107 protein-coding genes (2 of these 107 running past the window's edge) are annotated in these 112,724 nt (G+C 65.9%); 60 read left to right on the forward strand and 47 right to left on the reverse strand.

The annotated features are described in order from the left end of the window. Window positions 1-578, forward strand: the 3' portion of a protein-coding gene (locus BOO71_RS12140) for an alpha/beta hydrolase (RefSeq protein WP_075832648.1). The gene continues 307 nt to the left of window position 1, outside the view; the window shows 578 of its 885 coding nt (coding positions 308-885); the start codon falls outside the window, past its left edge; its stop codon occupies window positions 576-578. 43 nt (window positions 579-621) lie between these two features. Here BOO71_RS12140 and BOO71_RS12145 read toward each other — a convergent pair whose 3' ends face one another. Beyond that, on the reverse strand, window positions 622-1,563 hold the full coding sequence (locus BOO71_RS12145; protein ID WP_075832650.1) for a DUF808 domain-containing protein: 942 nt from the start codon (window positions 1,561-1,563) through the stop codon (window positions 622-624). 119 nt (window positions 1,564-1,682) lie between these two features. Here BOO71_RS12145 and BOO71_RS12150 point away from each other — a divergent pair, with 119 nt between their 5' ends. Beyond that, window positions 1,683-2,585 carry a UbiA family prenyltransferase gene (locus tag BOO71_RS12150; RefSeq protein WP_139322916.1) on the forward strand — a complete coding sequence of 301 codons (903 nt, stop codon included), beginning with the start codon at window positions 1,683-1,685 and terminating at the stop codon, window positions 2,583-2,585. Continuing rightward, window positions 2,570-3,931 (forward strand): phytoene desaturase family protein, encoded by a 1,362-nt coding sequence (locus tag BOO71_RS12155; RefSeq protein ID WP_139322917.1) that lies wholly within the window; start codon window positions 2,570-2,572, stop codon window positions 3,929-3,931. Before BOO71_RS12150 ends, BOO71_RS12155 begins: the two co-directional genes overlap by 16 nt. Before the next feature lie 68 nt (window positions 3,932-3,999). On the opposite strand, the gene pruA is transcribed toward BOO71_RS12155, so the two are convergent. From pruA to msrA, 5 genes are all read right to left on the reverse strand, one after another. Continuing rightward, window positions 4,000-5,571, reverse strand: a complete 1,572-nt coding sequence (gene pruA / locus BOO71_RS12160) for an L-glutamate gamma-semialdehyde dehydrogenase (RefSeq protein WP_075832654.1) — start codon at window positions 5,569-5,571, stop codon at window positions 4,000-4,002. A gap of 58 nt (window positions 5,572-5,629) precedes the next feature. After that, window positions 5,630-6,562 (reverse strand): proline dehydrogenase family protein, encoded by a 933-nt coding sequence (locus BOO71_RS12165; protein WP_075832656.1) that lies wholly within the window; start codon window positions 6,560-6,562, stop codon window positions 5,630-5,632. A gap of 45 nt (window positions 6,563-6,607) precedes the next feature. Beyond that, the gene (locus BOO71_RS12170) at window positions 6,608-7,285 is read right to left on the reverse strand and encodes a GntR family transcriptional regulator (protein ID WP_075832658.1); all 678 of its coding nucleotides are present in this window, start codon (window positions 7,283-7,285) and stop codon (window positions 6,608-6,610) included. 62 nt (window positions 7,286-7,347) lie between these two features. Then, complete coding sequence (locus BOO71_RS12175; RefSeq protein WP_075832660.1) at window positions 7,348-7,818, reverse strand: MgtC/SapB family protein; 471 nt, start codon at window positions 7,816-7,818, stop codon at window positions 7,348-7,350. A gap of 82 nt (window positions 7,819-7,900) precedes the next feature. Continuing rightward, window positions 7,901-8,488 (reverse strand): peptide-methionine (S)-S-oxide reductase MsrA, encoded by a 588-nt coding sequence (msrA, locus tag BOO71_RS12180; protein WP_075832662.1) that lies wholly within the window; start codon window positions 8,486-8,488, stop codon window positions 7,901-7,903. Window positions 8,489-8,682: 194 nt separating this feature from the next. Between msrA and BOO71_RS12185 the strand changes: the two genes are divergently transcribed. Next, window positions 8,683-9,222, forward strand: coding sequence for a YceI family protein (locus BOO71_RS12185; protein ID WP_075832664.1), 540 nt, complete (start codon window positions 8,683-8,685; stop codon window positions 9,220-9,222). A gap of 56 nt (window positions 9,223-9,278) precedes the next feature. Continuing rightward, the gene (locus tag BOO71_RS12190; protein WP_075832666.1) at window positions 9,279-9,749 is read left to right on the forward strand and encodes a DM13 domain-containing protein; all 471 of its coding nucleotides are present in this window, start codon (window positions 9,279-9,281) and stop codon (window positions 9,747-9,749) included. A 218-nt stretch (window positions 9,750-9,967) separates the two neighbouring features. Here the strand turns inward: BOO71_RS12190 and BOO71_RS12195 are convergent, their stop codons facing one another. After that, complete coding sequence (locus tag BOO71_RS12195) at window positions 9,968-10,720, reverse strand: TSUP family transporter (RefSeq protein WP_075832668.1); 753 nt, start codon at window positions 10,718-10,720, stop codon at window positions 9,968-9,970. A gap of 68 nt (window positions 10,721-10,788) precedes the next feature. Between BOO71_RS12195 and gluQRS the strand changes: the two genes are divergently transcribed. From gluQRS to deoD, 7 genes are all read left to right on the forward strand, one after another. Beyond that, the gene (gluQRS, locus tag BOO71_RS12200) at window positions 10,789-11,703 is read left to right on the forward strand and encodes a tRNA glutamyl-Q(34) synthetase GluQRS (RefSeq protein WP_075832670.1); all 915 of its coding nucleotides are present in this window, start codon (window positions 10,789-10,791) and stop codon (window positions 11,701-11,703) included. A gap of 56 nt (window positions 11,704-11,759) precedes the next feature. Then, on the forward strand, window positions 11,760-13,022 hold the full coding sequence (trpB, locus tag BOO71_RS12205) for a tryptophan synthase subunit beta (protein WP_075832672.1): 1,263 nt from the start codon (window positions 11,760-11,762) through the stop codon (window positions 13,020-13,022). After that, on the forward strand, window positions 13,019-13,819 hold the full coding sequence (gene trpA / locus BOO71_RS12210) for a tryptophan synthase subunit alpha (RefSeq protein WP_075832674.1): 801 nt from the start codon (window positions 13,019-13,021) through the stop codon (window positions 13,817-13,819). The genes trpB and trpA overlap by 4 nt, the downstream gene beginning before the upstream one ends. Window positions 13,820-14,083: 264 nt before the next feature. Beyond that, window positions 14,084-15,877 (forward strand): diguanylate cyclase, encoded by a 1,794-nt coding sequence (locus BOO71_RS12215; RefSeq protein WP_075832676.1) that lies wholly within the window; start codon window positions 14,084-14,086, stop codon window positions 15,875-15,877. Between the two features lie 70 nt (window positions 15,878-15,947). Beyond that, window positions 15,948-16,949, forward strand: a complete 1,002-nt coding sequence (locus tag BOO71_RS12220; RefSeq protein WP_254843137.1) for a DsbA family protein — start codon at window positions 15,948-15,950, stop codon at window positions 16,947-16,949. Further along, window positions 16,946-18,133, forward strand: a complete 1,188-nt coding sequence (locus BOO71_RS12225; protein WP_075832680.1) for an alanyl-tRNA editing protein — start codon at window positions 16,946-16,948, stop codon at window positions 18,131-18,133. Before BOO71_RS12220 ends, BOO71_RS12225 begins: the two co-directional genes overlap by 4 nt. A gap of 28 nt (window positions 18,134-18,161) precedes the next feature. Next, a complete protein-coding gene (gene deoD, locus BOO71_RS12230) occupies window positions 18,162-18,872 on the forward strand; it encodes a purine-nucleoside phosphorylase (RefSeq protein WP_075832682.1) in 711 nt (236 codons plus the stop codon). A gap of 65 nt (window positions 18,873-18,937) precedes the next feature. On the opposite strand, the gene BOO71_RS12235 is transcribed toward deoD, so the two are convergent. Then, entirely contained in the window at window positions 18,938-19,606 is a 669-nt protein-coding gene (locus tag BOO71_RS12235; protein WP_075832684.1) for a hypothetical protein, read from the reverse strand. An 8-nt stretch (window positions 19,607-19,614) separates the two neighbouring features. Beyond that, complete coding sequence (locus BOO71_RS12240) at window positions 19,615-20,895, reverse strand: RsmB/NOP family class I SAM-dependent RNA methyltransferase (RefSeq protein WP_075832686.1); 1,281 nt, start codon at window positions 20,893-20,895, stop codon at window positions 19,615-19,617. A 739-nt stretch (window positions 20,896-21,634) separates the two neighbouring features. On the opposite strand from BOO71_RS12240, the gene BOO71_RS12245 reads away from it, so the two are divergent. The 5 genes from BOO71_RS12245 to BOO71_RS12265 all read left to right on the forward strand — a co-directional run bounded on the left by BOO71_RS12245 (window position 21,635) and on the right by BOO71_RS12265 (window position 28,226). Continuing rightward, on the forward strand, window positions 21,635-22,708 hold the full coding sequence (locus BOO71_RS12245) for an HD-GYP domain-containing protein (RefSeq protein ID WP_075832688.1): 1,074 nt from the start codon (window positions 21,635-21,637) through the stop codon (window positions 22,706-22,708). Window positions 22,709-22,822: 114 nt separating this feature from the next. Then, window positions 22,823-23,710, forward strand: coding sequence for a phosphotransferase family protein (locus BOO71_RS12250; RefSeq protein ID WP_075832890.1), 888 nt, complete (start codon window positions 22,823-22,825; stop codon window positions 23,708-23,710). A 57-nt stretch (window positions 23,711-23,767) separates the two neighbouring features. Then, window positions 23,768-24,568 (forward strand): hypothetical protein, encoded by an 801-nt coding sequence (locus BOO71_RS12255; protein WP_075832690.1) that lies wholly within the window; start codon window positions 23,768-23,770, stop codon window positions 24,566-24,568. 126 nt (window positions 24,569-24,694) lie between these two features. Next, window positions 24,695-27,040 carry an ATP-dependent DNA helicase RecG gene (gene recG / locus BOO71_RS12260; protein WP_075832692.1) on the forward strand — a complete coding sequence of 782 codons (2,346 nt, stop codon included), beginning with the start codon at window positions 24,695-24,697 and terminating at the stop codon, window positions 27,038-27,040. A gap of 310 nt (window positions 27,041-27,350) precedes the next feature. After that, a complete protein-coding gene (locus BOO71_RS12265; RefSeq protein ID WP_217694892.1) occupies window positions 27,351-28,226 on the forward strand; it encodes an SDR family oxidoreductase in 876 nt (291 codons plus the stop codon). A 196-nt stretch (window positions 28,227-28,422) separates the two neighbouring features. Here the strand turns inward: BOO71_RS12265 and BOO71_RS12270 are convergent, their stop codons facing one another. Then, window positions 28,423-29,514, reverse strand: a complete 1,092-nt coding sequence (locus BOO71_RS12270; protein WP_254843138.1) for a hypothetical protein — start codon at window positions 29,512-29,514, stop codon at window positions 28,423-28,425. 163 nt (window positions 29,515-29,677) lie between these two features. Further along, window positions 29,678-30,190, reverse strand: coding sequence for a gamma carbonic anhydrase family protein (locus BOO71_RS12275; RefSeq protein WP_075832694.1), 513 nt, complete (start codon window positions 30,188-30,190; stop codon window positions 29,678-29,680). Between the two features lie 356 nt (window positions 30,191-30,546). Between BOO71_RS12275 and BOO71_RS12280 the strand changes: the two genes are divergently transcribed. Next, the gene (locus BOO71_RS12280; protein ID WP_029476324.1) at window positions 30,547-30,825 is read left to right on the forward strand and encodes a cold-shock protein; all 279 of its coding nucleotides are present in this window, start codon (window positions 30,547-30,549) and stop codon (window positions 30,823-30,825) included. 191 nt (window positions 30,826-31,016) lie between these two features. Here the strand turns inward: BOO71_RS12280 and BOO71_RS12285 are convergent, their stop codons facing one another. The 5 genes from BOO71_RS12285 to BOO71_RS12305 form a co-directional block, all read right to left on the reverse strand. Then, a complete protein-coding gene (locus BOO71_RS12285) occupies window positions 31,017-32,594 on the reverse strand; it encodes an L-glutamate gamma-semialdehyde dehydrogenase (RefSeq protein ID WP_075832696.1) in 1,578 nt (525 codons plus the stop codon). Between the two features lie 142 nt (window positions 32,595-32,736). Continuing rightward, window positions 32,737-33,126, reverse strand: a complete 390-nt coding sequence (locus tag BOO71_RS12290) for a hypothetical protein (protein WP_075832698.1) — start codon at window positions 33,124-33,126, stop codon at window positions 32,737-32,739. A 33-nt stretch (window positions 33,127-33,159) separates the two neighbouring features. Continuing rightward, window positions 33,160-33,510 (reverse strand): hypothetical protein, encoded by a 351-nt coding sequence (locus BOO71_RS12295; protein WP_075832700.1) that lies wholly within the window; start codon window positions 33,508-33,510, stop codon window positions 33,160-33,162. Between the two features lie 34 nt (window positions 33,511-33,544). Next, the gene (locus BOO71_RS12300) at window positions 33,545-35,110 is read right to left on the reverse strand and encodes a DUF4127 family protein (RefSeq protein WP_075832701.1); all 1,566 of its coding nucleotides are present in this window, start codon (window positions 35,108-35,110) and stop codon (window positions 33,545-33,547) included. 291 nt (window positions 35,111-35,401) lie between these two features. After that, window positions 35,402-36,556: a glycosyltransferase family 4 protein gene (locus BOO71_RS12305; protein ID WP_075832703.1), complete on the reverse strand. Its 1,155-nt coding sequence runs from the start codon at window positions 36,554-36,556 to the stop codon at window positions 35,402-35,404. 488 nt (window positions 36,557-37,044) lie between these two features. Between BOO71_RS12305 and hisA the strand changes: the two genes are divergently transcribed. After that, window positions 37,045-37,788 (forward strand): 1-(5-phosphoribosyl)-5-[(5-phosphoribosylamino)methylideneamino]imidazole-4-carboxamide isomerase, encoded by a 744-nt coding sequence (gene hisA, locus BOO71_RS12310; RefSeq protein WP_175607435.1) that lies wholly within the window; start codon window positions 37,045-37,047, stop codon window positions 37,786-37,788. Here hisA and BOO71_RS12315 read toward each other — a convergent pair. Beyond that, window positions 37,785-39,104 (reverse strand): cation:proton antiporter, encoded by a 1,320-nt coding sequence (locus BOO71_RS12315; protein WP_075832705.1) that lies wholly within the window; start codon window positions 39,102-39,104, stop codon window positions 37,785-37,787. The genes hisA and BOO71_RS12315 overlap by 4 nt on opposite strands. A gap of 128 nt (window positions 39,105-39,232) precedes the next feature. Continuing rightward, complete coding sequence (locus BOO71_RS12320) at window positions 39,233-40,408, reverse strand: YihY/virulence factor BrkB family protein (protein ID WP_075832707.1); 1,176 nt, start codon at window positions 40,406-40,408, stop codon at window positions 39,233-39,235. A gap of 54 nt (window positions 40,409-40,462) precedes the next feature. On the opposite strand from BOO71_RS12320, the gene BOO71_RS12325 reads away from it, so the two are divergent. The 4 genes from BOO71_RS12325 to dnaX all read left to right on the forward strand — a co-directional run bounded on the left by BOO71_RS12325 (window position 40,463) and on the right by dnaX (window position 45,846). Beyond that, a complete protein-coding gene (locus tag BOO71_RS12325; RefSeq protein ID WP_075832709.1) occupies window positions 40,463-40,897 on the forward strand; it encodes a thioesterase family protein in 435 nt (144 codons plus the stop codon). A gap of 98 nt (window positions 40,898-40,995) precedes the next feature. Next, a complete protein-coding gene (locus tag BOO71_RS12330) occupies window positions 40,996-42,741 on the forward strand; it encodes an NAD-dependent malic enzyme (RefSeq protein ID WP_075832711.1) in 1,746 nt (581 codons plus the stop codon). Beyond that, window positions 42,693-43,364 carry a histidine phosphatase family protein gene (locus BOO71_RS12335; protein ID WP_075832713.1) on the forward strand — a complete coding sequence of 224 codons (672 nt, stop codon included), beginning with the start codon at window positions 42,693-42,695 and terminating at the stop codon, window positions 43,362-43,364. The genes BOO71_RS12330 and BOO71_RS12335 overlap by 49 nt, the downstream gene beginning before the upstream one ends. A 133-nt stretch (window positions 43,365-43,497) precedes the next feature. After that, window positions 43,498-45,846, forward strand: a complete 2,349-nt coding sequence (gene dnaX, locus BOO71_RS12340) for a DNA polymerase III subunit gamma/tau (RefSeq protein ID WP_075832715.1) — start codon at window positions 43,498-43,500, stop codon at window positions 45,844-45,846. Between the two features lie 9 nt (window positions 45,847-45,855). On the opposite strand, the gene dtd is transcribed toward dnaX, so the two are convergent. From dtd to BOO71_RS12360, 4 genes are all read right to left on the reverse strand, one after another. Continuing rightward, the gene (gene dtd / locus BOO71_RS12345) at window positions 45,856-46,296 is read right to left on the reverse strand and encodes a D-aminoacyl-tRNA deacylase (RefSeq protein WP_075832717.1); all 441 of its coding nucleotides are present in this window, start codon (window positions 46,294-46,296) and stop codon (window positions 45,856-45,858) included. Continuing rightward, entirely contained in the window at window positions 46,296-46,583 is a 288-nt protein-coding gene (locus BOO71_RS12350; protein WP_075832719.1) for a DUF1844 domain-containing protein, read from the reverse strand. The genes dtd and BOO71_RS12350 overlap by 1 nt, the downstream gene beginning before the upstream one ends. Before the next feature lie 174 nt (window positions 46,584-46,757). Beyond that, complete coding sequence (locus BOO71_RS12355) at window positions 46,758-47,429, reverse strand: uracil-DNA glycosylase (protein ID WP_075832721.1); 672 nt, start codon at window positions 47,427-47,429, stop codon at window positions 46,758-46,760. 13 nt (window positions 47,430-47,442) lie between these two features. Beyond that, window positions 47,443-47,847 carry a hypothetical protein gene (locus tag BOO71_RS12360; protein ID WP_075832724.1) on the reverse strand — a complete coding sequence of 135 codons (405 nt, stop codon included), beginning with the start codon at window positions 47,845-47,847 and terminating at the stop codon, window positions 47,443-47,445. Between the two features lie 390 nt (window positions 47,848-48,237). Here BOO71_RS12360 and BOO71_RS12365 point away from each other — a divergent pair, with 390 nt between their 5' ends. The 8 genes from BOO71_RS12365 (at window position 48,238) to BOO71_RS12400 (ending at window position 55,830) form a co-directional block, all read left to right on the forward strand. Continuing rightward, window positions 48,238-48,864 carry a C40 family peptidase gene (locus tag BOO71_RS12365; RefSeq protein ID WP_075832726.1) on the forward strand — a complete coding sequence of 209 codons (627 nt, stop codon included), beginning with the start codon at window positions 48,238-48,240 and terminating at the stop codon, window positions 48,862-48,864. Between the two features lie 100 nt (window positions 48,865-48,964). Then, entirely contained in the window at window positions 48,965-49,957 is a 993-nt protein-coding gene (galE, locus tag BOO71_RS12370; RefSeq protein ID WP_075832729.1) for a UDP-glucose 4-epimerase GalE, read from the forward strand. A gap of 17 nt (window positions 49,958-49,974) precedes the next feature. Then, the gene (locus BOO71_RS12375; RefSeq protein ID WP_075832731.1) at window positions 49,975-50,556 is read left to right on the forward strand and encodes a Uma2 family endonuclease; all 582 of its coding nucleotides are present in this window, start codon (window positions 49,975-49,977) and stop codon (window positions 50,554-50,556) included. After that, a complete protein-coding gene (locus BOO71_RS12380; protein WP_075832734.1) occupies window positions 50,553-51,920 on the forward strand; it encodes a M20/M25/M40 family metallo-hydrolase in 1,368 nt (455 codons plus the stop codon). Before BOO71_RS12375 ends, BOO71_RS12380 begins: the two co-directional genes overlap by 4 nt. Before the next feature lie 369 nt (window positions 51,921-52,289). Continuing rightward, window positions 52,290-52,508: a hypothetical protein gene (locus BOO71_RS27020; RefSeq protein WP_139322918.1), complete on the forward strand. Its 219-nt coding sequence runs from the start codon at window positions 52,290-52,292 to the stop codon at window positions 52,506-52,508. Between the two features lie 106 nt (window positions 52,509-52,614). Next, entirely contained in the window at window positions 52,615-53,775 is a 1,161-nt protein-coding gene (dxr, locus tag BOO71_RS12390) for a 1-deoxy-D-xylulose-5-phosphate reductoisomerase (RefSeq protein ID WP_075832739.1), read from the forward strand. Then, window positions 53,772-54,902, forward strand: coding sequence for a M50 family metallopeptidase (locus BOO71_RS12395; RefSeq protein ID WP_075832742.1), 1,131 nt, complete (start codon window positions 53,772-53,774; stop codon window positions 54,900-54,902). Before dxr ends, BOO71_RS12395 begins: the two co-directional genes overlap by 4 nt. Window positions 54,903-54,981: 79 nt before the next feature. Then, window positions 54,982-55,830, forward strand: coding sequence for a hypothetical protein (locus BOO71_RS12400; RefSeq protein WP_083653379.1), 849 nt, complete (start codon window positions 54,982-54,984; stop codon window positions 55,828-55,830). A gap of 83 nt (window positions 55,831-55,913) precedes the next feature. Here the strand turns inward: BOO71_RS12400 and BOO71_RS12405 are convergent, their stop codons facing one another. Continuing rightward, window positions 55,914-56,477, reverse strand: a complete 564-nt coding sequence (locus BOO71_RS12405; protein ID WP_075832744.1) for a peroxidase-related enzyme — start codon at window positions 56,475-56,477, stop codon at window positions 55,914-55,916. A gap of 44 nt (window positions 56,478-56,521) precedes the next feature. Between BOO71_RS12405 and BOO71_RS12410 the strand changes: the two genes are divergently transcribed. From BOO71_RS12410 to BOO71_RS29185, 6 genes are all read left to right on the forward strand, one after another. Further along, window positions 56,522-57,166 (forward strand): MBL fold metallo-hydrolase, encoded by a 645-nt coding sequence (locus tag BOO71_RS12410; RefSeq protein WP_254843139.1) that lies wholly within the window; start codon window positions 56,522-56,524, stop codon window positions 57,164-57,166. Window positions 57,167-57,556: 390 nt separating this feature from the next. Then, the gene (hrpB, locus tag BOO71_RS12415) at window positions 57,557-60,082 is read left to right on the forward strand and encodes an ATP-dependent helicase HrpB (protein ID WP_075832748.1); all 2,526 of its coding nucleotides are present in this window, start codon (window positions 57,557-57,559) and stop codon (window positions 60,080-60,082) included. After that, window positions 60,079-60,708, forward strand: a complete 630-nt coding sequence (locus BOO71_RS12420) for a class I SAM-dependent methyltransferase (RefSeq protein WP_075832750.1) — start codon at window positions 60,079-60,081, stop codon at window positions 60,706-60,708. The genes hrpB and BOO71_RS12420 overlap by 4 nt, the downstream gene beginning before the upstream one ends. Before the next feature lie 118 nt (window positions 60,709-60,826). After that, entirely contained in the window at window positions 60,827-61,963 is a 1,137-nt protein-coding gene (gene wecB / locus BOO71_RS12425) for a non-hydrolyzing UDP-N-acetylglucosamine 2-epimerase (RefSeq protein WP_075832752.1), read from the forward strand. Window positions 61,964-61,995: 32 nt separating this feature from the next. Beyond that, window positions 61,996-62,931 (forward strand): diacylglycerol/lipid kinase family protein, encoded by a 936-nt coding sequence (locus BOO71_RS12430; protein ID WP_075832754.1) that lies wholly within the window; start codon window positions 61,996-61,998, stop codon window positions 62,929-62,931. A gap of 82 nt (window positions 62,932-63,013) precedes the next feature. Continuing rightward, entirely contained in the window at window positions 63,014-63,169 is a 156-nt protein-coding gene (locus BOO71_RS29185) for a DUF4926 domain-containing protein (protein ID WP_368482875.1), read from the forward strand. 39 nt (window positions 63,170-63,208) lie between these two features. On the opposite strand, the gene asnS is transcribed toward BOO71_RS29185, so the two are convergent. Together asnS and BOO71_RS12445 are read right to left on the reverse strand one after the other, a co-directional pair. After that, complete coding sequence (gene asnS / locus BOO71_RS12440; protein ID WP_075832760.1) at window positions 63,209-64,552, reverse strand: asparagine--tRNA ligase; 1,344 nt, start codon at window positions 64,550-64,552, stop codon at window positions 63,209-63,211. Window positions 64,553-64,668: 116 nt separating this feature from the next. Further along, window positions 64,669-65,373 (reverse strand): ABC transporter ATP-binding protein, encoded by a 705-nt coding sequence (locus tag BOO71_RS12445; RefSeq protein ID WP_075832762.1) that lies wholly within the window; start codon window positions 65,371-65,373, stop codon window positions 64,669-64,671. 84 nt (window positions 65,374-65,457) lie between these two features. Here BOO71_RS12445 and upp point away from each other — a divergent pair, with 84 nt between their 5' ends. The 6 genes from upp to BOO71_RS12475 all read left to right on the forward strand — a co-directional run bounded on the left by upp (window position 65,458) and on the right by BOO71_RS12475 (window position 71,873). Next, complete coding sequence (upp, locus tag BOO71_RS12450; RefSeq protein ID WP_075832764.1) at window positions 65,458-66,081, forward strand: uracil phosphoribosyltransferase; 624 nt, start codon at window positions 65,458-65,460, stop codon at window positions 66,079-66,081. 61 nt (window positions 66,082-66,142) lie between these two features. Beyond that, window positions 66,143-67,282, forward strand: a complete 1,140-nt coding sequence (locus tag BOO71_RS12455; protein WP_075832766.1) for an MraY family glycosyltransferase — start codon at window positions 66,143-66,145, stop codon at window positions 67,280-67,282. 168 nt (window positions 67,283-67,450) lie between these two features. After that, the gene (locus tag BOO71_RS12460; protein WP_075832900.1) at window positions 67,451-68,245 is read left to right on the forward strand and encodes a nitroreductase family protein; all 795 of its coding nucleotides are present in this window, start codon (window positions 67,451-67,453) and stop codon (window positions 68,243-68,245) included. A gap of 197 nt (window positions 68,246-68,442) precedes the next feature. Next, complete coding sequence (locus BOO71_RS12465; RefSeq protein ID WP_075832768.1) at window positions 68,443-69,291, forward strand: hypothetical protein; 849 nt, start codon at window positions 68,443-68,445, stop codon at window positions 69,289-69,291. A gap of 97 nt (window positions 69,292-69,388) precedes the next feature. Then, window positions 69,389-70,882 (forward strand): bifunctional ADP-dependent NAD(P)H-hydrate dehydratase/NAD(P)H-hydrate epimerase, encoded by a 1,494-nt coding sequence (locus BOO71_RS12470; RefSeq protein WP_075832770.1) that lies wholly within the window; start codon window positions 69,389-69,391, stop codon window positions 70,880-70,882. A gap of 247 nt (window positions 70,883-71,129) precedes the next feature. Continuing rightward, window positions 71,130-71,873, forward strand: a complete 744-nt coding sequence (locus BOO71_RS12475) for a DUF4388 domain-containing protein (RefSeq protein ID WP_075832773.1) — start codon at window positions 71,130-71,132, stop codon at window positions 71,871-71,873. Window positions 71,874-72,175: 302 nt separating this feature from the next. Here BOO71_RS12475 and BOO71_RS12480 read toward each other — a convergent pair whose 3' ends face one another. Beyond that, entirely contained in the window at window positions 72,176-73,867 is a 1,692-nt protein-coding gene (locus tag BOO71_RS12480; protein ID WP_075832775.1) for a chloride channel protein, read from the reverse strand. A gap of 211 nt (window positions 73,868-74,078) precedes the next feature. On the opposite strand from BOO71_RS12480, the gene sodA reads away from it, so the two are divergent. Then, entirely contained in the window at window positions 74,079-74,702 is a 624-nt protein-coding gene (gene sodA / locus BOO71_RS12485; protein ID WP_075832777.1) for a superoxide dismutase [Mn], read from the forward strand. A gap of 106 nt (window positions 74,703-74,808) precedes the next feature. Here sodA and BOO71_RS12490 read toward each other — a convergent pair whose 3' ends face one another. After that, entirely contained in the window at window positions 74,809-75,102 is a 294-nt protein-coding gene (locus tag BOO71_RS12490) for a YidH family protein (protein ID WP_075832780.1), read from the reverse strand. A 73-nt stretch (window positions 75,103-75,175) separates the two neighbouring features. Between BOO71_RS12490 and BOO71_RS28770 the strand changes: the two genes are divergently transcribed. Further along, a complete protein-coding gene (locus tag BOO71_RS28770) occupies window positions 75,176-75,544 on the forward strand; it encodes a hypothetical protein (RefSeq protein ID WP_254843140.1) in 369 nt (122 codons plus the stop codon). A 12-nt stretch (window positions 75,545-75,556) separates the two neighbouring features. Next, complete coding sequence (locus BOO71_RS28775) at window positions 75,557-75,736, forward strand: hypothetical protein (protein ID WP_254843141.1); 180 nt, start codon at window positions 75,557-75,559, stop codon at window positions 75,734-75,736. 50 nt (window positions 75,737-75,786) lie between these two features. Here BOO71_RS28775 and BOO71_RS12500 read toward each other — a convergent pair whose 3' ends face one another. Beyond that, window positions 75,787-76,926 carry an NAD(P)/FAD-dependent oxidoreductase gene (locus BOO71_RS12500; protein WP_075832782.1) on the reverse strand — a complete coding sequence of 380 codons (1,140 nt, stop codon included), beginning with the start codon at window positions 76,924-76,926 and terminating at the stop codon, window positions 75,787-75,789. 330 nt (window positions 76,927-77,256) lie between these two features. On the opposite strand from BOO71_RS12500, the gene BOO71_RS12505 reads away from it, so the two are divergent. The 5 genes from BOO71_RS12505 to BOO71_RS12525 all read left to right on the forward strand — a co-directional run bounded on the left by BOO71_RS12505 (window position 77,257) and on the right by BOO71_RS12525 (window position 83,979). Further along, a complete protein-coding gene (locus tag BOO71_RS12505) occupies window positions 77,257-77,751 on the forward strand; it encodes a (2Fe-2S)-binding protein (protein WP_075832789.1) in 495 nt (164 codons plus the stop codon). 123 nt (window positions 77,752-77,874) lie between these two features. Continuing rightward, entirely contained in the window at window positions 77,875-80,271 is a 2,397-nt protein-coding gene (locus BOO71_RS12510; RefSeq protein WP_075832791.1) for a xanthine dehydrogenase family protein molybdopterin-binding subunit, read from the forward strand. Window positions 80,272-80,372: 101 nt separating this feature from the next. Then, window positions 80,373-81,167 carry an FAD binding domain-containing protein gene (locus tag BOO71_RS12515; RefSeq protein WP_075832793.1) on the forward strand — a complete coding sequence of 265 codons (795 nt, stop codon included), beginning with the start codon at window positions 80,373-80,375 and terminating at the stop codon, window positions 81,165-81,167. A gap of 158 nt (window positions 81,168-81,325) precedes the next feature. Then, window positions 81,326-81,799 carry a (2Fe-2S)-binding protein gene (locus BOO71_RS12520; RefSeq protein ID WP_075832795.1) on the forward strand — a complete coding sequence of 158 codons (474 nt, stop codon included), beginning with the start codon at window positions 81,326-81,328 and terminating at the stop codon, window positions 81,797-81,799. Beyond that, complete coding sequence (locus BOO71_RS12525) at window positions 81,796-83,979, forward strand: xanthine dehydrogenase family protein molybdopterin-binding subunit (RefSeq protein WP_075832797.1); 2,184 nt, start codon at window positions 81,796-81,798, stop codon at window positions 83,977-83,979. The genes BOO71_RS12520 and BOO71_RS12525 overlap by 4 nt, the downstream gene beginning before the upstream one ends. On the opposite strand, the gene BOO71_RS12530 is transcribed toward BOO71_RS12525, so the two are convergent. Next, the gene (locus BOO71_RS12530; RefSeq protein ID WP_075832799.1) at window positions 83,953-84,423 is read right to left on the reverse strand and encodes a TlpA family protein disulfide reductase; all 471 of its coding nucleotides are present in this window, start codon (window positions 84,421-84,423) and stop codon (window positions 83,953-83,955) included. The genes BOO71_RS12525 and BOO71_RS12530 overlap by 27 nt on opposite strands. Window positions 84,424-84,467: 44 nt before the next feature. Here BOO71_RS12530 and BOO71_RS12535 point away from each other — a divergent pair, with 44 nt between their 5' ends. Further along, window positions 84,468-85,235 (forward strand): ABC transporter substrate-binding protein, encoded by a 768-nt coding sequence (locus BOO71_RS12535; RefSeq protein WP_075832801.1) that lies wholly within the window; start codon window positions 84,468-84,470, stop codon window positions 85,233-85,235. A 218-nt stretch (window positions 85,236-85,453) separates the two neighbouring features. On the opposite strand, the gene BOO71_RS12540 is transcribed toward BOO71_RS12535, so the two are convergent. Together BOO71_RS12540 and BOO71_RS12545 are read right to left on the reverse strand one after the other, a co-directional pair. Further along, window positions 85,454-85,981, reverse strand: a complete 528-nt coding sequence (locus tag BOO71_RS12540) for a hypothetical protein (RefSeq protein ID WP_075832803.1) — start codon at window positions 85,979-85,981, stop codon at window positions 85,454-85,456. 271 nt (window positions 85,982-86,252) lie between these two features. Further along, window positions 86,253-88,094: a hypothetical protein gene (locus BOO71_RS12545; RefSeq protein WP_075832805.1), complete on the reverse strand. Its 1,842-nt coding sequence runs from the start codon at window positions 88,092-88,094 to the stop codon at window positions 86,253-86,255. Between the two features lie 227 nt (window positions 88,095-88,321). On the opposite strand from BOO71_RS12545, the gene BOO71_RS12550 reads away from it, so the two are divergent. After that, window positions 88,322-88,663: a DNA-binding protein gene (locus tag BOO71_RS12550; RefSeq protein WP_075832807.1), complete on the forward strand. Its 342-nt coding sequence runs from the start codon at window positions 88,322-88,324 to the stop codon at window positions 88,661-88,663. A gap of 65 nt (window positions 88,664-88,728) precedes the next feature. On the opposite strand, the gene obgE is transcribed toward BOO71_RS12550, so the two are convergent. Further along, window positions 88,729-90,069, reverse strand: a complete 1,341-nt coding sequence (obgE, locus tag BOO71_RS12555) for a GTPase ObgE (RefSeq protein ID WP_075832809.1) — start codon at window positions 90,067-90,069, stop codon at window positions 88,729-88,731. A gap of 567 nt (window positions 90,070-90,636) precedes the next feature. Here obgE and uvrA point away from each other — a divergent pair. The 5 genes from uvrA to BOO71_RS12580 all read left to right on the forward strand — a co-directional run bounded on the left by uvrA (window position 90,637) and on the right by BOO71_RS12580 (window position 96,552). Beyond that, a complete protein-coding gene (uvrA, locus tag BOO71_RS12560; protein WP_075832811.1) occupies window positions 90,637-93,675 on the forward strand; it encodes an excinuclease ABC subunit UvrA in 3,039 nt (1,012 codons plus the stop codon). Further along, entirely contained in the window at window positions 93,672-94,445 is a 774-nt protein-coding gene (locus BOO71_RS12565) for a hypothetical protein (RefSeq protein ID WP_075832813.1), read from the forward strand. The genes uvrA and BOO71_RS12565 overlap by 4 nt, the downstream gene beginning before the upstream one ends. Before the next feature lie 68 nt (window positions 94,446-94,513). Then, on the forward strand, window positions 94,514-95,227 hold the full coding sequence (locus BOO71_RS12570) for a DsbA family protein (protein ID WP_075832814.1): 714 nt from the start codon (window positions 94,514-94,516) through the stop codon (window positions 95,225-95,227). A gap of 9 nt (window positions 95,228-95,236) precedes the next feature. Further along, on the forward strand, window positions 95,237-95,674 hold the full coding sequence (locus BOO71_RS12575) for a disulfide bond formation protein B (RefSeq protein ID WP_075832909.1): 438 nt from the start codon (window positions 95,237-95,239) through the stop codon (window positions 95,672-95,674). A gap of 68 nt (window positions 95,675-95,742) precedes the next feature. Then, window positions 95,743-96,552: a GNAT family N-acetyltransferase gene (locus tag BOO71_RS12580; protein ID WP_075832816.1), complete on the forward strand. Its 810-nt coding sequence runs from the start codon at window positions 95,743-95,745 to the stop codon at window positions 96,550-96,552. Between the two features lie 59 nt (window positions 96,553-96,611). Here the strand turns inward: BOO71_RS12580 and BOO71_RS12585 are convergent, their stop codons facing one another. After that, window positions 96,612-98,348: an HRDC domain-containing protein gene (locus BOO71_RS12585; RefSeq protein WP_075832818.1), complete on the reverse strand. Its 1,737-nt coding sequence runs from the start codon at window positions 98,346-98,348 to the stop codon at window positions 96,612-96,614. Between the two features lie 203 nt (window positions 98,349-98,551). Here BOO71_RS12585 and BOO71_RS12590 point away from each other — a divergent pair, with 203 nt between their 5' ends. Next, entirely contained in the window at window positions 98,552-99,763 is a 1,212-nt protein-coding gene (locus BOO71_RS12590; protein WP_075832820.1) for a vWA domain-containing protein, read from the forward strand. Window positions 99,764-99,934: 171 nt separating this feature from the next. On the opposite strand, the gene BOO71_RS12595 is transcribed toward BOO71_RS12590, so the two are convergent. The 5 genes from BOO71_RS12595 to BOO71_RS12615 form a co-directional block, all read right to left on the reverse strand. Continuing rightward, window positions 99,935-101,014 (reverse strand): GGDEF domain-containing protein, encoded by a 1,080-nt coding sequence (locus tag BOO71_RS12595; protein WP_075832822.1) that lies wholly within the window; start codon window positions 101,012-101,014, stop codon window positions 99,935-99,937. A 490-nt stretch (window positions 101,015-101,504) separates the two neighbouring features. Next, window positions 101,505-102,602 (reverse strand): redox-regulated ATPase YchF, encoded by a 1,098-nt coding sequence (gene ychF, locus BOO71_RS12600; protein WP_075832824.1) that lies wholly within the window; start codon window positions 102,600-102,602, stop codon window positions 101,505-101,507. Between the two features lie 274 nt (window positions 102,603-102,876). Further along, window positions 102,877-104,235 (reverse strand): hypothetical protein, encoded by a 1,359-nt coding sequence (locus BOO71_RS12605; protein WP_083653382.1) that lies wholly within the window; start codon window positions 104,233-104,235, stop codon window positions 102,877-102,879. A gap of 103 nt (window positions 104,236-104,338) precedes the next feature. Beyond that, window positions 104,339-104,884, reverse strand: a complete 546-nt coding sequence (locus BOO71_RS12610; protein ID WP_075832826.1) for a nucleotidyltransferase family protein — start codon at window positions 104,882-104,884, stop codon at window positions 104,339-104,341. 10 nt (window positions 104,885-104,894) lie between these two features. Then, window positions 104,895-105,884 (reverse strand): ADP-ribosylglycohydrolase family protein, encoded by a 990-nt coding sequence (locus BOO71_RS12615; protein ID WP_075832828.1) that lies wholly within the window; start codon window positions 105,882-105,884, stop codon window positions 104,895-104,897. Window positions 105,885-105,998: 114 nt separating this feature from the next. On the opposite strand from BOO71_RS12615, the gene BOO71_RS12620 reads away from it, so the two are divergent. Next, entirely contained in the window at window positions 105,999-106,520 is a 522-nt protein-coding gene (locus tag BOO71_RS12620; protein WP_075832830.1) for a DUF4388 domain-containing protein, read from the forward strand. Between the two features lie 50 nt (window positions 106,521-106,570). Here BOO71_RS12620 and BOO71_RS12625 read toward each other — a convergent pair whose 3' ends face one another. The 9 genes from BOO71_RS12625 to BOO71_RS12665 form a co-directional block, all read right to left on the reverse strand. Then, window positions 106,571-106,996 carry a low molecular weight protein tyrosine phosphatase family protein gene (locus BOO71_RS12625; protein ID WP_254843142.1) on the reverse strand — a complete coding sequence of 142 codons (426 nt, stop codon included), beginning with the start codon at window positions 106,994-106,996 and terminating at the stop codon, window positions 106,571-106,573. Continuing rightward, window positions 106,924-107,217 carry an antibiotic biosynthesis monooxygenase family protein gene (locus tag BOO71_RS12630; RefSeq protein ID WP_075832832.1) on the reverse strand — a complete coding sequence of 98 codons (294 nt, stop codon included), beginning with the start codon at window positions 107,215-107,217 and terminating at the stop codon, window positions 106,924-106,926. The genes BOO71_RS12625 and BOO71_RS12630 overlap by 73 nt, the downstream gene beginning before the upstream one ends. After that, window positions 107,214-107,456, reverse strand: coding sequence for a hypothetical protein (locus tag BOO71_RS12635; protein WP_075832834.1), 243 nt, complete (start codon window positions 107,454-107,456; stop codon window positions 107,214-107,216). The genes BOO71_RS12630 and BOO71_RS12635 overlap by 4 nt, the downstream gene beginning before the upstream one ends. Before the next feature lie 48 nt (window positions 107,457-107,504). Further along, window positions 107,505-107,897, reverse strand: coding sequence for a hypothetical protein (locus tag BOO71_RS12640; RefSeq protein ID WP_075832836.1), 393 nt, complete (start codon window positions 107,895-107,897; stop codon window positions 107,505-107,507). Between the two features lie 81 nt (window positions 107,898-107,978). Further along, window positions 107,979-109,553, reverse strand: a complete 1,575-nt coding sequence (locus BOO71_RS12645; protein ID WP_075832838.1) for a 2-isopropylmalate synthase — start codon at window positions 109,551-109,553, stop codon at window positions 107,979-107,981. A 451-nt stretch (window positions 109,554-110,004) separates the two neighbouring features. Further along, a complete protein-coding gene (gdhA, locus tag BOO71_RS12650) occupies window positions 110,005-111,369 on the reverse strand; it encodes an NADP-specific glutamate dehydrogenase (RefSeq protein ID WP_439823025.1) in 1,365 nt (454 codons plus the stop codon). Window positions 111,370-111,560: 191 nt separating this feature from the next. Continuing rightward, window positions 111,561-112,040: a PaaI family thioesterase gene (locus BOO71_RS12655; protein WP_075832842.1), complete on the reverse strand. Its 480-nt coding sequence runs from the start codon at window positions 112,038-112,040 to the stop codon at window positions 111,561-111,563. 28 nt (window positions 112,041-112,068) lie between these two features. Then, entirely contained in the window at window positions 112,069-112,656 is a 588-nt protein-coding gene (locus tag BOO71_RS12660) for a DUF2231 domain-containing protein (RefSeq protein WP_075832844.1), read from the reverse strand. A gap of 60 nt (window positions 112,657-112,716) precedes the next feature. Continuing rightward, window positions 112,717-112,724, reverse strand: partial view of a CobW family GTP-binding protein gene (locus BOO71_RS12665; protein ID WP_075832846.1) — the 3' end only. Its footprint extends 961 nt past the window's final position; only the last 8 of its 969 coding nucleotides appear in the window; its start codon lies off the right edge, out of view; its stop codon occupies window positions 112,717-112,719.

The raw sequence follows: 112,724 nt of genomic DNA on the forward strand, positions 1-112,724 counted from the left end.
CGCGCGAGGCATTGCGGGGCCGTCCCGGCGACGATTCACCGCTGCCGCTGTTTGCTCTGGGCCACAGCATGGGAGGTCTGGTCACGGCGGCCAGCGCGTCCCGCGATCCGCGTGGCCTGAGCGGCGTGATCCTGTCCAGCCCGGCGCTGCTGGTGGGCCAGGATGAACCCGCGCTGGTCAAGGCTCTGGCCCCGCTGCTGGCCAAGGTGGCCCCCGCCGCGCCCGTGACGGATCTGGGAACCGCTGGGCTGTCCCGCCTGCCGGAGGAGGTGGCTGCCTACAAGGCCGACGAACTGGTGTATCACGGCAAGGTCCGTGCCCTGACGGCGGCCACCATGCTGGGCCTGAGCGGGAAGTTATGGGCCGGGTACCCCAACTGGAAACTGCCCACCCTGGTCATTCACGGCACGGCGGATAAGATTACTGATCCGGCGGGCAGCCAGCGCTTCTTCGACACGATTGCCAGTCCCGACAAAACCCTGATCTTGCAGGACGGCGGATACCACGAACTGCTGAACGACGAACCGCGCGAGGAAATCCGAGCGGCGCTGCTGGCGTGGCTGCTGGAGCGCTCCTGATTCAGAAGTAGGGCGGAAGGCAGCCCTCACCCCGTCTGGGCGTTCAGTGGGCCGCAGCTTTCGCAGGCCGCAGATGCAGCGCCGCCACGATGATTCCGCCCAGCACAATGCCCACCAGCGCGGACCCCAGCGTTTCCACCAGCCACTCCACCACGCCCTCCGCGAAGGGAATGGCGTGGCCTGCCGCCAGAGCCAGATCGTGCAGGGTGTGTGCGGGCCAGCTCAGCCCGAACTTGTCCAGCCCGTCGATGATGATGTGGCCGCCCACCCACAGCATCGCCGCCGTGCCGATCACCGACAGGGCCGACATCACCACCGGCATACCCTTGACCAGACCGCGCCCCACTGCCTGCGCCGTCCTGGAACCAGTAGCCGCCAGCCGCACGCCAAGATCGTCAGCCTTCACGATCAGCCCCACGACGCCGTAGACCAGCGCCGTGATCATTAGAGCCACCACCACCAGGATCAGCGCGCGGGAGAAGAACGCTTGATCTGCCACTTCCGCCAGCGAGATCGCCATGATTTCTGCCGACAGGATGAAGTCGGTGCGAATCGCGCCCGAGACCATCTTCTCCTCGTGGGCGTCGCTGGCGAGCTTGATGACGTCTTCTCCCTCTGAGTTGTGGTGGCCCCAGATCGCCTCGTACAGCTTCTCGGCCCCCTCGAAACACAGGTAGGCCCCGCCCACCATCAGCAGCGGATTCAATGCCCACGGCAGAAACTGGCTCAGCACCAGCGCGGCGGGCAAAATAAACACGATCTTGTTCTTCAGCGAACCCTTGGCGATGCGCCAGATGATCGGCAGTTCGCGGTCCGGCGTGAAACCGGTGACATAACGGGGTGTGACCGCCGTGTCGTCCACCACGACCCCAATCGCCTTGACCCCGGCCTTGCCCGCCGCCGCGCCGATGTCGTCGATGGACGCGGCGGCCAGCTTGGCCAGGGCCGCCACGTCGTCGAGCAGGGCGACGAGGCCGCCGCTCATCGGGAGCCTGGCGTGAAGGGGATTTGAAGGCTGGCAGGACGGCAAAGGGTCATCAGTCTTTACATCCTAGCAAGGCCGGGGCATCCACCCCTGAGCGCCTCTCTTACAATGCGCGTTGAATGCGAATGCGCGCCCGCCTCCACAACCTGGCTCACCCTGCGCTGCTGCCCCTGCGCCGCCTGCTGGTGGTGTCGCGGCCCGCGCTGTGGATCAACACGGTGGGCACGCTGGTCACGGGCGTGTGGCTGACCGGGCGGCTGTACACGCTGGACCCCGGCGTGCTGGCCCTGCTGCTGTACCTGACACTGCCGTTCAACCTGCTGATCTACGGCCTGAACGATCTTTCTGACCGGGAGGAAGACGCCCGCAGTTCGCGCAAGGGCGGCTGGCAGGGCGCGCGGCTGACCGTGGCCGAGGGCGGCCCCCTGCTGACGGCCGCGCTGGCGATCAACCTGCCCGCGCTGGTGGGTCTGGCCGTGCTGCTTCCTCCTGCCGCGTCGCTGCTGCTGGCCGTGTCAGCCGTGTTGTTCGCGGCTTACAGCCTGCCGCCGCTGAGGCTGAAGGGCCGCCCGTTTCTGGACGGCCTGAGCAACGTGGCCTACGCTCTCCCGCTGGCGCTGCCCGCGCTGGCGCTGGGAACGCCCGTGCCGTGGTGGCCCCTGCTGGCGCTGATGGCCTACGCAGTGGGCAAACACGCCTTCGACGCCGCGCAGGACATCCCCGCAGACCGCGAGGCCGGAACGCGCACAGTGGCGACGGTCCTGGGCGTGCGGGGAACGGCGGCCTATGCATTGGCATGGTTTGCCGTGGCGGGGACGCTGCTGTGGCCGGTTTCTATCTTGACTGCGCTGGCGTTGTGGTTGACCTGCGGTGGAATGGCCGTGGCCCTGCTGCGTGATCCCACCCCTATGCGGGCCGCCCGCCTGTACCCGCTGAGTATCGTGACCCCCTGGATCGTCGGCGCGGTGGCGGGCGTGGGTCTGGTCTACCTGCTGGCACGCGGCCTGTGGACCGGAATCTGAAGTCTGATCTGAGCGTCGGCATCCTGGGCGGCGGGCTGGCTGGGCTGGCGTTGGCGTGCCTGCTGGCGGGGCGCGGCCACCGCGTCACCGTCTACGAGCGGGACCGCGCGGGTGGCAAACTGCGGCGTGAGGTGGTGGGCGGCCTGAGCTTTGATACCGGCCCCAGCCTTTTCACCTTTCCAGGTGTGTGGGAAAGGTACTTACAGAGGCTGGGTGAGGCTGACACGCTCAATCTTCAGCCGTTGCCGGGCGGACTGGGAATTCACTACACCCCATTTGGCCGCGTGCCTTTGCCTGTGCCGCCGGGCCACCCACTGTATGCGTCCTGGGAAAAATATCGCGCGAAGGTTCAGCCCCTTGCGCCACATATCGTTGCCCTTCTGACCACGCCGCCGCGCCTGACCGATCCGGTTTTCCTGCGGGCCAGTCGGGCGCTGTTTGCGGTGGTTGGCCCACATCTCACCGCCGAGAGCTGGATACGCGCCCAGCACCTCCCGCCCGCGCTGGCCCACGCCATTCGCACACACGCCCTGAACGCGGGTCTGTCGCCCGCCGACGCCCCAGCCCTGTACGCCCTGATTCCAGCGCTGGTGGGCGCGGAGGTTTACCGGCCTGCACATGGGATGGGAACTTTGCTGGACGCACTTCTCGGCTTTGCTGCGGCGCGTGGTGTGGAGATTCGGGAGGGTGTGACAGTCACGCGTATCAGCGGCTCTAACCTCACCTTGAATGGCGATGAAATGGCCCGACATGATCTCCTCGTCAGCGCCATAGACCCGCACCGACTGGCAAAGTTGCGCGGCCTGCCTACCGTTTCGCCCACATCCAAGCGGACAGTGAGCGGCGTGGCGATTTACGCAGCGTTGCCTCAGCTCACGCTCCTGCCTGCCACTTCCATCATTCCCCCGTCCGACTTTCAGAATTTCCGCGCCGCCATCCGTGCCGGAGCCTTGCCGCCGGATACGCTGGCCCTCGTCCACGCCGATGGGCGCAGGCTGGCCGTGTTGCTCACCGCCCCTGCCACCGCGCGCCCGCTGGGGCTGGGGCATCCCTGGGTTCGTGCCCAGGTGGCACGGGTGGAACGGACGCTGGGCGTGCCAGGGCTGCTGGCCTCTGCCACTGAAGCTGTGGCACTGACCCCCGAACACTACGCGGCGGGCGGCCATCCGGGCGGCGCGATTTACGGCGCGGCCCTGCCTATGTGGCGCGGCGGCCCCTTCCACCCGCAGCCCTACCGCCTGACGCCCCGGCTGTGGCAAGTCGGTACGGGCGTCCACCCCGGCGGCGGCATCCCGGCGATTCTGGGCGGGGCGTTGATGGTGGATCGGCTCCTGAGCAAGGCATAAGAAAAGCCCCCTCCACTGCGAAGGGGGCCAGAGAAAAGCAGTGGAGAGGGCCAGAGAAAAGTTGTGCCTTACCAGCGTTCCGTCACCGTCTTGAGCTGCATGAAATACGCCAGATAATCTGGCCCACCCGCCTTGCTGTCGGTGCCGCTCATGTTGTAGCCGCCAAAGGGCTGCACGCCCACGATTGCGCCCGTGATCTTGCGGTTGAAGTACAGGTTGCCCACTTCCAGTTCCTGGCGGGCCTGCTCCAGCCGGGCACGATCCCGGCTGCACACGCCGCCCGTCAGGCCATATTCGGTGGAGTTGGCAATGTCCAGGGCGTCCTGCCAGTCCTTCGCGCGAATGACCGAGATCACTGGCCCGAAGATTTCTTCCTGCGCCATGCGGGCGTCGCGCTTCACGTCGCCGACGATGGTGGCCTGGATGTAGTAGCCCTGCTTGCCGTTGCACTCGCCGGGAGCCTCGCCGCCCAGCAGCACCTTGCCCTCCTGCGGCGCAAGTTCCAGGTAGCCCTTGATCTTGTCAAAGCTCATCTGGTTGACCACGGCGGTCACGTTGGCGTTTTCCTCGCCGGTACCCATCTTCAGTTTGCCCGCGCGTTCCACGAAGCCGTTCACCACGTCGTCATACACGGCGTCCACCACGATCAGGCGGCTCATGGCGCTGCACTTCTGGCCGTTGAAGCCGAACGCGCCCTGCACGGCGGCGGTAATCGCCACTTCCAGATCGGCGGTCTCGTCCACGATCATGCCGTCCTTGCCGCCCAGTTCCAGCACCACTTTCTTGATCCACTTCTGGCCGGGCTGCACCTTGGCCGCCACCTCGTTGATGTGCAGGCCCACCGCGCGGCTGCCAGTGAAGGTAATAAAGCGGGTTTTGGCGTGCGTGGTCAGGTACTCGCCCACGTCCTTGCCCACACCGGGCAGGAATTGCAGCACCCCGGCAGGCAGGCCAGCCTCGTACATGATGTCGGCGATGAATCCGGCGATCAGGCCGCTGTCCTCGGCGGGTTTGGCGATCACGCAGTTGCCCACCACGATGGGCGCGGCCAGCATGCCCACGAAGATGGCGCAGGGAAAGTTCCACGGGCTGATGCTCACGCCCACGCCCAGCGGCAGCGACATCAGGCCGTTTTCCTCGCCCTCAAACCAGGTGGTCTCGCTGCTGCCGAAGCCCGAATACTTCATGGCGCTGCGGGCGTAGTACTCCAGGAAATCAATGGCCTCGGCTACTTCCACGTCGGCCTCGGCGTAGTTCTTGCCCACCTCGATGCTCATCAAGGCGCAGGCTTCCAGGCGGCGTTCCTTCAGTTTGGCCGACGCCTTCAGGAGAATTCGGGCGCGGGCGTCCATGTCCCAGGTCTTCCACGTCTCAAACGCCTTCCATGCCCCCTGCAAGGCGCGTTCGGCGTCCTCTATGGTGGCTTTGGCCGTCGTTCCCACCACTTCGGAAGTGTCGCAGGGATTCAGGGAGGTCAGCTTCTCAGCAGTGTCCACGCGCTCGCCGTCAATGACCATCGGGTAGTGCTTGCCCACCAGTTCGGCGCGGACTTTTTTGAGGGCGGCCTCGTAAGCCTGCACGTTCTCGGCTTTGGTGAAGTCAATGAAGGGCTGGGGGCGGTAATCCTGAATTTTAAGCATGGGAGTCTCCTTGAAGTCGTGGGGGTTGCGATCTGCAAAATTACTTCTCTGAACGGTCTCAGCCCTTGAGCATGCCCTTCAGAATGAACATCACGTTGGCCGGACGCTCGGCGATGCGGCGCGAGAAGTACGGATACCAGTCGCGGCCATACGGGATATACGCCCGCACGCGGTAGCCCGCCGCCGCCAGTTCCTTCTGCAAGTCGCGGCGCACGCCGTACAGCATCTGGAATTCGTAGGCGTCCTTCTCGATGCCGTGGGCCAGCGCGAAGTGTTTGACATCCTCGATGATGCTCTCGTCGTGCGTGCCGATGTTCACGTAGTTTCCGGCCTTCATGTGGGCGTAGACCAGCTTGCGGTAACTGGCGTCCACGTCGGCCTTGTCGGGCATGGCGACGCTCTCGGGTTCCAGATACGCGCCCTTCACGATTCGCAGGTTGGGCGAGAGGTCATCCAGGCTGTCGCGGTCCGCTTCGGTGCGGTAGAGGTAGCTCTGCAACACCGTACCGACGTGCTGCGTGCCGAACTCCTCGGCCAGCGTGCGGAACTGCGAGAGGGTCTGGTCCACGCGCGGGTGGTCTTCCATGTCCAGGCAGATGAAGCCGCCGTATTCCCTGGCCTTGCCCACGATGCGGCGGCCATTGGTCAGGCCCAGATCCTGGCCGTCCACGGTCTGACCCTGGCCCACGGCGGACAGCTTGACGCTGGCGTAGGGCATGACCCCGGCAGCGTGCGCGGCGTCCAGCAGGTGCAGCACCTTCTCGGCAAACTCGTTTGCCTTTTCCGGCGAGGCCACGAATTCGCCCAGCAGATCCAGGTTGCCCTGAATGCCCTCGGCGTCCAGTTCCTTGACGGCGGCAATCGCGCCCTCTACCTCTTCCCCGGCCACGAAGCGCTGCGCCAGCCCCCAGCCCTGCTTGCGGACGATGTTTTCCACGAACTTCTGTCCCGAAACGGTCAGGACGGCCTTGCGGTAAATCTGGTCAATCATAAAGAAGCTCCTTTGGAGATGGCTGAGGGTCAAGGGTCTGAGGGTCTAAGCGTCGGGATTCATTTCATTGACCACTAAAGCGGCAAAGGTGCGGACGTGCAGGCGGGCGGCCTCACGGGCGGCGGCGGCGTCCCGGTCCAGCACGGCTTTCAGGATGGCGGCGTGCTGGGCGGCGGTGTCGGGGTGGGCGTTGTAGGTGCGGGTCTGGTGCTTGATCAGGGCCACGCGCTGCTCCAGATTGCGGGCCAGATCGCCCAGCGCGGCGTTGTGCGCGGCCCCGGTGATGGCGCGGTGGAAACCCAGGTCCAGGCGGGTCTGCTGGCGGTAATCGCCGTCTCTGGCCGAGTTGATTTCGCCCAGCGCGGCACGCAGGGCAGCAGCGTCGGCGGCGGTGTGGGCGGCGGCGGCCAGCGCCGCGCCCAGCCCGTCCAGCTCCTCGCGCACGGCGTAGGTGTCGCGCGCCTCCTGAGCGGTCACGGTGCGGACGCGCACGCCCTTGTTGGCGCTGCCCATCAGCAAGCCGTCCTGGGTCAGCCGCATGATCGCCTCGCGGATGGGGGTGCGGGACACGCCCAGACGCTCGCCCAGCTCCACCTCACCGATGCGTTCGCCGGGGGCAATTTCGCCGTCCAGCACGGCGCGGCGCAGGTGTTCGTACACGCCATCACGCACCAGCACAGGCCGGGCGAAGGCCACGGGCGCGGAATGCTGGGAGAGGCTCATGTGGATATTGTATACAATATTCCGAGCCGAATGCAAATGGGAAGGGGCTGGGTCAGGCCGGGCTATTCCTCTTCCGCCCGGATGGCGTTTTCCTCGTGTTCGGCCAGTCGCCGGACCCCTGCCAGCGTGAATAAAAAGAGCAGGGTGGCCCCCGTCGCCAGCACGTACAAATGCAGCCCGCAGGCCACGCCCACCCCCGCCGTCGCCAGCATGCCCGCCGCCGTGGTCAACCCTTTTGCCTTCTGCCCCCGCTCCGAGAAGATCGCGCCCGCGCCTAGAAAGCTGATGCCGCTGACCACCGCGCCCAGCAGCCCGATCATGTCGAAGCGCACACCAGAATCACGCCCCCCGAAATTGCTGATCAAGGTCCCGGCCAGCACCACGAACAGCGCCGAACTCATGCCGATCAGCATGTGGGTCCGCAGGCCCGCGCTGCGGCGCAGTCGTTCGCGTTCCCAGCCAATCGCGCCGCTGAGGACGAAGGCCACCAGCAGCCCCTGCATCAGCTTCAGCTCGTTCCAGATGGATTCCATGCGGACAGTGTAAGCAGCGTCTACCAAAAGGGCTGGGGCGCGTGCATCTGCGCCCCAGCCCACTTCAATTGTTTTCTGATGCTCAGGCGTTCAGTTTCTCGGCGTAGTGCTTGCGGAGCTTGGCCACCTTCGGCGCGATCACGGCCACGCAGTACGGCTGGCGCGAGTTGTCGGCGTAGTAGTTCTGGTGGTAGTCCTCGGCCACATGGAACTCGGTGGCGGGTTCGATGCTGGTTACGATGGGCTTTCCAAACACGTCCTGCGCGTCCAGATCGGCCATGACCTCGCGGGTCTGTCGCTCCTGCTCGGGGGTCTGGGGAAACACGGCGCTGCGGTACTGGGTTCCGGCGTCCGCCCCCTGACGGTTCAGCGAGGTGGGGTCGTGGGTGGCGAAGAACAGGCCCAGCAGGTCCTTGTAGCTCACCACCTGCGGGTCAAAGGTCACGCGCACGGCCTCGGCGTGGCCGGTCTCTCCGCTGCACACGCTGCGGTAATCGGGGTGCGGGGTGTCGCCGCCGATGTAGCCACTTTCAATTTTGGTCACGCCGCGCACCATCTGCATCACGGCCTCGGTACACCAGAAGCAGCCGCCCGCCAGGATGGCCTGCTGCGGCCCGGAGGCTGCGGGAGATGGAATTTCGCTGGTGGGGGTCTGGGTGGCGTCTGTCATGCCCCCATTGTCGCGCGGCGCATACAGGGAGAGAACGCCAAAAGGCACGGTTGAGGGTTTAGAGAACGTTGATGCTGAAGGACTTTCCAGACACTCTGGACAGCTCCCAGACCAGCCATTGAACCTTGCCGCAGCCAGCCCCGTATTCCCACCAGAGCAAGGATGGCCGTCCAACCCTCCCCAGGAGTCCCCGTATGAAACCGATGATCGCTGCACTTCTGGCCCTGGCAACCGCTGCCCAGGCTGCCGCTCCCTACACCGCCAGCAACGCCACCGTGAAGTTCTCGTACCGGGTCACGCTGATCCCCGTGAATGGTGATGCCAACGCCCTGAGCGCGGCCAGCACGCTGGATTTTGCCAGACTGAGCGCCACCCGCGCCACTGTCAAGGTGGACCTGACCTCGCTCAAGACTGGTATCGCCCTGCGGGACAGGCACGCCAGAGAGGCGCTGGGCGCGGCGGAATTTCCCCAGGCCGTGTTTACCGTCACCGGGTACAGGGGGCCGGACGCCATCGCCGCCGGACAGACCCTCAAGGCCGAGGTCACGGGAACGTTTGCCCTCAAGGGCGTGACCAGAGCCGTTACCGCCCCCGTCACCCTGACCCGCACAGGCGACACCCTGAAAGTCAACACCGAATTTGTCATCCACCCGCAGGAACACGGCGTCAAGGTTACCGGAGCCGATCAGAACACCACGGTCACGGCCACCTTCACCCTGCAACCTGGCTCGTGAGTCCAGCTCAAATCCACTCAAACCCAACACATCCAAACCAACCCAGGAGACCTGCCATGACCAACCGAATCCGCACCACTGCCCTGATCCTGACCGCCGCCCTCAGCGCCGCCGCATTCGCCCAGACCACGGCACCGAAAACCGACACCCCTGCGCCCGTCACTGCGCCCGCCATGAGCGACAGCATGATGAAGGCGGGCATGAGCGGCACCTTCACCGCGCTGGAAGCCCCCACCACGGGCAGTGTCAAGCTGGGCAAGGACGCCAAGGGCCAGTACACGCTGACCATCAGCAACCTGAAGACCGAACCCGCCCCGGACCTGCATGTCTGGCTGGTTCCCGGCGGCACGGTGAAGGACACGCCGGACCTCAAGAAGGGCAAATACACCGATCTGGGCAAGATTGAAACGACGGCCAAGAGCAAGACCTTCGTGCTGCCCAAGGGGATTGATCCGGCTGAATATAAGAACGTGGTGCTGTGGTGCGACGAATTCAGCGTGGTGTTTGCCGCCGCCGTGTTGAAGTAGAGAGGAGACTGTAGAGGCTGCCCCTTCCATCTGGAGGGGGTTTTCTGCTGTCTCTAGAGCAGTTCTCCGAATTACGTCGCCGGAATAAAAGATTTCCGACGACTCCATTCTCTGCTCCGCAGCTTTGCAAGTCCGTCCTGCTCAGTAAAAGTCACTCGCTCTCTGCGAGCTGTGCCAGTCCGCTCGGTCATAAAAATAGTCTTTTTATGACAACTGCTCTAACTCCCCAAGAACAGCCGCGCCGCCACCACCAGCACGATGCCGCCGTAAATCCACTTCACGAAGGCGCTGCCGCGCAACATCGCCATGCGTGCGCCCACGGTTGCGCCCAGTGCGTTGGCGAGGCCCATCGGCAGGCCGATCCAGAAGACCATTTTCCCGCCGATGAAAAAGAAGATGAATGCGCCCAGATTGGTGGCGAAATTGATGGCCCGCGCATTGCCGCTTGCGCCCACCAGATTGAAGCCCGCCAGCGCGAACAGGAACATCAGAAACGTGCCGGTGCCGGGGCCGAGGAAGCCGTCGTAGATGCCGATGATGAATGCGCCGGGCAGCGTTATTGCCAGCGTGCGGGCGGTCAGGCCGGGGTAATGGTCTTCCAGGCCAAAGCGCTTGTTGACCAGGACCAGCGCGCCCACGGCCAGAATGACCACGCCGATCAGGGTGCGAAACGAGTTCGGGTTGACGAAATGCACCAGATACGCGCCGAACGCGCTGCCGATCAGGGCCAGTGGCAGCAGGCGCACGATCAACGCCAGCTCCACATGCCCCTTGCGCCAGTACTGCGCCGTGGCGCTGGCCGAACCGAAGATGGCGAGCAGCTTGTTGGTGGCCACCACCTGCGCGGGCGAAAGCCCCATGAAAAACAGCGTGGGCAACGTGATGGTGCCGCCGCCACCGGCCACCGCGTCTATGAATCCGGCCAGAAACGCCAGCGGGAGGCCGTACAGGAGGACTTCAGGACCGGGCACGAGGGGAAATGTAGCAGGTGGGAAGACGGTGCTGACGAATTTCTGCGTCTTGCGCTAGCCTTCCTCGTATGAACGTGGTGGATCAGCCGATGGTGGGCCGCTTCGCTCCCAGTCCCACCGGGGCCATGCACCTGGGCAACGCCCGCACCGCGCTGCTGGCGTGGCTGCACACCCGCGCCCACGGGGGCCGTCACATCCTGCGCTTTGAAGACCTGGATACAGGCCGCGTGCGAAACTGGGCCTACGACGCCACCCGCCGCGATCTGGAGTGGCTGGGCCTGGACTGGGACGCGGAATACCTGCAATCGGAGCGGCTGGAGCTGTACGCCGAGGCTCTGGCCCGCCTGGACACTTACCCCTGCACCTGCACCCGCAAGGAAATTGCCGCCGTCATCCAGGCCAGCGCCGGAGCGCCGCATGGGGAAGAGGACGTATATCCAGGAATCTGCCGCTCTGGAAGTGATCCTGGCCGCCCCGCTGCCCGTCGCTGGCGCGTACCGGATGAAACGGTCTGCGTCTCCGATGGGTTGACTGGAGAAACCCTCTGCCAGCATCTGCGCTCGGAGGTGGGGGACTTCGTTTTGCAGCGCAACGACGGTGTATTTGCCTATCACTTCGCCGTGGTGGTGGATGACGCCGACATGGGCGTGACCGACATCCTGCGCGGCACAGACCTGTGGACCGCCACGCCGCGACAGGTGGCCTTGCAGGGGGCGCTGGGAGTTCCGACGCCGCGTTATCTACATGTCCCGCTGATGACGGATTTCCGGGGCGAGCGTCTAGCCAAGCGGGACGGTGCGCCCCCCGTGATGGCCCTGCGAGAAGCGGGCGAATCGCCGGGAAAAGTCCTTTCCGAACTGGCGCGGAGTCTTGATTTTCTGCCCTTGAGAGCCGTTCCAGACGAGATCGGCGCGGCAGACCTCATTCCGCTCTGGCGCGAGTTTGGGCATTTTCACCCAGTGAAATCTTTGTCACAAACTTAGACAGGTTGTCTAAGTTTCTCGTCGTTGTCCCGTTGGCAGAATCCTACGCTGATGGCATGACCCTCACCCTCCCCAGCTATCCGCAGCCGGACGAGCGCGGACGCTTTGGCCGCTTCGGCGGGCGCTACGTTCCCGAAACCCTGATTCCCGCCCTGGACACCCTGGAAGCCGCTTACCGCGAGGCGAAAACCGATCCCGCTTTCCTGAACGAACTGGAACGCCTGCTGCGCGATTTCGTGGGCCGTCCCAGTGGGCTGTATCTGGCTTCGCGCCTGACCGAACACGCGGGCGGCGCGAAGATTTACCTGAAGCGCGAGGACCAGAACTACACCGGGGCGCACAAGATCAACAACTGTCTGGCACAGGCGCTGCTGGCCGTGCGGATGGGCAAGAAGCGCGTGATCGCCGAAACCGGGGCCGGACAGCACGGCGTCGCCTCGGCCACCGCCGCCGCCCTGCTGGGCCTGGACTGCGTGGTCTACATGGGCGAGGAAGACATGCGCCGCCAGGAACTGAACGTCTTCCGTATGAAGCTGCTGGGCGCGGAGGTCATTCCCGTGACCAGCGGCACCGGCACCCTCAAGGACGCCACCAACGAGGCCATCCGCGACTGGGTGACCAACGTGCGCGACACCTTTTACATCCTGGGCAGCGTGGTGGGACCGCACCCCTACCCGGCGATGGTGCGCGATTTCCAGTCCGTGATCGGCGAGGAAACCAAGTGGCAGCTCAAGGCACTGGAAGGCCGTGAAGTGCCCGACGTCATCATCGCCTGCGTGGGCGGCGGCAGCAACGCCATCGGCATCTTCGCGCCGTATGCCTATTTGCCCGAAGACCAGCGCCCCCGCCTGATCGGCACCGAGGCGGCAGGCGAGGGCGTGGAGACGGGCAGGCACGCCGCCTCCGTGGCCGGGGGAAGAATTGGCGTGCTGCACGGCGCGATGATGTACCTGCTGCACGATCACGAGGGCCAGATCACCCCGCCGCACAGCATCAGCGCGGGCCTGGATTACCCCGGCATCGGCCCCGAACATTGCCTATACAGCGAGACGGGCGTGGCCGAATATGTTCCCGTGACCGACGATCAGGCGATGGAAGGCTTGCAACTGCTGACCCGTCTGGAAGGGATTATCCCCGCCCTGGAAAGCGCGCACGCCATCTATCACGCCGTTCAACTCGCGCCCACCATGTCCCCGGATCAGATCATCGTGATCAACCTGTCCGGGCGCGGCGACAAGGATGTGGCCGAGGTCATGCGTCTGCTGGCGAAGGCGGAAGATGCCCCGATCAGTGTTGAGCGTCAGGAGGTGCTGGCATGACCGCTGTTCAATCCAGGGGTGTGGCCCGGATTCGTGCCGCCTTCGAGAAGGCAAAAGCCGAGGGCCGTGCCGCCTTCATCCCCTTCATGACTGCCGGGTATCCCAGCGCCGCCGCTTTTCCCGCGCTGGCCGACGATCTGCTGGCCCGCGCCGATCTGCTGGAAGTCGGGCTGCCCTACAGCGATCCGCTAGGGGACGGTCCCACCATCCAGCGGGCCAGTGAGCAGGCGCTGGCGGACGGCACCAGCACGCGCCGCACCATTGAACTGGTCAAGGAACTGCGAACCCGTCACGACAAGCCCATCGTGATCATGACCTACGTGAATCCTATCTACGCCGTCGGCCCGCGCGAGTTCATGGAACTGGCTCAGGCGGCTGGAGTAGACGGCCTGATCCTGCCCGATCTGCCCCCGGATCAGGACCTGGAAATCGCTGATCTGGCCGCCGAACACGGCATTGCTGTCACCTTCCTGATCGCGCCCACCAGCACGCCGGAGCGCATCAAGCTGGTGGCCGAAGCCTGCACGGGCTTTCTGTACGCGGTCAGTGTGACCGGCGTGACTGGGGCGCGCGAAGGCACGGCGCTGGGTGAGGTTCCCGCCATGCTGGAACTGGCCCGGCAGCACACCGATGTTCCCATTGCGGTGGGCTTTGGCGTCAAGGACACGCAGACCGCGCATCAGGTTGCGAATCTGGCGGACGGCGTGGTGGTGGGCAGCGCCTTCATCAACGCGGTGCGTGAGGGACAGGATGTGCCAGCGCTGGTCAAAAGCCTCGCAGACGGCTGCGTGCGCTGAGGCCCAACCCCTGATACGGATTTTGCCTGTGACGCGGAATGTGGCAGAAATCGGGACAGCGCCGATTCCCGCATTCCGTGCCTGGAACCCGTTTTTCTCCTGCTTCCTGTCTTGCCCAGAACAGCGCCCCTGACTGGTACAGCTTGGAGAGAGGCCGCTTTGACACCTGTTCGGATTTTCAGGTGTTTCCGGCATCTTTCAATTTGAGGCCGCGTGATTCTGTAAGAACGCCGCACGTCCCTTCTTTTTACATTGGGCGGCAGAATGACCTTGCGCCGCCTGCTCCTATTGGCCCAGCTCCCTTTCTGGGTGCTGCTGGTGGCCGCCTTCGTCCTGCTGTCGGGAGCGCTGGACGCCCGCGTACAGGCCACCGAACAGGCTGCCCAGACCCGCGCCACCCTGACCGGGATCGGACAGGTCATGCAGCATGTGGTGGATCTTGAAACCGGGCTGCGCGGCTACGTTATCGCGGGGCAACTGGAGTTTCTGGAACCCTATGAGGCTGCCCGCGCCGCCCTGCCCACCGAACTGGCCGTGCTGGACGGGCCGGGCCGCGAGAGCCAGCGCCTGGGCCGGATTCGCGGCCTGATCGACCGCTGGCAGACCGAGGTGGCCCTGCCCGAGATCGCCGCCCGCCAGCGCAGCGAGGCCGAGGCGGGGGGGCTGGTCAGGACAGGCCAGGGCAAGAAGATTCTGGACGCGGTCCGCGCTGAGGTGGCGGCTTACCGTGCCGGGCAGACCCAGCGGCTTGCGGCCCTGGACACGGCGGCCTCGGCGCAGTTGCGGCGGCTGCGGCTGATGCTGTACGGCGTGGGGGGGGCCGCATTGCTGGCCAGCATCATCGCCACGCTGGTCAGCGCGCAGAGAATTTCCAGAAGTTTTGGCCGCTTCACCGCCGCTGCCCAGCGTCTGACCGACGGCGAGACCGGGGTGCGGGTGGACACGCGCGGCCCCACCGAGATCCAGACGCTGTCGGGGGCTTTCAACCACATGAGTGGAGGGCTGGAACTGGCGCAGGGGCTGGCCCGGACCCACGCCGATACCCTGGCTGCCCGCAACGAGTGGATGCGCCGCCTGGGCGAGTTCGGAGACTGGATGCAGGCCGCCCGCAGCCTGGAAGAAGGCGCGCGGATTCTGGAATGCGCCCTGCCGGAATTGCTGCCCGGCACGCGCGGCACGCTGCTCCAGCACAATGCCTCGCGCAACCTGCTGCTGCCGCTGGCGGTCTGGGGCGGCGAGACGGGAACGGCCACCCCGCCGGACGGCTGCTGGGCGCTGCGCCGGGGAGAGGCCGTGACGCCGGGGGCGGACCGTCTGGCCCCGGCCTGCCTGGGCGGCCCAGGGGGTACCTACACCTGCGTGCCGCTGTTCTCGCACGGTGAGACGCTGGGCATCATGCGGCTGCGCCCGGAGATTGAGGGCACGGGGCTTTCCGCCGACCTGCTCGCCGTGCTGCCCGGCATCGTGCGGCAGGTGTCGCTGGCGCTGGCCGGGCTGAGGTTGCAAGACCGCCTGCTTCAGCAAACCATCCGCGATCCGCTGACCGGCCTGTTCAACCGCCGCCGCCTGGAAGACGAGCTGGACACCCAGACCGCCCATGCCACCGCCAGCGGTCAGCCCCTGTCGTTGATCGCGCTGGACGTGGATCACTTCAAGCGCCTGAACGACACTTTCGGCCACGATGCCGGGGATGCGGCCCTGGTGCGCCTGAGCGCGGCGCTGCGTGATCTGGCCCCGCCCGGCAGCACCCCTGCCCGCCCCGGCGGCGAGGAATTCTCGCTGCTGCTGCCCGGCCACGATCTGGCGGCGGCCACTGCCCTGGCCGAGCGCCTGCGCACCCAGATCGCGGGCTGGACCCTCACCCATGCGGGCATCTCGCTGGGGCAAATCACGGTGTCGCTGGGGGTGGCCGAGTACGCCGCGCCGCTCTCCACCCCGTCTGCCCTGGTCCGCGCCGCCGACGAGGCCCTGTACAGCGCCAAACGCCAGGGCCGCAACCGCGCGGTGGCGTCGCAGCCGCTGAATCCAGAAGCGTGGCTGGCCCTCACGCCGGGATAGCGCCAGGATAGATGGTGTGCTGATGCGCCCGGACTGAATTCTCCCCGCCTCTGTCGCCTACCATGTCGGCATGACCGTTCAAATCAAGACTCCAATGCTGCTGCTGGCCTCGCTGTTGCTGGGAGGCGTTCTGGGCAGCGCCGGGGCGCAGGTGGGCCAGCCCCTCGCCCCGTTTCTCAAGAGTCCGGCCCTGGTCACAGTCAAACAGGGCGCGGCGGGTGTGCTGACATTTGCGGATGGTTCCAGCGCGGTGCTTCAAAGCAGGGGCGGCTACCTGAGCGCCGCGAAGATCATCGTGGCAAATTCGGACGGGGCGGCGGCGCGGGCGGCAGAACTGACGGGGGTACTGAGCGGCTTCGGCGGCGGGCTGGCCGGGCCGATGCTGGAATTTTTGAAGCGAGAGGACGTGATTAAGCAGTTGACGAAAGGGCTGACCATCGGTGCGGACCCCTTCACTATCGGTCTGAAAACCGAGGGCAAACTGTTGACCGTGAACCTGAGTCTGGACCGCGTGGCCGACGGAACGTTCGCGCCCACCACCAACGCCCTGCCCGCTAGAAAGGCTGGAAAGAGTGACGTGGTGCTGCGTGTCTACAGCGATTTTCAGTGTCCCTACTGCCGCCAGTTCGAGAGCCAGACCCTGCCCGCCCTGCTGCGTGCCTTACCCGACGACGTGCGCGTGGAATTCCATCAGTTTCCCCTGGAATCTATCCATCCTTTCGCCCGCCCCGCCGCCGAGGCCAGCGAATGCGCCGCCCAGCAGGGCAAATTCTGGGCCTACAAGGACGCGCTGTTCCGCGATCAGTCGTGGCTGGCAGGCCAGGACCCGGCCCCGGTCTTCATCGCCCTGGCCGCAGACACGCGGCTGAAGGCCGACACCTTCAAAACCTGCCTGTCCACGCGCGGCGGCAAGGCAGCCGTGGACGCCGGACTAGCTGAAGCCCGGCGGCTGGGCCTGAACGGCACGCCCAGCGTGTTCGTCGGTCCTTACAAGGCATCGGACCCTTACGACGCGGCGGCCCTGCTGCAACTGATCAACTTCACCCGCGCGGCGGAAGGCAGCAAGCCTTGACCCGGCCCCTCTACCATCAGGATTCGGCGGCCCTGTCCTTTACGGCCAGCGTCCAGGCTGTCGGTGATTCGGAAGTCGTGCTGGACGCTACCGCCTTCTATCCGGCGGGCGGCGGGCAGAGCGCCGATCACGGAATGCTGCGCTGGAATGGGGGAGAGGTGGGTGTTATCGACACCCGCAAGGACAAGGTGACGGGGTTGATCTGGCACAAACTGGACGGCATCCCTCCGGCAGTCGGCACGCAGATTACGGGTGAGGTGGACGCTGCGCGGCGCTGGCGGCACATGGCGCGGCACAGCGGCGAACATCTGCTGGCGCAGTGCTTCGTGCGGATCGATCCGGCCTTCGCCGTGGACGCGGTCAATATGACCCACCCCGAATGCACCCTCGATCTGCGCGGCGATCCCACGGAGGCCGACGTGCGCGCCGCCGAGACCTTATTGCGGGAAACGCTGGCCCGCCAACGCCTGACCCTGCACACGCCCACCGTGCCCGAGGAGGAACTGGGACAGTACCCGCTGCGCCGCGAAACCAAAGTGCGCGGCGAGGTGCGGCTGGTGATCTTCAAAGACGAGGATGGAGGGTTCTTTGATGTCAGTGCCTGCGGCGGCACGCACGTTCCACAGGCCAGTCTGGCGGCCCCAGTGGTGGTCCTGCGAACCGAGCGCATCCGGGGCGGCGTGACCCGCGTGGTCTTCATGGCGGGTCAGGAAGCCAGCGAATATCTGGGTGGCGTCTACCGCGACTCCCGTGCGCTGGCCCAGACCTTCAGCGTGCCCGTGGAGCGGTTGACGGAGCGGGTGGAGGCGTTGCGAACGGACCTCACGGACTCGAAAGTGGAGGCGGCCCAACTGAAGGAAAAATTGGCCCGCGTACTGGTGGAAGCCGCGCTGCCCGACGCCCAGGGTCTGCGCTGGCTGGAGCTGGATGACCCGGCCCTGCTCGTCCCCGTTCTCGGTGATGTGCCCGCCGGAGAGGTGCGCGTGGCCCTGGCCCCCGGCGGACGCTGCGGCGTCGCCAGCGCACGGGCCGGGGTTCATGCGGGTGAACTGCTGCGGACGGCGCTGGCCGTCACCGGGGGGAAGGGCGGCGGACGCCCCGAACTGGCGCAGGGCAGCACGCTGGAGCCGGGCGGATTTCTGGCCGCTGTGCGTGGAGCTTTGGTCTCAGCCCACTCCTCCTGATCGCCGTACCCTGCTAACCTGTGTCCCCATGAGCATTCACCTCAACGCAGAAAAAGGCCAGATCGCCGAGACCGTGCTTCTCCCCGGCGATCCACTCCGCGCCCAGCACATCGCCCAGACCTTCTTTGAAAACCCCGTCCAGCACAATAATGTGCGCGGCATGCTGGGCTTCACCGGCACCTACAAGGGCCAGCGCGTCAGCGTGCAGGGCACGGGCATGGGCATCGCCAGCTCCATGATCTACGTCAGCGAACTGATCACCGAGTACGGCTGCAAGAATCTGGTCCGCGTTGGCACGGCAGGCAGCTATCAGGCAAACGTCCATGTGCGCGACATCGTGCTGGCGCAGGCCGCGAGTACCGACAGCAACATCAACCGCATCCGCTTTGGCGAGAAGACCTTTGCGCCCATCGCGGACTTCGGGTTGCTGATGCGCGCCTACCAGATCGCCCAGGAACGCGGATTCACCACCCACGTCGGCAACATCATGAGCAGCGACACCTTCTACCACGACGATTTTGACCAGTACAAGATCTGGGCCGACTACGGCATCCTGGCCGTGGAGATGGAGGCTGCCGGGCTGTACACCCTGGCCGCCAAGCACGGCGTCAAGGCGCTGACCATCCTGACCATCAGCGATCATCTGGTCACGCACGAGGTCACCACCTCTGAGGAACGCCAGCAGACCTTCGATCAGATGATCGAGGTGGCGCTGGACGCAGCTCTAGACCTGAAATAAGTTCAGTGACGCTGTGGGAGCCAGTTGGAAGTTCGATTCTTCCGACTGGCTCCTTTATTTGCAGTTCAATTCGTGTCGCTGGCCCCAAACGTCGTGTTGTCCAGAATGCTGTAGCCCAGCGCCGTGGCCGCGTCATTGCGGCTGCCCAGCGTGGACATGATGGCGCGGCCCAGCGCCTCGTAGCGGTCCACTGCCGCCTTCCATTCCTGGGGGTTGTACAGGTCATAGTCCTCGTCTGGACTGGGTTTGTACGCGCGTAAAGTGGTGATATACGCGATGTGTTCGGCGGTGGCCTGCGCGATCTTCCGGCCGTAGAGCTGCCCCGTCTGCGCGCCTAGTGAACTGCGGGCCAGGGCGGACAGGCTCTGCAACTGGTCTTCGAGATAAGGGTACATGCGCGGAATGGCGTGGTTATACAGCGTGCCGCCGCCCGCGCGGATGCCCGCCAGTTGGCCCTCCAGCGCCCGCATGTCGCGGTACTGCTGGCGCAGGCCGTCAATGCGGGCGCTGAGTTTGGGGAAGGCGGCAAGCTCCTTTTTCAACCGTGCTGCGCGGCACTCGGCCCAGTCGAAGGAGGCGGCGTCCTGATCTGCCTCGCCCCACTGCCCGGTGGCCAGCGTGGCGTATGAGCCGTCATCCAGAAGATTCGCCAGCGCGCAGTTCGGCGCGGTCTGGGCATGGGCGGAAACGCTCAGGGTCAGCAAAACAGGGAACAGCCAGCGCGCGGGATTCATGGCCCAGCTTAGCCGATGGATGAATCGGCGCGTCTACGCAGGCGGGCGATAAAGAATCCGTCGATCCCACCCTCTGGCACGGTCAGCAGGCCGTCTCCGGCGGGAACGTGTGGCACCTCCACCTCAGGCACGTCCTCGGCCACGAATTCGGGATGTGCGGCCAGAAAGTCGGCCACCACCCCCGGCCCCTCCTGCGGCGTGACCGAGCAGACCGAGTAAACCAGCGTGCCGCCCGGAGCCACCAGCGCGGCGGCGTTGGGCAGCATCCGCGCCTGCAATGCCGCCATGCCTTCAACGGCCTCCGGGGTCAGCCGCAGCTTGATCTCCGGGTGACTGCGCAGGGTGCCGCTGCCGGTGCAGGGGGCGTCCAGCAGGACGTGGGCGGCGGGCGGCAGGTCGATGGGCCGGGTCAGATCGTGGGTCAGGAATTCGGCCTTCAGGCCCAGGCGTTCCAGGTTGGCGCTGGCCTGCTCGTGCTTGCGCGGCAGCAGGTCCACGCTGGTCACCTGTGCGCCGCGCGCGGCCAGCATGGCGGCCTTGATGCCCGCGCCCCCTGCCAGATCGAGGACACGCTGGCCGCCCACATCTCCCAGCGCGTCCACGCAGGCCAGACTCGCCGGGTTGATCGGCTGCGCCCAGCCGCGCGCAAACGCCTCGGTCTCACGCAGAGGACGCGACAGTTCCACGCGGTCTGTCCCCTGGGGGCCGGGTTGCATGCGGCTGCCCTCGGTTTCCAGAGATTGAAAGCCCGCGTCGGACACGCTCAGCCACAGCGGTTGCGGCGTCAGCAGGTCGGCGAAGATGGCGTCGGCGTCCTCGCCATACACCGTGCGGTAGATGTCGGCCAGCCAGCCGGGTAGTTCGGTGCGTGTTACCTCCGACGGCGCGGGGGCCTCGATGCGGCGCAGCACGGCGTTCACCAGACCCGGCGGGGCCAGCCGTGCGCCGCGCGCCAGATTCACGTACTCGCTGACCACCGCGTGCGGCGGCGTTTCCAGATACAGCTTTTCAAAGGCCCCGGCCAGCAGCAGCGTGCGGACCTTGGGGTGGGTATCCCCGGTCAGCATCGGCGTCAGCGCGGTGTCCAGGCTGGGAAAATGGCGCAGCGTGCCGTAGACGATGTGCGTCGCCAGCCCCGAGTCGCGGCCCGGCAGCCGGGCGGTCTGAAGGGCGGCGTCCAGCGCGGGCGCGGCAAAGCTCTCGCCCGCCACCACACGCAGCAGCACCCGCACGGCCAGCTCGCGGGCGGGATTAAAGGTTTCGGGTCTGGGCCGGGGGGTAAACGTCATTCAGCGCCAGCATACGGTCTGCGGTGGGGGTTAAGGGAGTGGGATTCGGGCCGCCAGGGCTACCGCAAAGTCCCCAAGTCCGGTTTTAAGTCTGCCATGCCCGCACAACCCCTCTCCTGCGGAGCAGTGCCAGTCCGGCCCTACGGGTCACCTCCCCTTAGAAGGGAGGCAAGGAGATTCCTGCGCTGGACGATCTTTCAGGCCCCTTGGCTCCCTTTTGAGGGGAGCTGGCTGCGAAGCAGACTGAGGGGTTTGCTTTCCAGTTTGCCGCACTCTTACCCCCTGATGCTGACTTTGCGGTAGCCCTGATTCGGGCCGCCCACATGCAAAACGGCCCTGCCATCTTCACTCGGACGGCAGGGCCAGCAACTTTGCGGGCGGGTTGTCGATGCTCTCCGCTGTGTGGAAGGCCCCGCCCGAAAGTGAAGTCAGTCTGCCCCGCCGCCGCTGCCCGTGCATCCGCCGAAAGTCGCAGGGTGGCTAAGCCAGATGGCGGGTGGGTGGGCAGATGGAAGGTGCAGATAGAGGGCACAGCCCATGCTTCGGGAGGGTGGCGGTGTCGCTCACATCTGTCGCAGGTTGTGGCCCCCCTCTCTCCCCCCCCAGCGAATCCGGGAGGGGGAAAGTCCGTTCTTCACAGCGTCCCTCCTGAACCGGGGGGCTGAGGCGGGCCAGCCTGCCCTGTCTGCCAGATGTTTCACGCCCCCCTTCTCCGGGACGCGGCTATACTGCCTGCAAAATGTTCCGACGCCCCCGCCCCCCCCAGCCGCCCCCGCTCGCGTCCGCCGAGGCCCGCGTTCCTGCTTCCAGTGCCCCTGCGGGCGATATGGAAGCGGTGCGTGTGCTGAACGATCTGCTGGCGCGCCCCACCCATGAAGGCGTGCTGGAAGGCGCGCTGAGCCACGCCAGCTTTCTGCTGGGCGGCAACCTGCGCGGCTACGCCGTGACGCACCGGTCGCAGGGCCAGGACCGGGCCGCACCGGACAGGTCCGCACAGGACCGGGTGGCGGCGGTGTTCGGCTACCCCAAGGCGCTGGTCGGCACGCCGCTGTCCGGCCCCTGGGCCACCCTGCGTACGCGGGTGCTGAACGACGGCTCAAGCGAACTGTACGCGGCCAACCCGCCGGAGTTGCACGGCATTCTGGATACCTGCGGGATGCGGGATGTGGCGCTGTCGCTGGTCGTGCCCGTCAATGACCGGGGGCGCAATCTGGGCGCACTGGTGCTGGACCGCAACACCTCGGAGGACCTTGGGACTGCCGCGCAGGAACTGGTCACGCGCTGGGCCACCGCCATTGCGCCGCTGCTGGGGCTGCTGGAAAGCCGCGAGGAATGGAAACTGACCGCGCGGCAGGTCAGCAGCGCGGTGGTGGAAGCCTTTGAGAGCCAGGAATTCGACGGGCTGGGGCATGCTCAGGCCGTCGCCGAGGCCAGCGTGAAACTGGGCCGCGCGGTGGGTCTGGCGGACCGCGAACTGGACGAGCTGTGGTTTGCCGCCACCCTGCACGATCTGGGCAAGATCCACGGCGAGAAGGGCCACCCCCAGGTCGGCGCGAACTTCCTGCACGGCGTGCCGCATCTGGCGCAGGCTCAGAAGGCTGTGCGCCACCACCACGAGCGCTGGGACGGTCAGGGCGAACCCGACAAACTGGCCGGGGAAGACATTCCGCTGTATGCCCGCATTCTGGCCGTCGCCAACGCCTACGTGCGGCTGGGCGACTTCGAGCGGCTGCGCGGTCAGGCGGGCAAGGGGCTGGACGCCCGGCTGGTCGGCCTGATGGAAAAGGTCAGCGCCGAGTCGCCTGCAAAATGAACGGCCTGTTCAGGTCTGGTGGGATCAGGACCGTTGTGGTCGGCACGGTTGTGGTCGGTACTGTCGTGGTCAGCGCTGCTGTGGTCGGCACTGGGCCGCTCCGGTGAAACGGGCGTGACCCTGCGTCCCACCCCTTCCGGCACGGCGCGGCCCCAGCACTTTCCGGAACTGGAGGCCCGCTACGGCCCCTTGACCCCGATGAATTCGGGGATGCAGAGCCGGGTGTACACCACTCAGGACGGCGTGGCGGTGGTCAAGGTCTACCGCAACCGCAAGGGCCAGCACCGCACCGAGGCGCAGAACATGCTTCAGGCAGGTATGGACGGCTGGCTGCTGGGCGTCACCGAGGCCGACGGCGTGGAAGCGCTGGTGATGCGCCGTTTCGCGGGTCATCCCCTGCGCGCCAGCGATGTGCCGCGCGCCCTGCCCCGCCTGCGCCAGATCGTGGCCAGGCTGCACACCCAGCAACAGGGCCGCGTCGATCTGGACAAGGTCCGCGAGCGCCTGATGCGCTTTCGCAGCGCCCTGGCCGCCTACCCGCTCTCGGACCTGTTCGAGGCGGTGGAGCTGCCGCTGGAGCGTGGCCTGCTGGATCAGCCCGCCGCTTTTTGCCACCTGGACATGTGGCACGACAATATCCTGATCGCGGACGATTCAGACATGGCGCGTGCTGGTCAGGACGGCGCTGGCCAGGGCGGGGAAGAGGTGCTGCTGATCGACTGGACGCGCGCCGACTGGGACGATCCGCTGCGTGATCTGGCCCTGCTCAAGACCGGCACGCTGGACCTGCTGGGGGCCGGGCGCAGTCTGGAGGCGGCGCTGAGCTTCCTGCCAGACCACGCCCCCGCCACCCTGACCCGTTACCGCGCTTACCTTGCCCTGACCACACTGCACGATCTGTACTGGTTTTTAATGAACGAACCCTACGAGTTTGATAGCCAGAGGGAATTCAAGGTAACCCGCGCCCGGCACGCGCTGGGACGGCTGCCGGAGAACGGCTGAATATGGTCTGGGCCGCCTGATTTGATCCTCTCATCGCTGCAAGGTTAAGGTGACGACATGAACAGATCAGTCTGGCTCGCCGCGCTGCTGTTGTGTGGGACCGCCGCCGCGCAGGGCGACGACGTCTTCAAGTGGGTCACCAAACCGGGGAAGGGCATACAGATGGCCCAGATTGACAGCATTTATTACGACGGCTACCTGATGCCCACGCCCACGGGAACAGCCTTCCGCGAAGACACCCTGCTGCTGCTCAGGGACGGCACGGTCTACTCCGGCCTTCAGGTATCGCCCGCCGATCTGGACGTGGCCGCGTCGCGTAAAAATGAACCCGACGAGTGGGGCAAGTGGAAAAAGCAGGGTCAGAAGGTGCTGGTGCAGGACCCCGACACCGGGAAGTGGGATGAGATTTCTGGATTCAAAGTGGTGCCTGCCACGCCCAACGAGCGGGTCGGGATCACGGTGGAGGCGGCCAACGCAGTGAGCTTTGGCTCGTTCGGCGGCTTCAGCACCTTCGACACGTTGACCTTCAACAAGGACGGCACCTTCGAGAGATCGGGCGTCACTATCGGCGGTGGCGGCACGGCGCAGGCTGCTGGCGGCGTCTCGGTGGGCAGCACCAGTACATCGGGCAAGGACGGCTGCTCCAGTGCCACCAGCACCAGTTCTTCTGCGGGGGCAGGCGGAGGCGGCAGCACATCGAACTGCGGCAAGGACAATCAGGGCAAATACACACTGAACGGCTACACGGCTGAGTTTCGCAGCGCCAGCGGCAAGACGCAGCGGGTCCTGTTTTTTTTCTGGGATAAGAAGAAAAAGGACCTGTTTATTGGCGACACGACATTCTCGAAAGAGGAGTAGAGGGCCAGAGAGGAGTAGAAGGCCAGAACAGCGCTGCCGTTCCACATGGCGGACCCCATCACCGACGCCCGCCCGCGCCTCTGCTAGCCTGCGGCCCGAAAGCTGGAACAGGGGGGGTGAGGAAGCATGGCAACAGTGGCAGAACTGCGCGAACGGCTGAGGCGGCCCCTTGCTGCCGAACTGGCCGCCGGGTGTCAGAACCACGTGGTGGCCGGGGGCGTGGACAAATTGCTGGCCTCGCCGCTGGGCAACCCCTTTCCCAAAATCCGCGAGGTGCTGGGCGGCTATGGCGAACTGAGCGTGGGCGAGCGCGAGGAGGTGCTGAAAACGGCGCTGGCGGCCCTCTCGGATGGGGAGAAAGCCAAACCTGCCCGGACTCCGCGCCCTGTCGCCAGGCAGGCCGTCCCCACCGCTGCCCCTGGCGAACGCCTGCCCATCGACGCCCCGCTTGCGCGGTTGGACACCGGCCCCGGCGGAGCGCGCAAATTGCAGACGCTGGGCCTGCATACCCTGCGCGACGTGCTGCACGCTTACCCACACCGCCATGAGGACCGCCGCGCACTCCCTGATCTGTCCGATGTGGAGGAAGGCCAGAAGGTCACCGTAGAGGGCCGCGTGGTCGCCAAGTCGCGCCGCAACCCGCGCCCCGGCATGCTGGTCATCGACGTGACGCTGGAAACGCCGTCGGGCGGGCGGGTCAAGGCGACGTGGTTCAACCAGCCGTGGGTGGAAAAACAACTGCGCGAGGGTGCGCGCCTGGTTCTTACCGGGCGGGTCAAGAAATTTGGCCGCAGCGTTCAACTGGGCGTGGAACATCTGGAAACGCTGGAAAATGCCCAGGACAGCCTCAGCACCGGGCGCATCGTGGGCGTGTACGACGCCAAGGACGGCATCTCGCAGGAGTTCCTGCGCCGCGCGGCCTTCCGGGCGCTGGGGGCCGCGCCGCTGGACGATTACCTGCCCGTCCACTGGCGTGAGAAGTACGGCATCACCGATCTGGCCGACGCGCTGTGGGGCCAGCACTTCCCGAGTGATGAGGCACATTTAAGCCGGGCCACCTCCCGCCTGCGCTTCGACGAGTACCTGTTCCTAGAGTTGCGGATGCTGCTTCAGGGCGAGGATTCGGTGTTGCAGGGCAAACGCTTCCAGGCCACGGGTGACGACATCAACCGCTTCGAAGCCGCCCTGCCCTTCCGATTCACCAACGCCCAGCGCCGCGTGCTGCTGGAAATTACCGACGACATGCGCGGCGATCAGCAGATGGCACGGCTGATCCAGGGCGATGTGGGCAGCGGTAAGACGGCGGTGGCCGCCTGCGCGCTGTATCTGGCCGTGCGCGACGGCTACCAGGGCGCGCTGATGGCCCCCACCGAGATTCTGGCGCGGCAGCACTACACCAACCTGCGCGGCTATCTGGGCCAACTGGACGTGCGCGTGGGCCTGCTGATCGGCGCGATGACCCCCAGGGACAAACTGGAGATGCACACCCGTATTGCCGAGGGCGAGGTGGACGTGGTGGTGGGCACCCAGGCCCTCATTCAGGAAAACGTGCGCTTCGACAACCTGGGGCTGGCGGTGGTGGACGAGGAACACCGCTTCGGCGTCCAGCAGCGGCGCAAATTGCTCGCCAGCCGCCCGGACGTGCTGGTGATGTCGGCCACGCCCATCCCGCGCAGCCTCGCCCTGACCGCTTACGGCGATCTGGAGCTGAGCATCATCGACGAACTGCCGCCGGGGCGCACGCCCATCGAAACCAAGCTCTTGCAGGACACCCACCGCGTTCAGGCATATGGCTTCGTGATGAAACAGATCCGCGAGGGCCAGCAGGCGTTCGTGGTCACGGCGCTGATCGAGGAAAGCGACACGCTGGAACTGCTGGCCGCCACCCAACTGGCCGAGGATTTGAAGGTCATCCTTCCCGAAGCCCGGATTGACCTGCTGCACGGGCGAATGAGCGCCGCCGAGAAGGACCATGTGATGGAACGCTTCCGCGCCCACGAGTTCGACATTCTGGTGTCCACAACAGTGATCGAGGTAGGCGTTGACGTGCCGAACGCCACAGTCATGGTGATCGAGAACGCCGAGCGCTTCGGGCTGGCGCAGTTGCATCAGCTCCGGGGCCGGGTGGGGCGTGGGCATCAGCAGAGTTACTGCGTGCTGATTGCCGGAGAACACAGCCAGAAGACCCGCAAACGCCTCAAGATCATCGAGGGCAGCACCGACGGCTTCGTCATCGCGGAGGCAGACCTGAAGTTGCGCGGCCCCGGCGAACTGCGCGGCACCCGCCAGAGCGGCATCCCCGATCTTCGGCTGGCCGATCTTGCCAATGATACCGAGGTCATCGAACGCGCCCGCGAACTGGCCAAGCACATCCTGGCGAACGATCCCCGGCTGGAGCATCCGCGTCTGCAATATCTGCGCAGCGAGTTGCAGAACCGCAGCGAGAGCGTGGCTTACCGCGAAGTGATCTGAGCGAGGAGAACCCACCCCTGATAATAAATGGACAGGAGTCCAGCTCAATCCTGGAGCTTTTTTCATATTTTCTTTGGAGCAAATCAAGGAGCAGTGAACACGCTCTCATCAAGTGGTGACAACGCTGTGACAGGAAATCGTTTACTCTGTCATCACAGCGCACAACTTAAAGGTGGGCCGGGTGAAGTCCACAGCGCCGAGGGACCGGATCGAAAAAGGATCGGGTCCTTTCTTTTGCCCTCGGGTGGGTGGCCTTGATCTGGCGTCCACACACCCTGTTGTGCCTGCGCCTGCCCCGTATGCTGGACAGATGACCGTATCCACGACGCAGGACACACAGAGCATGCAGGGAAGGTCCGTGCTGGTCACGGGCGCGACGGGCGGCATTGGGCTGGAAACGGCGCGGGAGCTGGCGCGGCGGGGGGCTGCCGTGACGGTGCTGGGCCGCAACCCAGAGAAAACTGCGCGGGTGGCCGCAGAGATCGGGGCCGCTGGAACGCTGATCGCGGACCTCGCGGAAATGCAGCAGGTGCGGCAGGTGGCCGCCGAATTCCGGGACCGCGTGGGCAGTCTGGACGTGCTGGTCAACAACGCCGGGGCCTTTTACACCGAGCGCCACGAAAGCCGCGAGGGCACCGAGTTGACCTGGGCACTCAACCACCTCGCCCCCTTCCTGCTGACGCGTGAACTGCTGCCTTTGCTGCGTGCGGGCAAGGCTTCCAGGGTGGTCACGGTATCCTCGGGGGCGCATGCGATGGGCCGCATTCGTTTTGATGATCCAGAATTCCGGCGCGGCTACAGCGGCTGGGCTGCCTACGGCCAGAGCAAACTGGCCAACATTCTGTTCACGCGCGAACTGGCGCGGCGCAACCCCTGGCTCCAGGCGAACACGCTGCACCCCGGTTTCGTCTCCACTGGTTTCGGGCAGGACAACCCGCTGTTCTCACTGGGCAGCCGCCTGGGCATCAGCCCACAGCAGGGCGCGCAGACCAGCATTCATCTGGCCGCAGATCCCATCGGGGGATCGGGCCGCTACTTCGTGGAATCGCGCGAGACGCTGCCCGCCGCGCAGGCACTGGACGACGGCGCGGCGTACAGGCTATGGATGCTCAGCGAGGAATACGTGGGTGGCGCGGCCTACCTGCCCTCAGATGTGGAAGGGCGCGGTCAGCAGCCCGCCCACTGATCATAAGGACTCCGATTGGAAGGTGTTGGAAACACCTGGAAATCCGAGCGGAGCGAGAAGGAGGAAAACGGGTTCCGGGCGTGAAGTGGAGGAATCGGCGCTGTCCCGATTTCTGCACGAAACAGACGGAATCCGTATCAGAACAGCAAGCGGGGCGAGGATGGATCACCTCGCCCCACTCCTTTCGCTTTTGGGGCTAGACCTCGCGGATGTATCCAGTTTTCAGGAAGCTGTGGACCATCGGCTCCAGATCGTGCAGCGCGGCGTCCGAACGCATGGCGTACTCGGCGGGGGTCAGCTTCTCGCCCAGCGCCCTGATAAACGCCAGACCGGTCGCGCCGTACTCGTTCTTAAATACCTGATACACGTCGGTGATGGCGTTCATGCCGTCGCGGCCCCGCAGGGTCAGGTTGTAATGGTGGTGCGCCCAGCCCGCCAGACTGCGCGGCAGGATCAGCGTCTGCGGGCGCAGCGGGGCCGGAAATGCGCCCTCATAGGGCAGGGTGGCGGGTAGCGTCGCCACGATCTCGCCACGCGCGTAGAAGATTGCCCCGGTGGGCCGCGCGTGCAGACCGGTGAAGTCCTCGGTCAGGTTGAACTTCCAGGCCCGCGAACCGATGCCGCTCAGGACGTGGGCATAGACCGGACTCAGCGGGTGGGCACTCAGCGACGCGCCCTGTTCGTACAGGTTGAGCAGCTCGCCCAGCGCCTGCTCTCCGGTGGCGCTCGCGGCGGCAGCGGTGACGGTTCGGCCCTCGAACAGCAGCACGTAGGCGGTCTGATCGCCCAGCACGGCGTACAGGTAGCCGTACCAGGAATGCTCGTGCAGGTATTTGAGAAAGGCGTGCAGATCGCAGAAACTCTCGTTCAACCCGGCATAGGTGGGCGGCGAGTGCGGCAGGAACCGCGCCAGAAACGGGGACGCGCCGGGGAACATGGGCGTCAGTTCCGGGACCAGTTCGGCCAGCTCCTCGGCGGGGACAGTCGGGGGTTGTGTAACGGGTATCTGTGCTGCGGGGTCCTGCGGGGCGGATAAGTTCTGCGCCTGAGCCTCTGGGGCGGAGGGCTGGGGTGACATGGCCTGCGGCGAGGGCGTGACCCGGATCGTTGAGGCGCGGGGCGCTGTCGGTTCCGGGGAGGCCGACGGCTGCGCGGCCTGTTCTGTCTCAGGCTGGACAGGCTCCGGGCGCGCCTGCGCGGGCTTGCGCTGTGTTTCCGCGCGCAGAGTTTCCGGGCGCTGTATCGCTGGGCGTTTCGGCTTCTGGGGTGAATTGGGATCGTCGGTCACGGATGCTCCACCAGTTCCTTTGGGGCTTTGGGGCGCTTGGCTGCGCTCATTTTGTTGGCTTGTTTTGTTGGGGGCGGACTCTTCACGAACTATTCGCCGGACGGGAGAACTCCGGTCTGATCCTCTTGAAAAGCTGCCGCGCTGCCCTGGACATTCTGGCGAATCATCTGGGGCGAATCACCTGGAGGTGTCCATTGTAGCGGGCCGCATTCTGAACGTAACGGAGGGCGTGTTCGCCCTGAGATACGGGGCGCACCACACGGGCGGGAACGCCCAGTGCCAGCATACCGTCTGGGACGTGTGCGCCTTCCGGCAGCAGCGCGCCTGCGCCCAGCACGGCCCCCGCGCCTAGGCTGGAGCCGCTGAGCATCACCGCGCCCATGCCCACCAGACTGCCCGCCCCGCACACTGCGCCGTGGACGATGGCCCGGTGGCCTACCGTGACGCCCGGCCCCAGCACGCAGGGATGCCCGGCGTCGGTGTGCAGCACTGCGCCGTCCTGCACGTTGCTGCCCGGCCCCACCGTGATGGCCTCCACATCGCCGCGCAGCACTGCGCCAAACCACACGCTGGCCTGCCCGGCAACGGTCACCCGTCCGATCAGATCGGCGCTGGGCGCAATAAAAGCAGTGGCGTCAACCTGGGGAAAGAGTCCATCGAGAGCGTAAAGCGGCATGTGTTCCTCCGGGGCCGGGCCAGTGAACCGTCCTGGCCCCACACCCGGCAGATCGCAATGGTCTTGCGTTCAAGGTATCACCCTGTCTCCACACGTCCCTTTCTGGCGCCTGCCTCAACGGGGTTTCTCAAGGCAGAACAGTCCGGCACGGCTCGCTTTGAACCCGGTTCAAAAACATGTCTGGGACGCGCCTGAAAGGTGCCTGAGTGCCAGAGCGTCATCCCCACATCTTCATGCTTCTACATTCAAGGGGCAGAACGTGCGATACTACAGCGGTCTCAAGCCCCGCGCCATTTTGCGGTTGCAGCCCAGAGGGCGGCTTACCGGGCGGCGGACTTGGAGATGTAAGGAGATTTATGGCTCAAGGACGAGTAAAGTGGTTTAACGTTGAGAAAGGCTACGGTTTCATCGAGCATCCGGGTAACCCCGACGTGTTCGTGCACTACAGCGCCATTCAGAGCGGCGGTTTCCGCAAGCTCAACGAAGGCGACGAAGTGGAATTCGAAGTCGAAGCTGGTCAGGGCAACAAAGGCCCACAGGCCAAGAACGTCGTCGTGACCAACGCTGCACCTGCCCCTATGGGTGGCAACGGCGGCATGGGCGGCGGAAACCGGGGTGGCGGCAGCCGCTGGTAAATCCCTGATCATCTGATCAGGACTTCAACTTTTCTTTCTCCTGCGGGCGCTTTCGGGCGTCCGCTTTTAATGTGCGGGGACTGGAGAGATTGGGCATCCTCTGTACTCACTAGCCCGTTCCGAGAGTCTGTTTGTTCAGGTCAAGGAAAAGAGCAGACGCCACTGCCGACGCCTGCCCTCCCGGTTCAAGATCAGTAGCGCTGGGCTATCGTCTTCGTTTGCAGGAACCAGAACAGGTAATCGGGGCCGCCTACCTTGGCGTTGGTGCCGCTCATGCCGTAGCCGCCGAAAGCATGGGTACCGCTCAGCGCCCCGGTACATTTGCGGTTCAGGTACAGGTTGCCCACCTGCATCAATCTGCGCGCCTCGGCCAGTTTGTGCGGATCTCGGCTGTAGAAGGCGGCGGTCAGGCCGTAGTCGCTGTCGTTCGCCAGTTCGATGGCGTGTCGCCAGTCACGCGCCCTGGAGAAGGCCAGGACCGGGCCGAAGATTTCCTCCTGAAACAGGGGATTGGTGCTGTCCACGTCCGCGAAGATCGTTGGTTGCACGTAACCGCCCTCGCGTTTGCCCACATCTGCGCGTTCGCCGCCCAGCACCAGCCGGGCCGTCTTCTTGCCGCTCTCCACGTACTTCATGATGCGTTCGGCGCTGCCCGCGCTGATCACCGGGCCGAGGGGCGCGTTGTCTTCGGGAAGGCCAACCTTGACCTCTGACGCCAGTTTCGTGACCATTTCAAGCAGGCTGTCATAGATGCTCTCTTCGGCAATCACGCGGCTGCACGCGCTGCATTTCTGGCCTGCGTAGCCGAAGGTGCTTTGCACGATGCCCAGCGCGGCTGCTTCCAGATCGGCGTCGGCGCAGACCACTGTGGGGTCCTTGCCGCCCATCTCGGCCATCACGCGCTTGAGCCATTTCTGGCCGGGCTGCACCCTGGCGGCGCGCTCGAAAATGCGGCACCCGATCTCGCGGCTGCCGGTAAAGGCCACCATGCGGATGTCCTTGTGGTCCACCAGCGGATCGCCCAGCACGTCGTCGGTGCCAGTCAGGAACTGAATCACACCCCGGGGCAGTCCGGCCTGATACAGCAGTTCCACCATCAGCAGACTGCTCAGCGGCGTTTCGGAGGCGGGTTTCCAGATCACGGTGTTGCCCGCCGCAATAGCGCCCAGCGCCATGCCCAGCGGAATCGCGCTGGGAAAGTTCCAGGGGCTGATGCAGGCCACCACGCCAATTGGTTCGTACACGGTGGTGACATGCTCGTCGGGCATCGGGTAGACCGGCTTGCCTGCCGCCCAGCGTAGGGTTTCGCGGGCAAAGACCTCGAAGTGGTCCACCGATTCGGCCACCTCGCCGTCGGCCTCGGGCCAGTTCTTGCCGTTTTCCAGGGTCATGACCGCATTGAATTCCATGCGTCGTGCCCGCAGCAACTCCCCGGCCCGTTTGAAGATGGTGGCGCGTTGCAGCGGATCGCTGAAGCGCCAGTCCTCAAAGGCCGTTTTCGCGGCGGCGATGGCGTCCTCCAGTTGCTCGGGCGTGGCTTTTGGGAAGTGCCACACGGTCTCGCGCGTGTCGGCGGGGTTGCGGATCCCGAAGGTCTCGCCGCCCTCTATCCGCTGGCCGCCGATGTACAGGGGAAAGGTTTGCCCGACGTACTTCTCGCGCACCTGCCGAAACGCCGCACGCTGCAAATCCGCCACGTCCGGCTGAGTGAAGTCGAAATAGGGTTCGTGCCCGAAAGGCAGAAAACCGCCTGCAAGACTGTCTGTCATCTGTGCCTCCTTGTACTTGAGGCAGAGGCTAACACGCCCGTCAGAACGGACGGAGCAGCTTTTTCAGGCGCTCCGATCCAGTTGAGATGGGTTGTTGCGAGATGGGTGTTCCTAAGCGCAGACCTGTCAAATGCAAAGTCGGCTAGCGGGGCGCGATCTGTCCATCCTCCGCGATTGCCACACGCAGGGGCAGGGTGGGTGAGGCGAGGGTGGTGCTGACCTCGGGACGATCCGGCAGCTTGACCTGAAACCGCAGTGTTCCCGGCGTAAAGTCCTGCTCGACGGCCCAGACGCGGTCCACGCCCAGTTGCCGCGTCGCTGCCGCCTCGCCCGCCTGAACCGAGACGGTCACGATCTGGCCGCTGGCATTGATCACGCGCACATCCGGGCGGGGAATGGTCAGCCAGGCACCCAACGCGCATAGCCCGAACAGAACCGCGCCCACGGCCAGCCGTGCCGGGGTGGCCGGGGGCCGTTTGCGGACGATTGAGCCAGCGGTGAAAAGGGGCTTGCGGGTGCGGGACTCGGTCACGGGGCTATTGTGCCCCACAGGCGAAGGTCGGCCTCACTGCACTTCGATGCGTCCGCCCTGACCCACCACGAACGACGGGCGGCTTCCGGTGGTCTTTGGCGAGTGGGAAGCCGACTGGCGCTGACCGCCTGCTTCCTGCACGGTCAGTTTGACCTGCCCCGTCTGCGCCCGTTCCAGCGGGATACGCCAGGTCTGGTGAGGCCACAGGTGTTCGCGGTGCAGGCAGTCGCCGCCGCTCTGGCAGACCGTCAGGCCGCCGATCACCGCGCCGCTGCGGTTGGCCACCTGCACCCCTGCCGCCTGGAACAGCAGCAGATACAGCCACAGGGCCAGGGTCAGGAAGGCCAGGGCAGCGGCAGTGGGAAGGGCCAGACGGTCACTCATGCCCTCAAAGTTACACACGGCGGTCTGCCGCGCATCATACAAATGGCCCATCGCCTGCCGGGGATGGCCTATGTCCCTCGATGGCGGACACTTTTACCTTCAGCGGAAAGATGCCCGTAAAGAGCCGGGGCCACGCCAGATGTGCCGCGCCCGCTTCCAGCTCCAGCCCAAGCTCAGAGAAATGCCGCTGCCACAGCGCTTCGATGCGCGGTGTGATGATCTCGCGCAGGTGGGCCTCTGCCGCCTCCCGCTGTCCGGCCAGATCGAAGGGGCTGGGATTATCCAGCCGCTCCCGCACTTCCGAACGGGCGAACGCCTGATACAGCGCGTCGTCCACCATCCGCGCGAACAGTGCTTCAGCGTGGGCGGCCCGGTCCGTCACCAGGGGTGCGAGTTTGCCGAAGGCGATGGCCGTTCCCAGCGTGTTGCCCGCCGTATTCCAGGCGCTGAAGCCTGCCAGCTTCGCCAGAGGCAGCCCCTGGATCAGCGTCCACAGCCGCCGCTCGGCCCCGTTGGGATAGGCGATGTCGGCCAGCGAGACCGTGCGCCCGGCTTCCAGATCGGCCCGTAGCGCGTCCACGAAGGCGGGCAGGTGACGGTGTGGCGTGTCCACCGTGGCAAAATCCGGCTGTCGGTTGGCCTGCCGTAGTCCAGGAGTATTGACGGCCAGCACGAAGACGGCCTCATCTGGCGTGTCGGCCAGCACGCAGCCCGCCGCGCGCAGGTGGGCGCGGACCAGTTCCCCGGCGGGGCGGTCCTCGTAGATCATCTCCGCGCCAGCGCCGCCCAGACCGCTGTAGCGCACCCACACGCGTGCAGTTGCCGGGGCCAGCGCCCGTGCCAGCAGCGCGCACGGCACCTCGTCCGCGCTGGGATAGATGTCCAAATGCTGCCACACGTCCAGCTCGTCGGCCCGCGCTTCCAGCATTCGTCGGTCATAGGCGGCCAGACCGTACGGCGTGGTGTCGTCCAGCGTCAGGCACAGGTGACTCAGCACGCCCGCCGCGAGCAGGTCCAGCGCGGCCAGATGCAGGGCGCGGTTGCGTTCGCGGGTGCCCGTCCAATCGGCCAGGATATCGGCGGGCAGGGCGGTGCGTGCGACTTCCAACGCTTCAGCTTCTGCTATGCCGTGGCGGGCGTGACGGTCAAACGCCGCGCTGTAGGTCCGCAATTCGCGCCCCCACTGGCCGTAATACGGTTTTTCCTCGTGCGGATCGTTGTCGTGGGCCACCCGCACGATGACCCCGAAGGCGTAAATCTGGAGGTCCGGGTGCTGGCGCTTGATCTCGGCCAGCACGGCCAGCCGCTCCAGCACTGTCTCCAGCGGGTCCGAGACGCGCCGCGCCGGAATCATGCCGCCCAGACACAGGGTTTCCAGACAGACGATCAGGATGTCCGCCTGCCCCGCCTCCCCCAGCAGCCAGTCCCTGAGAACACTGGTTTTCCCCGGCGTGAAGAAGTCCGGTAACGCCTCAGCGGGCGGCACGCGCACGGCGGCCCCAGTCATGGTGGCGAGTTGCGCGGGCAGCTCAAGCGTCTGCGGGCGGGTGTCGGGCGGAATCAGCAGCACCGTGGGCGGCTTGTCGGATGGAGGACGCATCGGCCCTCAGCGTAATTCACAGAGCGGGGCAGTGGGCGGAACCCGTCGTCGCATACGGATTCCGTCTGTTTCGTCAACAAACCGGGAAAGCTCCGGTTCGTTCACTCCACGCCCGGAACCCGTACTTCGCCTTCTCGCTCTCGTCATGAACAGACTGTCGTCGTGAGATAGCACCCGTATGGGGCTACTCCTCCTCAGGAGGACGCTCTTCCTCTGCTGGCGCAGCTCTGCGAGTCCCGCTCGGATTTCATCGTTTTTGCAAACGATTCAATCGGAGTCCGTCTCACTTGCTCAGGCTTTCTGTCTGCGGTGGCCTGCCCGCACCCGCTCGTAAACCTCTTCCAGTGCCTGCGCCCGTTGCGGTAGATCGTACCGGGCGGCGCTGGCCCGCGCCCCTGCCTGCAACGCGCCCAAGCGGTTTGGGTGCAGGGCGAACAGCAGGCCGTCGGCCAGGGCCTGCGGGGTGGCCTCGCGCACGGTGCCGTTGATTCCCTCTCCGATCAGGTCCAGCGCGGCGGGGCTGTGGGCGGCCACCAGCGGCGCGCCCGCTGCCAGCGCCTCGATCATGCTCATGGGCAGGACCTCGCTGGTGCTGGCGGTCAAGAAGGCGTCGGCGGCGGCCAGCGCTTCGGGCACGCGGGCGTAGGGGACCGGGCCGGTGAATCTCACGCCCTCCGGGGCGTCCCTGGCCGCAGACAGGCGGCTGGGACCGTCGCCCACCACCAGCAGGCGCAGTTCCGGGCGGCTGGCCCGCGCCTGGTCGAAGGCCCGGATCATCACCTCCAGATTCTTCTCCGGGGCAAGTCGGCCCAGATACATCACCAGCGGCGCGTCCAGGGGAATGTGATGCTCGGCCCGAAAGGCGCTGCCGTCTGCGGCCTGGAACGCCGCCAGATCCACCGGATTGGGAAACAGCTCGACATGTCCCGAATAACCGTAGCCGTGCAGCATCTGCACCATCGCGCGGCCCGGGGCCAGCACGGCGTCCACCCGGCGGGCAAAGGCGCTGACATGCGGGCGCAGCATGGCGCGGCCCAGGCGCGGGGGCATCGGCGTGTAGTGCAGGTATTCGTCGTACTGGGTGTGCGCCGTGAACACCACCGGAGCGCCCGACAGCCGGGACCACTTCAGCGCCAGTCCCCCGGCCAGAAACGGGTGCATGGTGTGCAGCACGTCCAGATCGCGCAGCGGCAGGCGGGAAGTCAGCAGCGGGCCAGGGGCCAGCAGCACCGGGTAATCCGCCGGAGCGCCCAGCGCCCGCGCCCCCAGAAACGAGCTGTTCAGGCGGTACACGCCGTCCTCGCGCGCGGGCATCAGCGGATGGCGCGGGGCGAACACGCGGACCTCATGGCCGCGCTCCCGCAGACCGCGCACGAACAGCGCCGTGCTGGTGGCCACGCCGTTGCGGGACGGCAGGTAGGTCGCGGTGATGATCCCGATTTTCACACTGGGCGGCAGTCTAGAGCATGGCGGCGGGGAGGGTGAACAGGACGGCGGGCCGCTGAGGAATGGATTCGGCAGGCTAACTGTCTCAGCTCCGAGAGCAGCAGGACTTACGCGATACCACTCGGCAAACCGAGAAACACGGTCTTTTCTGCCTCCCTCCTTGCGGGGGAAGCTGGGAGGGGGGAACCGTAAGCGCCGTCCCAGCGCGGCCAGAGAAAAATGACATCTTGCGAAAATCAGCGCAAAGCCAAACATGAGAGACTTGTCTGCATCATCCAGCAGTTTATGGATAACTGGCACAGCTCGTCCGCGAGAGGGTTGGGGAGGAGGTCAGGCGAAGTGGCCTCCCTGGGCTACTTTTCGGGCAAGACATCCCAAGCCTTTTCCGCATTTCGCGTCAGTCCTGAGCAGGTCAGGTAGAGGCTGAAGCTCTGTCTTTCGCCGTTTGGCCGTTAGACGGTTTGAGCGCCGTCCACCCCCTCCTCGCTATGCTGCCTGCCATGACTGCCTCCAGCCCTTCTCCCGCCGCGCCCCTCATCATTCCCTGCGTGGATATCCAGTCGGGCCGCGCCGTGCGCCTGTACGAGGGCGATCCTGACCGCGAGACCGTGTATTTCGAATCGCCGCTGGAAGCCGCGCGCCACTGGGTGGGCCTGGGCGCGGGGCTGGTACATCTGGTGGACCTGGACGCCGCCACAGGAAGAGGCGAGAACCGCGCGGTGATCGCGCAGATCGTGGCCGAACTGGGCGTGCCGGTGGAGGTGGGCGGCGGCATCCGGGACCGCACCGGGGCCGAGGCACTGCTGAAAAGTGGCGTGGACCGGGTGGTGATCGGCACTGCCGCCGTCAAGAACCCCGAATTGGTGGCCGAGCTGATCGCCGCGCACGGCCCCGAACGGGTGGTGGTCAGCCTGGACGCACGCGGGCTGGAAGTCGCCACCCACGGCTGGGCGCAGGGCAGCGGCCTACAGGTGGCCGAGCTGACGCCCCGGCTGGCCGAGGCGGGTCTGGAAACCCTGATCTTCACCGACGTGACCCGCGACGGCACCCTCAAGGGCCTGGACCGCGAACTGATGCGGGAGGTGCGGCGGCTGTGGACCAATACCCTGATCGTGGGCGGCGGCGTCGCCAACACGGACGACGTGCGCCTGCTGGCCCAGGAAGGCATTCAGGGGGCCATCGTGGGCCGGGCCATCTACGAGGGCACGCTGGCGTATCCAGTCAGCCTCTAACCCGCTTCCGCCGCCGCCGTCGCGCGCCGGGCCAGTTTCGGGATGGTCAGCCCCTGCACCAGCAGGCTGAAGATCACCACGCCGTAGCTCAGGACCAGCAGGGTGTTGCGGAAATCGCTCTCGGGCACGGTGAAAGCCAGGGCCAGGGTCACGCCGCCGCGCAGGCCAGACCAGATCATCAGGCGGCGGGTGTACGGCGGAAAGGTGTCGCGCCGTTTCAGCAGCGTGATCGGCAGCCACACGCCCAGCGCCCGCGCGCCCAGCCCCAGCACGATCACGGCGGGCAGCAGCGCCAGCAGGGGCCAGCCCAGGTCCAGGCTCAGGATCTCGAAGGCCATCAGCGTGAACAGCGCGGCGTTCAGCAGGTAGTCCACGAAATTCCAGAAGGTGGAGAGGTGATCGTGGATGGCGTCCAGCCGCGCGCGGTTCTGGTTTTCCCAGCGGGCAAAGACTTCCCTGGTCTGGGCCGCCGTCTGAATCTTGCGGCGCACCACCTGAAGCAGCGCCACCAGCGTCAGGCCGCTCATGACCGCCGTGACGGGCGCGCTGACCTCCAGTTGTCCGGCCAGCGCGCCGCCGCCCACCACCAGCGCCAGCGTGATGACCAGCCGGGTGTTCTCGTCCAGCGCCGTGCGGCGGATAAAGGCGAAGGCCACCCAGCCCAGCGCCGCGCCCAGCACCAGCCCGCCCAGCATCTCGCGCCCGAACAGCAGCAGCGTGCTGGCCAGGGTCACGTCCTGCGGGTTGGGCGGCAGCAGAGACACCAGCACGGTAAAGGCCACCACGCCCACGCCGTCGTTGAACAGCGATTCCCCGGCGATCAGCGATTCCACCCTGTCCGGCACTCTGGCGGCCTTGAGCAGCGGCAGGGCCGCCACCGGATCGGTCGGGGCGACGATGGCCCCGAACAGCAGCGCCGCCACCCACGGAACAGGCATGCCCGCCCACTGGAGCAGGTAATAGAAACCGCCCCCCAGCGTCAGCAGCGTGATCAGGGTGGTCAGCAGGGTCACGGCGATCACGGACAGGCGCTGCTCGAACAGCAGGCGCACGTTGATCTGGATGGCGCTGGCGAACAGCAGGAAGCCCAGCAACCAGTCGAAGACCAGCGCGCCGAAGGGCAGCGAGGTCACGGTGGCCTGGAACTGGTTGGCCAGCGGCACGCCCAGCCGGTCCAGCGCGGCCACGCCCCCGGCCAGCAGCAGCCCGCCGATCAGGATGCCGATGGTGGGGGGCAACTTCCAGTAGCGGCTGTTGATGAACGACAGCGCCGCCAGCAACACCATGAAGATTCCGAAGGTTTCGCTGGATGCCATGCGGTCAAGTATGCCGCCCGCGTCTGTGGGCCTTTTTCTTTATGTTGCGCTGGCGTAGTGTGGGGGCTGCCCGTTGTCGCTGAGGCTGCCGCTGCCCGTCAAACCCGCCTTTTAAAACCTGGCTGCACCTACTTCCCCTTGCCACCGGTCCAGCCCAGCAGCCGCAGCACGATCACGGCGGGCACGGCCAGCACGGCCCGGACAGCGTTCCAGACGGTGCCTCGTACGCTGGGCAGCAGCCGTCCCTGCGCGTGGGTGGGGGCGTGGGGCAGCACGCGCGGCAGCTTTGCGTTGGCGGTGTCCAGCAGTTCGCCCAGACGGCCCGGCAACGGTGACCCCTTCTGTTTCTCCTTCTCCCGGCTGGCCTCCAGCTCCTGTGCGGTGGGTGTGGTGTCGATCTGCGCGCCCTTTTCCACCAGCGCGGCCTTCTTGTCCACGCTGCCCGCGCCGCCCGCGCCAGAACCAAATTTCTGGGAATACACCCAGGTCACCTCCGCGCCGAAGAAGAAGACCATGCTGGAAAAGTAGATCCACAGCAGCAGCAGCACCAGCGACCCGGCGGCCCCGAAGGCGCTGCCCGGTGCGGCGCGGCCCAGATAGATGCCGATGGCGAGCTGCCCCAGCGTGAACAGCACCGAGGTGATGGCCGAGCCGACCCAGACCTCTTTCCACTGCAATTTGACATTGGGCAGCGTCTTATACAGCGCGGCGAACACCAATGTCAGGATGCCTGCGCTGACCACGAAGGTGGCGACGCGCACGAACAGCGTGCCCAGGCCGATGGCCTCGCCCAGTTGCTCGGCGATGGCCGACAGGTAGGTGTTGCCGATCAGAAAGGCGATGATGATCACGCCGATGCCGATCACCAGCGCAAAGGACAGCAGCCGCGACTTGATCACGTTCAGGATGCCGTTGCCCTTGGGCGGTTCCGCGCCCCACAGCGTGTTCAGGGCGTCCTGAAGCTGTACGAACAGCCCGGTGGACCCCATGAACAGCGTCACGAAGCCCAGGATGCTGGCCCACAGCGTCGATTGTTGCAGTTTGCTGCCGTCGGGCACGATGCCCTTGACGAATTCCACGGCGCTCTGGTTGAGGTTGTCGGCCAGGAACTCGAACAGCCGTTCCTGCACGTTGGCATTCGAGAGCAGCCCACTGGCGACGGCCAGCACGAAGAACAGCAGCGGCGCGATGGCGAAGATGGCGTAATAGGCCAGGGCGGCGGCCAGACGCGGGGCCTTGTCCTGGCTGAACGCCAGCGCGGCTTCCCGCAGCAGGGTGAATAGATTGGCGGGCGTGAACCTCATGCGGGCAGTCTAACGGGCAGGCCCGCACACGCCCGGTTGACCTAATCTGAAGGTATGCGCCCCATTCCTGACGGTTTCACGCAGACCCTGACCCTGATGGTGACCGACGAGATGACCGTCGATTTCGGCGAACTCGGCGCGGTTCATCCGGTCTACGCCACCTACTGGATGGCCAAACACTTCGAGGAGGCGGGCCGCAAGATCATCCTGCCGTTTCTGGAAGACGGCGAGGGCGGCATCGGATCGCAGGTGGAGGTGATCCACACTGGCCCAGCGTTGCCCGGCATGACCGTGACCGTCACCGCCACCTTCACGGGTCAGGCGGGGCGGCGCATCCACGCCAGCATGCGCGCCGTCACCGAACTGGGCGACGAGATCGGCCACGGCAGCACCACGCAGGCGGTCTTGCCACAGACGCGTATCGACGCCAATTTTGAGGCGCTGCGGGCGCGCTGGGCTTCCAGAGGCGTGGGGGAGAGCAACCCCTGACCCCTTCCATTGGCCACTCGGGCTGGGCCGACAAACCACTTTGACTTCTAAGTAAATGGACATGGGCAGGGTTCCGGCCCGCTATGCTGGAGGGCAGTATGCCCAAATCTCCCTCCGTGTCCCGGTACTACGACGTCAAGCGCGATGAACAGGGCAACCGTTTTATCGACGTGCAGGTCAGCGGTCTGGCGCTGTTGCAAAACCCGCTGCTGAACAAGACCACCGCTTTTACCCCAGAGGAGCGCCGTGACCTGGGCCTGGAAGGGCTGATCCCGCCGCATATCAGCAGCTTCGAGGAGCAGAAGGATCGCACCTACCACCGTTACTCGCGCTGCATCAACGACCTGGAAAAGCACGAGTACCTGCGCGCCCTCCAGGACCGCAACGAGGTGTTGTTCTTCGGCGTGCTGGAAGACCACCTGGAGGAAATGCTGCCGATCATCTACACCCCCACGGTGGGCGAGGCGGTCAAGTTCTTCTCCAGCAACTACCGCTACCCGCGCGGCTTCACGGTCAGCACCCAGGACATTGACCGGGTAGAGGACATGCTGGAAAACGTGACCGTCAACGACGTGCGGATGATCGTGGCCACCGACAGCAGCGCGATTCTGGGCATCGGGGACCAGGGCTTCGGCGGCATGGCGATCAGCATCGGCAAGCTCTCGCTGTACACGGCTGCGGGGGGCGTCGGCCCCGATAAGACGTTGCCCGTCGAGCTGGACGTGGGCACCAACCGTCAGGACCTGATCGACGATCCGCTGTATCTGGGCGTTCACCACAAGCGCCTGACCGGGGCCGCCTACGACGAGTTTCTGGATTCCTTCGTGGAAGCCGTTTCCGCCCGCTACCCCAAGGCGATCATCCAGTGGGAGGATTTCTCGCGCGGCACGGCCTTCCGGGTGCTGGAGCGCTACCGCAAGGTGGTGCCGTCCTTTAACGACGACATTCAGGGCACCGGGGCGATGGCCCTGGCCGGAGTGATGAGCGCGGCCCGAATCAAGGGCGAGCGCCTCTCCGAGCAGGTCTTCGTGATCGTGGGCGCGGGCGCGGCAGGCATCGGTGTGGCCACCGCCATCCGTCAGGGTCTGGAGGCCGACGGTCTGAGCTACGACGAGGCCAACGCCCGCGTGTACGTGGTGGACCGCCACGGCCTGCTGATGCACGGGCAGGACGATCTGGAAGCGCAGCAGATGAGCTTCGTGCGCCGCAAGGAAGACATCGCGGACTGGACCTATGCGGGCGACTATCCCACCATGCACGGCGTGATCGTCAACGCCCGCGCCACCGCGCTGCTGGGCTTTACGGGCGTGCCGGGCCTGTTCAGGCAGGAAAGCGTGGAGGCCATGCTGGACCACACGCCGCGCCCGATCATCTTTCCCCTCAGCAACCCCAGCAGCCACGTCGAGGCGCAGCCTGCGGACCTGATCAAATGGACGAACGGCGGCGCGATCATCGCCTCCGGCAGCCCTTTCCCGGATGTGGAATACGGGGGCAAGAGCTACCCGGTGGGGCAGGGCAACAACGCTTTTATCTTTCCCGGCCTGGGCTTCGGGGCAGTGGCCGCCCGCGCCCGCGAGATCACCGACAACATGGTGATGGCCTCGGCAAAAACGCTGGCGGAATTCACCACGGGCTACGGCGAGCGCGTGTACCCGCCCATCAACGATCTACGCGAGCTGAGCATCCGTGTGGCAGTGAACGTGGCGCGGCAGGCGATCACCGACGGCGTGTGCGCCGAGCGCCGGATTCGCACCATGACCGACGAGCAACTGGAAACGGTGATCCGGGACCGCGCGTGGCTGCCCCAGTATCTGCCGCTGCGAAAGGCAGGCGGAGCAGAGTAGACGGTTCAGCAACCACCTTCTACCTTCTGCGCCACGGCCAGACCGTCTGGAATGTGGAGGGCCGGGGCCAGGGCCGCCGGGATTCCCCGCTGACCACGCTTGGAGTTCAGCAGGCTCAGCATCACCGCCAGACGTTGGCCGCCCTGCCCCTGACCCGCGCCTACGTCAGTCCGATGGGCCGCGCCCTCACCACTGCCCGCCTTGCGCTGGAGGGTCTGGGCGTGCCGCTGACCGTGCTGGACGATCTGGCCGAAGTGGATATGGGAAAAGTGGCAGGTCTGCTGCCTTCTGAGCGACTGGCCCGTTTCCCACTGCTGGCCGAAGTGCGGAAGCGCGACAAGTACCGCACGGTCATGCCCGGCGGCGAGAGTTACGAGACAGCCTCGCCCCGCGTGGCCCGCGCTCTGCAACATATCCAGGAGGATGGGCCGGGGCATGTGCTGATCGTGTCCCACGAGATGATCGGCAGGCTGCTGCGGATGCATCTGCTGGGCCTGACACCCGAACAGGCAATGACCCTGCGCCACCCACAGGACACCATCTACCGGATTGAGGCTGGGCAACTGACCATGAGCGTGGGCGGCCAGCCCTTCCAATCCCACCCTCCCTCACCCCGCCCCTGACCACCTCGCCCTAAACTGAGGGGGTGAAGAGGTTTGCGGTGAGCGGTACGTGTTCGGCGGTCCATAGATCGGTCTTTTTTCCTGTCCCACACCCCATAACCCACATCCCACACCCCATGCCGAGGGCGCAAGCATGAGCGCCATCTATCAGCGCGCCCGCCCGATCCGCTGGGATCAGGTGATCGGTCAGGAACACGTCAAGGACGTGCTGAAGGCCGCGCTGGAAGCTGGGCGCGTGGGCCACGCTTACCTGTTCAGTGGGCCGCGTGGCGTCGGAAAAACCACCACCGCCCGCCTGATCGCCATGACCGCCAACTGCACTGGCCCGGACCCCAAACCCTGCGGCGAGTGCGAGTCGTGCATCAGCGTGCGCGCCGGGTCCCACCCCGACGTGATGGAAATCGACGCTGCCAGCAACAACGGCGTAGACGATGTACGAGAACTGCGTGAATTGATCGGCTTGGCTGCTATGCGCGGCGGTAAGAAGATCTACATCCTGGATGAAGCGCACATGATGACCAAGAGCGCTTTCAACGCCCTGCTCAAAACGCTGGAGGAGCCGCCCAGTCACGTCATCTTTATTCTGGCGACCACCGAGCCGGAAAAGATCATTCCCACCATCCTCTCGCGCTGTCAGCATTACCGTTTTCGCCGCCTGACGCCCGAGGAAATTGCCGGGAAGCTGGCCGGGCTGGCCGTCCAGGAGGGCATGACCGCCGAACCGGAGGCCCTGAACCTGATCGGGCGGCTGGCTGACGGCGCGATGCGTGACGGTGAAAGCCTGCTGGAGCGCATGTTGGCGGCGGGCAGCGCGGTCACGCGCGCCGGGGTGGAGGAGGCGCTGGGCCTGCCCCCCGGCGAGCGCGTGCGCGCAATCGCGGCGGCGCTGGTCACGGGTGACGCGGGCGCGGCCTTGCAGGGAGCCGGTCACCTGTACCGCGACGGCTTCGCGGCCCGCACGGTGGTGGAGGGGCTGGTCTCGGCGCTGGGTGCGGCCCTGCATGCCGAACTGGGTCTGGGTGAGGAAGGGCGGCTGGACGGCGCGGATGTGCCCCGACTCCTCAAATTGCAGGCCGCGCTGGACGAGCAGGAGGCCCGCTTTGCCCGCTCCGCCGATGGGCAGAGTCTGGAACTGGCCCTGACCCACGCCCTGCTGGCTGCCGATGCGGGCGGTGGTGGTGGGACGGCTGCTAGTGGAAGTGCGGCAGCCGTTCCGGCGGACCTGATGCAGCGCCTGAACCGCATGGAAAAAGAGCTGGCGGGCTTGCGTGCAGGCGGCGGTGCGGTGGCAACTCAGGAGCGGCGCGGCCCCGCCCCGGCCCGTGAGGTGATGCAGGAGGCGGTGGCAGCGATTCAGGGCGACGCCCTCCATACACACGATGAGACCCTGTCCCCTGAGCAGGGCGCAGTGCAACAGGGCAACTGGGCCGATGTGGTCCGCGCCGCCAGCATGCAGCTCCGCGCCTTCCTCAAGCCCGCGCGCATGCACGCCGAGGCCGGGTATGTCAGCCTGACTTACAGCGACAATGGCTTTCACGCCAAGCAGGCGGTCAGCAAGTTCGATGACATCAGCACGCTGGCCCTCAAGGTGTTCGGCCCGGTCACCTTCGAGCTGATCACGGCGGAGGCCAACAAGAAGCAGAAACTGGGTGGTGTGTCGGGCGGCAGTTCTGCGGCGGGAGCATCGGCTCCAACGCCCCGGCCTGAGCCTGCGCCGTCTCCACGCCCCGCCCCCGTGCAGGCCGCCCCAGCCGCCGAAATCGAGATTGCCCCCTTCGATCCAGCCCCGCGCCGCGCCAGCCGGATTCCAGATGGACCGGGAGCGCAGGCGTCCGCTTCGACCCAGATCACGCCCACCCAGGCCACGCCCCTTCAGACGGCGCTTCCACCGCGTCCGGCTGCTGTGGCGACGCTGGAGCCGCCCGCGAGTGGCCCGCCTCCGCGCCCCCAGACACGCCCCCCTGAAGCCCGGCAGCCCGAAACCAGACTAGCCCGCCCCGCCAGCCCGGATGACGTGGCCCCCGCGCCGCTGCCCACCATCGACGCCGATCCCTGGCAGGCCGATCATGTGGCCGACGCTCCCCCGCCGCCAGCCGAGGCCCGCGCCCCCTCCCGCGAACTGTATGTCGTGGAGGCCATCGATGTGGAACCCGACTGGGACGATATCGGCGGCCCACTGGATACGGCGGGACCATCCGGCCCGCCCGATCTGGCCGACGCGCCGTATGCCAGTCTGGCCGCCCCACGTCCCTCGCTTGCACCGCGCCCGGCAGCACCGTCTCCGTCGCCAGTGGACCAGCCTCAGCTCAGGCCAGCCCAGGCCAGCGCCGCGCCCTCGCGCCCCGGCGATATCCGCGCCCACCCCATGTACGACGAGATCAAGGGCCGCTTCAGCGGACGCGTGCGTGAAATCGGCAAGAACCGCAATCCGGTGGTCCCGGTTGTAGAAAGCGATACCGAAGACGAGGACACCGAGAACTGAAACCAATTCTCAGTCCAGCTCCAGCGTGATCGTCACCGGGCCGTCGTTGCTCAGGTCGATGACCATATGTTCGCCGAAACGGCCCTCACCCACTTCCAATCCCAGATCACGCAGGGCGGCATTGAATGCGCCGTACAACTCGCGGGCGTGTTCAGGCGGGGCTGCGCCGATGAAGCTGGGGCGGTTGCCCGCGCGGGTGTCGGCGTACAGCGTGAACTGGCTGATGCTCAGAATGCCGCCGCCCGTGTCTAGCAGACTGCGGTTCATCTTGCCCGCCTCATCGTTGAAGATTCGCAGTTTGGCAATCTTGGCCGCCAGGGCTTTTGCAGTCTGGGCGCTGTCGCCCGGCGCGACGCCCAGCAGGACCATCAGGCCCGGCCCGGTCTGCCCCGTGACCTTGCCCGCCACGGTGCAGGTGGCGTGGTTCACGCGTTGAATGACGGCCCGCACTAGTTGCCCTGTGTGCCATTGTTCTGCGTGCCGTTCCCCAGCCGTTCGCGCAGGCTGGAAACTGCCTCTGTCAGCAGATCAGCCTCGGCAAAATCGAGGTTGCCGCGCGTCTTCTCGGCCAGCATGGTCAGCAACTTCAGGCTGCGTTCGGCGGTCTGGCGGGCGCGGCCCTCCTGCAACAGGCCGTCGCGCGCGGCGCTGGCCGTGGCGGCGTTCAGATCGCCCAGCGCGGCCTCGGCGGTGGCCTGGAGAGAATTGACGAGTCCGACGAATTCAGGATGGGGCATGGGCGTCAGTGTACGGGGCGGGGGAGGGCCGGGCGACATCCAGGATTTCAATTCTGGAATGGACACGCGAGGGTATGGCTACTTTCACGCAGGTCAGGACCAGAGCCAGACCTTTGTGTCAGCCACATCACCTGACGCGGATTGATTCTCGTCCATTCGCCAGGGGCCAGAACTTCAGAACAGCCCCGGCTGACCGTCCATCTCTGGCGGCGTGAGTTGCGCCAGTTCCCCAGGCTCCTTCTCGCCGCGCAGCACGGCGGCCACCTCGCGGATGTCACGCCAGGTCAGCGCTTTGGGACTGCCAGGGGTGCGGGCGGCGTTTCGCAGCAGGTAGGCGGGGTGAAACATTGGCATCAACAGCGCCTCATACGTCCCGCCCCCACCGTCGTCATGCGTGAATCCGAACCACTGGCCGCGCAGGCTGGCGACGCCGCGCCCGGTTTTCAGCAGGTGCTGGGTGGCGGTGTTGCCCAGGCTCAGGATCACGCGTGGGCGCAGCAGGGCCAGTTGGGCGTCCAGCCACAGCGCCGTGCAGGTCTCGGTCTCATCGGGCCTGGGGGTGCGGTTGCCGGGCGGGCGGCACCGGACGGTGTTGGTCAGGTACGTCTCGTCCCGCGCGATCCCAGCCGAGGTCAGGATGCGGTCCAGCAGTTCTCCGCCCTGCCCCACGAAGGGGCGGCCCATACGGTCCTCCTCGCGTCCTGGCCCCTCGCCGACAATGACCAGCCGGGCAGCGGGATCGCCCTCGGCCACCACCACCCCTGTGCAGCCGGGGCGCAGGCGGCAGGCGACGCAGCCTAGGCTCTGCAACTCCAGCGCCCCAAGCGCGGCCCTGCGTGAAGTCATTCGGCGGGCGGCGTCAGCTTCCAGTGGCGACTTCCCCGGGCGATACGGTTTCAGGGGCGGCCAGTTTGGGGCGGCGGCTGCGGGCCTCGCGGCGGGTCTTGGGGTCCAGGCCCACCAGCAGAAAGAAGTTTTCCAGCGCGTTCTCTTTGCCCTTCAGATCGGGATGTTCGTTCTCGGGCGTGCCGGTGGAAAAGGGAATGGTCTGGTACAGCTCCAGGGCGTGGGTAATCACGTCGTCGGGGGCGTGCTTCTCGGCGTAGGTGCCCAGCGCCACGTAGACCTCGCGGCGGCATTCGGCGTGTTTCAAGAAGGCGTCCGGCCATGGCGTCTCGGGGGCGCGGAGCATGTCCTGGCGGGCAATCCGGCGGTAGTGCTTCAGACCTTGCAGGAGCTGATCGGTGGTCATGGGTTCCTTCATCGGTCCTCCAGATCGGGCGGTTGGGCTGTGGGTATTCGGGCGGTGGTGGCCTGGGCCAAGTATAGGAGGCTGGCCTTCCAGAAGTCCTCCGGCCTGTGTGGGCATCACCCTGAACCGCACCTGAAACAGGTCTCAGGAAGCACACTTCTGGCACATGAGCAAAATGAGAGCGTGATAAATCGCGCAAAAGGGGTTCAGGCTGTGACTGTCGGCACTTTCGCTGCCCCACGGAATATGAGCTGAAGTCTGAGAAGCTTGAGTCAGACGCCGGATTTCTGTTTCATCTGCTGCTGGTCAGAACGCATAAACAACGTATAGGCGCATAAAGGTGACGTTTAAGTTCGAGAATTAAGAACAAATAAATAAAGTTGGGATAAACTTCTGGAGTCGATGACTTACTCCCGCCTCTTTCTGCCCCTCGCTTTCGCCGCCCTGATCAGCCCCGCTGCCCTGGCCTCCACGTACACCGTCAAGAACGGTGACACCCTGTCTGCGATCTCGCGGGCCACGGGTGTGGACGCCGGAACGCTGATGCGCCTGAACGGCCTGAACAGCAGCACCATCCAGATCGGGCAGAAGCTGAACATCGGCGGGGCCACCGTTTCCGCGCCTGCCCGCGCCGCTGCGCCCGCCGCCACCAACTCTGGCGGCGCGTTCGTGCGGACCGCCGCTGCCCGTTTCCTGGGTGTGCGTTACGCGCTGGGCGGCAGCGGCAGAAACGGCCTGGACTGCTCCAGCTTCACGCAGAGCGTGTTCCGCAGCATGGGCATCAGCATTCCGCGCACCGCTGCCTCGCAGTGGAACTCGGGACGCGCGGTCAGCCGCCGTGACCTGCGCTCGGGCGATCTGGTGTTCTTCAACACCATGGGCCGCACCGCCAGCCACGTGGGGCTGTATGTGGGCGACGGCATGATGGCCAACGCCAACAGCTACCGGGGCCGGACCGTCATCGAACCTCTGTTCGCCAACGCGTACTGGGCCAGCCGCTACAACGGCGCACGCCGCATCATGAATTGAACGCAGACAACAACTTTTGAAGGCTGGCGGACGACATCGACTCGTCCGCCAGCCTTCTTTTTGTCCGTCCTGCTTCCCTGTCCTGCTACCCTGAGTCCCGATGAAACTTCTGGTGGTTGGCGGCGCGGGGTATATCGGTTCACATACAGTTCGGCAGTTGCGGGCGGCGGGGCACGGTGTGGTGGTGCTGGACAACCTTTCCAGCGGTCACGCCGAGGCGCTGCCGGACGATGTGGAACTGGTCAGGGCCGACTTGCTGGACTATCCCAGCGTCAAGGCCGCCCTGGAAGCCCACAAGCCTGATGCCGTGATCCACTTTGCCGCGCTGATCGAGGTGGGCGAGAGCATGCGCGCCCCCGCCCGCTACTACCGCAACAACGTGGTGGGCAGCCTGAACCTGCTGCAAGCCATCGTGGACACCCGCAAGGTGCCGCTGGTCTTTTCCAGCACCGCCGCCGTCTACGGCACCACCGACGCCGTGCCGATCCCCGAAGACGCCGCCATGCAGCCCGAGAGCGTCTACGGCGAGACCAAGCTGATGACCGAGCGCATGATCCACGCCTTCCACACCGCGCACGGCCTGCCGTACACGATCCTGCGGTACTTCAACGTCTGCGGCGCGGCCCCCTCCGGGGACATCGGCGAGGCGCATCCCAGCCAGTCGCACCTGATCGAACTGGCGTGTATGACCGCCCTGGGCCAGCGCGAGAAGATGATGATCTTCGGCGAGGATTACGACACCCCCGATGGAACCTGCATCCGCGACTACGTGCATGTCCAGGATCTGGCTGATGCGCATGTGCTGGCGGTGGAGGCGCTGAATGCTGGAAAGACCGACGCCGTGACCTACAACGTGGGATTAGGCCACGGCTTTTCCGTCAAGCAGGTGCTGGACGCCGTGGACGCCGTGGTGGGTACGCCGCTCGACCGCGAGATCGCCCCCCGCCGCGCAGGCGATCCGCCCCGGCTGGTGGCCGATGCCACGAAGATCGTGCAGGAGCTGGGTTTCGCGCCGCAGTTCACCGACTTGCAGGAGATCGTGCAGACGGCCTGGAACTGGCACAAGGGGCATCCGCACGGCTTCGAGAAGTAGGGGCGTAAAATAGCCCTATGACAGACGCCGCTCCTCAAGCCATGACGGAAGCGGACTATCTGCGAACCGAGCGCGAGAGTCCTTACAAGCGCGAGTACGTGGGCGGTTTCGTGTACCCGCTTCACGCTCAGGCGGGGGCCAGCGGGGAGCATGTGCGAATCAGTTTGCGGATTGCGGCGGCACTGTTACCAGGTGCGGATGGGCAGGGCTGCCGCCTGTACCAGTCCGACATGCAGCTTTTCGTCTCCGGCGCGGCCAGCTACTTTTACCCCGACGTGATGCTGGTCTGCGGCGGCGATCAACCGGGGCGCTATTACGAGTCCTCCCCGTGCCTGCTGACTGAAGTTCTCTCAACCAGCACGGCGCACAATGACCGCCGCCACAAATACGCCGTTTACACCGCCATTCCCACCCTGCAAACCTACCTGCTGGTGTCGCAGGACGAACGCTACGTCGTGGAATATCAGCGCAACGGTGAGGACTGGGCCATGCGCGAACACCGGGGCGCGGGACAGGTGGACGTTCCCTGTCTGGGACAGGTGCTGACCCTGGACCAGATTTACCGGGGCGTGCTTCAACCCTTACCCTGTAGGACATGACTCCAACTGATCTGAGCGCCCACATCGAACGCGGCCTGTCTGATCTACGTGATCTGGTGGCGATGCAAAGCGTCTCCGCGCAGGGCCGCATGCTGCCCGAGACGGCGGACGCCGTGACCGCCCTGCTGGAAGCCGAGGGCTTCAGGGTGGCCCGCTATCCCGGTCAGGTGGCCCCGGTGCTGGTGGCCGAGGCTGGAGACGGCCCCTTTACCCTGCTGATCTACAACCACTACGATGTGCAGCCGGAAGACCCCCTGAACCTGTGGGACACGCCGCCGTTTACGCTGACCGAGCGCGACGGACGCCTGTACGGGCGCGGCGCATCCGACGACAAGGGCGAGTTCACCTCCCGGCTGGCCGGGTTGCGGGCACTGCGTGAGCGGCACGGTGGCAGCCTCCCCCTCAAAGTGAAATGGCTACTGGAAGGTGAGGAAGAGGTGGGCAGCCCTAGCCTGGAAGCTTTCGTGAAAGACCACGCCGCCGAACTCAAGGCAGACGGCGTGTGGTGGGAATTCGGCAGCGTGACCCCCGAGGGGCGGCCCATCCTGTACGCGGGTCTCAAGGGGATCGTGTGCCTGGAATTGCGCTGCCGGGTGGCGGCCAGCGACCTGCACAGCAGCACCGGGGCGGTGGTGGACAACCCGCTGTGGCGGCTGGCGAAGGCCGTGGCCAGCCTGCGCGACGAGACCGGGCGCGTGACCATCCCCGGCTTCCACGACGATGTGCGCGAAACCTCCGAGGCGGACCGCGCGGCCATCGCCAGCATTCCCGGCCAGGGCGAGTCGCTGTACGACGCCTACGAGGTCACGCGCCGCCTGGGAGCGCCCCAGGACTTCAACACCCGCACCAACCTGATGCCGGTACTGAATGTCAACGGCTTTCACGGCGGCTATGGCGACGGCGGCAGCAAGACCGTGCTGCCTGCCGAGGGCTTCGTCAAGATCGATTTCCGTCTGGTGCCGGACCAGCATCCCGATAAGATCGTGGAACTGCTGCGCGCCCATCTGGACGCCCAGAACTTGCAGGATGTGGAAATCGTCGAGCTGGAAAGCCACCAGCACCCCGCCCGCAGTGACCTGAGTGATCCCTTCGTGCAGACCGCCGTGCGCGTGGCCCGCGAGGTCTACGGCCAGGACGCCATCCTGCACCCCAGCAGCGGCGGCAGCGGCCCGATGTACCCGTTCATGCAGCATGTCGGTGCGCCCGTGGTGGCGCTGGGCATCGGCAACGTGGCGGGCCGCGTCCACGCCCCCAACGAAAATGTGCTGCGCCGCGACTTCGAGACGGGCGTGCGGTACGCGCTGGAGCTGATGGAGGCGCTGGGGCGAGTCGGGAATAGTTCGGATGCCGGGGCAGGCGGCTGAATGGAAGCGGCCCAGTGTGCCATGAACTGTACGGAGTGCATCATGCGGTCCTCAAAAGGAACAGCCTGACCAACTCCAGCGTCAATTTCTGCCGACGGGCAATGTCCGTCCAGTGCCCCAGCTTCCCGCTATTTCACCCCAGGAGTTTCTATGCGCCACCTGTCTGTCGGTCTGGTCGCTGTCGCTTTGTTCAGTCTGGCCTCGTGCAGCCGTGGGGACATCGCGAATCCTCCTGTGGCAACGGGGCTTCTGAAGTTGACCTTCACACCAGCAACACTTGCGGAGTGCCAGTCCGTCGTCCTGAACGATCCCTATGTTAAAAACACTGCTCTGAAGGGCCGATCTTTTATTGAGGTCAAGGAGACGGGGATGTTGGAACCGGTGGGTCGGTATCCCAACGCCGCCTCCACGACAGTGGTCTTTGACCGTGCAGGCGATTATTCCGTCGTCTACAGCATTCAATATCCGAAGTACCCGGAGAAGCTGAGTCTGACTTTTCGCTGCGTGAAGAGCGGCGCGGAATCCAGCCAGGACTTCACGGTCACCGAGACGAGCGGCGAGCAGACGGTCAACCTCAGCTTCTCCTGAAAATACGCAGGACGGGAAACGTGAACCGTATGGACGGCAAGCCCTCCCAACCCCACACTCTGCCCACCCCGTATGCCTCATGCTGGGGGGCAATGAGCGGACGGGCATGGAACTGACGGTTTTGGGCAGCACGGGCAGCATCGGCACGCAGGCGCTGGATGTGGCGCGCGAGCGTGGCTACACGGTGACGGCGCTGGCAGCGGGGCGCAATCTGGACCTGCTGGCCGAGCAGGTGCGTGAATTCCGCCCGGCAGTGGTCAGCGTGGACCCAGCCGTCTATAACGAGGCGAAGGCCATCTTCACCGATGTGCGCCTGACTGCCGACGTCAGCGAGGTGGCCGCCCTGAACACCGATGTGGTGGTCAACGCCATGAGCGGCCTGATCGGGCTGGCCCCCACCCGCGCCGCGCTCCAGGCCGGACAGGCGGTGGCGCTGGCCACCAAGGAGGCGATGGTCACGGCGGCGGGCCTGATCTGGGAGGCGGCGGCAGCGGGCGGCGGGCGCGTGGTCCCGGTGGACTCCGAACATACGGGCGTCTTCCAGTGCCTGACGGGCGAGAACATGGCGGACGTGTCCGAGGTGATCCTGACCGCCTCCGGTGGCCCCTTCCGCGACGGCCCCGCCGATCTGGGCGGCGTGACGCCCGCGCAGGCCCTGAAGCATCCCTCGTGGAGCATGGGGCCAAAGGTGACCATCGACAGCGCCACGCTGATGAACAAGGGGCTGGAGGTCATGGAGTGTGCCAGCCTGTACGGCCTGCCGCTGTCGCAGGTGGGTGTGGTGGTCCACCCGCAGAGTCTGATCCACGCGGCGGTGCGCTTCCGCGACGGCAGCCTGAAGGCGCAGTTCGGCCCCACCGACATGCGTTTGCCGATTGCCTACGCCATTGACGCCGCCCCTGGCGGAATGCAGCGCCCCGGTGATGTGCGTGGCGTGCGGCGGGGGCCGGAAGTGGCCGGGCATCTCTCCTGGCCCATGCACGGCACCTGGGAATTCATGGAGCCGGATTTTGACCGCTTCCCCTGCCTGGGTCTGGCCTACCGTGCAGGCGAGGCGGGCGGATTGCAGCCTGTGGCCCTGAACGCGGCAGACGAGGTGGCGGTAGAGGCGTTCCTGGCCGGGCAACTGACCTTTACGGGCATTCCCAGATTGCTGGAGCGTGTGCTGGATGAAACCCCTGCTGGAATGCTCGGCTGGGACTCGCTGGCGCAAACCGATGCCTGGGCGCGCGTGCGGGCCTGGGAACTGGTGGGGGTGAGGGCGTGAGCTTCATTCAAAGCATCTCTGCGGCGCTGACCCCTCTGGGCTTGATCTGGACCCTGCTGATCATCAGCATCGCCACCTTCCTGCATGAGCTGGCGCACTACGCGCTGGCCCGCTGGCAGGGCGTGCGGGTCAATTCGTTTTCCATCGGTATGGGGCCGATCATCTTCAAGCGGCTGTGGCGCGGCACTGAGTGGCGACTCTCGCTGCTGCCCATCGGCGGCTACGTGGAAATCGACGGCATGGCCCCCGAGGAGGTCCGGGGCAACGAGGGCGAGGTCAGTTACCGTCAGGCCAGCAAGGGCTTCGCGGCGCTGCCCGCTCTGGGCAAGATCGCCGTGCTGTTCGCCGGGCCGCTGATGAACCTGCTGCTCGCCATCGGCCTGATGACCCTGAGCTTTTCCTCGCAGGGCATTCCGGCCCCCGACCGGGCGCGCATCGAGTCAGTGCAGCCCAATTCCCGCGCGCAGACGCTGGGCTTCCAGACCGGGGACGTGATCAGCGCCATCGACGGGCAGGACATCCCCGACACCGTGCAGGTGGACGGAAAGACCGTGACCGGCTGGGAAAACCTGCGCAACGTGCTGGGCACGCCGGGGCCGCATACCTTCACGGTGGAGCGGGCTGGAGAAAGTCGGAATGTCACCTTCGACTGGACACCCACCGTGGCTGGCAAACGCCAACTGCTGGGCATCGGCTACGGCCCGGACATCGTGCCTGCGGGCGTGGGCACCGCTTTCCAGACCTCGCTGACCACCACGGCGCAGGCCGTGCCGCAGGTACTCAAAGCCTTCGGCAACCTGTTCGGACGCTTCCTGACCCTGAATTTCTCGCAGGACGAGAACGTGACTGGCCCCATCGGCACCACCGAGATCGTGGGCCGCGCCGCCACCGTCGGCCCCTGGGCGCTGGTCCAGATCGCCACCCTGCTCAATCTGTCGCTGGCCTTCTTCAACCTGATCCCGATTCCGGGGCTGGACGGCGGGCGCATCCTGCTGGTGCTGGTGGGTGTGGTGCGCCGCCGCCCGCTGAGCTTCTCGCAGGAACAGGCCATCAACGTGGCGGGCTTCGCCTTCGTGATCCTGCTGATGACGTTTGTGGTGGTGCGCGACGTGAGCCGGTTTTTCTGAAGCCGGGAAGCTGCATCCTGAGAGGGGAAATCCCATTCACTCACGCGCCCTATCCAAAGGCTGTGTTAAAACAGTCTTCATGATTGCAAAAGTGAAGATGATGCTGGCCCTGGGTCTGGCGACGGTGGGACTCACCACCCTGGGTACCGCAGGGGCGGCAGATGTGCGGCTGGGCCTGAACAGCAGCGTGGGTCTGGGCTGCCAGATCGTGGGCGGGCGCGTGGGCTTTCAGGAGGGCCGCTTCGGCCTGTACGGTCAGGGGGCCTACTGCACCAGTAATGTGGAGGGCAAGTCGGGCACCGGGTCCTTCGGCGGTCTGGTCACGGGCGATCTGTTCACCTTCAGCAACGTGACCACCTACGCCCTGATCGGTGCGGAGATTCAGGGCAGCAATACCGCCATTCAGGGCGGCCTGGGCCTGCGCTACGGCATTGCACTGTTGCCGGTGGAAGCGTATGTGGAAGTGGGCGCGCAGCGCATCAGCACGGCGCTGCAACCCATCATCGGGCCGCGTCTGTCGGTCGGCGTCAACTACCGCATCAATGTCGTCAACCTTCAGGGTCAGATTCCCGAACCCCTGAAGTTCGAGGACGGCGAGACCACCCAGTACGCGGGCAGCGCCCCCGCCGAGTGCAAGCTGACCCCCGAGCAGGACATCGCCAGCGCGCGTGGCGCGGCCCGCGTGGCGGCGGACGAGGGGCTGGGTGCGGCGGCAGGAGCATATGGCGCGGCCTACTCCAACGTCTCCTACAAGGTGGAAATCACCAGCGTGGGCATCAACGGCAACGTGGGCAGTGCGGGCGGCAAGGTGACCGTGAGCGCCACCCAGAACAGCAACGGCGAGCGGGTCAGTGGCGTGTACGGCGGCACCATCAAACTGGTCCGCTCCGGCTGCGGCTGGCAGGCCACCGGCTACACCCGGAGCTGAGTCACCGCCCGAGCGTTCTGACAGTCTGACCGCTGAAACGCCGCGCTGAATCGTGGCTGTTCAGCGGTCAGACTGTTGTGGCTTTACCTTCCCTTCGAGTGGTACTCCGCGTTGGGAATGAAGCCCAGCGCGCTGCTGACCCGGTTGGTCATGTTGAACATGCCGATCACCTGCACCGCCTCCAGAATCTGGGCGTCGTCCAGACCCACATCCCGCAGTGGAGTCAGGTCCGACTCGGCCATCCCGGCGGGGTGCAGGGTCAGTTTCTCGGCGAAGGCGCACAGCGCGGCCTCGCGGGCACTCAGATCGGCGTGTCGCCAGTTGACGGCCACCGTGTCGGCCTTCTGCGCCTCCATGCCGTATTCGCGCAGCGCCGCGCCGTGCGAGACCGCGCAGTACACGCAGCGGTTGAGGCCGCTGACCACCACGGCCATCATCTCGCGCTCGATGTTACTCAGGTGGCCTGCCTTGTTGACCAGCAGGTTGAAATAATTCCACCACGCCAGGAACTGCTCGCCGTTCAGCGCCTGTGCCCGGAAGACGTTGGGCACGAAACCCAGGTTCGCCTCCGCCTTGGTCCACAGTTTGCGGACGCCCTCATGCGCGCCCTCTTCGGTGGGCACGGCCAGCCAGGAAATTTTATTCATGTGGCTTACAGCTTACGGCTCCGCGCCGTGAAATGATCGTGCCAGTGACCGTTCTTGCCCCGAGTGTCCGTGTTCAGACCCTGTACGCCAACGTGTATCTGCTGAGTAGCCCGGCGGGCCGTCTGCTGGTGGACGCTGGGGCGTGGCCCTACGCGGGCCGTTTTGACCGGATTCTGCGTGATTTCGCCCCCGACGCCGTATTGCTGACCCACGCGCATGTGGACCATTCCGGTGGCGCGTACAGGGCCGCCCGGCGCGGCATTCCGCTGCTGGCGCACACGCTGGAATACGCGCAGTTGACCGGAGAAATCCACGATCTGCCGTACCCGGCGGGCCGCCCGGAGATTGGACGAATGGTGTCGCGGGCGCATCCCAAAGTCTCCGCCGACGCCCTGCAAGTTGTTCACCCCGGCGAGACCGTGCTGGGCTGGCAGGTCGTCTCGTTGCCCGGCCATACCCCCGGCCAGATCGGCGTGCTGCTGGACGGCGTGCTGGTGGCCGCCGACGCGGTGATCGGTGCGAAGGACGGTGCGCATCTGCCCAAAGCCGCCTACAACGCGGACCATGTCCAGGCCCGCCAGACCCTGCAACGCATGGCTGAGATGGACCTGCGCGCCCTGCTGCCCGGTCACGGCGGCCCCCTGACGCCGGGGCAGGTGCGGAAACGGGCGGGGCGGCGGGAAGGCTGAAGCTGTGGAAATCGTCTGAACTTAGACATACTACATTTAGCATCAATTCGCCTATGTATAGCCATATGTTGTGTCTGAACGCTTGACGGTAGGAGTGAATTACGTTACCATCATAATGCAACAGAGGGAGGTGAAATATGACTAAGAAAAACTCGGCAGCACGAGTGACGCCTACAGAACGTAAGGCAGCGAAAGTTCTGTCCGGTAATGGCGGCAGTGCCTTAACCCGATCTCTCGCAGCGGCTGTAGTCTCGAAAGCTGCCTCAAAGAAAACGAAATAACCGCTCCCTGCCTTGAACGAAAGAGAGCGGCTAACTAAAAATTGTGGACCACAGTGATTGTTGCAGACTGCGGTTCTACCTTTTGTCCCGGCTGATACCATTGCCCCTCATGCCCCCCCAGCCGCCCACCCTGCCCATTGCCGAGGTCATCCCGGCGGTGCGCTCAGCGCTGGCGGCGCACCCGCTGGTGGTGGTCCAGGCCCCGCCCGGCGCGGGCAAGAGTACGGCGCTGCCGCTGGAACTGCTGAACGAACCCTGGCTGGCCGGGCAGTCGGTGATCATGCTCCAGCCCCGGCGGGTGGCGGCGCGGGCGGTGGCCTCGCGGCTGGCCGAGGGCCTGGGCGAGCGGGTGGGCGAAACCGTGGGCTACCGCGTGCGCTTCGAGTCCCGCGTGTCCAAGCAGACCCGCCTGGAAGTCGTCACCGAGGGCATCCTGACCCGCCGCCTCCAGCGTGACCCGGAATTGGCCGGGGTGGGGCTGGTCATTCTGGACGAGTTCCACGAGCGTAGCCTGAACGCCGATCTGGCCCTGGCCCTGCTGCGCGAGGTACAGGGGGCATTGCGCGACGATCTGCGTGTGCTGGTCATGAGCGCCACCCTGGACCCGGATCTGCCCGCCCGCCTGGGTGCCCCGCTGGTGGAAAGCGTGGGCCGCGCGTACCCGGTGGAGGTCCGTTACCTGCCGACAGACCCGGTGGGCCGCGTGGAAGACGCCGTGGCCCGCAAGGTGCGGCAGTCTCTGGCCGAGGACGAGGGCGACATCCTGGCCTTCCTTCCTGGCGTGCGCGAGATTCGCGGGGCCGCCGCGCAACTGGCTGATGTACAACTGGGAGAGGGGGGGGCGCTGGTGCTGCCCCTCTACGGCGATCTGAGCGTGAAGGAACAGCGCCGCGCCCTTCTCCCCGATCCTGATGGGCGGCGCAAGGTGGTGCTGGCCACCAGCATTGCCGAGACCTCGCTGACCATCGACGGCGTGCGGGTGGTGGTGGACGGCGGCCAGAGCCGCACCCAGGCATTTGACCCGGCCACGGGATTGACCCGCATGGTTACAGGCCGTGTCACCCGCGACAGCGCCACGCAGCGGGCCGGACGCGCGGGCCGCACCGCGCCGGGCGTGGCTTACCGTCTTTGGCCGGAGCGTACCCAGCCGCTGCTGCCCGCCGCCCGCCCCCCGGAAGTGCTGGAGGCAGACCTCGCGCCGCTGGTGCTGGAGCTGGCTGCCTGGGGTGCGCCGGACCCCACCGATCTGGCGTGGCTGGACGCGCCGCCCACCCCCCGCGTGGAAACCGCCCGTGCGTTGCTGCGCGGCCTGAATGCCCTGGACGATACGGGCCGCGTGACCCCGGAAGGTCAGCGGCTGCTGGAATTTCCCACCCACCCGCGCCTAGCCCACCTGCTGACGGGCGGGGCGGAGGCTGGCCTGGGACCGCTGGCCGCCGATCTGGCCGCGCTGCTGGAGGAACGCGATCCGCTGCCCCCAGGTTCCGGTGCGGACCTGACCGAACGGGTGGAAGCGCTGCGATTGTGGCGGGCTGGACGTGGCGGCAGGGGAGACGTCGCCGTGCTGGAGCGCATTGAACGGCTGGCGAAGCAGTGGCGTGGGCTGCTGGACGTGCGGGCGGACAACGCCGAACCCGATCCCTACGATCTGGGGGAATTGATTGCCCTGGCCTACCCCGAACGCCTTGCATTGCCGCGCGAGGTCCTGCCCGGCGGCATGCGGGGCCGCTTTCTGCTGGCGGGCGGTCAGGGCGTGGCGCTGCCGGAGGGCGACGCGCTGGCCGGAGCTGAGGCGCTGGCGGTGGCCCATCTGGATGCCCGTGCCCTGAATCCCAACAACGCCGAGGGCCGAATTTATCTGGCGGCTCCCCTTGCGCTGTCTGCCCTGGAATCCCGCGCCGCATGGATGGAAAGCGTCCGCTGGGAGACCCGCACCGGAACCCTGCTCGCCCAGAACGAACGCCGCGTGGGGGCGCTGGTCCTCGAAACCCGCCCACTCAAAGAGTTGCCTGCCGGATTGCGGCTGGATGCCCTGGCCGGGGCCATCCGCGCCGAGGGCCTGCACCTTCTGACCTTCTCCCGTGAGGCTGCGGGCCTGCGCGCCCGCGTCCAGTCGCTACGCCACTGGCACCCGGATAGCGACTGGCCCAACCCCTCCGATGCTGCGCTGCTGGACACGCTGGAGGACTGGCTCGGCCCGTATCTGGGCACGGCCCGCACGCGGGAGGACCTGGGGCGGATCAACCTCCTGCCCGCACTTCAGGCGCTCTTGCCCTGGCCGCTGCCGCAGCAGCTCGAAGACCTCGCGCCCACGCATTTGGGGGTTCCCACGGGCAGCCGCATTCGCCTGGAGTACCGCCCAGACGGCTCACCGCCCATCCTGGCCGTCAAGTTGCAGGAACTGTTCGGGCTGGCCGACACCCCTGCCGTCAACGGAGGCCGCACGCCCGTGCTGCTGCATCTGCTGTCGCCTGCCGGACGGCCCGTGCAGGTCACGCAGGATCTGCGGAGTTTCTGGAATTCGTCGTATTTCGAGGTTCGCAAGGACCTGCGGGGCCGCTACCCCCGGCATCCCTGGCCGGATGACCCGTGGACCCACGCGCCGATGAAGGGGATCAAGCGAAGGGGCGCGTGAACCTCTGGCCACGCATAATCTCCGCCGTCTACGCCCCGCTGGGCTGGCGTCGGGCGCAGTTGATACTGGAATTGATTCGCCCCCACCTGCCATCTGGACGCGTGCTGGACCTGGGTGCGGGAACGGGCCACACGGCGGTCCTGCTGTCTCGCAGGGGTTGGGCTGTGACGATGGCCGACGTCCCCCCGCACGCTGGAGCGCTGGGGCAGCGGCTGGTGGCACACCCCATCGCCGCGCGGCTGGGCCGTGAATCTGGCGTGCCGCGCGTGCTGTATGACGGCTCGACATTGCCTTTTCCAGACTGCTCATTCGACGCCGTGCTGCTGGCCTTCGTGTTGCACCACTGCCCCCATCCGGTGGCGGTGTTGCGGGAAGCGGCGCGGGTGTCACGGCGCGTCCTGGTGCTGGAGGACGGCAATGGCGAGTTTCCACCGAACCGTCTGGACCGCGTGACCGATGCCCTGATCAATCTGGAATTCGGCCACCCGCACGGCGAGCGCTCCCGCCTGGAATGGCTGGGGATGTTTGCCGCCTGTGGCCTGGGCGTGGAGCAGGAGCAGGGCTTCACCTCCCGCTTCGGCGGACTCAGGGGCAGGCACCGGCTGTACGTGCTGAATCGCCTATAGTGTGCAATTGTTCACCACGCGGGTTTTCTGGCGTGGCCCCTCAACTTCCATTCGCCCACGGGCCGCAACGGTTTCCCGAATCCGGCCCGCGTTGTGATGTCTCCCGCAAGGAATTCCCATGACCGATAAACGCATTGTCCTCGCCTTCGGCACCCGCCCGGAAACCACCAAGATGGCCCCCGTCTACGCAGCTCTGGCCGCCCAACCCGGCCTGACGCCGCTGATCCTCTCCACCGGGCAGCAGCGCCAGATGCTCGACGGCGCGCTGAACGTCTTTGGCCTGACCCCGGACCGTGACCTGAACGTGATGACCGAGCGCCAGACCCTCGCGGACCTGACCGCCCGCATCGTGCCGCAGGCCGGGCGCGTGCTGCGCGAGATGGAGGCCGATCTGGTGCTGGTCCACGGCGATACCTCCACATCGTTCTGCGTGGCCCTGTCCGCCTTTTACGAGGGCATTCCGGTGGGCCACGTCGAGGCGGGCCTGCGAAGCGGCGACTTGCAGGAACCCTTCCCGGAGGAAGCCAACCGCCGCCTAACCGGCGTGCTGAGTGCGCTGGATTTCTCGCCCACCTCTGGCAGCAAGGCCAACCTGACCCGTGAGGGCAAGCCTGAAGTGGGCATTTTCGTGACCGGGCAGACCGCCGTGGACGCCGTGCGCGAGGTGGCCGGGCGCGTGCCGCTGCGCCCCGAGTGGCAGGCGCGCGTGGACGCCGGGCAACCCCTGGTGACCGTGACCATGCACCGCCGCGAGAACCAGCCCATGATGCGCGAGATGGCTCAGGCGCTGGCCCGCGTTGCTCAGGCGCACCCAGATCACCACTTCATCTACCCGGTCCACCTCTCGCCCGCCGTGCAGGAGGCCGTGCGCCCGGTGCTGGAAGGTGTGAGTAACTTCGAGCTGACTGCCCCGCTGGACTACAGCGATATGGCCCCACTGATGGCCGCCTCCGTGCTGCTGGCCACCGACAGCGGCGGCTTGCAGGAAGAGGGCGCGGCGCTGGGCGTGCCGGTGGCCGTTCTCCGCAACGTCACCGAGCGCCCCGAGGGGCTGGAAGCGGGCGTACTGAAACTGGCGGGCAACGATCCGGCGCAGCTCGAAGCGGTACTGAATCACCTGCTAGACAGCCCGGAGACGCTAAAGGGAATGCGCGAGGCCCGCAATCCCTACGGCGACGGGCAGGCCGCCGGACGCATCGCGCGGGCCATCGCGTGGCATTTCGGCCTGGGCGAGCGCCCTGCGGACTGGAACTAGAATCACTTTCCAGCGCGTATGATGTGCCTGACGTGAGCGCCCCTGAATCCTCGGTTCCCCCGCTGGCCGTCGTCCTCAACCCCAATGCGGGCGGGGGGCTGGCAATGCGCGAGTGGCCGCGCCTGGAAGCCGAGCTGAAGCGGCGCGGCCAGCCCTACGAGCTGATCCTGGAAGACAGCGGCGAGGACGCCCTGGCCCGCATCCAGGCGCTGCCGCCGCGCATTGCCGTGCTGGCGGTGGGCGGGGACGGCACGGTGGGCGCGTTGCTACCCGCGCTGGTGTCCGTCCCCAAGCGGCAGGGCCGTCCGCTGGCCGTGGTCCCGCTGGGAACGGGCAACGACTTCGCGGGCATGCTGGGTCTCAAAACTGGACAATTCGCGGAGGCCCTGGACCGCCTGACCTTCCAGCCCCGCGACGTGGACGCCCTGGAGGTCCGTATTCTGGAGGGCGACGGCGCGGGCCGCACGCATGTGCTGCTGAATGGCCTGGGCCTGGGCTTCGATGCCGCCGTGACCGCCAACATGGCCCGCGCGCCCAAGCAGTTTCAGGGCTTTGCGCGCTACGCCTGGTCCGCTGTCGCCACCGTCCGCGAGCTGCACCTGTCCGAAGTGCAGATCACGCTGGATGGCCAGCCGTTCTACAGCGGCCCCAGCCCCATCGTGGCCGTCATGAACGGCACGCGCTATGGCGGCGGCTTCCTGATCAGCCCGAGGTCCAGCCCACGCGACGGCCTGCTGGACGTGGTGGCGGGCGGCCCCATGAACCGTTTTCAACTGGTCAAACTGATGTTGCGCGTGCTGCGTGGCACCCATCTGGACCAGCCGCAGGTTCGCACCGCGCAGGGCCACGAGGTCACGGTGCGCTGGGACACGCCCACACCGCTGCATCTGGACGGCGATTTGCACGGGCAGGTCACGGCGATCAGGGTGCGGGTATTAAAGGGCGTGGTGAAGTTGCTGAATGGGTGAAGCTGGAACGACACCTGAGTCTGTGCCGCTTTTCTCCGTCGTGTAATTGATCAACGAGCACTATCTAGACGACGGCTCAAGTGTGGGTCGTCAAGGGGCAGTTGTGGGAATGTATCCAGACAACGCCTATGAAGTTGAGTTCTCCGATGAGGACGGCATTACGATTGCTCTTCTTGCTGTACAGAGACAGGACATGAAAATACCGTGGCTCCCGGCAGAACTGCCTGTGGAGCCATGAGATTTGCCGCTGGCAGACGCTTATAAAAAACCTTCTCGATTAAGGCCGCATCCGCGTCAGCATGCGTGGGAAGGGAATCGCCTCGCGGATATGGTCCAGGCCGCAGATCCAGGCGATCACGCGCTCCAGGCCCATGCCGTAGCCCGCGTGCGGCACGCTGCCCACCCGCCGCAGGTCCAGATACCAGTCGAAGGCTTCCAGCGGCAGCCCCTGCTCCTCAATCCGCGACTTGAGCAACTCGTAGTCGTGGATGCGCTCGCTGCCGCCGATGATCTCGCCGTAGCCCTCGGGGGCGATCACGTCGTCGCACAGGGCCACGCGCGGGTCTTCGGGGTCCGGCTGCATGTAGAACGCCTTGATGGCCGCCGGGTACTTTTCAATGATTACCGGGCGGTCAAAGTGGTGGCCCAGGATCGTCTCGTGCGGCGCGCCCAGATCGTCGCCCCACTCGACGGGCTGAACGTCGTCCTGCACGTTGGGCGGCAGGTCTTTGGCCTCGATATGCTGCCGCACGATCTCCAGCGCCTCGGTGTAGGTGATGCGCGGATAGTTGCCCTCGGCGGCTCCGGCCAGCTTGCCCGTGTCGCGGCCCAGCAGTTCCAGCTCCGGCGCGCACTCGTCCAGCGCGCGGCGCACGATGAAACTCAGCATCCGCTCCTGCAAATCCAGGTTCTCGCGGTGGTTGCTGGGGGCCACCTCCGGCTCGATCATCCAGAATTCCAGCAGGTGGCGGCGTGTCTTGCTCTTCTCGGCCCTGAAGGTTGGGCCGGAGGTGTAGACCTTGCCGAAGGCGAACGCCCCGGCCTCGGCGTGAAGCTGCCCGGTCTGCGACAGGTACGCCTTGTCCTCACCGAACAGGTCAATCTCGAACAGTTCGGTGGTGCCCTCGGCGGCGTTGGGCGTGAAGAACGGCGCGTCGAAACGGATGAAACCCTCGCCGTGAAAGAAGTCCACGATGGCCCGCTGCACGCAGTCGCGTATCCGCACCACGGCCCACGGGCGGCGGTGCCGGAGCCACAGGTGGCGGTGGTCCATCAGAAACTCGATGCCGTGTTCCTTGGGCGTGATCGCGTACTCGGCGTGGTTCTCCGAGATCGGCGTGATCTCGCGCACGCTCAGCTCTACGCCGCCGGGGGCACGGTCATCGGCACGGACCTCACCCGTAATTGTCACGGCCTGCTCCTGGGTCAACCGCTTGGCCGCCTCGAACACGTCCTCGGCCACGTCGCCCTTGAACACGGTGGCCTGCACGAAGCCGCTGCCGTCGCGCAGTTTCAGGAATTGCAGCTTGCCCTTGCCGCTCTTGTCGGTCAGCCACGCGTGCAGGGTCACGCTCTGGCCGATGTGGTTCTTGAGGTCATGAATGCTGGATGTTGAAGCCATGCGCGGAATTATGGCAGAGGCGGGGGCGGCGGCGCAGGTGGCCCGCTGCTTTCTTCGGGTGTCCCGGTAGGAGAGGGGTTATCTGGCGGCGAACCCGCCCGTGCAAGGTCCAGTCGCTAGCCGTAAACAGGGGCCTCTTCCGTGAAGCGCCCGTCCAGCAGGTGCAGCGCCCGGTCCGCGTACCCGGCCAGACGTTCGTCGTGGGTGACCAGCAGCACGCCCGCGCCCTCCTCGCGGGCCAGGGCCACCAGCAGGGCGGCCACCGTGGTGGCGTTGGCGCGGTCCAGGCTGCCCGTCGGCTCGTCGGCCAGCACCACCGCCGGGCCGGAAGCCAGCGCGCGGGCCACGGCCACCCGCTGACGTTCGCCGCCGCTGAGGACCTCGGGCATGCTCTTTTCGCGCCCCGACAGGCCCACGCGGGACAGCAGGGCATGGGCGCGGGACGTGTCGCCCTGCCCAGCCAGACGGCAGGGGATCATCACGTTGTCCAGCACGTTCAGGTCTTCCAGCAGATAGTGGTGCTGAAACACCAGACCCACCCGCCCGGCCCGCCGCAGCGCCCGCGCCTGGGTGTCCAGGATATCGGCGCGTTCCCCGGCCCACCAGATCTCACCGGAATCCGGCACGTCCAGCCCGCCCAGCAGGTGCAGCAGTGTACTCTTGCCGCTGCCCGAAGGCCCGGTCACGGCCACCACTTCTCCCGGCTGCACCCGTAGGGAGACGCCGTGCAATACGGTCAGCTCGCCGAAACTCTGGTGAATCTCGCGGGCTTCCAGGGCGGGGAAGGGTGCGGAGGGGGTGGGAACGCTCACGCGGCGCATCTTATCCTGACGCTGTTCTTTTTCTCTGGTCCTTCTCCGCTGGCTCTTTTCCGTCCGGCCCCGCCGAGGCGATATGCTTTCCATATGGTCACGGTCGTCTCCCATCCCCTGATTCAACACAAGCTCTCGCTGATGCGCGATACCGGCACCGGGGTCAAGGAATTCCGCGAACTGGCCGCCGAAATCAGCATGTTGCTGGCTTACGAGGCCATGCGCGATCTGGAACTGGCCCCCCAGACCCTCACGACGCCGCTGCAAACGGGTCAGTTCCCGATGCTGAGCGGCAAGAAGCTGGCGCTGGTGGCGATCCTGCGCGCCGGGCTGATCATGACCGACGCCATCGTGGCGCTGGTTCCGGCGGCCAAGGTGGGGCATCTGGGCATGTACCGCGATCCGCAGACCCTCAAACCCGTGGCGTATTACAACAAGCTGCCCGCCGACATCGCCGAGCGCCGCGTCTTTCTGACCGATCCGATGCTGGCCACGGGCGGCAGTGCGAGTGCGGCCATCGACAGCCTCAAGGAGGCCGGGGCGCAGAGCATCAAGCTGATGTGCATTCTCTCGGCCCCCGAGGGCATCGCCGTGATCGAGCGCGATCACCCGGACGTGGAGATCGTGACCGCCGCCATCGACTCTCATCTGAACGATCACGGCTATATCGTGCCGGGGCTGGGGGATGCGGGGGACCGGATCTACGGCACCAAGTAAGCGCCCTCCACCTTTCGGCTAACCCCCTGGCACGGCGAAACCCTTAGACTCGGGGCACTTTATGGATTCACTTTCTGCCTTCGCCCAGCAACTGGGCATCGCTGACCTGTTCGGACGGGGTTTTTTCAGCGTTCTCGTCACCTTTCTGACCGCCTGGCTGTTCACCTGGCTGTTCATCCCACGCCTGCGTGAATTTGCCGTGCAGGTCGGCTGGGCCGATCAACCCAACGCGCGGCGGCTGAACACCGAGCCGCTGCCCAACGCCGGGGGTCTGGCGATCTTCGCGGGCTTTATCGTCAGTGTGATCGTGGCCTGGGCGCTGCGGCCCATCGTGGTGGAGATCGTCAATATTCAGGTGCTGGCGATCCTGCTGGGGGCGTCCCTGCTGGTGCTGGTGGGTTTTATCGACGATCAATACGGCCTGTCGCCGCTATCACGGCTGCTGGTGCAGGTGCTGGCTGCCGTGCTGCTGATCGTCAACGGCCTGAAGATCGACTTCAATGCCATCCCCTTCCTACCCATCATTCCCGACGCCATCAACGCGCCCATCAGCATTTTCCTGACCATCTTGTGGATCGTGGGCCTGACCAACGCGGTCAACCTGATGGACGGCGTGGACGGCGTGGTGGGCGGCGTGGGTTTCGTGGTCAGCACCGTATTGCTGGCGACGGCGGCGCAGTTTCCAGACCGGGCCGCCGCCGTGGTGCTGCTGGCAGGCCTGTCGGGCGCGGCGCTGGGTTACCTGCGGCACAACTTCAACCCCAGCCGCATCATCATGGGAGATGCGGGAGCCTACCTGTTCGGTTACACGCTGGCCGCCGTCAGCCTGCTGGGCACGCTGAAATTCAGCGCGGGGGCCAGTCTGCTGGTGCCGCTGATCGTGCTGGCGTTGCCGGTGCTGGACACCACGCAGGTGGTGATCGGGCGGCTGGCGCGCGGCATCCGCAACCCGCTGGGACACCCGGACAAGACCCATATTCACCACCGCGTCCTGGCCCGCACCGCCAGTGCGCGGCGCACTGCCGTGATCCTGTGGGGCGTGGCGCTGGCCTGCGGCATGGTGGGTATGGCCTTGCAGGGCGTGAACTGGCGGGTGACCGTGGTGACGGGCGTGTTGATCGCCGCGTGCCTGTGGTTCGTGGCCTACCGCCGCGTGCGTGCCCAGAACATCGAGGACCGGAACAGCGAAACGGCGCTCTAGGCATAGGCTTTTCAGGGCAAACCGAGATCGGCGTGACAGTGCGGACAATGGCGGGGTGCCGACGGTAGAGCGGGGCGGCTCCGCTTGCAGCAAAAAATCTGATCCGGGCATCAGGGGCTGTGGGAATTGCTTTTCTCTGTCGCCCGCCTGACCGCTATTCTGCCCGGCATGCCTGCAACCCTGTCCACCCGCACCCAGAGTGCCGCAGAAGTCACCGCGTTCTACGATGCCCACCGAACTGTCCGCCAGTACGTGACGGCGGAAGACGGCTCCCCGCTGCCACTGCCCGCAGACCACCTGGAAGCCATCCTGCACGCCGCTCAGCGTGCCCCCACCGACGCCACCGCGCAACTGTATTCCCTCGTGCGCCTGACCCGCCCGGAGGTCCGCGAACAGATGGTCACCCTGACCACCAACGCGCACATTGCCACCGCCTCTGAAGCGTTCGTGGTCTGCGCCGATGTGCGGCGGGTGGTGCGGGTGCTGGAGGTGACCGGGCAGACGCCGGGGCACTGGCCTGCCATCGCCGTGCATTTTGGGATCGGGGACGCGGTGATGGCCGGAACCAACCTGCTGACCGCCGCCGAGATGCTGGGCTACCAGGGCTGCTGGATCGGCGGCGTGATGAACGGCCTGGACGGCATTATCGACCTGCTGGAGCTGCCGCCCGGCGTGCTGCCCTTCGCCGCGCTGACCATCGGCAGGTCCGCCGAGGACACGCCCCACCGTCCCCGCGTCCCGCGCCCGCTGGTGATCCACACCGACACCTACAACAACGGTACGGATGAGGAAATCCGCGACGCCGTGGACATCATGAATCCCATCGCGTCGCGGAAGGGTCAGCCCGGCGACTGGGCCAGACTCATGGGGGCCTACTTCGCCGTGGAGGGCGGGATGGAAGGCCGCGAACCCCGGCTGGTGGCGGCCCTCAAGCGCCAGGGCATGTGGTCCGGCGAGGGGTAAAGCGCTGGATTGGCCTTCCTTCGAGAGAGGCTGGGAGGGTGTTGCCTCTGAGAACGCCCCGCGCCAGCACGGTCTGAACGGAACTGCGCCCTGTCCTCTGTCTGAAGCGGAACGCCGCCTCGGGTCCAGCCCCAGACAGGGCAGAATGCGAGGCCCACACCCCTCCCGCCGCCCCATCCGGCCTATCATCGGCACAGATGTCTGATCCTGTTCGTTCCGCCAGCAAACCTCCTGTTCAGCCCACTGCCGATCCCGCCCCTCTGCCCGATCTGAATGAGGTCATTCGCGCCGGGGAGTGGCGACGGGCGCTGGCCGTCTCGCGCATCAAGCAGTCGGAGGCGGAGGTTCAGGAGGCGCTGGAGGCGGTCTTCCGCTTTCAGGAGACGGTGCGGGCGCGGCGCTATCCCTCGGCCCGGCGGGCGCTGGCCGATTACCGCGAGGCACTGGCCGGGAAAGCCGACGCCGCCGAGCTGAGCGTGCTGCGCCGCGCCGCCGATCCAGACGCGCTGGGTGCGGCGCTGGACGCCCTGAACGCCCATCTCAAGGAGCCGGACCCGGAGGTGCTGGCCGCCGGACTGGCCCCCGCGCTGGCCCAGCCGCTGACCCGCGCCGAGGCGCTGAACATTCAGGGCGTGCTGCTGGCGTTGCAGGAAGAGAGTGCTGGGGCCAGAACCCTGTTTGAGGAGGCGCTGGAGGCCGACGCCGGGCATTACCGCGCGCTGACCAACCTGGGCAATCTGGACATCGAAAGCGGTGACCACGCGGGGGCCGAGGTGAAATACCGTGAGGTGATCCGCCTGAACCCCGACTACGACGGCGGCTGGCACAACCTGGGTGTGGCCCTGCGCCGACAGGGCAAGATGGCCGAGGCGGTGCGCTCGATCCGGCGCGGCCAGCGGCTGGGCATGAAACGCTCCAAGGAGGACACCGACGCCGAGGTCAAGGCCCAGTTCGCGGGAAATCCGCTGTTCAAGGGCCTGCGCTGGGTGCTGATCGCGGTGGTGATCCTGGTGCTGTTCCTGGCCCTGCGCGGCGCGGTGACCTGACGCGGTAACAGGCTGTGGGGAGGAACTCCTCGCCGGGTCTTCTGCACCGCAAGGATGCGTCTGGAGTGTCTGGCCAGCGATTGCGCTATAAGCGGGCATGAGCGAATTCATCCTGAGTCCAGAGGGCGCGCGGCGGGTAGATGCCCGTCTGGAGCCTGCCGGACTGCTGGATCTGGCGATGGAGGAGGCCGGGCGAGCGGTGGCCGACGCCGTGCAAGCCTCCTTTCCAGAAGGTCCGGCGCTGCTCCTGGCCGGGGGCGGGGCTAATGGGGGAGACGCCCTGGTGGCCGCCCGTCACCTGCTGGCGTTGGGGCGCGCGGTGCATGTGCTGGCCCAGCCCAGCAAGCACCCCCTGACCCGTCTGAACCGCCGACGCCTGCGGGCCGTGGGCGGCGAGGTTCAGCCCCTGAATCTGTCCTCACTGCGCCGCGCCGCTGCCTCTGCCGGGATAGTGGTAGATGGCCTGCTGGGAACAGGATTCGTGCCGCCCCTGCGTCCGGCTCTGGCAGCGGTCATCGAGGTTCTGAATGCCGCCCATGACGCGGGCCTGCCAATACTGTCCATCGATATCCCCAGTGGCCTGGACGCCTCCTGTGCGGACGTGGCAGGCTTGAGTGTGCGCGCCGACATGACGGTGACGTTCATGGGATTCAAGACGGCATCGCTGTTTGGTGAGGCGGCCACGCGCTCAGGCAGGGTCACTCTGGCCCCGCTGCGGGTGCCGCCCGACTGGGTGCGTGGAGAAGCCCTCGGAATTCGTCCCGACGATCTGGAGGTGGCCGTGCTGCTGCCCGTGCGAACGGCGAGCGCACATAAGGGCACGGCGGGGCGGGTCTGGATCGTGGGCGGTCACCCCGGTACGGTGGGGGCGGCGGCGCTGGCCGGGCTGGGTGCGCTGCGGGCCGGGGCGGGGCTGGTCACGGTGCATTCGCTGGCCGACGTGCCGCTGGTCACGCCCGAATTGATGGTCCAGCGGCACACGAACTGGGACCACGCCCTACCCGAACTGCGCGCCTCTGGCCTGCCCGATGCTGTGGCGCTGGGCATGGGCCTGGGGCCGCAGGCCGTGGGGGTGGCCCGCGAGGTCCTGGCTTGGGGCATCCCCACCGTGCTGGATGCCGACGCCCTGCATCCCGAACTGGCCGGGCACGGCCACCCGCAGTGTCTGTGGACCCCGCACCCCGGCGAGGCGGCGCGGCTGCTGGGGATGGGGACTCCAGAGGTCACGCGCGATCCTCTGGCGGCGGCGCGGCGGTTGCAGGAGTTGCTGGGTGGCACGGTGGTCCTCAAGGGCGGTCCCAGCGTCGTCGCTTCAGCCGACACCCTGAGCGTGTCGCGTGGCGGGCATCCGGGCATGGCTTCTGGGGGGATGGGAGACACGCTGTCGGGCGTTCTGGCGGCGCTGCTGGGCCAGGGCCTGAGCGCCGCCGACGCCGGGGTGGCCGGAGTCCGGCTGCACGCCCGCGCGGGTGAACTGGCCGCCAGGGCGCACGGCTACGGTCTGATCGCCAGCGACGTGTCAGATGAGCTGGGGGCCGCGTGGCTGGACCTGAAACAGTCGTGGGGCCAGTTTGATACGGACTCCGATTAGAAGGTGTTGAAAACACCTGAAAATCCGAGCGGGACTCGCAGAGCTGCGCCGCAGAGGAGCAGCGTCCTCATGGGCGTCTGTTCGCGACGAGAGCGAGAGGGAGAAAAACGGGTTCCGGGCGTGGAGTGGAGGGATCGGCGCTGCTGCGATTCCTGCCGCGTTACAAACGGAATCCGTATGATAAAGCTGGCCTTGTCCTCCCAGGTGCGAGAGTCGTAAGACAGACAGTGCTAGCCTGTTCACATTGATGCAGGGACTTCTTGAGGACCTTCCACTGCTGGGCATTCTGGAACTGATCCACACCACGCGCCAAACTGGCGTGCTGGACGTTCAGGCCGAGGTGCCGTACACCGTGACCTTCGTTTCCGGCGAGATCATCTCGGGCGGCATCCTGGACTGGATGGGGCTGGATGCGCTGTACGCCAGCCCGCTGCTGCCCGAGAGCGGCACCTTCAACTTCACGCACCGTCCGGTGGCGGGGCAGCCGCTGGGACCCTACGGCCATCTGACCACCGACTGGGCGCGCGTCAGCGACGAGTGGGAAAAGGTCTGCGAGGTCATCGTCAGCCCCAGCCACTGCTTTCAGGGCGATCTGTTTCCCTTCGAGGGCCAGAACGGCAGTTCGGTGCGCGGCGCGGCCCGCGAGCTGGATATTCCGGTGTTCCAGGCGGCGCAGATGGCGGTGGGCGCGCTTAAACAGGGACGGCTGTGGCCGCTGGACCGTTACGAGTGGTATCGGCTGCGGCTCCAGCCTGCCGGGCCGCGCGCCAAAGTTCATCCGGTGGCCCGACATCTGGATGGCAAGCGCACGCTGGGCGAGGCCACCGGGGCGGGCCTGCCCCAGCATGACGTGCGCGATTATCTGCTGGGCGAGTTGCGGCTGGGCCTGCGGTTTCCCGGCAGCGGCTGGGTGCTGCGCGATCTGGTCTGGGAGCAGAAATATGGACATGTCCCGCTGCCCGGCGCAGGCCAGCGCCCATCGCCTTCTTGAGGGAAGGAAGGAGCCGGAAGCGCCGTTACTCTCGGTGAGGTCAGGCTCTTGCGTTCGGTCCCGCGCATACGGACTCCGACTGAATCGTTTGCAAAAACGATGAAATCCGAGCGGGACTCGCAGAGCTGCGCCAGCAGAGGAAGAGCGTCCTCCTGGGGAGGAGTAGCCCCATACGGGTGCTATCTCACGACGACAGTCTGTTCATGACGAGAGCGAGAAGGACGGGTTCCGGGCGTGGAGTGAACGAACCGGAGCTTTCCCGGTTTGTTGACGAAACAGACGGAATCCGTATCAGCTCAAGCTCAGGCCCCCGGCAGTCTCAGCAGGCCCTCCAGCGCGGCGTAGGCGTCCGGGCGAGCCAGGAAGACCAGTTCGTCGTCGGTGGTCAGGCGCATTTCCGGGTGGGGCAGCCGCACCGTGCCGTCGCGGACAAGGCCCACCACCTCTACCCCGGGCGGCAGGCTCAGCAGTTTCAGGCGTGCGCCGCGCCAGCCCGGCGGCACGCCCCGGCGGTACAGCTCGCGCTCGTTGGAGGGCAGAGAAGGCAGATCGGGCAGTGCCTCGGCAGATGGCGTGGGAAGCCCGTCATACGGAACAGCGGGCGCGTCCTGGGCCGCTTCTGCGGAAGGTTCCACGGCGCGGCGGGGGATAAACCGCACCGAGTCCGGCAACTGCGCCAGCCCACCGATCAATCCCGGCCCACCCTGATGCACGCCACTCTGGGCGCGTGCCCGGACCTGTCCCGGCACCAGACCGTCCGTGCCGCTCAGGACGTGCGCCAGTCCAGCCGCCAGCAGCGCGCTGGGCAGCAGGGCCTCGCCGCCCCAGGCCACCGCCAGCAGTGTGGCAGCCAGCGGCACGTTCAGGGTCACGGTCAGGTAGGCCACCAGCCCGATCAGGGTGGACAGCGCCGGGTCCACACCCAGCAGGCTGCCCAGCCCCGCGCCGATCAGCCCGCCCACCCCCACCGAGGGCAGCACGCCGCCGCCAAAAGCCAGTCGCGCGCCCAGCGCCAGCAGCAGCCAGCGCCACGCGCCCGCCACGCCGCCGTCTGCGCCCACGAAATCCGAGACGCCCAGTTGCACCCAGCCGCTGCCGTCGCCCAGCACGGCGGGGGTGCCGTAAAAGGCGATGGCGGCAGTCAGCAGCCCGAACAGCCCGCCCAGCAGCGGGCGCAGTTTGCCACTTGCCCAGCTTTCGGGAACGGCGCGCACGGCCAGTAGCGACAGCCATCCGGCCAGCGTCGCGGCCAGCGCCACTCCCAGCAACGCCGGAAGCTGGGCTGAGGAGGGGACGCCCAGCACCGGCACGCTCAGCAACGGCGTGAACCCGAAGGCCAGCCCGTACACCGCCGTTCCCGCCACGGCGGCCAGCACGCAGGGCATGACCACCTCGAACTCGAACTCGAAGCGGCGGTACAGCACTTCGGCAATCAATACGGCGGCGGCCAGTGGCGCATGCAGCACGGCCCCCAGCGCTGCCGCCGCTCCGGCCAGGGTCAGCGTGCGGGCCTCCACAGCGTCCAGCCGTGTAAATCTTCCCAGCAGCCGCGCGCCCAGTTGCCCAGTGATGGTAAAGGCCGAATCGCGGCCCACCAGCAGCCCTGTTCCGTAGGCCAGCACCGTGCCCAGCAGCGTGCGGAGTTGGATCAGGGGTGAGGGCCACTGCCCGCGCGCGTGGTAGCCACGCACCAGTTGGCCCAGCGCGTCCCCCGCTGCCGCAGGCACCAGCCACGCGTACAGCGCCCCCACCACTGGCAGTGCCAGCAGCCCCCACGGCAACGCGTCGCCAAAGGCCATCAGCAACCCGCCCTCGCCAGGAGTGCCGGGGGGCGCGTAGCCCGTCACCAGCGCTCCCAGCCGCAGGACCGCTTCCAGCAGCAGGCGCAGCAGAATGCTCAGGCCGCCCACCAGCGCCCCCACCAGCACACTGAGGACCACCACCCGTCCCGTTTCCAGACGGGTCAACACGGCGCGGGGCAGGGGGGAACGCATACGCGGCCCATGCTAGAGCAAAGTGATGGTGGGTGCTGCCTCCAGTCTTCACGGCGCACATCAGGGAAACCCTCTCATTTTAGGATCACCTAAAACTTCATGATTTCTCAGGCTTCCGGTGCCTGCGCGTAAGCTGGAGCCAAGTTTTTCCGATGGGAGTGTGCGCACCGTGCGTGACCTCCAGCTTCGGCTTGCAAGGAGCAACCCTGTTATGGCTTACCAAGTTCCCCCCCTGCCTTACGGCTACGACGCCCTGGCCCCCCACATCGATACCCGCACCATGGAAATCCACCACGACAAGCACCATCAGGCGTACGTGGACAACGCCAACAAGGCGCTGGAAGGCACCGAGTTCGCCGACATGCCCGTCGAGGAACTGATCACCAAACTGGACAGCGTGCCTGCCGACAAGAAGACGGCCCTGCGCAACAATGCGGGCGGCCACGCCAACCACAGCCTGTTCTGGACCGTGATGGGACCCCAGGGCAGCACGCAGCCGGACGGCGAACTGATGACCGCCATCAATGACGCCTTCGGCAGCTTCGAGGACTTCAAGAAGAAGTTCGAGGACGCCGCCAAGACCCGCTTCGGCAGCGGCTGGGCGTGGCTGGTCGTGCAGAACGGCAAACTGGCCGTGGTCAGCACCGCCAACCAGGACAACCCCCTGATGGGCGAGGCGATCTCCGGGACCAGCGGCACCCCGGTCCTAGGTGTGGACGTGTGGGAACACGCCTATTACCTCAACTACCAGAACAAGCGCCCCGATTACCTGGAAGCCTTCTGGAACGTCGTCAACTGGGATGAAGTCGCCAAGCGCTACGCCGCCGCGAAGTAAACCCGTTCACTGAAGATGCCCCCTGGCCGACTCTGGCTTGGGGGCATCTTCATGGCTGTACCAGTCACCACACCAGAAACACTCCCGCGACGCCCAGCCCCGACCATCACAGGGACACCGTATGCTCCCCACTCTGCTCCAGATCGCGGGCAGATTTGCCGTAGCTGCGGAAGCCGAACGCCAGCGCCAGCACCCCCAGTCCTACGGCCAGCACACGCAGCAGCCAGCGCGGTTCCAGATCGCCAAACAGCCGGATGGCGGCCAGCCCCACGCCGATACAGGACAGGGCGGTGCGCCCCCACGCGGCAAAAGTTCGCCCGGCAGCCAGCGCGGTGCGGCGCTCGGCCCAGTCGGTGCGGGCCTCGCTCAGGCTGCGGCCCTGGTTGGAGTCGTCTGCCATCTGGCCTGGAGCTTATTCGCCCGGCCCGCCTATCCTGAACCCATGCACGAATGGATGTTGGAGGCTCCAGAACATGATCTGCCAAGAAGCGATATGGCCGCGTTCGCGGCGGCGTGGGCTGCACGGCTCCCAGCAGGGAGGAATCAGCAGCTTTGAGCCGCGCACGCCCTCTGACCGCAGCCCGGACGACTTCAGCAAGCGCACAGGCGTGTATGCCGCCTCAGTTGGGCTGTGGGCCATGATGTACGCGCTGAAGGGCAGCCGGGTGCGGCGAATCCTGAATATGGCCCTGCAACTCGCAGACGGTCCGGGCTGGACCCCCATGCGCTACTTTCTATCGTTCGCATCAGATAGTCCCACGCCGGAGCATGGGCGCGATCTGCTGTCCCCCGGCTTCGTCTACGTGCTGCCCAGAGACGGCTTCGAGCAGATGCCCGCCTAGGACTGGCCCGGCGTGGGCAGGGTGCTGGAAGCCCACTGGGTCAATCCCAATGCCGTCCAGCCGCTGTGGAGCCTGCCTGTCACTCCCATAGATTTTCCCCTGCCGGTACGAACACACGACGCGGCGCAGGTGGACGCACAGGCTGACGCGGATACCTGGGGATTTCCGTGGTTGCCGGGCGGGCGCAACTGACCAAAAAAGCCCTCTCCGTGGGGGAGAGGGCTGGTAAAGAGTTCAGTCGATCAGTCGATGCTGGCCCGCCAGCGCCACTCGCTCGCGCGCTTCATGACGTGGGCGATGCCGCCCGTGATCGCCAGTTTCTGGTTCCACGGCAGTTTCATCCAGCCCACGGCCATCAGGCCGCCGAGGCTCACGAATTCGCCCAGAGTGGTGGGTTCGTAGGTCTCGATCTCCTCACCCTTCGCCAGACGCATCAGGTTCTTGCCCGTCAGGCGGCCCTGCTGCCCGGCGTGCTGGGCGGTGGTGGGCACGGGCTTGCCTTCCTGATTCAGCGCCAGCCCCATGTCACCGATGACAAACACGTCGGGGTAACCCCTGGCGCGCAGCTTGTCGTCCACGGCCACGCGTCCGCCGGGGCCTTTCTCCAGCTTCTCGCCTTTCAGGACGTCGCGGGCCTGGATGCCGCCGGTCCAGATGATCTTGCCCGCCGGGATGACCTTCTGCTCGCCGCTCTGCGTCTGCACAGTTACGCTGTCGGCGGTGGCCTGCATCAGGCGGTGGCCGGTCAGGATGTGAATGCCGTACTCCTCCAGCGTGCGCTGGGCCTTGCCGCGCAGGGCGTCGTCCAGCACGGGCAGGATCTTGGGTCCGGCTTCCACCAGATAGATGTTCATGGGGGGCAGGCCGCGCGCCTTGCTCAGCAGTTCGGCGCGCTGGGCCAGCTCGGTGACCAGTTCCACGCCGGTCAGGCCCGCGCCGCCCACCACGATGTCGCGCACACCCTTGAACTCACCGCTGAAAGCGCGGTTGACGAAATTGAAGATGTCATCGGCGTCGCTGAGCTGCTTGAGTTCGCTGGCGTTCTCGGCCAGACCGGGAATGCGGTAGAAGTTGGTCACGCTGCCCAGGCCCACCACCAGGGTGTCGTAGGTCAGCACGCGCCCGTCTTTCAGGGTCACCTCGCGCTCGTCGAGGTTGACGCCCTCCACGCTGGCCTGCTCCAGCTCCACGCCCGTGCCGCGCAGCAGCGGGGCCAGCGGCAGGGTCACGCGGGTGTTGTGTGCGGCGGCCTCGTGCAGGCGGGTTTCAAAGGTATGGAAAGCGTTCTGCTCGACCAGCAGGGCTTCCAGACCAGCGTAGGGCTTCATTTTGGTGGCGACGGCCAGACCTGCATAACCGGCACCGAGGATCAGGGTTTTCATCGACATGCTCCTGTGAACGAATTCACGAGTTGAAGTACTGGCCAGTAAACCAGCTTTGAACAATTGTACACCGTCTCTGAGACAGAGCTGTACCCGTGGCAACCGTTGTCTGATCATGTGGCGGGGACCGGAGTCTGTGCGCCCGTCCCTGCTCTGGCCCGCCCAGCAGGCAGGGCCGTACAGGTGGGCGCTGGAGTACAGCAGAGTGCGTGCGTTGTGTGCTTGAATATGAACGGTCAGACAATCCAGATGAGACGCCCCCGGCTGGCGTCCACCTCATTTTTACCCGGCATCTCCACTCACCTGAGCCAGCTTCGGCAGGAGGCACCCATGAACGTGACCGTCAACGTCAACGGCAAACCCTACACCCGTGATGTAGAGGCCAGAACCCTTCTCGTCCATTTTCTACGCGAGGACCTGCTGCTCACCGGCACGCATGTCGGCTGCGACACCAGCCAGTGCGGGGCCTGTACCGTGCATGTGAACGGCGAGGCCGTCAAGAGCTGCACCGTGCTGGCCGTCCAGGCCGATGGAATGGACGTCAAGACCATCGAGGGCATGGGCACGCCCGGCGATCTGCATCCCCTCCAGACTGGCTTCTGGGAAAAACACGGCCTGCAATGCGGCTACTGCACCCCCGGCATGATCATGGCGAGTGCGGAACTCCTGAAGCACAACGCCAACCCCAGCGAGGAAGAAATCCGCTACCACTTGGAAGGCAACTACTGCCGCTGTACCGGCTACCACAACATCGTCAAGGCCGTGCAGCACGCGGCGGAGATCATGGCCCAGGGCGGGCAGTCGGGACAGGCAGCGGACGACTAGAAGGTCTAAGGGTTCGAGAGTCAAAGGGGCTAAGGGCTGAAAGCTCAGAAATATCTATCCCTCGCTCTTTTCTTGGACCCTCAGACCCTTGACCCTTAGACGCCGAACACAGGGAGCGACCCCATGACCAGCAACGAATCAAAAACCGACAAGTATTTCGGACAGGCCCTCAAGCGCAAGGAAGACCCGCGTTTCATTACCGGCGCGGGCAATTACACCGATGACATCGTCATTCCGGGGATGCTGCACGCCGCGATGGTTCGCAGCCCGTACCCGCACGCCAAGATTAATGGCATCAACAAGGACAGCGTGCTGGGCATGCCCGGCGTGGAAGCCGTGCTGACTGGGCAGGACATCGTGGATGCGGGCATCGGCAGCATTCCGGTGGGCTGGCTGCTCCCGGAACTCAAGACGCCCGCGCACCCGGCGATTGCGCTGACGGAAGCCAACCATGTGGGCGATATCGTGGCCGTCGTGGTGGCTGAGACCCGTGCGCTGGCCGAGGACGCCGCCGCCATGCTGGAAGTGGATTACGAGCCGCTTCCTTCTGTGGCCTTCGCAGGCGCAGCCATTGCCGAGAGTGCGCCTGTCGTTCACGACGACGTGCCCGGCAACGTGGCCTTCAACTGGGAAATCGGGGACGCCACCGCCGTTCAGGAGCAGTTCAACGTCGCGCACAAGACGGTCAAGCTCAAGCTCAAGAACCAGCGGCTGATCCCCAACGCCATCGAGCCGCGTGCCTCGCTGGCTCAGTTCACCCCGGCCAGCGGCGAATATCTGCTGTACACCACCTCGCAGAACCCGCACATTCACCGCCTGATTCTGGCGGCCTTCGTCATGAACATCCCCGAACACAAGCTGCGCGTGATCAGCCCGGACGTGGGCGGGGGCTTCGGCAGCAAAATCTTCCAGTATCAGGAAGAGGTCATCATGCTGCTGGCCGCCCGCCTGATGGGCCGCCCGGTCAAGTGGACGGCGCGGCGTTCCGAGGCGTTCGTCAGCGACATGCAGGGCCGCGATCACGAAACCGAAACCGAGATGGCGGTGGACAAGGACGGCAAGATGCTGGCCTTCCGCGTAAACACGCTGGCGAACCTGGGCGCGTACCAGACGCTGTTCGCGCCCGCCGTGCCGACGTATCTCTATGGAACGCTTTGCAACGGCGTGTACAAGCTGCCCGCCGTCCACGTCAAGGTGCAGGGCGTGATGACCAACACCGTGCCGGTGGACGCCTACCGTGGTGCAGGGCGGCCCGAAGCCACCTACGCCATTGAGCGCACTGTGGACGCGATGGCCCACGCGCTGGGTGAAGACCCCGCCGAGTTCCGCCGCAAGAACTTCATCCAGCCCGAAGATTTCCCATACCAGACGCCTGTTGCCCTCGTCTACGACAGCGGAAACTACGAACCCGCGCTGGACATGGCCCTCAACATGATGAAGTACCCCGAATTGCGCGCCGAGCAGGAACGCATGAAGGGCAGCAATAAGATTCTGGGCGTCAGCGTGATCAGCTACGTGGAAGCCTGCGGCCTCGCGCCGTCCGCCCTGGTGGGCCAGTTGGGCGCGCAGGCCGGGCAGTGGGAAAGCAGTCTGGTGCGCGTGTACCCCACCGGCAAGGTGGAGCTGTTCACCGGCTCGCACAGCCACGGGCAGGGCCACGAAACCGCCTTCCCGCAGATTGCCGCCGACGAGCTTCAGATTCCGATTGAGGACATCGACCTCGTTCACGGTGACACGGGCCGGATGCCCTACGGCTGGGGCACCTACGGCAGCCGCTCGGCGGCGGTGGGCGGCAGCGCCCTCAAAGTCGCGCTCCAGAAGATCACCGCCAAGGCCAAGAAAATCGCCGCGCACCTGCTGGAAGCCTCCGAGGAAGATGTGGAACACGAGAACGGCGTCTTCCGCATCAAGGGTGCGCCAGACAAGTCCAAGACCTTCTTTGACGTGGCGCTGATGGCCCATCTGGCGCACAGCCTGCCCGAGGGCATGGAGCCGGGGCTGGAGGCCACCGCCTTCTACGATCCCAAGAACTTCGTGTATCCCTTCGGCACGCACATGGCCGTGGTGGAAATCGACACCGATACCGGCAAGGTGGACCTCCGCAATTACGGCTGTGTGGACGACTGCGGGCCTTTGATCAACCCCCTGATCGTGGAGGGGCAGGTTCACGGCGGCATCGCCCAGGGCGCGGGTCAGGCGCTGTGGGAAGAAGGCGCATACGACGAGGAAGGCAACCTGCTGGCCGCCTCCTACATGGAATACACCATGCCGCGCGCCGACGATCTGCCGATGTACCAGATTGACCACACCGTCACCCCCAGCCCCCACAACCCGCTGGGCGTCAAGGGCATCGGCGAGTCCGGCACGATTGCCAGCAGCTCCGCCGTCGCCAACGCCGTGCTGGATGCGCTGTGGCACGAGTGCGGCATCGAGCATCTGGATATGCCCTACACCGCCGAGAAGGTCTGGAAGGCCATCCGGGACTCGCGTGCAGGCATGGGGCAGGCAGCGGACGACTGATCGGTTGATGGTCAATGGCAGATGGTTGATGGAAAAAGACTGACCCTCTGCCGTTCTCCATCAACCATCTCCTTTCAACCATCAACTTGCCGGAGGCAAAAATGTATCCAGCCAATTTCGACTATCAAAAAGCCGCCAGCGTGGACGCCGCCCTCAAGGCAATGGCCGACAATCCCGAGTTGAAGATCATTGCTGGGGGGCATTCGCTCCTGCCCGCCATGAAACTCCGGCTGGCTCAGCCGCCTGCGCTGCTGGACATCTTCAATCTGGAAGAACTCAAAGGCATCAAGGAAGACGGCGATTTCTACGTGGTGGGTGCGATGACCACACACGCCGACGTAATGCGTAGCCACCTCCCCCTGTTTCCCGAAGTGGCGGGCTGGGTGGGCGATCCGATGGTGCGTAACCGGGGAACCATCGGCGGCTCTCTGGCGCATGCCGATCCCAGCGCGGATTATCCGGCGGCGGCTCTGGCGACGGGCGCGGAATTTGTCATCCGTGGTCTGGGCGGCGAGCGCACCGTGGGCGCGGACGAGATGTTCCTGGGCATGTTCGAGAGTGCGGTGGAGGCGGGCGAACTGCTCACTCACATCCGCATTCCCAAAGGGATTACCGCCAGCGTGTACGAGAAGTACCGTCACCCCGCCAGCCACTACGCCATCGTGGGCGTGGCGATGGCCCGGCATGCCGACGGCCAGATTCGCGCGGCCTACACGGGAGCGGCAGAGAAAGCGGCGCGTCTGCCCAAGCTCGAAGAACGCCTGAACGCCGGGCAGGACGCCGGGACCGGGCTGGTGGAGGGCGCGGACATGCTGGGTGACCGCTTTGCCAGCGCCGAGTTCCGCGCGCATCTGGTGGACGTGCTGTCGGACCGGGCCGCCAAACGCCTGGGCTGAGAGGCATTTTCTTTCCCAGAGAAACCACGTTCTGAGCAACACGGCAAACCTCATGGTCCCCTTTCTGCCGCGAAAGGGGACTTTTTTTGCCTGTTTTGCAGGGCAGCGCCCCGTCCTTTTGGCCCCCTCCCGCTATGTTGGGTCCACGGAGGTGGCCCATGCAATTACAGGTCAATGGAAAGACGCGGCAGGTCCAGCGCGAGGACGAGCTGCTGCTGTGGGTGCTGCGCGACGAACTGGGCCTGACTGGCACGCATTACGGCTGCGGCATCGGCATCTGCGGCAGTTGCACCGTGCTGGTGGACGGTCAGGTGACGCGCAGTTGCCTGACCCCTGTGGCGAGCGTGGCTGGAAAGGCCGTGACCACTCTGGAAGGACTGGCGAGGACCGGGCGGGACGGCGCGGTGACTCTGCACCCCGTTCAGCAGGCGTTCGTGGAAAATCCCCTCCAGTGCGGGTGGTGCCTGCCGGGGCATGTGATGTCGGCGGTGGCGCTGCTCAACGCCAACCCTGCTCCCACGCCCGAGCAGATCGATGACAGCGCAGGCATCAACCTGTGCCGCTGCGGGGGATACAACAACGTGCGGAAGGCCGTGGCAAGGGCGGCGGAATTGAAGCGGGGCGGGCTGTGAGTACCCTCAAGCCCAATAAAGTTCTCCGCAAAAAAGTCACGCGCCGCCGGGTGCTGATCGGGCTGGGCACCACGGCAGGTGTGCTGGTGGTGGGCGTGCCGCTGGCGCTCAACGCGGGCCGCCCGGCGCTGGTGGAGTATGTCGTGGAAAACGGCACCGGGCCGCAGGAAGCGCCATTCAACCCGGACCTGTGGTTCGAGGTCACGGCCAGCGGCATCACTTTCTACGCCCCGAAGATGGAGATGGGCCAGGGCATCCACACCGCGTTGGCGCAGATCGCCGCCGAGGAACTGGAGGTCAAGCCTGAGCAACTCACGGTGAAACAGGCCGATACGGCGCGCGGGTACGCGGGCGGCACCATGTTCACCTTCGGCTCCAACTCGGTCAATGCGCTGTACACGCCGCTGCGCGAGGCCGCCGCCACGTTGCGCGAGCTGCTGCGTGAGGAAGCAGCGCGGCAACTGGGTGTGCCAGCCAAAAACCTGACGGCGGCGGGTGGGCAGTTTTTCATCGCCGGGCGGCGTGACACCCTGAGCTACGGCAAAGTCGTGGAGGGCAAGCAGGGCGAGTGGACGCTGCCCGACAAGCCCGCCCGCCTCAAGGCCCGCAAGGATTTCAAGCGCATTGGCAGGGCCATGCCGCGTGTGGACTTCCGCGACAAGGTGATGGGCCTCAGCTCCTACGGTTACGACGCGCGGGTGGACGGCATGCTGTACGGCGCGGTGGCCCGCCCACCCCGCTACGGCGCGACGCTGGCGGCGGCCACTGCGGGAGGGGCGTCCGCTCAGCCCGGCGTGAGCAAGGTGGTCATCGACTTGAAGGCCAACTTCGCGGGCGTGGTGGCCGACAGCCGAACCCGCGCCCGCAATGCCGTGAAGAAACTCGATCTGCGCTGGGAGGGCGGCACCAACGTCAATCAGGCCGAGATCGACGCGCAGGTCAGGGCCGGGGCGGGCGTGGTGGTGCGCCGCCGGGGCAATGTCGGCGCGGCGCTGAAACAGGGAACGCGCATCGAGGCCGAGTACAGCACGCCGCTGGTCGCGCACGCGCATCTGGAACCGCTGGCGGCGCTGGCCCAGGTGGCACCGGGGAAAAACGGCAAAATTGAGGTCTGGACCGCCACCCAGTACCCGCAGAAAGTCATGGACGACATTCACGCCGCGCTGGGCAAGGACCGCGAGATTCTGCTCCACCCCACCCAACTGGGCGGTGGCTTCGGGCGCAAGGCCGGGCAGACCGCCGCCGTGGAGGCCACCCGGCTCTCGGCGGCGACGGGAAGGCCGGTGCATGTCGGCTGGACGCGCGAGGAGGATTTGCAGCAGGCGTTCTTTCGCCCGCCATCGCACCACATCCTGCGCGGCAGCGTCAGCAGCGAGGGGCGCATTCTGGGCGTCGAGCAGTTCACGGCCAGCGGCGACATCATCTGGCCTGCCAGCATGCCGGAATTCGTGAAAGACACCATCGGCTTCGATCCGGGTGGCGTGCTGGGCCTGTTCATGCCCTACGACATTCCGGCCTACCACGTCACCAACCGGCGCGAGGCCCTGCCCGTTCCCACCGGCTTCTGGCGCGGACTGGGCGTGTTTCCCAACACGTTTGCGGTAGAAAGTTTTGCCGACGAACTGGCGCACGCGGCGAAGATGGACCCGCTGGACTTTCGCCTGAACAATCTGCCGGATACCGAGGACGGCCAACGGCTGCGTGCCGTGCTGGAGCAGGCGGCAAAACGCGCAGGCTGGCGCACGCCTCCCCCCGCAGGCCGGGCGCGCGGCATTGCTTGCGGTCTGGACGTGAACACCGCCAGCGCTCAGGTGGCCGAGGTCTCAGTGGAGAACGGCCAGATTCGCGTTCACCGAATGAGCGTGGCTGTCGATCCAGGCATGGTCATCAACCCGCAGGGCGCGAAGATGCAGGCCGAGGGTTCGGTGGTCATGGGCCTCAGTTCCACCCTGCATGAAGTCTTGACCGTCAAGGACGGCATGATCGAGTCGGCCAACTTCGACACCTACCCGCTGCTGACCCTGCGTGAGACGCCACAGATCGACGTGGACCTGCTGGAAAGTGGCGACACGCCCTACGGCATGGGCGAGCCGATCATCGGCCCGGTGGGCGCAGCGGTGGCGAACGCGGTGTTTGCGCTGACTGGAAAGCGGTTACGCGATCTCCCCATGCGGCTTTGAATCTGGGCCAGCCCACTCTTCCAAGAGATAGTGCAGGCGGGTCTGGGCGTTCTCCTGGCTGCCGTACACGCTCCGGAGCAACTCGCCGCCAGGGGCGAAGGCCAACCAGTGCGGCGTGCCCTCGGTCTGCCACGCGCGGGCCAGATCGCCGGACGTGTCCAGAGCGACGGGAAACGGCAGTCTGGCGAAGTCGCGGGCAAACTTGATCAGCGTCGGTTTGACTTCTTCACGCGGGAGGGGGCGGTGGCCGTGGCTGGTGTGGAGGGCCAGCAGATTGACCCGCCCTCCGAACTCCGTGTGCAGTCTTTTCAGAAAGGGGATGCCGCGCGACACGCAGCCCGCGCATTCCAGATTGAAGGTCATCAGCAGGCCGGAGCGCGTCCAGTCGGCGGGCGGTGGCAGGGGTTCGCCATACACGAAATCAGTAGGGGCAGGCCAGTCCATGCAAAAGAGGCTAGCGTCCCCGCCGCCCGCTTTATCCTGTGGGCATGAAACGCGCCCTTCTGCTTGCCGTGGCTCTCGCCGCCTCCGTATTATCTGCCGCCGGGGCCACCACCGTCGCCGAGGTCAAGAAAAAGGGCGTGCTGGTGCTGGGCACCGATCCCACCTTCGCCCCGTTCGAGTTCAAGGACAAGACCGGGCAGATCACCGGCTTCGATGTCGATATCGCGCGGGCGGTGGCGAAGGACCTGGGCGTCAAGCTCCAGATTCAGGCGGCGGGCTTTGGGGCGCTGATGCCGCAGTCGGTCACGTCCGGGCGGGTGGACATGGCGATGAGCGCCATCACCATCACCGCCGAGCGGGCCAAGGTGGTGGCCTTCAGCAACCCGTATTACCGCAGCGCGCAGGTCTTTATCGTCAAGGGCGGCAACCCGCAGAAGTTCACCTGGCCCGCCGACGTCAAAGGTGCCGCCATCGGCGTGCAGGCCAACACCACCGGGCAGTACGTGGCCGACGACACGCTGAAGTCCAGGGGCGCGGCCCTCAAAGTCTACGATGACTTCGCGGCGGGGCTGGCCGATGTTCAGGCCGGGCGGATCGTGGCCCTAGTTGGAGACGCGCCCACCGTGACCGACCTGCAAAAGCGCCTGCCGGGGCAGTTTCAGCAGGCAGGCAAGGATCTGGCCGCCGAGGACTACGGCATGGTCTTTGCCAAAAACAGTGATCTGGCCGCCGCCGCCAACAAAACGCTGGCCCGCATGAAGGCCAGCGGCGAGTATCAGAAACTGCTCGACAAGTGGATCGTCCAGAAGTAGGGGTTTGCAGGCGTCCGGGGCAGGGGAGAGCGTCATTGAGTTTCTTCAGAAGCTCCTGACACCCTTCAATTGAAGCCTGTGCTGGGCAGCGGTATCGGGCCGTCTGGCTCTGACCTGAACGCGTCTATTGCTCAGCACAAAAAATCTGGAATCCATCTGAACGCAGACCGCGCGGAGATGGATTCCAGACCCTATGGCCGTTGATTTCTGGTTGAGAATCAGTTCAGGCGGACGCTATTGGTCAGGTTGCGGATCACGGCCTCGTTGCGGGAGTAGTCCTTGACGTTCCCGGCGATGGTGACCACCAGCATGCGGCCCCCAGCACTGGTGACCATCAGCTCCCGGCGCAGGTCGTCGGCCTGACTGGGCGTGGTGAACACGAACTGCGCCCACGGCGAGCCGCCCATCTGCACCAGATTGGCCTTGAGGGTTTTGACGTTGGGCACCTGCGCGCGGATCACGGCGGGGAACTGGGCCACCAGTTTTTCCACCTCGTTGGCCGCCAGTTTGCTGGTTCGCCACTCGAAGGCCACGCTGACCTTGCGGTCCTCGGTCATGAAAACGGCGTCCGGGCGACCCGCCGCCGAGGGGAAGGCCGCGCGAATTCCAGCCTGGTTCAGGGTCAGGAGTTTGGCGTTGGGTTCCACCGAGAGCGGCAAGCTGTCCAGCTTTACCGGCACAGCCTGGGACTGGCCTGGAAGTAACAGACCCACCAGCAGGGTCACGGTCAGAAGAGGACGGATCATTTCGCTGTCAACCCTAACCTCCCCGCCCCAGCAGCTTATGAGCCGGCTGTGAGGAACGTGCGGCGGCGCGTCGCCGGTCCATCATTTTCTGCGATCTGGTGGGCTATTTCGCACCTTCACGGGCGCACGCCTTGGCTGGTTGCCTGCAAGCCGATTTCCCTGCCGAAGCCTTCCGGCAGGAGAGGCGCGAACTCTATTTCGCTATCTGGTGCGTCTATCTGCGGCTGTCAGTGTCGGCTGCCGTCCGTCTCTGGGCAATGATGCTGGGCTGTCATGACCGCTCTGGATTCTCGCTGGGCGATTCGTTCGTTGGGGGCGCGGCGGCGGACAGCCAGCCGTCGTGGCGGGCCAGGATCAGGCTGAAGCCCGGCCCGCGCGTCACGGTCAGGTCTTGCAGGGTCAGTGCTGGATGCCCGGGCAGCAGGGCCGTCCACTGGCCCCGGAAATCGCGGCGCAGGGTCACGGCCCGCGCGCCGAAGTGCAGGATTAATGGGGGATCGTCGCGCAGTTCCACGCACAGGGCTGTGCCGTCTTCAGGCAGGTCCACCCGGCTATGACGCAGGGCGCTGGGTGGAGTTTCCAGGTGATGGGCGGCCACGGTCAATGCCGCTGCCAGATGCCCAGTCAGGGGGCCGCCCAGACCCAGGGGCCGCGCCGCGTCGTGGATGGCCTGCTGGATGCCCGGTGTGCTTCTGCGGGCCAGCAGGCCACACAGGATCTCGGCCCCCTTACGGGCGAAATTGTGCAGCGCGTCCGGGGCAGCCCCGGCGTATCTGTCCGCGCTGCTGGCCGACACCGAGTCTGTGTCGATGCGGCCCACGCGCAGCAGTTGGGCGGCGGCGCGGGTCAGGCGCAGCGCCGCGTAGTTGTCGGCTGGGTCCAGCAGCAGCGCGATCACGCGGCCCAGCGAGGTCAGCCGGGTCAGGTCTTCCTGCGGACCGCTCTGGGCGCGCAGCAGCAGGTACGCGCCGCTCACGAACGCCCGCAGCCGAATCTGCGGTAACTCCAGCGTCAGGCCCCGCTCGGCAGCCTCGGCCTGGGGCCGCAGCAGCGCGATCTGTTCCCCGGCCTGAAGCTGCCACTGCGCCCCCAGCGGCTGCCAGCGGAAGTCGGTGCCGCGCCAGTGCGTGGCCTGACCCCCTGGCAGGCAGATGACCAGTTCGCTGGCGGCGTCGTCCGGGGCGTCCAGGGCCGTGCCCGGCTGGGCGGCGTACAGCACGCTGTGCTGGGGAACGCCGCCCAGGGTGGCCTGCGGGCCACTGCTCAGCAGCGGCTCCAGGCTGTGCGCCAGCGCCCGCGCGGCCTCGCGGATGGCCGGACGTTCACGCGGGTCCCTGGGGGCCGGATGCAGGGTTCGCAGCGCCTGAATCAGCGTGTCCCTGGCCTGCGGGGCCAGCGGCTCACGCCCGGCGGCCTCTATCCTGGCCTGCAACACGTCGTCATCCGGGTGGCGCGGAAAGGGCACCTCGTGAACCTGCGAGAGGGCCAGCTCCAGCCGTCCGCGTCCGTCCGGTTGCACCAGCAGGGCGACGACGGCCTCGGTCAGCACCTGCAAGACCTGGGGATTGTCCAGATCGGTCAGCGGGTCGCGCACGGCGGGCACCGGGAAGGAGACCTGCCCGGACAGCCCTGCCTGTCCGGCCCGTTCAGCGTTTTCCAGCGCGGTGTACAGCACCCGCAGGGTCAGAAGACTGGGTTCACGTTGCCAGATGGGCAGGTAAGTCCGCAGGGTGGCGTGCGCCGCGTCGCCCCAGGCCAGCAGGTGCAGTTCCTGCCATGCCCGCGACTCGGCGGACTCGCCCCCCAGCGGAGCGTCCCACAGGGCGGGCGGCGGCGGCACGGGGGCAGGTGTGGGCTGCGGGGGGCGGGCCGATTTGCGGTGGGCCAGATACTCCCGGTCCGCTTCCAGCAGCCTTCGGTGCAGGGCCGCTTCCAGCGGAGCGCCCAGCAGTTCTTCCCGCAGGTCGGCCAGCGAGCGCCGCCCGCCGCGCGGGACCCTGCCCTGAAGGGTATCGGCCACCCGGTACTCGTACAGTTCCACCAGTTCGGCCCAGCGTTCCCCATCCGCCCCGGAAAGGGTCAGGGCCTCGCCGGGCTGCGGACTGCGCGTCATGGTCCGGCCCAGCGGTATCTGATTCTGGCTGTGGCCCCGGCGTAAATGGCATGTGCAACGGCTTCCCGCATCTTGCCCCCACTATGCACCGCAGGGTCATACAAAATACTGTCCGGGTTGTGGGTCAACCTCCGGCCCGGCCCTGTGGCTCAGGCAGGTCTGAAGGGTTTCTTGATTTGGGGCGGGAACACACCTTCTTCTCACGGTCCGGGGTGGCACGGTGGGGCATGGCTGACATCGACCTCTCCATCCCCAAAACCGTGCAGGCCAACGCCAAAAAGGCCCTGGAACTGCGCGACGAATACGGCTTCGGCGGCACCGAGGTCGGCGAACACATGGCCGATCAACTCGCGGGCGGCGGCCAACTGACCGAGGACGAGGTGCGCCACGTCGCAAAATATTTCCCGCGCCACGCCGGGGACAATCTGGATGAGACTGGCCAGGGCGACGAGAAGCCCTCGCACGGCTTTGTCGCGTGGATGCTGTGGGGCGGCGACGAGGGCCGCAAGTGGAGCGAGGGCGTGGTGAAAAAGCTGGACAGGCGCGACGAGAAGGAGAAGAAAGACTGAGCGGGGCGAAAAGGAAGCGGGGGCTGGAGCGAATTGAACGCTCCAGCCCCCGCTGTGGTTGGCGGTCAGTGCTTATCGGCCTCGTCGTCGAAATACTCGAAGCGGAAGTTGCCGATTTCCACGGTGTCGCCCTCGCGCGCCCCGGCCCGTCTCAGGGCGTTGTAAAGCCCCTGGCGTTTAAAGACCCCGCCCAGGTACTCGGCGGCGTCCTCCATATAGCGCGAGAAGCGCGAGATGCGTTCCTCAAAGCCGCCGCCCTGGATTTCCCAGACGCGCTCGTTCTCGCCCGTGGTGACAATGCCCACGCCTCTGGCGGGTGCGTCCTCACGGAAGGTCACCGTCAGTCCCTCCTCACGCACCTCGTCGGACTCGATTTCCAGGGCGTTCTGCTGCGCCCACAGTTCGCGGTCCGGCATCATCTGAAACAGCGTTTCGCGCAGCATGTCCAGCCCGTTGCCTTCCCTGGCACTGACGCGCAATACGGGCAAGCCGAACTCGGCCAGTTCGTCCTCCACCATCACGCCCAGATCCTCTTCTACCAGTTCCACCTTGTTCAGGGCGACCAGGGCGATGTTTTCCAGCAGGGTGGGGTCATAGGCGCGCAATTCGGCCTGCAAGGCGCGCAGTTCCTCCACGGGGTTGCGGGTCACGTCCAGCACGTACACCAGCACGCGGGTGCGGCTGATGTGGCGCAGGAATTCCAGTCCCAGCCCCTTGCCCAGAGAAGCCCCCTCGATGATGCCGGGAATGTCGGCCAGCGTGAAGCGTTCCTCGATCTGGGTGCCGTGTTCGTCCCGGCGGTCCACCACGCCCAGAATGGGCGAGAGGGTGGTAAACGGGTACTCGGCAATCGCTGGATTGGCCCGCGAGAGTGCGGCCAGCAGGCTGCTCTTGCCCGCGTTGGGATAGCCCACCAGCCCCACGTCAGCGATTAGGCGCAGTTCCAGGCGCACGCGGCGCTTTTGCCCCAGCGTTCCCAGCTCGGCAAACCGGGGGGCCTGCCGCGTGCTGCTGGCAAAGGTACTGTTGCCGCGCCCGCCGTACCCGCCGCGCGCCACCACTTTTTCCTGTCCCACGCGCACCAGATCGGCGATGACCTTGCCGCTGTCCTCATCGAAGGCGGTGGTGCCCACGGGCACGTCGATGTAGATGTCCTCGCCGTCGCTGCCCTGCCGCAACCGGCCCTCGCCATATGCGCCGTTGGAACCCTTGAACTTGCGGCGGCCCAGCAGCCGTTCCAGCGACTCTACGCCCTCGATGGCCCGCAGGATGATGCTGCCCCCGCGTCCGCCGTGGCCGCCGTCCGGCCCGCCCTTTTCCATGTATTTGGCCCGGTGAAAACTCATTGCACCGTCGCCACCATTGCCCGCATTGACCTCAATATTCAGTACATCCCGAAACGCCACAACCCAACTCCTTTGCACGGGTTCAAACTGGGTAAAAACCTGTCTGACCGCCTATCCGCAGCCCTCAGCGCCCTCATGCCCGCGTGTTCTGCGGGCGCGGCGCTGGGACCGCAACATCAGGCACAGCTTATCAGGCGGCAGGGAAATGGGGGAGAGGTTGCAGGACAATTGGGCGAGTGGGGTGAATGGGTGGCTGCCACGGCTTAACCCCTCTGCTCCGCAGCTTTGCAAGTCCGCCCCTCCGGGGCACCTCCCCTTAGAAGGGAGGCAAGGTGATTGCTGATCTGCACGGTCTTTTGCAGTTCTTGGCTCCCTTTGAGGGGAGCTGGCGGCAAAGCCGACTGGCTGGCACAGCTCCGCAGGAGAGGGGTTTTAGTGGCAGCTCCCCATTCACCTCAGCCACTCTTCACAGTCCCTTTCCCGCCCTATCCCCATCCTGCCCTGACCTGCTAGAATATCCCGTTTCAGAGCGGAGAGGCTGGCATCTCTTACGCATCCGACAGAATCATCAGCGGCGCAATTTGACGTGCTGGCCGCGTTTTCCAATAAAGAAGGGAGCGACCTACCTTGCAAAATAATCTAGTGGTGCGCGGCGCGAAGGAACACAACCTCAAAGACATCACCGTGGAGTTGCCGCGCGATCAATTCATCGTGATTACGGGCGTGTCGGGCAGTGGCAAAAGCACGCTGGCCTTCGACACCATCTACGCCGAGGGCCAGCGCCGCTACGTGGAAAGCCTGTCGGCCTACGCGCGGCAGTTCCTGGGCCTGATGGAAAAGCCGGACGTGGAGAGCATCACGGGTCTGTCGCCCGCCATCTCCATCGATCAGCGCACCACCAGCCATAACCCGCGCAGCACCGTGGGCACCGTGACCGAGATTCACGATTACCTGCGCCTGCTGTACGCCCGCGTCGGCACGCCGTACTGCCCGATCTGCGGACGCAAGATTGAGAAACAGAGTCCCAGCGAGATCACAGACCGTCTGATCACTGAGTTTCCAGAAAAGCGCGCTATTCTGCTGGCCCCCGTGGTGCGTGGCCGCAAGGGCGAGTACCGCAAACTGTTCGGCGACCTGCGCCGCGAGGGCTACGCGCGGGTGCGGGTGGACGGCACGCTGTACGAGCTGGACGAGGCCGAGAAACTGAAGCTGGAAAAGTTCGAGAAGCATGACGTGGATGTGGTGATTGACCGCGTGACCCTGCGCGAGACGGACCGCAGCCGGATTGCCGAGAGTGTGGAACTCGGACTCCGGCGCGGCGAGAGTTTGCTCCGCGTTCTCATGCCGGACGCGGGCGAGGACGGCGGCGCGCACGAGGAGCTGTACTCCGAGAAGTTCGCCTGCCCCGAACACGGCAGCGTGCTTGAGGAACTGGAGCCGCGTTCCTTCTCCTTCAACTCGCCTTACGGCGCGTGCGGCGATTGCGCGGGCCTGGGCACCAAGAACGAGTTCTCCCCGGATCTGGTGATCGACGACAAGCTCAGCGTGGCGGAAGGCGCGATTCTGCCCTGGAGCAAGAAGGGCACGGGCGGCGGCGTGTATTACTGGGACAAGTTGCAGGCGCTGGCCGAGCATCTGGACTTCAGTCTCAAGACGCCGTGGCGCGAACTGCCCGCTACGGCTCAAAATGCCATTCTGCATGGCCCTGGCCAGCCGTTCGAGGTGGTCTATAAGCGCGGCGGCAAGGAAACCATGCGCTTCATGACCGAGTTCGAGGGCGTGATCACCAATCTGGAGCGCCGTTACTCCGACACCGAATCGGACTTCATGCGCGAGAAGCTCGAAGAACTGATGGAACTCAGCCCCTGCCCCACCTGCGGCGGCACCCGCTACAAGCCCGAGATTCTGGCCGTGCGCGTGGGTGGCCTGAACATCGCGCAGGTGGGCGGCATGAGCGTGCTGGAGGCGGACGCCTATTTCGGGAAGTTGCAGGACGGCGCTCTGGACCACGACGCCATCGCCCCTTACCTGAAGGGCCATCTGGGCGGCACGGCCCGCGCCCATGCGCCTCGCCATTACGAGTACGTGCAGAACGCCTTCGGCGCGGCGGTTTCCGTCCCGGTCCTCAAGGCCATTCGCACCCGCCTCAAATTCATGGTGGACGTGGGGCTGGACTACCTGTCGCTGGACCGCACCGCCAACACCCTGTCCGGCGGCGAGGCGCAGCGCATCCGCCTTGCCACCCAGGTCGGCTCTGGCCTGACCGGCGTGCTGTACGTGCTGGACGAACCCAGCATCGGGTTGCACCCCAAGGACAACGGGCGGCTGATCGGCACGCTCAAGAACCTGCGCGATCTGGGCAATACGCTGCTGGTGGTGGAACACGACGAGGACACCATGCTGGAGGCCGATTACCTGGTGGACATGGGGCCGGGGGCAGGCGTCCACGGCGGCGAGGTGGTGGCCGTCGGCACGCCGCAGGAGGTCAAGGCCAATCCCAACAGCCTGACTGGCAAGTACCTGCGCGGTGAGCTGAAGATTGAGGTGCCAGAGAAGCGGCGGCGCGGCAACGGCAAGAAGCTGAACATCTACGGAGCGCGTGAACACAACCTGCTGAACGTGGACGCCGAGATTCCGCTGGGGATCATGACCGTCGTGACCGGGCCGTCGGGCAGTGGCAAAAGCACCCTGATCCACGACATCCTGCACGCCACGCTGGCCCGTGAACTGAACGGCGCGAAGACCACGCCCGGCAAATATGACCGCATCGAGGGCATGGACCATCTGGACAAGGTCATCGAGATCGATCAGTCCCCGATTGGCCGCACGCCGCGCAGCAACCCGGCCACCTACACCGGGGTCTTCACCGAGATCCGTGACCTGTTTACTCGCACCAACGAGGCGCGGCGGCGCGGGTATCTGGCCGGGCGCTTTTCCTTTAACGTCAAGGGCGGGCGCTGCGAGCACTGCAAGGGCGACGGCGTCATGAAGATCGAGATGAACTTCCTCCCCGACATCTACGTGCCCTGCGAGGTCTGCAAGGGGGCGCGGTATAACCGCGAGACGCTGGAGGTCAAGTACAACCACAAGACCATCAGCGACATTCTGGACATGACCGTGGAGGACGCGCACGGTTTCTTTGAGGCGATTCCCAACATCGAGCGCAAGATGCAGCTTCTGCTGGACGTGGGCCTGGGCTACATGCGGATCGGGCAGCCCAGCACCACGCTGTCGGGCGGCGAGGCGCAGCGTATCAAGCTGGCCTCCGAGCTGAGCAAGCGGGCCACCGGCAAGACCATCTACATCCTGGACGAACCCACCACCGGGCTGCACTTCGAGGACGTCCGCAAGCTGATGGAAGTGCTGGATCGGCTGGTGGAGGGCGGCAACACCCTCGTCATCATCGAACACAATCTGGACGTGATGAAGCGTGCCGATCACATCATCGATCTGGGGCCGGAAGGCGGCGTGCGCGGTGGCACGATTGTCGCCACCGGAACGCCGGAGGAACTGGCCGCCCATCCCACCAGCTATACCGGGGAATACCTCAGCCGGGTGCCGGGGATCGTGGCGGCGAAGCCGAAGAAAGAGGAGCGTGAACTGGTCCTCGCGGCCCCCGCGCGCAAGCCGCGTGCTAAGCCCCGTGATAAGAAGGGGGCAGCATGACCAAACCGCCCGCGCCCGAGCAGTCTGATCCGCACCCTGAAGCTGTCCAGCCGAAGGGGGGGCAGGCGGCGTCTGAAGTCACCTCCTCGGCGGCGGCAGACGTGGACCGGACGGTGGTGGCGCGGCCCTCTGGCGACGCTGCGGTCAACCTGACGAAGTCCCCGGATGGGGAAGAGCTGGGCCGTCCGTCGCCCGCCCGCGCCGCGCCGCCGCTGACCCCGCTGCCCAGCCGGGCCGAGCAGGAGCGCCCGCACCGCGCCCGCTTTCTGACCCTGCTGCGCCTGCTGGGCGGCTGGGCAGTGCTGGGTGTGCTGGCCTATTTCATGTGGACCCCGGGCGAGTGGCAGAACAGCCTGCTGCTGTGGGTGGCCCTGGTGATCCTGGCCGACGAGTTCGGCGGGGGGTTCGGTTATCTGGGGCTGTTGCTGGGCGGCCTGGGCTATTTCAGCCCCTCGCTGCCTCCGGCGCAGTGGCTGATCATCCTGCCGCTGGTGGGCGGCGCGCTGATGGCGCTGCTGCTGGTCAAGCATTCGGGCGGCGTGCTGGTGCTGCCCTTCGCCGGGCTGATCTTTGCCGGTACGCTGCTGGCGGTGGCGCGTTTTGGCTCCAAATTCGATCCCACCCTGAAACTGCCCTCCAACGACACGTTCCTGCGCTCGGCCCTGATCGCCATGCTGGCGGGACTGGCCTTCAGTCTGGTGCGGCAACTGATCGGGCTGTGGCTGCGGCGGCGCGAGCGGCAAAATGGGCGCGTGGGTGTGGCCGCCTGATCGTCTGCCCGCCGTTAAGGACATGCGCCCGGATACGCCTCACCTCCGGGCGCTAAACTTTGGGCCATATGACCAGACTTCAGGGAAACAACCCCAACCGAATCATCCTGGTGGTCGGCACACTGATCGCCGTGGTGCTGATTGCCCTCGCCCTTTTCGCCGTGCGCGACAAACCGGCTGCTGGCGCGGGCAAGGGCCTCAGCGCCAACTTCAAGCTGGACGGCGTGCCGTTCATTGGGAAGGCGGATGCGCCCGTCAATATCGTCACCATCGAGGACTTCAAGTGCCCGGTGTGCAAGCAGTTCACCGAGAGCATCGAGCCAGAGTTGAAGACCAAGTACGTCGATACCGGCAAGGCCAAAATCTACACCCTGATCTGGCCCTTCCTGGCCCAGAATGCCCGGCTGCCCACCGACGACAGCAAGCTGGCCGGGCAGGCCGCCCTGTGCGTCTTCGACGACGGTGGCAACGACGCTTTCGAGTCGTTCAAGAACATCCTCTTCCGCGCGCAGGGCGACGAGACCACCGTCTGGGCCACCAAGACCCGCCTGAAGGATCTGGCGGGCAGTGTCGAGGGCATCGACCAGACCAAGTTCGCCACTTGCCTGGACACCGATGCCACCGCCGCCCGTGTGGACGCCATGGAAAAGCAGGCGGAGGACGCAGGCGTGAACTCCACGCCCACCATTTTCGTGAACGGCAAGCAGGTGCTGGCGGCCAGTGGACAGGGCAGCTACTCGCCCGACGACATCGGCAAGGCCGTTGATGCCGCGCAGCAGTAAACCCGCATGATGACCCGCGATAACCGTCTGTATCTGGCGTGGCTGGTGGCGCTGGCCGCCACGCTGGGCAGCCTGTACTTCAGCGAGGTCCAGGGCTTTCGCCCCTGCGTGCTGTGCTGGTATCAGCGCATCGCCATGTACCCGCTGGCGGTCATTCTGGGCGTCGCGGCGCTGGGCGCTGACCTGAAGATCCGGCGCTATGTGCTGCCGCTGGCGGCGGTGGGCTGGGCGGTGGCCCTGATCCAGAACCTGGAAGACTGGAACGTTATTGCCACCCTCAAGGCGTGCAGCGCTCTGGTGGACCCCACCGTGGTGCCCTGCAACACCCCCTGGCCGATCTGGGGCGCGGGCGCACTGTCGGCCCTGAATCCGGTCCTGACCATTCCTGTGTTGAGCATGATCGCCTTCACCCTGATCATCGCGCTGCTGAGCTGGCGCAGAAGCTGAACTTTAAATCTGTCATCCCCCGAGCCACTGGAAGCGTCTTTTCCAGTGGCTCTTTTCAGAGGCCATCCATGAACACCTTCACCGTCCAGCCCGCCACTGCCGAAACCCTGCCCGATCTCGTCGCCCTGATCGTGGACCGGGAGGACGCCGCCGGACGCCTGACCTTCCTGCGCGAACGCCTTGCTGGGGGACAGCTCAAGCTGGAGAACACGCTGATCTTGCGCTCGGATAAGGGTGTGGAGGGGCACGCGCTGATCAATACCGTGCCTCAGATTCCAGTCTTTCCAAACCTCCGGGCCGATGTGCCGGAAGAGGCGGTCATCGCACTGGCCCAGGCGATCCTGGCGCAAGCTGGACCCGAACAGCGGCTCCTGCTCGACGATAATCTCGCCCCGCTCCAGGCTGCGCCGTTCGAGGCTGCCGGGTGGGTGCTGGACAGTCGGCACGTCATATACGAAACGGACTTGCGCGCCCGAACTTACCCGCTGGACCCGCAGGCGCAGACCGTTGACGCGGATCAACCCGAGATCCGCGAACTGTTGAAACAACTGGGTCAGCCAGACCTCGAAGTCTCGGACGGCTGGACGCTGATTGCCCTGCCCGGCGCAGATGGATTGACCGCCGCCCTGGGCGCAGTCGGCCCCGGCGGACGCCCGGACACCGCCAGCATCAACCTGATCGGCGTGCTGCCGCCATCTCGTGGTCAGGGCCTGGGCACGCGCCTGCACGCGCATCTGCTGGCGCTGGCGGCGCGGCAATTCGCCACCCATGCTGGCGGCACGGAGGCGGAGAATGCGGCCATGCGGCGTGTGTTCGACAAGCACGGCTCACGGCTGGCGGCGACGCAGATGTATTTCGTGCAGGGGAATCAGGGCTGAACTTCTGAGCGCAAAAAAGCCCTCTCCACGGGAAGAGGGCCAGACAGGGGCGCTTCAGCTCAGCCGCGCACCACCTCTAGAATCTTGTCGCCGTACTTCTTCATGCGCTCCGGTCCCATGCCCTTGACGGCTTTCAGGTCGGCGTCGGTGTAGGGCACACGGCGGGCGATCTCGGCCAGGGTGGCGTTGCTGGCGATGATGAAGCGGCTGATTTCCTGCCGTTTGGCCTCGGCGTTGCGCCATTCGCGCAGGCGGGCGTACACGGCGGCCTGCTCGTCGCTGAGGTTGGCGGCGGGGTCTTCCTTGGCGGCGGGCAGATCGGGGGGCAGGATGACCGGGGTGGAATCGGGCATGTCCTGCGGTTCCTGCCGGGGCTGGCGCTGCCGCCCATTGCTGCGCCGCATGGACTGTTCCTGCGGAGCCGGGGACTCGGGCGCGGCGGTGTTCTGCGAGGCACTTTCCGCCGCGTCGTGGTCTTCTGGCGCGGGCGTGCGCTCGGGCTGGTGGCGCACGTCCGGCACCCCGGCGTCCAGCGGCGTGTAATCCGGGCCAGAGCTGACCGGCGTGGGCAGGCGCACGGGCGCACGCTCTGAAGCGCTGTAGACGATTTCCGGCTCCCAGCTTTCCTCGATCTGTGCGGGGGTGGACTGTGGAGCAGAAGGAGGAGCGGTGGGCGCGTCGAAGGTAAAGCGTTCGGGGGCGCTGGACTGTGAAGGGTTTTGCTGAGTCTGATTGGACTGGAACTGGCTGGACTGGTTCTGACCAGATTCGGCCTGATTGGGCGTGCTGGGCCGGTCTCCCCGCTCCGGGCGGTCTCCCTGGCCGCTGTCGCTGCGGCTGTCCTCGTTGCGTCCCTCCTGGCGGGGTTTGAAGTCGCGCCGTCCATCCCGCTCCCGGCGGCTGTCCCGGCGGCCTTCATTGCGGCCCTGGCGTGAATCACCGTCATCGCGCGGCTGCTCCTGCCGTGGCGTGGGCTGGGGGGCCTGCACTTCCTCGCGCCCCTCCTGTTCCGCCGCGCCGTAGAGCAATGCCAGCGCCAATTCCACGTCCTCCAGGCCAGGAGTCAGGATGACCCCGGCGGGGACGCTGCGGGCGGCGGCCTGCACCCCGCCTGGGGGCTGGGCAGTGTCGGGGGCGGCGTCGGGGGCCAGCAGCAGGGCGGTGGGGCCAGCGCCCTGGGCCGCGCCTCCCAGGCGGTCTGCCAGCGTGGACACGGTGCGGGCGGCGCGGGCCAGCCGCAGGGGCAGGGTGGCCACGTCGCGCAGGGCCAGCGCCACGCTCAGCTCGCTGGGGGGATCGGTGACAGGGTCCGGGGCCGCATCTGCGCCGAACAGGACGGCCAGCGATACGTCGCCGTGCCCGGTCAGGGTGGCCCCGTCGCGGTACACGATCAACTCTGCGCCCAGGCCCAGCCAGCCGCCGCCGGGGGCCAGCGTGGCGTCGGCGATCACCGGCACGCCAGCGCGGCGGGCGCGTTCGATGTCCCCGGCCTCCGGTTCCAGCAGCCACACGCCTTTCGCGCCGCGCCAGTCGCCGTCCAGCGGTGCGGCGGCCAGTCCGGCCACGGCCAGGAAGTCACGGTTCAGCCGCAGCCGCGAATCCACGCGCAGGGTTCCCTGGCCCAATATGGCGGCCAATTGCTTGGCCAGCGCCGCCTCGCCGGGCAGCAGCAGGCCCCACTCCGCGCCCTCCAGCGCTGCCAGGGCGGAGGAAAGGCGGGCGTGCGGATCGCCGCGTTCGGCGTGCAGGCGAACCAGCCGGGCATCGGGGCGGATCGAAGGTGGTGAGGAGGTCATGCGCCCTATTGTGCCGCACGCGTGGCCTGGGGGCGGCATGTCCGCAGGGATGGTCGGGATCTGGCGGGAACGGTGAACCCCGCCCCACCTCTCGCCCAGCGCCGATTCCTGCAACGCCGCCTGCCCGCTCCCAGCCTTACAAACGCCGCTTACAAACGCTGTGGCCCACACGCGCCATGCTGTACGCATACGGAGGTCACCACATGGCGCGCATCACGCGGTACAGCAAGTTTGAGGGCGAACTGGATCAACTCGATTCCAGCGAGCTGATGCAGATGATCCAGGAAGCTTTGCTGGGACAGGGCATGAACGATCCCTACGACCCCGATCCCAACGCGCGTCCCAGCATGGATGATCTGTTCGACGCCATCCTGGAAGCCCTGGCCGAGCGCAACATGATTCCCGAAGAGCAGCTCATGGAAGCCATGCAGTCGGCAGACATCCACGACACGGCGCTGGGCCAGCAGATCAAGAACCTGATGGACAAGCTCCAGCAGGACGGCTTTATCCGCAAGGAATTTGAGGATCAGGACGGTCAGGGCGGCGCGGGACAGGGCGGCGAGGCCACCTTCCAACTGACCGACAAGAGCATCGATTTCCTGGGCTACAAGTCCCTGCGCGATCTGATGGGCGGCCTGGGCCGCAGCAGCGCGGGCGCGCACGACACCCGCGAGTACGCCAGCGGCGTGGAGATGTCCGGCGAACTCAAGAACTACGAGTTTGGCGACACCCTGAACCTGGATACCACCGCCACCCTGGGCAACGTGCTGAGCAAGGGCATGGAGAACATGGAGGAATCCGATCTGGTCATCCGTCAGGCCGAGTACAACTCCTCGGCGGCCACGGTGGTGCTGCTGGACTGCTCGCACTCCATGATCCTGTACGGCGAGGACCGCTTTACCCCCGCCAAGCAGGTGGCGCTGGCCCTGGCCCACCTGATCCGCACGCAGTACCCCAGCGACACCGTGAAATTCGTGCTGTTCCACGACAGTGCCGAGGAAGTGCCCGTAAGCAAGCTGGCGCAGGCGCAGATCGGGCCATACCACACCAACACGGCAGGCGGGCTGCGGCTGGCCCAGCAACTGCTCAAGCGTGAGAACAAGGACATGAAGCAGATCGTGATGATCACCGACGGCAAGCCCAGCGCCCTGACGCTGCCGGATGGACGGATTTATAAGAACGCTTATGGCCTCGATCCCTACGTGCTGGGTGCAACCCTGCGGGAAGTCGCCAACTGCCGCCGCTCCGGTATTCAGGTCAACACCTTCATGCTGGCCCGCGATCCTGAACTGGTGGGCTTCGTGAAACGCGTTTCCGAGATGACGCGCGGCAAGGCGTACTTCACCACGCCTCAGAACATCGGCCAGTACGTGTTGATGGACTTCGTGACCAACAAGACCAAACTGGTGAACTAAAGTCTGGAAGGAGAAGGGCGGCGGCGAGGGCCTACCGCCTTTTTTGCGGTTCGGTCACAGAGCGACAGCAGGGACGGGAATCTCATCCCGGACAGCCTTCAGAGAAAGTGTTTGGTGCGGGGGAAGCCGCGCATGCTCTGTCTGGTCAGTCAAGACTTCTGAGGCTGTGGCTCAGTAAACCGTATTGCGCCGCCACTCGGCCAGACGGATGTCGTTGCGGCCCTGCTGCTTGGCGCTGTACATCGCCTCATCGGCACGGGCCACCACGTCGTCGGACGACTCTCCTGCTGCGGCGCTGGCCACCCCGAATGAGGCCGTGACGCCCACCACCTCGCCGTGGCGTTGCTGCCGTAATTCGTTGCGCAGGTTGTTCAGCAGCTTTCTGACCTGGGTGTCGCCCAGTGCGGGCAGGATCAGCAGGAATTCCTCGCCGCCCCAGCGGGCCACCATGCCGCCCTGCGGCAACAGGTCCTGGGACAGTTGCGCCACCGCCCGCAGTACCCGGTCGCCCGTGGCGTGGCCGTGCCTGTCGTTGATCTGTTTGAAATGGTCCAGGTCAAAAAGCACCACCGTATAAGTGGCTCTTTTCCCTGCCAATTCCCGCAGGCGTTCCTCGGCGGCGCGGCGGTTGGCGACGCCGGTCAGCACATCGATCAGGGCCGCAGAGCGCGAGGCCAGAAGCTGCGCCCGCTGCACCCCAAAGGTGGCCTGGATCAGGATCAGTACGCTGCTGCTCAGCAAAAACTGCGCCGTGGCACTGAGCAGATTGAGCTGCATGTTGGCTGGAACCGTCAGGATCAGGTTGCCACCGCAGATGACTGTGGAGATGCCCAGGATCAGCAGGGCGCGGCTGACGGCGCGGCGCGGCGGGTAGATGTAAAAGATGGACGTATAGAGGACGGCAAACCAGTAGGTGTTCTCTGAGAGTCGTCTGACCCCTGCGGGCAATGGATCAAACTGATGGCTCAGGGCCAGCAGCAGATACAGGCTGGCCCCCAAGAAGGCCACCGAGGTGGCGGTCTCGAAGCGGATGACGCCCCTGGCGAGCAGCAGTTGGACCCCCAGCATCGTGACCGACAGTAGGGGCAGTGCCCACACATCCAGCGTGTCGAAAGCCGGTGCCTGGGACCACAGCGCCGCCAGACTGGCACACACCTCGATGATCACCACCAGCAGAAACATCCGCCGCTGCCCGGTTGGCCACGCAGGCGGTGATGAAGCGGCTGATGGGCGGCGGGGAGGAACGGACAATGAGACTCCACAGAAAGAGGCCAGTCGATGAGAGCGGATGCGTTCGCGTGCAAACTGACCAGATCAGCCCTGATCAGAATCGTGAAATCGCAGGCAGGGCTACAGAGGGAGAATGCTGGATTCAGCATACACAGATGGTCGCGTGACCATTTAACTGTTTCGTTCATCCAGCTTCTAGTGGCGGTTCATGCTGCCGCCGCCCCTTCTTTCCCAGGGACCCACGGACCGGCAGGGGCTGTTTCGCGTCAGGTTCTGTCGTCGGTCTGCTTCAGTCGCGCTGATGCGGGTCTACCCTTCGGCTCTGGGGAAGGCTACAAGCGTCTGAATGAGGATATGAACATGGGCTAGAAAAGCGGGGACGAGGAATCCTGAATTGCAGCCCAAGGTTCCTCGTCTCTGTGTTTCCGTCCGAAATGACAGTCTTATGTAGTTGGTGTCAGATTACTCTGGTCTGCATGCTGACGCCGCGCCAATAAGGTTAGGTCTGACGCTACGAGCTGTGCAGCACGTTCATGATGTCGCCGTCCTTCATCACGTATTCCTTGCCCTCGGTGCGGACCCAGCCCTTGCCCTTGGCCCCCACCCAGCCCCCGGCTTCCACCATCTTGTCCCACTCGATGACCTCGGCGCGGATGAAGCCCCGCTCCAGATCGCTGTGGATTTCTCCGGCAGCCTCCGGGGCCTTCTCGCCGTCGCGGATGGTCCAGGCGCGCACTTCCTTCTCGCCGCTGGTGATGAAGGTGATCAGGCCCAGCGTTTCGTAGCCCACCTGCACCAGTTGGTCCAGGCCGCTCTCGGTGACGCCCAGATCGGTCAGGAATTCGCGGGCCTCGTCCTCGGGCATCTCGGCCAGTTCGCCCTCGATCTGCGCGCTGATCTTGACCACGCTTGCGCCCTCGGCGGCGGCGTACTCGCGCACCTGACGCACAAAGTCGTTGTCGGCGGTCAGATCGTCCTCGCCCACGTTCGCCACGTAGATCACGGGCTTGATAGTGATCAGACCGAATTCTTTGGGAATGGGCGCTTCGTAGCTGCCCGCGCGGGCGGGTTTGCCCTCGCCCAGCACCGCCAGAATGGCTTCGGCCAGCTCGGCGTGTTCCCTCGCTTCCTTGTCGCCGCCCTTGCCCTTTTTCTGGAGGTTGCCCAGGCGTTTTTCCAGCCCTGACAGGTCCGCCAGAATCAGTTCGGTGTTGATGGTCTCGATGTCGTCCAGCGGGTCCACGGTGCCCGCCACATGCACCACGTTGTCATCGGCGAAGCAGCGCACCACATGGGCAATCGCGTCGGCTTCGCGGATGTTGGCCAGAAACTGGTTGCCCAGGCCCTCGCCCGTGCTGGCCCCCTTGACCAGCCCCGCGATATCCACGAATTCCACGAAGGTGGGAATGATCGGCGGCACGCGGTCTCCCTTGGTAAAGACCCGGCTCAGGGCACTCAGGCGCTCGTCCGGCACCATGACGCGGCCCACGTTCGGCTCGATGGTGGCAAAGGGGTAATTGGCCGCCAGCGCCCCGGCGCGCGTGATGGCGTTGAACAGCGTGCTTTTTCCGACATTCGGTAATCCGACAATTCCAATCGCTAATCCCATACGTTCTCTCCTCCGCCTGCGCCAGCCTGACCCGGACTGGGGCGGCGGCGCGGCAACCCTGACAGTGTACGTGATGGCGCGGTCTGGCGCAGGTTGACCAGAAGTCCTGTCAGGTCAGGCGAAGCTGGGGGCCGCCCGCCAGCGTCCAGCAGACCTTCCTGCTTATGGAATCTGCTCCAGGAAGGTGGACAGCGCAGGCCCGTGGCATGGCAGCCCAGGCTTCAACTTCTGCGGATTCTGGCCTGTTCCCTGCAATGACCGGAGATGCGCCGATTCAGGGCAGCGTCGTGGCTGTCGTGGACGTTGCTGGAACGCCCACCACGATGTTCGCGTCCCGCAGTTTCTTCTGCCACAGGGTCAGTTCCTGGCGCTCGACTTCCTGGCTGATCGGTACGGGCCAGTCCTGGTTGTCCTTGCAGATGTTTCCGCTGGCTGCCAGGCAACTGGGTGCCCACAGGTTGTTGTAGTACACCTGGCCCCTGGAATCGAAACGGGTCCAGCCGATCAGGTTGTTCTGCACCGAGTTGTTGAAAAAGGTCGCGGAGCCTTGCGCGCCCCTGGCCTGGCTGTTCCAGACGTAGATTCCGACGTTGGCGTGGGGATTGATCTCGCCGCTGGGCAGGCGGCCACTGGAGATGATCCGGTTGCCGTAGACCCGCTGGTTGTGCCCGCCCGCCACGGCGATTCCCTGATTGGAGGTGCGCAGGATCTGGTTGTTGTACACATCGACATAGCCGCCGACCACGTTCATATCGGTCTGAAGCCCGTCACCCAGCATGATGCCCCCGCCCGAATACTCGCGGTCGTTCAGCGGGCGGACGGCGTAGGCCCCGTCGATGTAGTTGTCGTGAATCTGGACCGGGCTGGCCGCTGTTCCCCCGGATTCGTACATGCTGATGTTTTCCTCGACGGCGCTGTGGCCCGGCGCGTTGACGATCTCGTTCCACGCGATCTCGATGCCGGGCACCCGGTTGACCGCGTTCAGTTGGATGGCCTGAACGTAATAGCGCTTTCCGGTCAGTTTGCCCATCTGCGTGACAAACCGTCCATCGACATTGCTGACCCGGTTGCGAAGAAACTTGAGGGTCTGCCCGGCAGTGGAATCGCCCACGAACAGGTTGACGTACATGCCCGACGTTCCCCGCAGCGTGTTGTTCTCCACCACCAGATTGACCGCCCTGTAGACCGACAGGAAGCGCCCCGGAAACGCGCCATTGGTCAGGGGATTGAGGCCGTAGCCGGTGGTGTTGCGCAGGGTCAGGTTGGCTTCCTCGCCCCGGATCAGATCGCCCCGTCCCCGCACGACAGAGTTCTCGATGATCACGGGTTCGCGGGTGCGGACCATCACCGCCGGAACCGCCGGGTCGAAACTCTGCCAGTTGCCCTGGTAGGTGCCGCCCCGCGTAATGACCAGCGGGCCGGAATAGGCTGGCCCCACCGATGGATCGTTGTCGGGAACGATGGTGCGCGGGTCGGTCATCTGCGTCGGTACGCAGGCCGTCAGCGCCAGCGTGAGCGCGCCCAGCAGGAAACCGGCGCGGAGCAGGGTTCGCCCGGTGGCCCTGGTGGGGGCGTGCGCGGCCCTGCCGTCCTCTGTTACAGATCTTTCCTCGCGGTCATTGATGGCTTTCACTTGTGCGCCAGTGTAGGGCCTGGAGCTGACGGATGTCTGCGTGCGCGCCAGCAGCGGTGCAGACCGGGGCCTGGACCCTGACAGTCAGTCCCGTTCTCCGCCGTTACGGCGTCCGCAGCCAGGGCCAGCGCCGCACGTAATCGGCGATCTTGGCGGCGCACAGGCCAGGGGTGTGGTTGAGGGGATTGGGGCGCAGAATCCCGGCGGCCATGTCCTCCAGGCCGTAAGGGGCATACACCTCGCCGCGCGCACTGACGCCCACGCAGGTGCATTCCACCAGAAACTGATCGATGCCCTCGCGGACGCTGCCCAGGGCCGGGCGGTCCTGCCCGAATTTTTGGTTAAACCACAGGTGGACGCGCGCCTGATTGCGGACCTCGATGGGGGCGTCCAGATCGGCGAACAGTTCCCCGGCCCGGCGGATCACGGCGTCCTCGGCGGCGTAGCTGGGGTCGTCGTCCCAGTAGAAGAGGTCGTAATCCCTGATCTGGGCGGCTGGCGGTTGCCCGCTCTGCACGTTCCAGACGGTGCCGAACAGTGCCCCGGCCACCAGATGGGCCTGCTCCACGCCCAGTTCGGGCAGACGCTCCAGGAGGGCCGCGTTGACCGGATTCAGGCGCACCAGCCGTAGGAATTCGGCGTCGTTCATGCCCGCCCGTTCACTTTGCCTGGGCAGCCTGCACCACTGCCGGAAAATGCTCGGTGCAGGCCCAGTCACGCTGCCAGCCCGGCCAGGTGTGACCCAGGCGCAGCGGCGGCAGCAGATGAGGGGGCACCTCCAGCCCGCGCGCCCCGGCGACGGCCCCCACCACGCAGGCCACCGTGTCGCTGTCGTCTCCCAGCAGCACGGCGGGTTCCACGCAGGCGTGCCACGTCCCGGCCCCCGCATGTTTCACGGCGGCTTCCAGCGTATCCAGCACGAAACCGCTCTGGGAGGTCAGTTTTCCGCCCAGGCCGGAGCGCACGCGGGCGCGGACCTCGGCGCGGGCCTGCCGCTCGCGGTCCCGGAAGGCCGTGTGGGCATCGCGGGTATCGATCCCGAAAAGGCCAGCGTCCAGCAGGGCGGCGCGGGCATCGAAATCGTCGGTGAGTTGTAGCGCGGCAGCGGCGGCTCCGGCGTAGGGCTGCCCCCCGGCCAGCGCCTCCAGAAAGGCCGTCAGAAACACCGAGGCATAGACGCAGCGGGGATCGGCGTGGGTCAGGGCGGTCACGGCAGCCGACGCGTGGGCCAACTCAGCGCCCCGGTATCCGGCGATCCACACGGCGGCGATTCGCATCAGGCCGCCGTTTCCGGCGCTCTGGAAGCCGCTGCCCTGCCACGCGCGCACACCTCCGTCCATTGCATTGAAACGCAGGGCCGCGCCGGTCAGGCCGCCCACGTCCGGTGGCCCCGCCGCCAGCCACTCGCGCAGGGCGGCCAGCACGCCTTCCAGACCAGTTTTGCGGGCGTAACCCAGTAGCGTCGCCACCACCATCTGGGTATCGTCGGTGGCCTCGCCGGGCGCGAAGCCGAACACGCTGCCCGGCTGATAGTCCGTGAATATTGGCCCGTAGCGGGACGCGATGGCCTGGGGCGTCTTGAACTCGGTGGCGGCCCCCAGCGCGTCTGCCGCCGCCAGCGAAAAGAGCGTCCCGGTCACATCGGTCATGGGGCATTCTGGCATGGCCGCCCAGACCAGCGGTTCTCCGGCACCCCGCCCAGTGGGGGGGGGCAAGAACAGCACATCATTCAATTCAAAATCGCATTACACTGTCTTTACTTTATGGTGCGCGGTGACCTTGCAGTTTTCCCCTTCCTTTCCGTCATGCAGATGCTTCTGACCAGTGGCCGCGACGGGCTGCTGAGTGTGGACCATGTGCGCGGGGGCCAACTGTGGCTGGAGCGCGGCGAGATCGTCCACGCCCGCTGCGGCCAGTTGAGCGGCGATCCGGCCCTGCAACTGCTGGCCAGCCTGAGCAGCGGCTCGTTCATCTTCGAGCCGGGTGTCAGCGCCCCAGAACGCAGCCTGCACCTGCACCGCGATTCGGCGCTGCGCCGTCTGTTCGAGGAAACCGACGCCTGGGAGCCGCTGCTGCGGACCTTCCCCGACTGGCAGCGCCGCCTGCGTTTTACCCCCCGCTGGTCCGAGGCCCAGCCCGTCACGCAGCCGCAGTTCCGCGCCCTGAAACTGGTCTCGCAGGAACTCGATATCCGCAGCATTCTGGAACGTAGCGGCGAGTCGCCCCGCACCGTTCTGGAAACCCTGCGCCCCTTCGTAATGGCCGGGCTGATCGAGGAATTCTAGTCGCCTGATCTGGAAGTGTCCTTGCAGGTAAACGGGAATAGTCGGGCGTTCTATTTGCTGTCTCGCGGTCTGATCCTCTCTAATCGTCCCGGCACCAGTCGGCGCAACATGCTCACCAGTTCCGGGTCCATGAAGTCGTAGTCGTCGGGAATGCCCAGCGTGAGGATGCGGTCATCCGGCAGCGCGCCCCTGAAACGCTGGCGCAACACGTCCCGGTGCCGCTTTTCCATGCACACGGCCACATCGGCCCATTCCAGCAGGTCTCCACTGACGGGCGTTTCGGCGTCGTGGTGGGTTCCCGCCGGGGCCACCTCCCAGTCGGCTGAGTCGCGGAAGATCGCCTCTGCTGTGGGACTCCGCAACTTGTTCTGGGCGCAGATGAACACCACGCGCAGGGGCCGGGTCAGGGCAGCACCCTCGCGTAATGCTCCACTATCGGGAACGGATCGTAGAAGTGGTGCAGCAATGAGCGCCACTCCTGGTATTCGGCGCTGCCGCGAAAACCTTCGGTGTGGTCCTCCAGCGTGTCCCACCACACCAGCAGGGCGTATTTGTGGTCATCCTCCAGGCAGTGTTGCAACTCGTGGCGCACATAGCCTTTCATGCTGGCAATAATCCGCTGCGCCCCGGCAAAGGCAGTTTCAAACTCGGCGGTCTGGCCGGGGCGAATGTGGAGGACGGCGATTTCCTGAATCATGCGCCTAACTCTAGCTTCACGCAGACCACCTGCCCAGTCCAGATACGGACCACTGATGCCAGATACGCGCTGCCCAGGCCGATGCCCTTACCGAGTTTCAGCACTTGCCCGCCCGGTTTGCTGGTGGTCATGGTGCCCAGCGAGTGCGCCGTGAGCAACTCGCAACTGGCGTTCAATTCGAGTTCTGCGGCGCGGGCGTGGAAAGCGTTGGTTGAGACGGGAGATGGGTGTGGGATCATGATGTCTCCAGAGATTTTGTCGCTGCCAAGCGGTTTGAGTTCACTGCTTCATGCCGCTCTGCGCTGCTGAATGCTGGCAGCCACAGCTCCAAACACAAGGGCCATGACCAGCAATACGGGGATTCTGAGCAGCAGGGCAGACGTCAGATTTCCGGTGATGAATTCGCCCCGCAGACCGTCGCCGCTAAGCGCGAAGGAGGAAAAGGGCAATCCCAGGCCCGCTGCGCACCGCAGCATTCGTGCGGTAAAGGACAGGTGCGGCTTGGCGCTGAGAATCAGAAGCATCCCGGCCAGACAGGACAGACCGTACAACAGCGCCGCCCCCCAGTACCAGCCGGGTATCGCTGCCCACACCCAGCCCGCTTGCCACAGGCCAATAATCATGAACGTGGCAGGCAGGAAGACGAAGAAAGCGAGGAAAAGGGCCAGTAGACGTTTCACCCGCAGACTTTAAAAGGTCAGGCCAGATCAGAGGGTGACCCTCCTCCGATTCTGGCCCTGCCTTTTTCGGCTACTGCGTGATCAGATGCGCCCCGGCGCAAATTCTCCCTGCCGCCGCTCGGCCCCCATGCCAGCCACGATCATGTTCTGAATGCGAATCCAGGCGCGGGCGCTGGCCTCTACCACATCCGTCGCCACGCCCAGACCGTGCAGTAGCGTTTCGCCGTGGCGGGCGCTGACGCTGACCTCGCCCAGCGCGTCGCCGCCCTGCGTGACGGCCTGAATGCGGTAGCTCTCCAGCGTGGGCGACAGGCCCGTGATCTTGTTGATGGCCCCGAACGCGGCCTCCACCGGGCCGTCGCCGTGCGCCGTGGCGTCAATCGGACCGTCAGGCGTTTGCAGGCGCACGAAGGCCACTGGGGTCATGTTCATGCCGGACGTGATCTGGAAGCCTTCCAGCGAAAAGGTCTGTGGCACGTCACTGCGGGAATCCACCAAAGCGCGCAGATCGTCGCTGAAGATCTGGCCCTTGCGGTCTGCCAGGTCCTTGAAGCGCCCGAACAGGTGCTGCACTTTGTCGTCGGGCATGTCGGCATAGCCCAGATCGGTCAGCGCCTTGCGGAAGGCGGCGCGGCCCGAGTGCTTGCCCATCACCAGCACGGCGGCTTCGCGGCCCACCAGCTCGGCGTTCATGATCTCGTAGGTCTCGCGCGCCTTGATCACGCCGTCCTGATGAATACCGGACTCGTGTGCGAAGGCGTTGTCGCCCACGATGGCCTTGTTGGGCTGCACGGGCATCCCGCTCAGGCGGCTGATCATGCGGCTGGAGCGGTACAGCTCGCGGGTCTGGATACCCGTGGTGTAGCCGTAGTGATCGGCGCGGGTGTGAAAGGCCATCACGATCTCTTCCAGGCTGGCGTTCCCGGCGCGTTCACCGATGCCGTTGATGGTGCATTCAATCTGGCGTGCGCCGCCCTCTGCCGCCGCGATGGAGTTGGCCACCGCCATACCCAGATCGTCGTGACAGTGGCTGCTCAGGATGACGTGGGCGGGCAATTCAGCCTTCAGGAACGCGAACAGCTTTCGCATTTCGTCGGGCGTGGTGTAGCCCACGGTGTCGGGCACGTTGATGGTTGTTGCGCCCGCCTCCACCGTCGCCTTGAAAATCCGGCTCAGGAAGTCCCAGTCGCTGCGGGTGGCGTCCTCGGCGCTGAATTCCACGTCGTCCACGAAGGAACGGGCCAGCGTCACGGCCTGCACGGCGCGTTCCACCACGGCGTCGGGTTCCAGATTCAGTTTCTTGGCCATGTGAATCGGGCTGGTGGCGATAAAGGTGTGGATGCGGGGCTTCCCGGCAGCTTCCACCGCTCTGGCCGCCGCTTCAATGTCGGCTTTCCCGGCCCGTGCCAGTCCGGTGATGATCGGCCCACGCACCTCGCGCGCAATGCGGGACACGCCTTCCAGATCGCCGGGGCTGGCGATGGGAAAGCCCGCCTCAATCACGTCCACGCCCAGCCGCGCCAACTGGTGCGCGATTTCCAGCTTCTGGGAGTGGTTCAGCGCCACGCCGGGGGATTGCTCGCCGTCACGCAGGGTGGTGTCGAAGATGATGATGCGGTCTGTGCTTTGCGGCTGGCTCTTCTGCGGCTGGGTCATGTGGACTCCTATTTTTTAGACTTGAGGTAAGAGGCGGCATAAAAAATCCCCCGAAGGGGACTCCTCCGGGGGATTGGGCGGGCCATACTTGCCTGGCCGTTCACTCCACCGGAGGACGGATAAGAAGGAGGCCAGAGCGGATCATGCGGGCAACTGTAACGGATGGAAGGGTCTGGAGGCAAGGGGGTATCTAGACGCGCGGCTTAAGCGAAGTCTGATTCAGGGGGCGAATGTGCGGTGGGTTGGAAGGCGAACCCCTCAGTCTGCTTCGCAGCCAGCTCCCCTCAAGGGGAGCCAAAAGTGGCTGTACATCGTGCCATACGCCATCCACTTGCCTCCCCTTGAGGGAAGGTGCCCCGAAGGGCCGGACTCGCAGAGCTGCGAAGCAGAAGGGTTAAACCGTGGAAACCACCCCAAGACCATTTCCTAACCCACCAATCCATCCCGTCCCTCACACCACCCCTTGCTCCAGCATCGCCTGGGCCACCTTCACAAATCCGGCCACGTTCGCGCCCTGAAGGTAACTCAGGGTGCCGTCGGGCCGCCGTCCGTGGATCAGGGCCGCCCGGTGAATGCCGCGCATGATCTCGTGCAGGCGGGCGTCCACCTCGTCGCGGGTCCAGTTCAGGCGTTGGGCGTTCTGGCTCATCTCCAGGCCGCTGGTGGCCACGCCGCCTGCGTTGCTGGCCTTGCCGGGCGCGTACAGCACGCTGGCCTCCTCAAAGCGTTTGGCCGCCTCGAAGGTGCAGGGCATGTTGGCCCCCTCGGCCACGGCCAGCGCGCCGTTTTTAATCAACGTGGCGGCGTCCTCCTCGTCCAGCTCGTTCTGGGTGGCGCAGGGCAGGGCCACGTCCACCGCCACGCCCCAGGGCCGCGCGCCCGCGTGGTACTGCGCGCCCACCAGACGGGCGTATTCCTCCACCCGGCCCTGTCGTTCGTTGCGGAGTTCCATCAGGGTGGCCAGTTTGTCGGGCGTGAAACCGTCCTCGTCCACGGCGGTGCCGCCTGAATCCGAAACCGTGACCACCTTCGCGCCCAGTTGCATGGCTTTCTCGATGGCGTACTGCGCGACGTTGCCGGAACCGGACACCGAAACGCGCAGGCCGTCCAGCGCGCGGCCCTCGTGTTCCAGCATCTCCTGCACGAAGTAGACCGTGCCGTAGCCGGTGGCCTCCGGGCGAATCAGCGAGCCGCCGTAGGTCAGGCCCTTGCCCGTGAACACCGGATCGGCGCGGTTGGTCAGCTTTTTCATCATGCCCGACAGGTAGCCGATCTCGCGCCCGCCCACGCCGATGTCCCCGGCGGGCACGTCGGTATCCGCGCCGATATGCCGGAACAGTTCGGTCATGAACGCCTGACAGAACCGCATCACCTCCAGATCGCTCTTGCCCTTGGGATCGAAGTCGCTGCCGCCCTTGCCGCCGCCCATCGGCAGGGTGGTCAGGGCATTCTTGAAGGTCTGCTCGAAGGCCAGGAATTTCAGGATCGAGAGGTTGACGCTGGGATGAAAGCGCAGCCCGCCCTTGTACGGCCCGATTGCGCTGCTGTGCTGGATGCGGTAGCCCCGGTTGACCTGCACCTCGCCGCTGTCGTCGATCCAGCACACCCGGAAGATGATGACGCGCTCGGGTTCTACCAGCCGCTTGAGCAGGCTTTGCCGTGCGTACTGCGGATGCTCCTGCAAGAACGGCCACAGGCTTTCCATGACCTCCTCGACGGCCTGCAAAAACTCCGGCTGATTGCGGTTCATGTGCGTGACGCTGTTCAGAAAGTCCTGCACGCTGCCCAGGCTGTCGCTGCTCACGGCGCGGCCCAAGCGACAGCTCCCGGTATCGGGCCACACAGAAGGGCGACAGGGCGGCGCAATTTAGGGCCGCGCAATTTATGAAGGAGTCTAAGCATCATGTCCCACTATGGCAAAGGGCCGACTCGCACGCGAAAATCCGCCCAGACAGCTCTGGAGATTTGTCTAACCCGAGTGCTGGCAGTACAACACCGAATCTGCGCTCAGCCGCCCACCGACACCACGTTGCAGGTGCAGCGGGCCATGCTGGTCAGCCGCCCGCGCTCATCCCTGATTTCCACCGTCCAGACCATCACGCTGCGGCCCCGGTAGGCCAGCGTCGCCTCTCCGGTCACCATCCCGCCCGAGACGCCCCGAACGTGCGTGCCACTGAGATCGACGCCCACCGCCACCTGTTTGCGGGGGTCCAGATTGATCCAGGAACCCACGCTTGCCAGTTCCTCGGCCAGCGCCAGATTCGCGCCGCCGTGTAGGCGTCCGGCGGGCTGAAGGTTGCCCTCCACCGGCATCTGGGCACGCAGACGCTCACGGGTCACGCTCAGAAAGCGGATGCCGAGGCGTGCGCCCAGGGTGCCGCTCAGGCCGTCGCCCTGCGGCCCATTGATGCGGGCGGCCACTTCCTCGGGCGTCAGGCGGGCGAAGTCCTCGGGGGCGGGGAAATTGAGATCGGGATGCAGGGTCATACCGCGAGGATAGGGCGCTGGAGCGGCCTCAGCCTTGAGGGTGATTCAGGGTCTTGCCCACGCCCAGGCCGTGTCGGTAGACCAGTTCGCCGCCCAGGAAACCGCCCGCCAGGGCCAGCCCCAGCGCCGTGCCCGACAGTAATTTCCCCAGCCCGCGCTTCTGCTTGCGCCTTGCCACGATGGAGCCGATGTTCAGAAAGAAAGCCGTTTCGTTGAGCAGACCGTGAATCAGGCCGGTGCGCCGGGCCTCGCCGCGTGCGCCCGCCCAGTCGGTCCAGCCGGTGGCGATGGTGGCGACTGCGCCCACCGTGCCCAACGTCAGGGCCAGATCGGCGGCCCGTTCGGTCTCCTCCGACTTCTGGCCGGGGAAGAAGTCCAGCATTCCAGCGATCATCCACCCGCCCAGCGGCAGGTGCACCAGAATCGGATGAATCGGGTGGCCCAGTGGAACGCCGTGCAAAACGTCGGTCACGCCGTCTGGCAGCAAGCCTTCCGCACCGCGCAGAGCCAGTTGCAGTTTCTCGGCCAGTTCCTCGAGGGCGTCGTGGTTGACCACCGCGTCCTCAACCAGATAGCTGGGCTTGTCCTGATCGGTTTGCCAGGGAAGAAGACTCATGCCCAGAGCATAGGCTGGTCATCCCGTTTCGACGTGCTGCCCATGCTCAAGATCGGTTCATCAATCTG

It is taken from the genome of Deinococcus marmoris (genome assembly GCF_001949125.1).
Taxonomy (GTDB): domain Bacteria; phylum Deinococcota; class Deinococci; order Deinococcales; family Deinococcaceae; genus Deinococcus; species Deinococcus marmoris_A.

Excerpts from the sequence above, each read along its gene's own strand:
- BOO71_RS12470 (WP_075832770.1), top strand. The coding sequence starts at position 69,389 with ATGAGCGAATTCATCCTGAGTCCAGAGGGCGCGCGGCGGGTAGATGCC.
- BOO71_RS12475 (WP_075832773.1), top strand. The coding sequence starts at position 71,130 with ATGCAGGGACTTCTTGAGGACCTTCCACTGCTGGGCATTCTGGAACTG.
- BOO71_RS12145 (WP_075832650.1), bottom strand. The coding sequence starts at position 1,563 with ATGAGCGGCGGCCTCGTCGCCCTGCTCGACGACGTGGCGGCCCTGGCC.
- BOO71_RS12445 (WP_075832762.1), bottom strand. The coding sequence starts at position 65,373 with ATGCGCCGCGTGAGCGTTCCCACCCCCTCCGCACCCTTCCCCGCCCTG.
- pruA (WP_075832654.1), bottom strand. The coding sequence starts at position 5,571 with ATGCTTAAAATTCAGGATTACCGCCCCCAGCCCTTCATTGACTTCACC.
- BOO71_RS12275 (WP_075832694.1), bottom strand. The coding sequence starts at position 30,190 with ATGCCGCTTTACGCTCTCGATGGACTCTTTCCCCAGGTTGACGCCACT.
- hrpB (WP_075832748.1), top strand. The coding sequence starts at position 57,557 with ATGCCCCCCCAGCCGCCCACCCTGCCCATTGCCGAGGTCATCCCGGCG.
- BOO71_RS12480 (WP_075832775.1), bottom strand. The coding sequence starts at position 73,867 with ATGCGTTCCCCCCTGCCCCGCGCCGTGTTGACCCGTCTGGAAACGGGA.
- BOO71_RS12245 (WP_075832688.1), top strand. The coding sequence starts at position 21,635 with ATGTTCCGACGCCCCCGCCCCCCCCAGCCGCCCCCGCTCGCGTCCGCC.
- BOO71_RS12565 (WP_075832813.1), top strand. The coding sequence starts at position 93,672 with ATGACCAAACCGCCCGCGCCCGAGCAGTCTGATCCGCACCCTGAAGCT.
- sodA (WP_075832777.1), top strand. The coding sequence starts at position 74,079 with ATGGCTTACCAAGTTCCCCCCCTGCCTTACGGCTACGACGCCCTGGCC.
- BOO71_RS12460 (WP_075832900.1), top strand. The coding sequence starts at position 67,451 with ATGCCTGCAACCCTGTCCACCCGCACCCAGAGTGCCGCAGAAGTCACC.
- BOO71_RS12510 (WP_075832791.1), top strand. The coding sequence starts at position 77,875 with ATGACCAGCAACGAATCAAAAACCGACAAGTATTTCGGACAGGCCCTC.
- BOO71_RS12315 (WP_075832705.1), bottom strand. The coding sequence starts at position 39,104 with ATGGCATCCAGCGAAACCTTCGGAATCTTCATGGTGTTGCTGGCGGCG.
- BOO71_RS12465 (WP_075832768.1), top strand. The coding sequence starts at position 68,443 with ATGTCTGATCCTGTTCGTTCCGCCAGCAAACCTCCTGTTCAGCCCACT.
- BOO71_RS12505 (WP_075832789.1), top strand. The coding sequence starts at position 77,257 with ATGAACGTGACCGTCAACGTCAACGGCAAACCCTACACCCGTGATGTA.
- BOO71_RS12530 (WP_075832799.1), bottom strand. The coding sequence starts at position 84,423 with ATGGACTGGCCTGCCCCTACTGATTTCGTGTATGGCGAACCCCTGCCA.
- BOO71_RS12240 (WP_075832686.1), bottom strand. The coding sequence starts at position 20,895 with ATGACGTTTACCCCCCGGCCCAGACCCGAAACCTTTAATCCCGCCCGC.
- galE (WP_075832729.1), top strand. The coding sequence starts at position 48,965 with ATGAAACTTCTGGTGGTTGGCGGCGCGGGGTATATCGGTTCACATACA.
- dnaX (WP_075832715.1), top strand. The coding sequence starts at position 43,498 with ATGAGCGCCATCTATCAGCGCGCCCGCCCGATCCGCTGGGATCAGGTG.
- BOO71_RS12540 (WP_075832803.1), bottom strand. The coding sequence starts at position 85,981 with ATGATCCGTCCTCTTCTGACCGTGACCCTGCTGGTGGGTCTGTTACTT.
- BOO71_RS12190 (WP_075832666.1), top strand. The coding sequence starts at position 9,279 with ATGACCAACCGAATCCGCACCACTGCCCTGATCCTGACCGCCGCCCTC.
- trpA (WP_075832674.1), top strand. The coding sequence starts at position 13,019 with ATGACCGCTGTTCAATCCAGGGGTGTGGCCCGGATTCGTGCCGCCTTC.
- wecB (WP_075832752.1), top strand. The coding sequence starts at position 60,827 with ATGACCGATAAACGCATTGTCCTCGCCTTCGGCACCCGCCCGGAAACC.
- BOO71_RS12380 (WP_075832734.1), top strand. The coding sequence starts at position 50,553 with ATGACTCCAACTGATCTGAGCGCCCACATCGAACGCGGCCTGTCTGAT.
- BOO71_RS12295 (WP_075832700.1), bottom strand. The coding sequence starts at position 33,510 with ATGAGTGACCGTCTGGCCCTTCCCACTGCCGCTGCCCTGGCCTTCCTG.
- trpB (WP_075832672.1), top strand. The coding sequence starts at position 11,760 with ATGACCCTCACCCTCCCCAGCTATCCGCAGCCGGACGAGCGCGGACGC.
- BOO71_RS12280 (WP_029476324.1), top strand. The coding sequence starts at position 30,547 with ATGGCTCAAGGACGAGTAAAGTGGTTTAACGTTGAGAAAGGCTACGGT.
- BOO71_RS12255 (WP_075832690.1), top strand. The coding sequence starts at position 23,768 with ATGAACAGATCAGTCTGGCTCGCCGCGCTGCTGTTGTGTGGGACCGCC.
- BOO71_RS12490 (WP_075832780.1), bottom strand. The coding sequence starts at position 75,102 with ATGGCAGACGACTCCAACCAGGGCCGCAGCCTGAGCGAGGCCCGCACC.
- BOO71_RS12570 (WP_075832814.1), top strand. The coding sequence starts at position 94,514 with ATGACCAGACTTCAGGGAAACAACCCCAACCGAATCATCCTGGTGGTC.
- BOO71_RS12500 (WP_075832782.1), bottom strand. The coding sequence starts at position 76,926 with ATGAAAACCCTGATCCTCGGTGCCGGTTATGCAGGTCTGGCCGTCGCC.
- BOO71_RS12360 (WP_075832724.1), bottom strand. The coding sequence starts at position 47,847 with ATGAAGGAACCCATGACCACCGATCAGCTCCTGCAAGGTCTGAAGCAC.
- BOO71_RS12330 (WP_075832711.1), top strand. The coding sequence starts at position 40,996 with ATGCCCAAATCTCCCTCCGTGTCCCGGTACTACGACGTCAAGCGCGAT.
- BOO71_RS12590 (WP_075832820.1), top strand. The coding sequence starts at position 98,552 with ATGGCGCGCATCACGCGGTACAGCAAGTTTGAGGGCGAACTGGATCAA.
- BOO71_RS12215 (WP_075832676.1), top strand. The coding sequence starts at position 14,084 with ATGACCTTGCGCCGCCTGCTCCTATTGGCCCAGCTCCCTTTCTGGGTG.
- dxr (WP_075832739.1), top strand. The coding sequence starts at position 52,615 with ATGGAACTGACGGTTTTGGGCAGCACGGGCAGCATCGGCACGCAGGCG.
- hisA (WP_175607435.1), top strand. The coding sequence starts at position 37,045 with ATGCTGCCTGCCATGACTGCCTCCAGCCCTTCTCCCGCCGCGCCCCTC.
- BOO71_RS12455 (WP_075832766.1), top strand. The coding sequence starts at position 66,143 with ATGGATTCACTTTCTGCCTTCGCCCAGCAACTGGGCATCGCTGACCTG.
- BOO71_RS12610 (WP_075832826.1), bottom strand. The coding sequence starts at position 104,884 with ATGAACGACGCCGAATTCCTACGGCTGGTGCGCCTGAATCCGGTCAAC.
- BOO71_RS12325 (WP_075832709.1), top strand. The coding sequence starts at position 40,463 with ATGCGCCCCATTCCTGACGGTTTCACGCAGACCCTGACCCTGATGGTG.
- BOO71_RS12165 (WP_075832656.1), bottom strand. The coding sequence starts at position 6,562 with ATGATTGACCAGATTTACCGCAAGGCCGTCCTGACCGTTTCGGGACAG.
- BOO71_RS12355 (WP_075832721.1), bottom strand. The coding sequence starts at position 47,429 with ATGACTTCACGCAGGGCCGCGCTTGGGGCGCTGGAGTTGCAGAGCCTA.
- BOO71_RS12400 (WP_083653379.1), top strand. The coding sequence starts at position 54,982 with ATGATTGCAAAAGTGAAGATGATGCTGGCCCTGGGTCTGGCGACGGTG.
- BOO71_RS12655 (WP_075832842.1), bottom strand. The coding sequence starts at position 112,040 with ATGACCCTGCATCCCGATCTCAATTTCCCCGCCCCCGAGGACTTCGCC.
- BOO71_RS12300 (WP_075832701.1), bottom strand. The coding sequence starts at position 35,110 with ATGCGTCCTCCATCCGACAAGCCGCCCACGGTGCTGCTGATTCCGCCC.
- BOO71_RS12585 (WP_075832818.1), bottom strand. The coding sequence starts at position 98,348 with ATGACCTCCTCACCACCTTCGATCCGCCCCGATGCCCGGCTGGTTCGC.
- BOO71_RS12185 (WP_075832664.1), top strand. The coding sequence starts at position 8,683 with ATGAAACCGATGATCGCTGCACTTCTGGCCCTGGCAACCGCTGCCCAG.
- BOO71_RS12235 (WP_075832684.1), bottom strand. The coding sequence starts at position 19,606 with ATGAATCCCGCGCGCTGGCTGTTCCCTGTTTTGCTGACCCTGAGCGTT.
- BOO71_RS12630 (WP_075832832.1), bottom strand. The coding sequence starts at position 107,217 with ATGATTCAGGAAATCGCCGTCCTCCACATTCGCCCCGGCCAGACCGCC.
- BOO71_RS12550 (WP_075832807.1), top strand. The coding sequence starts at position 88,322 with ATGGCTGACATCGACCTCTCCATCCCCAAAACCGTGCAGGCCAACGCC.
- BOO71_RS12265 (WP_217694892.1), top strand. The coding sequence starts at position 27,351 with ATGACCGTATCCACGACGCAGGACACACAGAGCATGCAGGGAAGGTCC.
- BOO71_RS12350 (WP_075832719.1), bottom strand. The coding sequence starts at position 46,583 with ATGCCCCATCCTGAATTCGTCGGACTCGTCAATTCTCTCCAGGCCACC.
- BOO71_RS12170 (WP_075832658.1), bottom strand. The coding sequence starts at position 7,285 with ATGAGCCTCTCCCAGCATTCCGCGCCCGTGGCCTTCGCCCGGCCTGTG.
- BOO71_RS12580 (WP_075832816.1), top strand. The coding sequence starts at position 95,743 with ATGAACACCTTCACCGTCCAGCCCGCCACTGCCGAAACCCTGCCCGAT.
- BOO71_RS12620 (WP_075832830.1), top strand. The coding sequence starts at position 105,999 with ATGGTGCGCGGTGACCTTGCAGTTTTCCCCTTCCTTTCCGTCATGCAG.
- BOO71_RS12660 (WP_075832844.1), bottom strand. The coding sequence starts at position 112,656 with ATGAGTCTTCTTCCCTGGCAAACCGATCAGGACAAGCCCAGCTATCTG.
- recG (WP_075832692.1), top strand. The coding sequence starts at position 24,695 with ATGGCAACAGTGGCAGAACTGCGCGAACGGCTGAGGCGGCCCCTTGCT.
- BOO71_RS12375 (WP_075832731.1), top strand. The coding sequence starts at position 49,975 with ATGACAGACGCCGCTCCTCAAGCCATGACGGAAGCGGACTATCTGCGA.
- upp (WP_075832764.1), top strand. The coding sequence starts at position 65,458 with ATGGTCACGGTCGTCTCCCATCCCCTGATTCAACACAAGCTCTCGCTG.
- ychF (WP_075832824.1), bottom strand. The coding sequence starts at position 102,602 with ATGGGATTAGCGATTGGAATTGTCGGATTACCGAATGTCGGAAAAAGC.
- BOO71_RS12220 (WP_254843137.1), top strand. The coding sequence starts at position 15,948 with ATGACCGTTCAAATCAAGACTCCAATGCTGCTGCTGGCCTCGCTGTTG.
- msrA (WP_075832662.1), bottom strand. The coding sequence starts at position 8,488 with ATGACAGACGCCACCCAGACCCCCACCAGCGAAATTCCATCTCCCGCA.
- BOO71_RS12535 (WP_075832801.1), top strand. The coding sequence starts at position 84,468 with ATGAAACGCGCCCTTCTGCTTGCCGTGGCTCTCGCCGCCTCCGTATTA.
- BOO71_RS12645 (WP_075832838.1), bottom strand. The coding sequence starts at position 109,553 with ATGACCCAGCCGCAGAAGAGCCAGCCGCAAAGCACAGACCGCATCATC.
- BOO71_RS12520 (WP_075832795.1), top strand. The coding sequence starts at position 81,326 with ATGCAATTACAGGTCAATGGAAAGACGCGGCAGGTCCAGCGCGAGGAC.
- BOO71_RS12285 (WP_075832696.1), bottom strand. The coding sequence starts at position 32,594 with ATGACAGACAGTCTTGCAGGCGGTTTTCTGCCTTTCGGGCACGAACCC.
- gluQRS (WP_075832670.1), top strand. The coding sequence starts at position 10,789 with ATGAACGTGGTGGATCAGCCGATGGTGGGCCGCTTCGCTCCCAGTCCC.
- BOO71_RS12320 (WP_075832707.1), bottom strand. The coding sequence starts at position 40,408 with ATGAGGTTCACGCCCGCCAATCTATTCACCCTGCTGCGGGAAGCCGCG.
- BOO71_RS12615 (WP_075832828.1), bottom strand. The coding sequence starts at position 105,884 with ATGACCGATGTGACCGGGACGCTCTTTTCGCTGGCGGCGGCAGACGCG.
- BOO71_RS12365 (WP_075832726.1), top strand. The coding sequence starts at position 48,238 with ATGACTTACTCCCGCCTCTTTCTGCCCCTCGCTTTCGCCGCCCTGATC.
- BOO71_RS12515 (WP_075832793.1), top strand. The coding sequence starts at position 80,373 with ATGTATCCAGCCAATTTCGACTATCAAAAAGCCGCCAGCGTGGACGCC.
- BOO71_RS12175 (WP_075832660.1), bottom strand. The coding sequence starts at position 7,818 with ATGGAATCCATCTGGAACGAGCTGAAGCTGATGCAGGGGCTGCTGGTG.
- BOO71_RS12575 (WP_075832909.1), top strand. The coding sequence starts at position 95,237 with ATGACCCGCGATAACCGTCTGTATCTGGCGTGGCTGGTGGCGCTGGCC.
- asnS (WP_075832760.1), bottom strand. The coding sequence starts at position 64,552 with ATGGCTTCAACATCCAGCATTCATGACCTCAAGAACCACATCGGCCAG.
- BOO71_RS28770 (WP_254843140.1), top strand. The coding sequence starts at position 75,176 with ATGATCTGCCAAGAAGCGATATGGCCGCGTTCGCGGCGGCGTGGGCTG.
- BOO71_RS12150 (WP_139322916.1), top strand. The coding sequence starts at position 1,683 with ATGCGAATGCGCGCCCGCCTCCACAACCTGGCTCACCCTGCGCTGCTG.
- BOO71_RS12545 (WP_075832805.1), bottom strand. The coding sequence starts at position 88,094 with ATGACGCGCAGTCCGCAGCCCGGCGAGGCCCTGACCCTTTCCGGGGCG.
- BOO71_RS12405 (WP_075832744.1), bottom strand. The coding sequence starts at position 56,477 with ATGAATAAAATTTCCTGGCTGGCCGTGCCCACCGAAGAGGGCGCGCAT.
- BOO71_RS27020 (WP_139322918.1), top strand. The coding sequence starts at position 52,290 with ATGTTGGAACCGGTGGGTCGGTATCCCAACGCCGCCTCCACGACAGTG.
- deoD (WP_075832682.1), top strand. The coding sequence starts at position 18,162 with ATGAGCATTCACCTCAACGCAGAAAAAGGCCAGATCGCCGAGACCGTG.
- BOO71_RS12635 (WP_075832834.1), bottom strand. The coding sequence starts at position 107,456 with ATGATCCCACACCCATCTCCCGTCTCAACCAACGCTTTCCACGCCCGC.